The sequence below is a fragment of the Paenibacillus rhizosphaerae genome, from assembly GCF_014192015.1.
Taxonomy (GTDB): domain Bacteria; phylum Bacillota; class Bacilli; order Paenibacillales; family Paenibacillaceae; genus Paenibacillus_AQ; species Paenibacillus_AQ rhizosphaerae.
The window spans coordinates 57,672-173,014 of record NZ_JACHXJ010000002.1 but is presented as its reverse complement, the minus strand read 5'-3'; the positions used below and the strand labels follow the sequence as shown (position 1 = coordinate 173,014).

Sequence of the window (115,343 nt, the reverse complement as noted above, 5' to 3'; positions counted from 1 at the left end):
ATAACTGCTCCAGAGCCGGATGCCCCGGCTCGATGAAATAGCCCAGGATATGAACCCTCCTGCTTCTTTCCATGTCATAGGCCGATATTTCGATCCCCGGGATCATGTCAAGGCCAAGCTCTCTTCCCCGTTCCAACATGGCGACAAGGCCTTTCGTCGTATCGTGGTTCGTAACCGCCAGCACGCTTATGTTCTCTTTCAAGGCCGCTTCGGCTAATTGCTCAAATGAATACGAACCGTCCGAAATGGTCGTATGACAATGCAGTTCCGTCTTGATCGCTCAGCACCACCTTATCTTGGATAAGCAGACAACCGCTGCCACAACCGATGATTTACGCCCGCTGTATCGCTTCGGCTGTCTGTAGTGACAGTCTAACTTGGTGCCAAGTTACAAGGGTTAATGCACGGTAAAGCTTCTGTAAAAAAAACGCCGCAACCGTAAATTTTGCCGCACTTCTAGCTTTTTCGCACAAAAAAACCCACATTGTGGGGACAGTGCTGCAATATTAATTTTCAGGCATTTTGCGGTACATCGAATACAGCCATACGAAAAAAGCCTGCCTCTTGGCAGATCGGGTTCCGATCCATAAGAGACAGGCTTACAGACAGTACAATATGGTTATTGCGGGTTGGTCGTCCAGATGCCGGCCGATTTCACGAATACGCGCTGCGGCAGCTTCAGCGTGGCAAGCGCCAGCTCGGCTACGTCTTCCGGCTGCATCATGCGGTCCTCGTCGCCGATCTTCAGGTTGTTATCGCGGGCCAGCGCCGTATTGACGGTGCTTGGCGTCAGCGCAACGACGCGGATGTTGTTCTTGCGCACTTCCTGAAGCAGCGATTCCGTCAGCCCCATGACCGCGAATTTGGACGCGCAGTATGCGGAGCCCGTGGCAAAGCCCTTTTCCCCGGCCGTGGAGGAAATGTTGATGATACTGCCGCTGTTCTGCCCCACCATGTCCGGCAGGACAGCCCGGGACATGTAATATGTACCCATCAGGTTCACTTGGATGATTTGTTCCCACTGCGCCGGATCCATTTCGAGTACGGTCCCGAACGAAGCGATTCCCGCATTATTGATCAGCATATCGATCGTGCCGAGTTCCGCCTTAAGCGCACTCACCGCGCTTTCCGCTTCCTCCCGTTTCGATACGTCCGCCGCTGCGACGGCCACACGGATGCCGTGTTCGCCGGACAGCGAAGCCTTCAGCGACTCCAAATCGGAGGCGGTACGGGAGATGAGGCCAAGATTTACGCCTTCTTTGGCCAGCAGCTCAGCGATCGCCAGGCCGATTCCTTTGCCCGCACCGGTAATGACCGCCGTTTTTCCTTGCAGATCCATCAAACTCATCATGTTCTCTCCGTTTCTGTTTGAATTTTTTGGGGACGATGCCTCACTTGGGCATCTCCCTGTATAGAATTAGCCGCAAATAGCCCCGGAACCTTCGTTCCGAGGCAAAATCCCGCAAAGCGTGCTCTCCGAAGCACAACTTCATGCTTTACAGAATACGATGACCTTAACTATTTGACCGCAACGAAAAACAGCCGCTGCGCCTCGTCGTCCGCTTCCACCCACTCAAAGTCGGCATAGGTCTGCACGTCGCGGAATCCGGCCTTGAGCAGCTCGCTCTTCATCCATTTCGGATCATAGCCCCGCTGCACATGCACTTCTTCAAAGCGCCGGTACAAATCGCTGTCTTCTTCCTTCGCAAAGATGCTCAAATGATGCTCGATTTCGCACCGCGGCGCATCCAGATCGCAGGTCCAAATGTACGAAACCGACTTGTCGTCCCATACGAACGGCTGCTCCTCGTCATAGCGGATGATCGTATTCGGATGATGCACGTCAAACACGAAGATCCCTTTTTCCTTCAGCCCGTTATAGGTCTGTCTAAAGGTCGCGACGATATCAGCTTCTTCCAGCAGGTAGCTGATACAGTCACAAAATGAAATGACCGCATCGACAGGCTCGGGCAGCTCCCAGGCGCGCATATCCTGCTGCACCCAGCGGATGGAGCCTTCCCGGAAGAGGCGGCTGCCCTGCGGCGTCTTCTCCATTTTCCGTCTTGCTATGGACAGCATGTCCGCCGACAGGTCGATCCCTGTCACTTCGAACCCCGAGTTCACAAGTGGAATGGTGATGCTGCCCGTGCCGCAACCCAGTTCTACCACACTTTTCGGCATGCCGTATTTTTCCCAGGCCTGTCTTGCAAACCTGAGCCAATCGGGATACGGCATATCTTCCATCAGTTCATCGTAAACATATGCAAATTTTCTGTAAGAGGACATGATGACACCGCACTTTCTGTTAACGTTCCGAAAATCCTCCCAGCCCTATTAGGACGGATCGGCGTTCCCGCCCGTTTCCGGTTTGGAATCTTCCGGCTGAACCAGATAAGTCCAGTTCTCCTTCTGCGTGATAAGACCTTCCTTCATCAATTTGCCGAGTGCGCGCTTGAATGCCGACTTGCTGATGCCGAAGCGCTGCTTGATAATGTCCGGAGGCGTCGCATCCGAATACGGCATGCCTCCGTTCGGACGTTCCTTCAGGAACGTCAGCAGGCGGTCGGCATCCAGATCCCGGCCTACTTCCTTGCGCTGAGCCATGGACAGGTTGACGCGTCCATCCTCACGAATGTGGCTGACCCGCACCTGCAGCTCTTCGCCCAAACGCAGCATGCGGGTTCGCTCCGAGGAGTGGATCATGCCGATGGCGCCGAAGCCGAGCACTCCCCCGTCCACGATCACGAACGTTCCCATCTGCAGCGGGCGGTACACCGTCGCGGTGAACCACTGGTTTACCCAGGACTGCGGCGCGTGGAATGCATGCTGCGACAGCTCCTGTTCGCCGGCCAGCTTCGCGCGCAGCCGTCCCTGCTTGTCATGCTCCATGATAACGAACACCGAGTCTCCGACCCGTGGATGAAGCTCTCTCATTTCCGGGAGCTCGCGGATCGGCAGCAGCAGCTGCCGGCCAAGCCCCATTTCGAGAAAGCATCCCAGCCGAGGATGCACGTCCGCCACAACGAGTTTCGCCATCTCGCCCAGGGTCAAATACGGCTTTTTCATCGTTGCCGCCAGCCGGTCTTCCGTATCGTAAAAAATAAACACTTCCACGCGCTCGCCCGGCTCAATCTTCCGGGTCAGCTCCGTGTAATGGAGCAGGACATCCTGTCCGCCGGCATCGAGAAAATAGCCGTAAGGCGATACTTCGCGTATCACCTCATAAGTTTGAATCGTTCCTGCAATCGGACTCATACGGTTTCCACGACCTTGGCATCCGACCACAGGCGTTCGATGTTGTAATAATCCCGTTCATCCCGGTGGAAAATGTGCACGATCACGTCGCCCAGGTCCATCAGCACCCAGCGGGCGGAATCCAATCCTTCCACACCGCGGATATCGAGGCCCGCTTCATGCACGCGCTTGCGGATTTCGGTCGCGATCGACTGGACCTGGGTATCCGAGTTGCCGTGACAGATGACGAAATAATCGGATATGAGGGAAATTCCCCGCAGGTCGAGCGCCACGACGTTCATGGCTTTTTTATCTTCAGCGGCAGCCACGGCCAAGTTTAACAATTCTTCAGGTTTCAAGGTCATACATTCGCCTCCAACTGTTTAATAAGATCATTGCGGGCAAATACGGTCAGCGGGTAAATGATCTGACGGCGGGAGATAAGCAGGCTGATCGTGGAGTCCAGTCCGGCGATCAATCCCTCTTCAAGGCTATGGTTGGCCAGTTCCCGGATATTATTCACGCCCGGAAAATCCCTTCCCGGTTCGATGTAATCCGCCAGGCACACGACCTTGTCCAGCAGGGTCATGCCGATGCGGCCGGAAGTGTGATACCGGATCGCATCCAAAATTTCGGGATCGGTAATGCCGTAATCCCGTTCCGCTACAAAAGCACCCACTTCGGCATGCCAGAGCGGCTTATCGTAAAACAGCAGATCCTTGGACAAATCGTTTTCCTTAATGATCGCTTCCATTTGCTTCACCGGCCAGTACTTGGCCACGTCGTGCAGAATCGCCGCCGTTTCGGCCTTAACGGGGTCTGCCCCGTAACGCTCCGCGAGCATGACCGCAGATTGCATGACGCCCTCCGTATGCTGCCAGCGCATGGCAGGCATTTGTCCCGACACGGCTTTAATCAGTTCTTCGCGGCTGAATGCCATACATTCCCCTCCTTCTGATATAGTCGTAGACACTGTCTGTTACCATATAACGAATGGAGTGTCCGGTGGCCAGTCTTTCCCGGATTTCGGTCGACGAGATGTCCACCTGGGGCATGTCGGCCAGAAGGATTTTCCCCTTTAAATAAGCGGGGAGCGCGTCCAAGTTCAGCGTGGAGCCCGGACGCCCGACACCGATAAAGCTCATCAGCTCCACCAGTTCCTCGATGCCCTCCCACTTCGGCAAATAATTGACCATATCGGCACCGATAATGAAATGAAATTCGATGTTCTCAAACGAGCTGCGGATTTCCTTGACCGTGTCGATCGTATATGAAACGCCGCCTCTTCTGATTTCGATATCGAGGGTCCGGAAGCAGGGATGGTCCGCAATCGCTTCGGCGACCATGCCGAGACGCTGTTCGCCGGTAGCTCCCGCCTGTTCCTTATGGGGCGGAATATGACTGGGCATAAACCAAACCTCGTCCAGTCCGAACGTGTCCCGGGCCGCCTCGGCAGCGAGCAGATGTCCGATGTGGATCGGATCAAAGGTACCTCCCATGATACCTACCTTCATGCTGATCCCTCCCGGTTATGGCAATTCAATCTGCTTATGATCTTTGGATTCTTTATATAAAATAATCGTGCTGCCGATGACCTGCACCAGTTCGGAGCCCGATTTTTCGGCCAATTCCTCGGCAATCTCGTGCTTGTCTTCCAAGCAGTTATTGAGAACGCTGACCTTCATCAGCTCTCTCTTCTCGATCGCCTCGACGATATGACGGATTAACTGGTCATTGGTTCCGCCCTTGCCAACCTGAAAAATCGGGTCCAAATGATGCGCCTGGGACCGGAGATAGCGTTTTTGCTTACCTGTTAACATAAAATGTCAAAACTCCTTAATCTTCAATGTACAATTCGATAATCATGTTTCCTTCATGCTGGCCAGAACCGCGCTGCGCATCGCCTCTACCGGGGCGGGCAGGCCGGTCCAGTACTCCAGGGCAAATGCTCCCTGATTCACAAACATGCCGAGACCGCCATGAATGACGCAGCCTTTCTTCTCGCAGTCGGCTAGCAGCCGGGTCTTGAGCGGATTATAGATCAGGTCGCTGACCACGATTCCCGGAGGGATCCGATCGGGATCGAGCGGTGTTCCGTCCATATGCGGATGCATGCCGACCGATGTCGTATTAATGATCACGTCAACTTCACTGAGCATGCCGGGAACGCCGTCCATGGCCATCCCGCGAATGTCCGCCAGCTCTTTCCATTCGGCCGCCAGCGCCTGGGCTTTATCGGCCGTCCGGTTGGCGACGTAAATCCGGTCCGGATGCTCCAGCGTCAGAGCGTATACAATACCTCGGGAGGCTCCCCCGGCTCCAAGCACCAGAATGTTTTTGCCTTTCAGCTCGGCGATGGCCTCCTCCTTCAGGGAACGGACGTAACCTATACCGTCTGTATTATACCCCGTGAGGTGGCCTCCGTCATTCACGATCGTGTTGACGGCTCCGATCTTCAGGGCCGTTTCGTCCAGCTCGTTCAGGAACGGAATGACTTCCAGCTTGTGCGGAATCGTGACATTGATTCCCCGAAAGCCAAGCGCCTTGATTCCTTCCAAAGCCGTTCCTACCTGCTCCCGCGCTACCCGCATCGGGACATAGGCGCCCGGGATGCCGAGCGCGGCCAGCGCCGCCTTATGCATCACGGGCGATTTCGAATGGGCGATCGGATTCCCGATGACGCCCAGCAGCAGCTCCCCTGTATGTTTCAGTAACTCCGGTTTAGCCAAATTCATGGTTTCCCCTTTCCCTGCTCCCACCTGTCAGCTTGTTCAACGTTCTAAGGCAGCGTCAGATTAAAGAAGGCCTTGCCAGCACCTTGACTCCCCGCGGCGCATGAATAGCGCACAGGGCTCCCTGGTCGCTGTTCACTTTAACCCAGCCCAATCCGGAGACGAACAGATCCATGCGTGTTCCGCGCTTGATGCGGAATTCATGCCTCGTCCATTCCGGCAGCTTCCCGATGTTCTCCCGGTTCGGCGGAGACAGCAGCTCTCCGGCATGCTCCGCGTACAGCTCATCGGCACGCTCCAGCTTGGTGCGGTGTATGCCTACGCGGCTGCCGACAAAGCAGGTGAACGATTGGCGTTCACCCTGAATAAAGTCAAACCGCGCCATGGCTCCGAAAAACAGCGTCTGTCCTTCGTTCAGCTGGTAAACGGCCGGCTTCAACGGGTTGTCCGGCATGACGGCGCCCAGATCTTCCCGGGTGACGAGCTCGCTGTAACGCCAAGGGTATACGATCCCCGGCGTGTCGATCATAAAGCGGCCGTCGTCGAGCGGAATGTTGACCATATCCAGGGTCGTTCCCGGATAACGCGAAACGGTCAGCTCCTGCTCCAGATCGCTGTAGTCCCGAATCAGCCGGTTGATCAGCGTCGATTTGCCGACATTGGTTGCCCCCACCACATAGACGTCGCGGTCTCCGCGATAGGAGCCGACCGTATCCAGCAGCCGGTCGAAGCCCTGATTTTTCTTGGCGCTGCAAAGGACGATTTCTTCCGTCTTGAGGCCGTGCTCCTTGCATTGTTTCTGCACCCAATTGAGTACCTTGTTCCAGTTCGTCACTTTGGGCAGAAGGTCGATTTTGTTCACGGCAAGAATAACCGGATTGTTGCCGACAAACCGCTGCAGGCCTGAAATGAGGCTTCCTTCAAAATCGAACAGGTCTACAATATGAATAACGAGCGCGTTCTTCCCGCCGATTTGGCTTAGCAGACGCAGGAATTCATCCTGGTCGACGGCAACGGAAGAAGCCTCGTTGTAGTTTTTAATCCGGAAGCAGCGCTGGCAGATGACCGGATCCCGGTCCATCGCTTTCTCCGGGGTATACCCCGGAAGCTCAGGCTGCTCCGTTTGGATGGCAATACCGCAGCCGCTGCATTTTACGGCTTGACTGCCGTCTATCGGGTCTTTCATTGTTGGTGTTCCTCCTCCAGCCATAATCCCTTTTTCCGCAATCGTGCGAGCGCAATTTTCTCCAGACGCCGGTTCATGCGCGTACCCCAGCCTTCATCTTGAATGGAAATCGGGAGCACCAGCACGGTAAACAGGCCGAGCCGGTTGCCGCCGTACACGTCGGTCAGCATCTGGTCGCCGACCACGATCGTCTCCTCGCTCTTCAGGTCCATCATCTGCATGGCTTTCCGGAAAGGCGCGTTCGACGGCTTGCGGGCTTCATGGACAAACCGGATGTCCAGCGGGGTGGCAAAAGTCGATACTCTCGCCATTTGGTTATTGGATACGATGACAAGCTGGAATCCCGCCTTTTTCACCTTCTCGAACCAGGCGATCAGCTCGGGTGTGGCCAAGGGAGCCTTTGCACCCACCAGCGTATTGTCCAGATCCGTAATGATTCCACGGAATCCCTGCGAATACAGCCGCTCCAAATCCAGATCAAACACCGTTTTTACCTTCATTTTCGGGATAAGCATTTCAAACAAATTGATGTCACCTCAGTTTCATAGGACAAACTATACCATAATCTGCGTAGTTAGTAAAAAACTTATGTTCGCGCGAAACAAAAAAGAAAACGCCCGGAGGGCGCCTTCTATCAAGTCCGTTACGCTGCTTTCTTCGGTATCTTTTTCATCGCAGCTTTCAATTCCTTGGCATGGGCATGGACGCTTCTCCATTCCGATTCCGACACCGACGAAGGGCTGTAGCGCGCCTTCTCGAACAGCTGCAGCAGCGGCTCCAGGAAGGAACCGAGCGCCGGGGACCGTCCCTCCCAGCGGCTGACCGACTCCCGGAGCGTTTCGTCCGCGCCGCGTTTGAGCCCTCTTCGGCGCAGCTGCTTGATCCACCGTTCGGTCATGACGATCACCTTCTGGTCGGGAGACAGCTTCTGTCCCGTACGAAGGCGGAGCCATCCGAACCGGAGCTGGAGGCGATTCCGCCACAGCACATACACTGCAAAAGCTGCAAGGATGAGGAGGGAAGCGCCGTATACGATTTTGACCGCCGGTCCGCGATCCTCGCTTTGCGCTGCCGGTTGCGGCGACTGCTCAGGCTGGTCTTCCTCCACTTCAGGCTTTGCCTCCGGCTCGGCCTGATCTTGGGCTTGGGCGTCATGCGTGAGCAGCGGCATGCTGAAACCGGGGGTCGCTTCCACCGGAATCCAGCCGTACGGCCCGAAATAGACCTCGGCCCACGAGTGCGCGTCGGCATTGGTCACCGTATACACGCCGGAGTCCGAAGTGCCCTGCACGCCTTGGACCTGCACGTCGGCGCTGCTTCCCTGCACCTGGCCGGGAGCATACCCTTTGACCCACCGGGCCGGGATGCCGAGGGAACGGGCCATCATCACCATCGAAGTCGAGAAATAATCGCAGTATCCTTCCTTGATTTCAAACAGGAAGCTGTCGACGAAATCGCCGCTAACCTTTTTGGACAAGTCCGGTTCGTTCGTGTATGTGTAGTGCGTTGTTAAATAGTTTTGAAGCAGACCGATTTTTTCATACGGCGTTTCTCCGGAAGCCGTCACTTCTTCCGCGAGGTCGCGGGTCCGCTTCGGAAAATCGTTCGGCACCTGCAGATAGGCATCCTCGGTCCCTTGGGAGCCGTACAGGTCGGCGAACGACTTCAGGCGGATTTCATCCTCCGAAACGACCGGAACCTCGGACACCACCGTATAGGTTTCCGGATAACGGTCCCGCCTTGACTCAGCGGTCCAGCGCAGCTCCGATTGGGAGCTGTTCCAGCGGAGGCTGCCGGTATTCTTCCCGTCATCGATAAGCTCTACCTTGGACAGGTTATACGCACCGAACAAAACGGGATACTGATTGTCGCTCAGCATCGTAACCGTCTGTCTTACCGTCATCGAATCGCCGGCCGTCGGTTTCTCGCCGGAAAGCTCCGTATCCGCCTTCACCTCATCGGTCTCCCTGCCGGAATTGCGCTCGTCCCCCCAGCCATTGCCGGTATACAGCCGGCGGGTTTCCCCGCGCCAATAGCTTCGCTGGTCCGAGCTGATTTCCATCACCGGCGTATAGTCAAAATTGAACCCTCCGCCGAGCTTGGTATCGTTGCGGCTGTATCCCGAGGAAGTCCTCATTACCGATTCGCCCGGATCCCCGTCAACGCCAGCCGTGGCAGCCGTCTCGCCTTGGACGACCCAAGCCGTATAGGGATCAGTCAGGGATGGCGGCACTTCCGGCATGTTGACGCCGACCGCAAACACAAGCGAAAAAATGACCGCCACGTTCAGCAGCATTTTCAGCGGGTACTGCCGAAGATAACGCCAGCCATGCGGGTATTTCAGCTGGAAGCGGCGGAAGTGCTCGCTGACCAGCCAGCCGAGCGCCGCAAACACCGTCCACGCAACTTCCTTCCATAAATCGTACATGGTGAAGGAATCTAGGATGGAGAACGCCACGATCAGCATGCCAGCGAACACGAGGATTCTGCGCTGGTTGTTGACCAGCTTGGCGCTGAGCAGCAGCAGAATCCAAGCGCCTACGGCAAAGCCGAGGTACGGCAGCGCGGTGCCCGTAAACTGCTGGATCCGGTTCGGCAGGCTTCCTGCCGGAAAGTAAATCCAGTAAGCGATCAACTCCCGGTGAATGATGTATAGCACGGCGATGCCTTGCAGCACGTACCGGTAAATGCTTTTGATCGGCAGCACGATTTCGATCGCCGTGATGACCGTCACGCTAATCATGACAATGGCCGTCGTTTCGCTGTACCATATGTTGTTCATAAAGTAAATCCACTGCAGCGCCATAATCCACAACCACACCAGAGACAAGGTGCGGAAAAACGAGGTGCGCAGCGAATACAGCCAGTTGATCAAACCCTTCCACCCCCTAATGCAGCCGGCAGCTCACTCAGCGATTGAATGCTGCACGCAAAGGTTCCGCGGGATGCGAGCAACGCTCCCCATCCTTCCACGCCTTTGTCACGCCCGGAGCTGATCCGGATGTGCGAAGAGCTCATGCCCCGGGTCTCGGCCCAGCGCAGAATCTCCAGCACCTGCTGGCCACTGGCCGGCGAAATGAAAACGAGGAAGGCCCCTGCCGGGAGAAACCGTGCGTTCTGCTCCAGCTTCGGGAGCAGCTTGCCGTAACCGTCGGCGGACAGATCCACCAGATGATGCATCATCCGCTGGCGGTCTCCCTGCACGCTGCTTGGCGGAAACAATTTAAATGCGTCGCCGAGGGTAGCAAGGCCCATATTCATTCTGCCGCGCCCGCCATACTCGAGCAGTGATGCCGCCGTGGAAACGGCCAGCTCAAACTGCGCGTCGGAACCGTAATGAGCCTTCGTAGCGTCAAGCAGAAGCATCGTTTTCGGGACGGAATCGTACTCGAATTCCTTGGACTTCCACTGACCGGTCTTCGCGGTGGCGTTCCAGTGAATCCGTGAAATCCGGTCCCCGTACACATAATCGCGGACGCCGTTAATCTGAGTCGTTTCTTTGCGTGAAGCCGCCGAGGCGGTCTGCGGTCCCGCAAGCGGGGAATTCCGGTCGAACAGCTTCCAGGCGGGGATAAACACGGTTCGGGGCATCACGCGAAACTGGCCGGGCACATGAAAACGGCCTTTATGCTCGATAAAGCCGAAGATATCCTCACTGACGCATTCCGTCTCGGTAAAATAATATCTTCCCCGCTCCAGCGGCGGCGTCTGGAACATCAGCGTACCGCTGCCCCTGTAATTGGGAATGACGCTTTCCTCGAACGACCAGGAATCGCCATTATGCCGCTTCATGACTTCACGGATGATGATATAGGGCATCGGAAGAAATCCCGGAATCGAGAAATGGAGCCTGACCTTGATCTGCTCGCCGGCGTGAAGCACGGTGCCTTGTCCCCTTTCGGTGGACAGCTGGCGCGTTCCCCGGGTCAGCCGGACGCAGCTGATGCCAAGCACGATCAAATACAGCACGATGACGCTGATCATGACAAACAGCATCAGGGACGTCTTGCCCCCCTGAAACAGAACATAAAACAGGCTGGCGACCCATACGAGCAGCACGGCCCAATACCTAGGGGTTTTGAGTCCGGATCGGATACCGGTTAACAGCCTTGTCATCATTTATCGCTCCATCGCCACAGGCACATGCACCTGCTGAAGGATGTTTTTCAGAACGGATTCCGGACTGACGTTATCCAGCCGGGACTCCGGACGAAGGATGATACGGTGGGCGAGAACATAAGGAGCGAGCGTCTTGATATCGTCCGGAAGGACGTACTCCCGCTGCTGCAGGAAAGCGAATGCCTTAACCGCGTTCAGGAACGACAGGGAAGCGCGCGGGCTGGCTCCGAGCAGGACGGAGGCATGCTCCCGGGTGCGGCGGACGATGCTCAGCAGATAGTCCGTCACCGCCTCGTCGATATAAATGCTGCGGATTTCATGCTGCATCTCCGCGATCTGATCCATGTTGGTCACCGGCGTCAGCCGGTCGACCGGCTGGCCCTGCTTGTGCTGGTACAGCAGGCTTTTTTCCGTAGCCGCGTCGGGGTAGCCGAGGCTGATCTTCATCATAAAACGGTCAAGCTGCGCTTCGGGCAGCATGTAAGTGCCTTCAAAGTCGATCGGGTTCTGGGTAGCGCACAGCATGAACGGACGGGGAAGCTCATACGTTTCGCCGTCCACCGTCACGTTGCGCTCTTCCATGACCTCAAGCAGGGCCGACTGGGTCTTGGTCGTGGCACGGTTGATCTCGTCGGCCAGAAGAATGTTGGTCATCACCGGACCCGGACGGAAGTAGAACCGCTCCTCGCGGGGGTGAAACACCGAAACGCCGGTAATATCGCTCGGCAGAATGTCCGGGTTGCACTGGACACGCCGGTAATCGCCGCTCATGGACCGGGCGAGTGCCTTGATGAGCTGCGTCTTCCCCGTTCCGGGTACATCTTCGATCAGAACATGCCCTTCGGCAAGCAGAGTGGTTAGAAGGAGCTGTATTTCAAATGATTTTCCCAATATGCAAGATTCGAGATTGGATCTTACTGCTGCAATAATATGAAGAAATTCGCTGCGTACGGGCATATCAGTTCCTCCTAGAATTCGTAATCAATGAACATGCTCGCAGATGCGTTCACTGGTAAATCGATAACATCGTAAAATAGCTGAATACATTAGGTATAGATTGAACTAAAGTTTTGCATTTAACTTCCTGTTAGCACGGCCCAATAGTGGCCTATAACATTCATTTCTTTAGTTCATTCGATATAAGTATATATTTTACATTGTACATGAAGGAAGAACAGAAAGTATATTGGGCACATTTCCTAAAATCGTCGTATACCCCCACATACCCGCCGAAATGAACAGCAAAACACCCCGGAATACACAATTCCGGGGTGTTTATTCAGGCTTTCCATTTTAGTTTAAGCAAAGAAATGCAAACGGCGGATTTTTGGAGTTACCCGCGAGGACGGACGAACAGCGCGGCGATAAACGAAAAGATAATCGCCGCTGATATCCCCGCGCTGGTGACCTCGAAGATGCCTGTCACAACCCCGATCCAGCCGTCCCTCTGAAGCTCCGACAGCGCCCCGTGAACAAGCGAGCTGCCGAAGCTGGTAATGGGAACGGAAGCGCCGGCACCGGCAAATTTGACGAGGGGATCGTACCAGCCGAGACCGTCTGCCACCGCTCCCGCCACCACCAGCGTGCTCATCGTATGCGCCGGCGTCATCTTGAACAAATCCATCATGAGCTGGCCGATGACACAAATCAGACCGCCGATAATAAACGCCCATAAAAACTGCATTGGTTAATCCTCCATTTCCAGCGCCACGGCGTGGGCGATGCACGGGATGCTCTCTCCCTGCTGAACCGATAAAGGGGAGTGCAGCGAGCCGGTCGCCACGACCAGCACTTTATGTAATTCGTGTTGTAACATCCGTTTGACCAAATGGCCGTAGGTCACCGCCGCCGAGCAGCCGCAGCCGCTTCCGCCAGCCAGGACGGCCTTCTGCTTCTCACGGTTATAAATCATGAGCCCGCAATCTCCGAATTTCGTCTCGTCCATCCGGTAGCCTTGCTTCTCCAGCAGCTCCTTTGCAATCGGCAGACCGACGGAAGCCAGATCGCCGGTCACAACCAAGTCATAATAATCGGGAGACAGCCCCGTATCCCGGAAATGCGCGGCGATCGTATCGGCAGCGGCGGGCGCCATCGCGGCGCCCATATTGAACGGATCTTTGACCCCCAGGTCCATGATCCTGCCGATCGTCGCCCTGGCGATCCTCGGGCCGGCTTGGCCCTGCCCGCCTTTGGCGATGACGCCGCAGCCGGCCCCGGTAACTGTGTATTGGGCGGTCGGCGGCTTCTGCGAGCCGTATTCAGTCGGATACCGAAACTGCTTCTCGGCCGTGCAGTTATGGCTGCCGGTTCCGGCCATCACCCGTTCCGCGGCCCCCGTGTCGACCATCAGGGCTGAAATTGCCAGGCTTTCCATGGACGTCGAGCAAGCCCCGAATACACCCAGGTATGGCACGCCAAGCTTGCGGGCGGAGAACGTGCTGCTGATGATCTGATTCATTAGGTCCCCGCCTACGTAGAACTGGATCTGTTCCTTGTCCAGTCCCGACTTGATGACAGCCAGCTGGGCCGCCTGCTCCAGCAGCCTGCGCTCCGCCTTCTCCCATGTCTTCTCATTGATCTCGAGATTGTCGTACACATAATCGAAATCGGGAGACAGCGGGCCCTGTCCCTCATCGGGACCGACGACGGCGGCGCTTCCGATCAGAACGGGCCTGGTGTCAAACTCCCAGGTCTGGCCGGTCAGCTTCATGGCTGATGCACTCCCTCAATACCGAAGATAGCGTAGACGAGTCCCACGACGAAGGCGGCGACGGTTCCGAACACGATTACGGAGCCGGCGAGCTTGAACATGCTGGCTCCTACGCCAAGGACGTAGCCTTCCGCTTTATGCTCAAGCGCTGCGGAGCACATGGAGTTGGCGAAGCCTGTAACCGGTACCGCCGTACCCGCTCCGGCCCACTGGGCGATTTTGTCGTACACGCCAAAGCTTGTCAGGATGACCGATATGATAATGAGCACCGCAACGGTCGGATTGCCCGCTTCTTTGACCGTCATGTCGAACCAGCTCATGAACGCCCGCTGAATCGCTTGTCCGATCAGACAAATCAAACCTCCGACCACAAAAGCATTTACACAGTTTTTGAATGTGCTGCGCGAAGGAGAATGCTTTTTGCTGATGGATTTGTATTCCTCGGGTGTCAAGGAATCGATCTTGAATCCGGTTCCCCTGTTCTTCGTATTGGCAGGCATTACAGGCACCTCCTATTCATCATTCCTTTTCATTATTTGTCATTTGCAGGAGAGTTATGTATATGATGAGAAGGTGTGCAGCAAACAGCGCCAGGCAGCCGGGCGCTCATGTTTAAACCTGGCGGCTGTTTAATGAGGGTTATCCATGGCAGGCGGATTATAATAAGAAAAGAAGCACAATGACCAGCAAAATCAACAATACGAGGATCAGGATGTTTTCTTGGCGGCGATCCATGTATATCGGTTCCATAACCAGGCTCCTTCCGGCTGACTTCAGGGCATCCGTCCAGGATATCCTATTCAACAGGTTCGCCATTTGTGCTTCTGCCGCCGATCGTGGACAATCGGATCAAGTGGGTTCATACTAGAATTGAAGTCAACTACTATAGAATGAACTAAAGAAATGAACGTTATAGGCCTCTATGGGGCCGTTATAACAGGAAGTTCAATGCAGAACTTTAGTTCAATCTATATACATAACCACATACATGATAAAGGAGATAAGGTACGATGGATCAAAAAACGAAGGATATGTTCCGCAAGCTGACAGAATTCCCCGCGGCTTCCGGATTTGAAAAAGACCTGCGCGCATATTTCAAGGAGACGGTTACCCCTTTCACGAACGAGTTCGTACAGGATCGTCTCGGCAGTCTGTTCGGCGTCCTCCGTGGAGATGAGAACGGCCCGAAGGTCATGGTGGCCGGCCATTTTGACGAGGTCGGTTTTCTGGTCACTGGCATCACCGAAGCCGGAATGGTGCGCTTTCAGCCGCTCGGCGGCTGGTGGAGCCAAGCCGTGCTCTCCCAGCGGCTGCAGATCATAACGCCGACCGGTCCGGTATTCGGGGTCGTCGGATCGACGCCAACCCACCTGCTGGATGAATCGCAGCGCAGCAAACCGGTGGACATCAAAGCCATGTACATTGACATCGGCGCGGATAACCGTGAGGAAGCCGAATCCTTCGGCATCCGTCCAGGGCTTCAGGTGCTGCCGGTCTGCGAATTCACGCCGCTGGCCAATCCGAAAAAAATTATGGCCAAAGCCTGGGACAACCGTTACGGGGTCGGTCTTGCGATCGAACTGCTGGAGGCACTACACCAGGAGAAGCTGCCGAATACGCTGTACTGCGGCGCGACGGTCCAGGAAGAGCTGGGACTTCGCGGCGCGCGTACGTCGGCCAATCTTATCCAGCCGGATATTTTCTTCGCACTGGATGCGAGCGCAGCCAATGATATGACCGGCGACAAGAGCGCCTTCGGCCATATCGGACAGGGAGCGCTGCTCCGCATTTTCGACCCGACGATGATCACCCACCGCGGACTCGTGGAATACGTGCAGGATACGGCGGATACCCATAACATTAAGTATCAGTATTTCGTATCTCCTGGCGGCACGGACGCCGGGCAGGTGCATTTGAGCGGAATCGGCGTGCCGTCCACCGTCATCGGTATTTGCGCCCGCTACATCCATACGTCTTCGTCGATCATCCATACCGACGATTACGATGCAGCCAAGGAGCTGCTGACCAAGCTGGTCAAAGGCCTCGACCGCACGACGCTGAACACCATTATCGAAAATGCCTGAACCACAGCTGACCCTCCGGCGGCGTAAGCTCACTGCTTGCTAAAAAGCATGCTTCCCCGTCCATAAGGTCCGACCTGATAATACGAAAAGCCTGCGCGCTCCAAATTCCAGGATTTGGGGTGCCGCAGGCTTTTTTATAGAGAAATGTTGTTATCCTTATAACCTGAATCCGTCCAGGCCGTTTGCAGCTGCCTGCCGTACAGCTTCTTCCAGCTTCCCGAGCATACCCTTCAGCCGCTCGTTCAGCCCCTCGTCAACAATCTCTCCGGCCCGAAGCTTCTGATTGAGAAAAGGAACCGTGAACGATCCTCCTTCCACCAGCTCAGCCGTCATCATCCTAAGCGTCATCAGCAGAGACTGATGCGCCTTCTCTCCACCGGTTTCCATCGGCGATCCGCTGACGACAGCGACGGGCTTGTAGACGAATTCTCCGGACGATACCAGCCAGTCGAGCGCGTTCTTCAGCACGCCGGGGACGCCATGGGCATATTCGGGGGTGCTGATGATCACGCCGTCCGCCTGACGGATCGTGTCCCGAAGCCGTGCCACCGGATGGGCCGGGTCATCTCCGTCCACATCCGGGTTAAAATGGGGCAAGTCTCCGATGCCTTCAAATATCGAAATCTCCATCGTTTCCGGCGCCAGCGGAAAGAGGGCGTGGAGCAAGCTCGTATTGGACGATTGTCTCCGGAGGCTTCCGGAAATCGCCGTAATCTTCATAGGACTTGGATTCAAGGGCATTCGTCCTTTCTCGGTCTGACGTTGACAGGCGACCGCGCTTGCCGCAGCCGTCTATGACTATTGTGGGCGCAATGGAAAATTTGGTCAATATTTAGTCAATATGTTGAAGCGTTTTGTCCAAGTTCACAAAAAAAATCATAAAATTCACAAATTTGCTCTTATGCAGGACTAAAAAGTGTGATAGAATTGAAAGCGCTAACACTTTATCATCTTCTAAAAGGGGGCTTTGGTAAGATGACTTCATCCGACAAGGTGCTGCAGGAATATCATCAGTTTGATCCGGTGACGGACGCGTTTTTCTTTAAGGTCGGCGGTCAGGGACAGGTTATTTTCCACGGCAGAAACTATATTATCAAGAAACGGTTAACGAGCCAGGAAATCTCCGCTTTGATCTCCCAGCCTAATTTTGTCCGAGCCGCATCCAACATCTATGTCAACGTGAATAAAATTACTTCCTTTGAAGGCAACGTCCTTCACTTCCGCGATGATTTTGCTTACCCCCGCACCATTTCCGTTTCCAAGCGCATTTTGGAGCAGATCAAGAAACGGATGTCCAGCCCGCTGACGGATATGACGCTGAAGAAATAACACCAACCAAAACCAAGGGGTCATCACAGAAAAAAAGCAGCAGCTGGCCGGGCTTCCCGGACACTGCCGCTTTTTTTTGAGATCAGAATGTATCTCCGAGGCCAAACATCCTATCTCTCCAAAAAATCTTCCACTAAACGCGGTCTGGCTTCTTGGAATGTACGTCGAATTGCCTGAGGTGTTGACGGTATGAGTCTACCCGCGGCGGCTTCCGGCAAAAGTCCGGATCACCTGCTCGGCCGACATCTCCAGCAGCTCTCCGGCACGGGCCATCGCTTCCTCCAGCGCCATTGGTCCGTTCACGATGCTGTGCACGCTGACGATTCCCGCCTCATACAGCGGCTCGATCCCCAGCCCTACCGATCCGGCCAGGGCGATGACCGGAACCCCGTGCTGCCGCGCTTCCTGGGCGACGCCCATCGGCGTTTTGCCCGATGCGGTCTGCGCATCCATCCGGCCTTCGCCGGTGATGACGAGGTCCACGCCTTCCAGGTACGTCCTGAACCCTGAATGCTCGATCACGAGATCGATACCGCGCCTCATCCCTGCTTTGAAAAAAGCGAGCAGCGCCGCTCCTACGCCGCCGGCCGCGCCCGCCCCAGGCAGGTCATGTACCCGCAGGCCCGTGGTCTCCAGGATACACTCCGCCCAGACGCGCATCCCCTGCTCCAGCATCGCGACCATCTCCGGCGTCGCGCCCTTCTGCGGGCCATACACATGGGACGCGCCGCTCGGGCCGAGCAGCGGGTTCTGCACGTCGGAAGCGATTACGAAGGTCGATTCGGCAAGCCGTGCATCCATTCCGCCCATGTCGATCGCCGCTACGCGCTGCAGTTCCAGGCCCCCGCGTCCGACCGGCTGCCCGGCCTCGTCCAGCAGCCGCACGCCCAGCGCCTGCAGGATGCCGGCGCCTCCGTCGTTCGTGGCGCTGCCGCCGATCGCCATAATAAATTGGCGGCAGCCCGCATCGAGCGCGCGGCGAATCACCTCGCCGGTCCCGTACGTCGTCGTGCGCAGCGGGTCCCGCTCCTCAGCGGCGAGCAGCTCAAGCCCGGACGCGCTGGCCAGCTCCACCACGCAGGTGGACCCTCCATGAATGAGGCCGTACTCGGCGTCGACCGGCCTTCCCAGCGGATCGGACACCTGCACTTTGGCCTTGGTGCCGCCAAAGCGGGTCAAGCTGTCCAGCGTCCCTTCCCCGCCGTCCGCCATGGGGACAAGCACCGTTTCCGCGCTTGGCAGGGCGCGTTTAACGCCCCTGTCGATGGCGGCCGCCGCGTCGGCGGCACGGATGCTGCCTTTGAACGAATCCGGAGCGATCACGATTTTCATTCAGTCCAACCCCTCCCTTTGTAATCTCCCCTTGCACTATGTCTATGCCTCCCATGCACGGATTCAGCCCGTACAATCAAAAGAGCCTCCATGCCCCTAACGGCATGACTCCGTTCTCAGCGGGAGTGCGGCACAACCGTGTTCACCGGCCGGCCTTCCAGGAATGCGGCGACGTTGCCCGCAGCAATGCGCATCAGCCGCTCCCGCGCTTCCACCGCCGCCCAAGCCATATGGGGGGTGATGATGCAGCGCGGAGCATGCACAAGCGGATGGTCTGCCGCGGGAGGCTCCGCTCCGAGCACGTCGAGTGCCGCGCCGGCAAGCCGGCCTTCGTTCAGCGCATCGGCCACATCCTGCTCCTGCAGCAGCCCGCCGCGGGCGGTATTGATCAGGAAGGCCGAAGGCTTCATCAGCGCCAGGCGTTCGCGGTTGATGAGCCCTTCGGTTTCCGCCGTCAGCGGACAATGCAGGCTCACCACGTCCGACTCGGCCAGCAGCTGCTCGAGCGGGACACGCCGGTCGGCGCCGTCTTCGTTCCCGCCTGCCTTCCCCGGTCTGCCCGATACCAGCACGCGCATGCCGAAAGCCTCCGCCAGCCGAGCGACCTGACGGCCGATCCGGCCATAGCCGACGATCCCTATCGTCTTTCCCCAGAGCTCGATTTGCGGCGACAGCGTATAGGAGAAGTCCACCGCCTTCGTCCAATCTCCCGAGCGTACGCTTTCTCCATGCCGCCCGATCTGGTGGCACAGCTCAAGCAGCAGCGCGAACACAAACTGCGCCACGGACTCGGTCCCGTATGCCGGCACATTCGTCACGGTAATCCCCCGCGCTTCCGCCGCTTCAATGTCCACCACATTGTAGCCGGTCGCGAGCACGCCGACATAGCGGAGGTGTTCTGCCGCCTCCAGCACCTCCCGCGTCAGCGGAGTTTTATTCGTCAGCACGATTTCGGCGTTTCCGATCCGCTCCGGAATCAGCCCGGGGGGAGTTCGGTCGTAGACCGTCACGGAACCGAGCTTGCTCAGCTCGTCCCAACTTAAATCCCCAGGGTTCAGCGTATGTCCGTCCAGTACGACGATGTTCATCATGTCAGCTCCTGTTCTTAAAAGTGTAATGGATTCCCGCATCTACAGCTTGCTGCAGGATGGTTACATCTACTATACCATTCGAGCAGGACCCGGTGAACAAGTTAGTCTCAACAAACAGCTCCGCACGGGGAGCTATGGTTCAAGATCTGGCTGCAGATCGTTTGCCGGAACCGCGGACATGCAGACTTGAAAAAAGCAGCCCCCGCGAAAGGAGGCTGCTAATTAGGCTTGCAACGATTAAGTAGGAGCGTTATTCGTCCGCGCCGATATTGACGCCTCCTCCTTGAGCACGGGGCTGCCCGTCGATATCGAGCGAACCGATGTCCGAATCCGTCAAGCCCTTATCCATAGCGGGGGACCCTGTCTTCAGATGTAAATCGCCAGCAGCGGGGTTCACAAGGAGCGGATCGGCGAATACGGAGTGCGCGTCATTCCCCGTCCCTTTTTTATAAGCGGCATACCCGGTGTATTCTTTGTTTTTCCAAGTCCAGGTGGCATCCGAACTTCCGCCTGGGGCGAAGTACAGATTGTAATCCACGACGTTGCCGGAATTTTTCGTGTATTCATTATAAATGAGCACATCGGTAGAACTGGCCACGAAAATGTTGTTACGGATGACATTGTTCTGGGTATCGTATTGCACGTAGAGCTGACCGCTTCCGTCGCCAAGGGTATCATTTTTGTACAGCGTATTGTTGACGATGCGGCAGCCTACCGTAGAGCCGCGCAGCGTATCGTATCCGCCCATGGCGATCCCCGTCAAACGGTTGCCGTATATGAAGTTGCTGCGGACCGTAATGTTGCTGGTCGCCTTGCCGGCATGTTCCGAGGCGATTTCCACCCCGATATCGTTGTTATAGCTGTAATTTCGCTCGATGATGCTGTCCTTGCCTCCATCCACATAAATGCCGTCCGCCGCATTACTGTTGTTCGGAAGCTTTTTCCCATACGAAGGATTGTTGTTGGACGTGATATTGTACACCTTGTTGCCGCTGATGATTCCGTTTCGTGCCTGGTCGTACGCGGAGTTCGGCGATTTTCCTTCGAATCCGATCACGTCGATGCCAATATTGTCGTTGTCGTGAATGATATTGTTCGTCACGGCAAAGGTATCCACATTTCCGTTAAGAACGAGCGTCTCGCTGGAACCCAGCACCAGATTGTACAGCTCGTTGCCGTCGATCGTCACGTCGTGAATGGATTCCGGTGCCTTGGTTCCGTACACGGCGATGCCGTGTGCATCTCGGCCGAGCAGGTCGCTGCCGGCAGGAGCTGATGTGTTTTTAATATCATGGATTTTGTTTTTGGACAGCGTAATGTTGCCGCCTGCGCCGTGAACATAAATCCCGACAGGCATGACGTTGTTTGCCGTCGTCGTAAAATTGCGGATTTCGAATCCCTGAATGGTTACGTAATTGACGTTGGCAAGGTCAACGATGCCTTCCGTACCGCTTACGGATAGTCCTGTTCCGTCAATAACTGGCGTTTCGCCGCTGTAATTAGCAAAAGTGATCGGCCCTTGATCTGCGGAGCCCGACTTCGTGATCTTCAGCTTTTGGTTATATACCCCGCCCCGGACATAGACCGTGCTCCCCGGTCCGGCCGTGTCCGCCGCATGCTGCAGCGTTTTCCACGGCGCGGCGCTCGTTCCCGCATTCGCATCGTTTCCGTTAACGGCCACATAATATTCGGCGCCTGCAGCCTCTGCGGTCTGCGACGCCGCATACCCGATTCCAAGCCCCAATACAGCCAGACTGATTCCTGCAATCAGTGTTTTACCGAACTTCACGAAATATCAACTCCCATGATTAAAATTTGTATTGAATTGAAAATGATCCGATTTTGACCTGCTATGTAATGTGCCGATCATCCCCTTTGCCGACGGCTCCGGAGCGAGACCCCCACCGCCGGAGTACTTATTGGAGCGGCCGTCCTTGCAGGGCCGTTACCGCCGCTGCCGTCGGCAGATGGCCCGTTCCCCCCACGCCCAGTGTGGACAGCGCGCCGCAGGCATTCGCGTATTCGAGCAGCTCCCTGCCGGTCAAGCCTTGGAGATAACCGCGAATCATCCCGGCATTGAAGCAATCTCCCGCCCCTGTCGTGTCCACTGGAGTGACCGGATAAGGAGACGCGGACACGACCGAGCCGTCAGGAGACCGGAGTGATGCTCCCTCTGAGCCTTGTTTGATCGCAACCAGACCTGGAGCGGCAACCAGTTGACCGAATACTCCTTTCACGCTCTCCTGCTCAAAAATATGCAGCGCCTCCTCCTCGCTGGGGATAAACAAATCCGTAACATCCAGCAGTGCGCGGATCCCGGCAGCATCCCACCGGCCACGGACATCCCATCCGGTATCAAAGGATGTGCTGACCCCTAAGTCTTGCGCCTTCCCGAACAGTTCTTTCCAATGCGGCCTCATGCCGTCCTGCAAATAATAGGAGCCAAAATGCAAATGATCCGCCTCCTGAATCAAAGCGTCAGGAATATAGTCAGGCTTCAGCAGCGGAATGCTCCCGGGATACGTAATCAAACCGCGGTCGGAAGGCGTCGAAAACGATAGGGTAACCCCCGTTTTGACCTCGGGCAGCACCGCTACATGACCGGTGTTTACGCCCAGCCGCTGCAGCTCACCCAGGCAGAAGCGGCCGAAGTCATCCGCTCCCACCACGCTGACGAACCGCACGTCCAGGCCAAGACTGGCCAGCGCGCTTGCGGTAATCGCCGAGGAGGAGCCGAGTACAACGTCAAATCCGTCAACCATTTTCTCCCGGTTCCATTCCGGGATCACGTCCGTTCCCGAAATAATGATATCCACGTTCAGCTCGCCGGCCACAACGACAATCGGTTTTTCCTTGTCCGCTCTCATCATTTCAACACCGGTATGAAGTCGCGCTCCGCTTCATACAGCTCCTCGAACATGTCGCTGATCTCATCCAGCGAACAGACGGCGGCGGACAGCGGATCGACCATCAGCGCATGGCGGGCCATTTCTTTGTCGTTATTCAGCACCGCGCCGACGGCCAGGTCAAAGAACGCCATGTTGGACCGGCACAGCGCGGCGAGATGCTCCGGAAGGCTGCCGAAACGGCATGGATTTACGCCATTACGGTCGACCATGCAGGCCACTTCGACTACCCCGTCCCTGGGAAGATTATGAATGAGCCCTTCATTCGGTACGTTTCCGTAAATCACCTTCGGCTCATTTTTCAGCATCGCTTCAATAATGATGGCCGCGTATTCGTTGCTTGGCGCAAGCTCGATCGGGAGGGAGCCTTCCAGCTGCTTGACGATTTTTTCATCGTTTTCCCGGCGCCAGATCGGCCAGTTATCCGCATAGTAACCTGTCGCGCCATTATACCCGGTGCTGCAGTGCTTGTCGATTAAGGACTGCCGTTTGCGGTAGTACGGAATGTATTCCGAGAAATGCCCGCTGGACTCCGAGACGAAAGCGCCCAGGTACTTCATGGCGTCAAAGCGCACAGGATCCTTTTTCAGCAGGTCGGGATTCTGGATCTTCTCCCGGAGCACAGGATACAGATCTTTCCCCTCATGGGTCAGCTCCACAAACCAGGACATATGGTTGATTCCTCCGGCCCTCCACTGCATGTCGTCGTATGGAACGCCGGCATATTTGGCCAACTGCCGGGACGTATTCTGGATGGAATGGCACAGGCCGACGACCGGAATGGAGGTCACCCGCGACGTCAGCAGGGTCACCGCCGACATCGGATTCGTATAGTTCAGAATGGTCGAATCCGGGCACAAATCCTCCACATCGCGGATGATGTCCATCCAGCTCGGAAGCGTACGCAGCGTTTTAAACAGTCCACCTGGCCCCAGTGTATCGCCAATGCATTGATTGACTCCGTATTTCAGGGGAATCTCGTACTCATAGCGGACGGTTTGCAGCCCGCCCACTTCGATTTGGTTGATGACGAACTGCGAGCCTCCGATGACCTCCCTGCGGTCGGTCGAAGCGATGACGTTCCAGCGCTTGCCGGACAGCTCAATGATTTTCCCGACCAGCTTGCGGGCGATCTCCAGCCGCTCCGCGTCGATGTCCACCAAAGCGATCGTCCCGTCCTCAATGCCTTCGATCAGCAAAATGTCTGTGGCGATGTCCTGCGTAAAAGCGCTGCCTGCGCCGATAATCGATATTTTAGTCATGCCAGTTTCTCCTCCTCATTTGTTTTTCTCTTTTTATTTCATGCCTGTCATCGTAAGTCCTTTAATAAACTGCTTCTGGAAAATCAGGAACACCACAATGACCGGCAGGGTGATGAGCACCGCCGCCGACATAACGACGTTATAGTTGACCATATGGGTTCCGTTAAAATAAACAAGGGCGAGCGGCACGGTCATTTTGCTCTCGTCGTTCAAAATAATGAGCGGCCATAAATAGTTGTTCCAGGCATTCATGAACGTAAAAATGCCAAGCGCCGACAGCATCGGCAGAATGAGAGGCGCAATGATTCGGACCATCAGCCGCAGCTCGCCCGCCCCGTCGATCCTTGCGGCATCGAGCAGATCCTGGGGAATATCCTCAATGAACTGCTTCGCCAGAAACACCCCGTAAGAGCTGACCAGATTGGGCAGGATAATCGCCAGCAAATGATTGACCAGCCCCAGCTTGGCCGTGATCAGATAGGTCGGAATCATGACCACCTGAAACGGAATCATCATCGTTGCCAAGATAAGAATAAACAGCAGCTTCTGCCCCTTGAATTGATGCTTGGCGAAAATATAACCCGCCAGGGCGCTCGTAAATAACGTCGCGGCCGTAATGACGATCGACGTCATCGCGCTGTTCAAAAACCACCTTCCGAACGGAGCGTCCTCAAGCACGGTCCGGTACCCCTCCAGGCTGGGATGCTGCGGCAGAAGCGCATGCGAGCCGGACACGATTTCCATGTTGCTTTTGAAAGAAGACAAAACCATCCACAGATACGGCAGCAGCATCAGGCATCCGGCTGCGATCAGCACGAGCATGACGATGCCGTCGAACCATCTATTCCTACGGTGCATCGAAAGACCCCCTTGTCAGTACTCCCACTCGGTGCGCCCCCACTTCAACTGCAGCAGGGTCACCAGTAAAATGATGATCAGAAATACGGTGGCCATCGCGGACGCATATCCCATGTTGGAATTGGAGAAAGCCTGCTCGTATATATGGAGGGCCAGCACCCGGGTTTCGTTAAACGGCTCACCCTTGGTCATGGTCTGGAACTGGGCGAAAGCCTGAAAATAGGAGACGACCGTCGTCACCGATACAAACAGCATCGTGCGCCGGAGCAGCGGCAGCGTCACATGCCAGAACGAATGCCAGCGGCTCGCCCCGTCCAGAATGGCCGCTTCATAATACATGTCCGGAATGGAATCCAAACCCGCGATAAAGAGCACGATGTTATATCCGATATCGGCCCAAAGCGTCATCAGGATCACCGAATACAGCGCATAATGAGGATCGCTCAGCCACTGGACGGGAGCCATGTGGAACTGGGTCAGCACGATATTAAACAGCCCGTGATTGTAATTGAACATCGTGCTCCATACGATAGCCGTTCCCGCCAGCGGCGCGATCGTTGGCAGAAAAAAGACGGTGCGCATCAGGTTCCGCAGCCAGCCCGTACGGATTCGCTGGATCGCGACGGCGAACATCAAGGTGATGAGGATGTTGACCGCAACGGCAATGACCACGAATTTGAACGTGACCCACAGCGATTTGATAAAAATGGAATCGCCCAGCATGCGGATATAATTGTCCGCTCCGACGAACAGCGCGCTTGCGCTGAGCGGATTATATTTAAATACCGACAGTCCCAAACTCCATCCAATAGGAATGAAAGCGAATACACCAAATAGCAGCAGAATCGGCGCCAGCGATAAATAGATGAACCAACGGCCTCTTCCTTTCTCCCCTCTGCGGTTCGGGATACCGGGGACGATCCCTGGACTGCTGCTTGCTGCAGCATCATGCTTCATGGAAACATCACTCCGATCATTTATGTTGATCCTGACTGTCGTTGATGGTTTTTTCGATCTGCTGCAGACCGCTTTCCACCGATTCCTGGCCCGTCGCCATCAATTGGAAATGATCATTGATCGTTTTAAAGAAAAAGTCCCGGTCGGCAATGGGCCCGATCCACTGACCCAGCTCCAAAATATCCAGCGGTGTTTTCATGTAAGGATTTGCTTTGACGTAGTCCGGGTTTTGCGCCACCGCTTTTTTGGCCGGAACCGTGAACGTGCCTTGGTTCCACTCGAGCAGATTATCGTCGGATGACATGAATTTGATAAAATCGACGGCCGCTTCCTGATGCTTGCCCTTCTTGGACGCTACGAGCCCCCAGCCAGATTCGGCCGCATAAGAAGGCGGATTTGCCGTAAAGGAAGGAACGGGCACATACTCAAAGTCTTTCACCTTGTATGTATTCAGCCCTGCAGCAATCGTCCATGGACCCCGGTAGGTCATCGCCGAGCTGCCTTGAAAGAAGTAGTCTGAGGTGTCAAGTTCACCGCCAAACGTGGTGAGGTCCGCCACTTTATCGGTGGCGATCAAAGAGGTTAAGGCGGTCATCGCCTTTTGTGCTTCAGGGGTTTGAAAGTTCACATGGTCGTTATCGCCCCAATACTTGCCGTTTTGCTGCAGAATCAAGGAAAGGAACGTGAAGGTGATATTGTCGCTGGAGACGAAATCGAATCCCTTCACCTTAATGCCGTTCGCGTCCTGCACCGTCAGCTTCTTGGCGTCTTCGACCAGTTCGTCCCATGTGCTCGGGGGGCTAGCGATGCCCTGATCCTTCAGCATTTGCGGGTGGATCAGCATTCCGCCGTTCTCGATGTTAAATTCGAGCGGCAGTCCGTACAGCTTGCCGTTCAACGTGTATCCTCCGAGTGGAGCTTCATAATACTCCTGCCGCAGCTGCTCGCCTCCCGGTATCTCCACAAGCGCCCCGTTTTTCGAATATTCCGGTACCCAGGTACCGAACATTTCTGCGATATCGGGCGGGTTTTTGGCGGAGAAGGATGCCTTGAGCTTCTGATTGTACACGTCGTAAGGGAAAGTCTGATAGGCGATTTCAATGTCGGGATGCAAAGATTGATACTTGGCGATCAACGCTTTATAGGCGTTCATAATGGCATCTTCCTGATGACTCCAAAACACAAGTTTGGTTTTGCCTGCTGAACCGGCAGTGGTGGCCGAAGCATCAGAACCGTCATTCTTTGCGCAACCAAACAGCAAAAACACCATGCAAATTAGAGCAAAAACAGAGAAAATCTTGAAATATCGCAATGACATAACCCCTTTCCCTTTACTTTTTTGCTTATATCACCTCAATCTCATGAAAATCATACCTCTGATGAAAAAGTTAGTCAATCAGTTTTTGCAATTATTTTGCAATAATTTTATTATAATTTGCAAAATATTATCACTGCTTTTCAGTTGACCTGTGATTTTATTTTACTTAACATATAGAGTAAGCAATCCAAACGACAGGTTTTGCAGAATCCTCATCTGACATTAAAGGCAGGTCATGACATGCCCACATTAAAAGATATTGCCGAACGCGTCGGCGTCTCCATCTCGACCGTTTCCCGCGTACTGGCCGACGATTCGAACCGCTCCTCAAGCAGCGGGACCAAGAGGAAGATCTGGGACGCGGCGCAGGAGCTCGGATACATGGCAAAGATGCCGCCTCAGGACCAAGCCGCGGTCAAGAAAATCGGATGCGTCGTATCCACCATGCAGGGGCGGCGCTACCATCCCTATTTTTCGGTCATTTTTGAGGGAATTGAGAAGGAATTGGCCCGTCACGGATACCAGATCGCTTTTACCTACACGCAAGAAGATTTGCAAAAAAATGAAATCTTGCAGCAAATCTCCGGCAAAGATTCCATCGACGGTTTAATCGTTATCGAGGGCATTGAGCCCAAATTATACAGCTATCTTAAAAAACACGTTCCGCATGTCGTGGGAATCGACGTTTCCGATCCGAGTATCCCGACCATTTCGTATGACCGCGTTGAAGCGGCGTCAATCGCCGTCAGGCATTTGACCGGACAGGGCCACCGCGAGATTATGTTTATCGGAGGCACGGGCTTGTCCGGTCAATTCGACCGTGAGAAAAGGTACCGGGGGTACAAGCAGGCTCTGGAGCAGGCCGGCTTGTCGGTTCAGCCGGAGTATGTGCTGAATGCCGAATGGGAGCCCGACCGGGCCTACCGCCTCATGCTGACCTTTTTGGAGGAGCATCAGGGCAAGCTGCCGACAGCGGTCTTCGCGGCCAGTGACATCATGGCGATGGCCGCCATGCGGGCCATTTCCGAGAAAGGCTACCGCATGCCACAGGACTTCGCCGTCGTCGGCTTTGACGACAACGAACCGTCACGATATACCGTTCCTCCGCTCTCCACCATTCATATTCCGACGTTTGAAATCGGCGTTATGGCCGCGCGAACGATTCTGCAGATCACCGGAGATCCCTTCCCGCTCCCGGTCAAAATCGTGCTGCCGTTTGAACCGATCTTCCGCCAGTCCAGCATCTGGCAGGTGTAGCCGCAGCGCAAAAGGCCCCTCTTTCCGCTCTGAAGAATGAACTTCAGGCGGCAAGAGAGGCCTCTTTTATTTAATGGCTTGAGGAAAGATCGTATATCTTCATGAATTAATTTCTGGTCACTTCCTAATGTCATCAAATACTCAGAATTTTGTAGACACTCTATCATGTATATAACGTGCACTTTCTTTATACAAAGATTCGTCTAACTCTCCGTACAAGATCCTTATTGGTTGATTCATTCTATCTAACTCTTTCATGGTCTTGTCAATATCATCGTTACAGTAAAAAGTGAAGCATCGCTGTTTCCTGCGCCGCAGGCTATTGCTTGGATTTATAAAATTCATGGTACAGCTTCATCAGGGCGCGCTTCTCGATCCGGGACACGTAGGATCTGGAGATTCCCAGCTCCCTGGCGATTTCGCGCTGCGTCCGTTCTTCCCCGCCGTGCTCCAGGCCGAAGCGCCCTTTGATGACCTCCTGCTCGCGTTCGTCGAGAATGTCCAGGTTCCGGTAGATTTTGCTCTTTTCAATCTTGAGCTGGACCATATCGGCCACGTCGTCCGCCTCACTGCCCAAAATATCAATTAACGTGATTTCATTTCCCTCTTTGTCTGTTCCGATCGGATCGTGCAGGGAAACGTCCTTCCTCGTTTTCTTCAAGGAACGCAAATGCATCAGGATTTCATTTTCGATGCAGCGGGCCGCGAACGTGGCCAGCTTCGTGCCTTTATTCGCCTGAAAGCTCTCAATGGCTTTGATGAGCCCGATGGTACCGATCGAGATCAGATCCTCCAGATCTTCGCCGGTATTATCGAATTTTTTCACAATATGCGCGACCAGCCGCAGGTTATGCTCGATCAGCATATTGCGGGCGTGGGCGTCTCCTTCCGCCATCAATTGAAGGTACTTACTTTCCTCTTTCTCTGTCAGCGGCTGCGGAAAGGCGTTGTTTTTGACGTACGATACCAGCAGCGTTAATTCTTTGATGAAAAGGGCGATAAAGCTGAAAAGTCCGGGCAAAGATGACACCTCCTGCTGAATGACTGGGTCACCGCGAAAACCATGGCTGCTGCTTCCTGCTGTTGGGCTGCGGTCTGTTCATTCTATGTGGGCGGAGGCCCATCTGTGCCTGTACGTAGAAAAGAAAATCCAGCCGCGTTAGGCCTGCCTTGCTTCCGAGGATGCTTCCCCGGCGGCATCTTCGGCGGCTTCGCGCAGCTTATCGAAGGTGAACCGCTCTACAAAACGGCGGTAGGACTCTTTCCTTTTTCCATGCTCCTGAAACTGGGCAATGAGCCGAGTGACGGCCGGAATCAGCTGTTCCGCCTGAAGCCCCGTCAAGAGCTGCTTGGCCAGTCCGGCCTTGATCCCTTTCGGCTCACCTCCGACATAGAGATCATAGCTGTCTTTCATCTTGACAACGGCGATATCCTTCAGCAGCGGTTCGCTGGTTCCGAGTGCGCAGCCGGCGTATCCGATCCTCAGCGGACTCGGTACCGGTAAACCCGCGATCGCCACATCCAAAGCCCTCGCCACGTCCAAACCGGCATCTTCCGCTCCGCGGCAAAATTGGCAGGCGATCAGGCTCTTGGTCACAAAACCCGGGGGGTGAATTTGAAGCCCGGCGGCCTTGAGTTCCTCCTGAACCTCGTCCAGACGTTCTTCTTCTGCCGTCACGTACAGCTGCTTAAAGCCGGTCATTTCCACTTCGACGACTCTGTCGGCTATGCCGCCGATCGCTGCAAGCTGTTTCGGGGAGAACACGGTTCCCCCGACCCCGAAGCCGGGGGTGACCGCAAATTTACGCTGACCCAACTTTCCTCACTCCTTATCGCTTCGAAATATACCTGGTGACTGCCCTCTGCAGATTACGGCACGTTCACGACGAAGGGAACGGTAATGACGCGCCCGTCGCGCTGGAACTGTCCCCATACTTTATAAATGCCGGCGTGCGGAAAGGTCGTCATAAACTCGGCCTTTGGCCCGGAGCCTTTTTCATCCATCGGATGAACGTGCAGGTACTGCTCCGCATCCTCCGACAAAATGACCACGTGTCCGACCGCGCCCAGGTACGGCTGCAGGTCGGTAACCGGCATTCCGGTCTTGGCATCCTCGATCACGTACGTGAGCATCAGCTCCTGCCCTGCCGCAAGTCGGTCAAAAGCCAGGGTCACCTGCAGTCCGTCCACCGTCTTGGCCAACTCCCCGTCCGGCGTCACGGGAGTAGCCGGCAGCGGTGCGCCCTTAACCTGAAGCCACGCCGATTTATTCATCGCGCCTCCGCCTTCCGGAACAAAGTCGGCGATCAGCTTGTAATCTCCGCCTGCGGGGAAGCGGTTGTTAACTTCAAATACGCCGCCTCCCTGGTACTCCGGATGAATATGGTGAAAGTAAGACAGATCTTTGCTGACGATAATGAGATGCTCTTTTTGCTCATGCGTCGTTTCGAAGGATTCCATCGCCTTTCCGTCATGCATAAATGCCATCCGGATCTTCGTATCGGCGCCGGACTCCGGCGCTTGGCCATCTGCGTACGTCCAGCTTACGTTCACGTCCTTTTCCTGAAGTCCTCCGGTTTGGCCGCCGCCGTGCTCATGCGCGGTACCCTCTGTGCCGTTCGTCTTTGCCGGCCCATGGGCCGATTGATGATCATGCGACATGTTCATTTGTTCTCCATCTCCTTTTATGGCATTTGTTTCGGACTCGCAGGCTGTCAGCACCGCGAGTCCGAGCAGTGCGGCGAGTCCCAATGAACGTTTCATGCGGCCTGCTCTCCTTTCGGGTTCGTCTGCAGTTTCATCCGCTGCAGTCTGAGTGCGTTCAGGACGACCGAGACCGAGCTGAGCGCCATCGCGGCCCCGGCAATCCAAGGAGCGAGCAGCCCAAGGGCAGCGACCGGAATGCCCAGCGTGTTGTAGCCGAGCGCCCAGAACAGGTTTTGGCGGATATTGCGCATCGTTTTCCGACTCATTTCGATGGAATCGGCAATGCTGTTCAAATCGCCGCGCATCAGCGTCACGTCCGCCGCTTCCATGGCGACGTCCGTCCCCGTTCCGATGGCCATGCCGATGTCGGCTTGCGCCAAGGCCGGTGCATCGTTGATGCCGTCGCCGACCATCGCCACTTTTTTGCCAAGCGACTGCAGCTTTTTGACTTCGGCGGCTTTCCCTTCGGGCAGAACCTCCGCAAGCACCTCGTCAATGCCGGCCTGCCGGGCGATCGCTTGAGCCGTACGTTCATTGTCCCCGGTGATCATAACCACTTGAATGCCTAAGCCTTTTAACCGGCCGACCGCCGCCTTGGAGCTTTCCTTGATCGTATCCGCTACGGCGATCAGTCCCGCGTACCGTCCGTCTACTGCGACAAGCATCGCCGTTTTGCCCTCTTCCTCCAACTTCGTCATGCTGCTCTCCGCATTCCGGGCAAGGATGCCATGCTTCTCCATCAGCTTGCGGGTTCCGGCGAGCACCTCACGTCCGTCCACGACGGCCCGGATGCCGTAACCCGGGATGGCTTCAAACTCCCCGGCTTCGCTAAGGGCAAGGCCGCGGGCCTTGATCCCATCTACGATGGCCTCAGCGAGCGGATGTTCCGACGGCTTCTCCGCCGAACCGGCCAGACGCAGAAACTCGGGCTCATCCATCGATGCGGTCAGCACATCGGTCAGCTCCGGCTTCCCTTTCGTGACCGTGCCCGTTTTGTCCAGGATGACCGTGTTGATTCGATGCGTCGACTCCAGATACTCGCCGCCTTTGAACAGGACGCCCAGTTCGGCAGCGCGGCCTGAACCGGCCATGATCGACGTCGGTGTAGCGAGACCGAGGGCGCATGGGCAGGCGATGACCAGAACCGCGATCGCCTTCTCCAGTGCACTGGCAAAGTCGTACGGGGTCACCCAGAAGTACCAGACGACGAAAGTCAGGAGGGCAATGCCGACCACGATCGGGACGAAGATGCCGGAAATGACGTCGGCCACCCGCTGGATCGGCGCCTTCGAGCCCTGCGCTTCCTCAACTACTTTGATAATTTGCGCGAGGGCCGTTTCCCGGCCGACCTTCGTCGCTTGAATTTTCAGCCTTCCGTTTTTGTTGACGGTCGCGCCGAAAACGGAATCCCCGGCCTTTTTCTCAACCGGGATGCTCTCGCCGGTCAGCATCGATTCGTTAACGGCCGACGCCCCTTCGAGCACGAGTCCGTCCACCGGGATTTTTTCGCCCGGCTTCACGAGGACGATGTCCCCAGTCAGAACCTCTTCGACCGGAATGGTGAGCTCTTCACCGTTTCGGATGACGACGGCATTCTTCGCCTGCAGCCCCATCAGCGTTTTGATCGCTTCGGATGTCCGCCCTTTTGCGAGCAGCTCGAACAGCTTACCCATAATGACCAGCGTGATCAGCACGGCGCTTGTTTCATAATACATTTCCGGACCGTGATGAATGCTTCCGCCTCCGGCAGCCCACTCGATCGTTAAATAGAGGCTGTAAAAGTAGGCGGCCGATGTTCCCAAGCTGACCAGAACGTCCATATTGGCGCTTTTGTTGCGGAGGGCGTTGAACGCCCCCTTATAGAACTGCCTACCAATATAAAACTGTACCGGGGTGGCGAGCGCGAGCTGGAACCACGGGTTCATGAACAGCTCCGGCATCCAGATCCAGGACAGAAATGAGAAGTGGCTGACCATGGACCACAGCAGCGGCAGGGACAAGAGCGCGGAGATCAGCAGCTTGCGCTTCTGCTGCGTAATCACCCGGCTGCGCTGCTCCGTAGGATCGGCGGTCTGCTCCCGCTTGGGAGCCGCCTTGTATCCCAGCTTGTCGATCCGGTTCTCCATGTCGGCCGCGGTGACTTCCAGCGGGTTAAATTCCACTCTGGCCGTCTCCATCGCAAAATTGACATTGGCGCTCTTTACGCCAGGCATCTTGTTCAGCGTTTTTTCAATTTTGACCGCGCAGGCCGCGCAGTACATCCCGGTAATATCCAGATCGACCACTTCTTTGGCCGTATCGTACCCCAGCTTTTTGACGGCTTCCTCCATATGATCCGTGCTGGTCCGTTCCGGATCATAGGTAACCGTGGCGCGCTCCATCGCAAAGTTCACATTGGCCTCAGACACGCCATCCAGCTTTTTCAGCCCCTTCTCAATCCGGTTGGCACATGCGGCACAAGTCATGCCTGTGATCTGCAAAGACGCTTGTTCCTGCTGCCTCAGCTGCTCCTGCTCCCTAGTGTAAGTTTCCATTGCAACGACACCCCGTTTCCTTTATTCGTTAGGCGACCTCATAGCCTTGATCTTCAATTGCTTCCTTAATCGATTGAAGCGACAGCTTCACGCTGTCATACGCAACCGTGACTGTTCCATCTGCCAGGTTGACCTTGGCGTCTGCACCCAGCGCCTTCATCGCGCCTTCGATAGAATTGACGCAGTGCATGCAGGACATGCCGTTGACTTGTAATGTAACTTGGTTCATATATCATCTCTCCTCGGATCGTTATTGTTGGAAGATGGCATTTGGCATGAGACCGAATTATTGATCACCATCTCCTTGTCATGTAGTATACCCCCCTACCCTATATTAAGTCAACCATTATTTTACTATACCCCCCTAATCTATATTTCCGCCCATAAAAAAAACGTCTATCGACGTACCTTCAAAGATGACAGACCGCGTTTAAAGGTTACTTTTCTTGCAATATCAGGAAGCTATGGCTCTGGAGTTTATGCTTTCTGATATTATAAAAAAAAGGATTCTTCCGAATCCTTGGGTTCTGAGCCGTATTCGATTATTTCATTAATTTATGAATCGTTACGAGCAGTTCATCGATCACTTCATTCTCCCCGTCCTGAATGCGTTCGATCAGGCAGCTCTTCATATGATGCTCGAGCAGAAGCTTACTGACCCCGTTCAAGGCGGATTGGACCGAAGAAATCTGGTTCAGTACGTCGTCGCAGTACGTATCCTTTTCGATTAAGCCTTTAATGCCGCGGATCTGCCCCTCAATCCGGTTCAAGCGGCTGATCAGGTTGTTTTTCGTTTTGGGGGAATGGTGGCTCTTCCGTTCGCCTGTTCCGCAAGACTCGTGCTTGACGGATTCTTCCATGGTCTCTTCCACACGCATCCATCCTTTCTTACTGGCTATCTCTATTGTACCATCCGTTCCCCCGATTGATGAGTCCGGATCGTGCATCCGGTGTCCGGCTTCGCAAAAATCTTGAACAGCCGGGAATCGAAAGCCCGCCGGACTTTCAGGGGAATATGGATCTAGTAGCGGACAGCCCACACGCAGACCGGTTTGGACACCTCTACCGAATGGCCTGTATAGGTCAATTTGCCGGTATCCTGGTCTACGGTGAAGAGGGTCAGGTTATTGGTATCCCGGTTGGCCGCGATCACATGCTTACCGCCAGGAACGATGGAAAAATGGCGCGGGTGCTGGCCTTCTGTCGACACGTGCTGCACTGTGGTCAGCTTGCCGGATTCCGGATCGACCGCATAGACGACGATGCTGTCGTGACCGCGATTGGAGCCGTACAGGAACCGGCCGTCGGCAGAAATCGTAATTTCCGCGCAGCCGTTATCCCCCGTCCACTCCGCGGGCAGCGTCGGCACGGTCTCCAGCGTCTCGAGGGTTCCCTGCTCTGCGTTATATTGAAAGGCCGTAACCGTCGAATTCAATTCATTGATGACATACGCGAATTTTCCATTGGGATGGAAAGTCAGATGGCGCGGTCCGGCGCCTTTCTCCACCACCGCATCGCTCACCGGGACGAGCTTGCCTTCGGCTTCGTCGATCCGGTATGTACGGATGAGATCCAGACCAAGGTCGCACGCGAGCAAAAAGCGCTGATCCGGGCTGTAGAACGAGGAATGCAGATGCGGAGCGACTCCGCTGTAGTCGCCTTGTCCGACATGCTGCTGGATGTCCAGCACGCTTCCCACCTTGCCGCCGGCGTCCATTTTCACCAAGCTGATCGTGCCTTTATGATAACTGGTCAGCGTCAAATATTTGCTGTCTGCGCTGCGCTGGATGTGGCAGGCCGGACCGTTCAGCGCGTATGCCCGGCTGGATTCGGTCAGCTTGCCTGCTTGCGGATCAATCGTATAAGCTGCGGCGTCGCTCGTCTTCGATCCGTCTTCGGCCGCCGTTTCGCTGATTGCATACAGCAGGTTCCCCGCCTGATCCACGTTCAGGAACGTCGGATTTTTGTTGCCGTCCACCTTGTCGAGCAGCGTCAACTCGCCTTTCCCTTCATGCAATTCGTATACGTAGATTCCGTCGGATGCCGCTTCGGCATATGAACCGACGAACACCAGCATGCGATCGTTCGCTGTCATGATCACTTCGCCTCTCTCTTTGTGTTTGTATAAATGATTGTATCATTGTTAGTGGCATACGGCAAAAGGGGCTTCTCCCTCATTTTCTCCCCTCCATAAGGGAAACGGACGGATCATCGGGTCCATAGTGTAATTATCCTTCGGAAGGAACATAGTAATACGGTCGGTGTTATTGGCGGATGCTTACAAGGAGGTTCCATGTCTACAATGTCATCCAAGCGATTGCCGTATCACTGGCAGATCTGTTCAAACGTCATACGGTCATTATGGTACGAACGACATCATCCATAAACATAAGGAAATCAGATTTCCAGCCGGCCGTAAAATCATTTGCGCGCTTCGAATAGAACGATAGAACGCAAGCAAAACCCAGCATCAGGAGGCTGAACAAACTTATGAAATTAGCGGATCATACGATTCTCGTCAATGGAGGCGCCGCGGGCATCGGCAAGGGGGTCGTTATGGCTCTGGCCAAAGAGGGAGCCCGGGTCGCATTTTTCGACAGCAGCGAAGAAAAGGGGCGCATCGCGGAGAAGGAGATCAGCGAAAGAGCGGAATGCATGTTTGTTAAAGTCAATCTGCTCGATAAAGATGAGGTCGCTCAAGGCTTCAAGCAGGTTATCGGAAGGTTCAAAACACTCCACGGACTGGTGAACTGCGCGCAGGCTTCAAGGAACGTGCCCTTTCTGGATACGACTGAGGAAGAGCTCAGACTGGCGCTGCATACAGGCTTTCTGCCTGCTTTTCATCTGATGAAGTGGAGCTATCCATACTTAAAAGAAACGCAGGGCTCGATCGTGAACTTTGCTTCCGGAGCGGCGCTCGATGGCATGCCCACGCAAACCTCCTACGCAGCCGCCAAGGAAGCCATGCGCGGCATTTCCCGCGTGGCGGCCAAGGAATGGGGGCCGGATCAGATCAATGTCAACATCGTCTGCCCGATTGCAGCCTCCGAAGGGGTTCTGGAATGGAAAGAAAAGATGCCCGAGGCTTACGAGAAAATGGTCAACAACATCCCTTTGCGGCGGCTTGGCGACTGCGAGCACGACGTCGGGCGTGTCGTCTGCTTCCTGTTAAGCAGAGACGCCAAATTTATTACCGGGCAAACCATCATGGTTGATGGAGGCACCATGATGCTGCGGTAACATTCAAGCTTGAGTGATGCCGGTATCCCGCTGCGGCGGCATGGCGGCTGCGAGCATGACCTTTTAAGCAGGTCGACTGCTTGCCCGTTTGCCGTGACGCCTTCCATATCTTCAGATATACTTGGGAGCAAAGGAGTGAGATGATGAATTCACACATTCAGCTTGGACACGATGTCCCGGAAGCCGAGGAGTACAACAACCTGCGGTTAAAGGCCGGCCTCAGCCCCAAAGACCTCGACGCCTCCCGAAGGGGACTTCAGGGCTCCCTTTTCATCGTGACCCTCCGCCTGCAAGGGAAACTGATCGGCATGGGCCGAGTCATCGGGGACGGAGGCTGCATGTACCAGGTCGTTGACATCGCCGTTGATCCCGGTCATCAAGGCCAGGGCCTGGGCAAGCGGATCATGGCCGAAATCACAGGCTACCTGGACCGAAACGCTCCGTCCACCGCCTATGTCAGCCTGATCGCCGATGTGCCGGCCGACCGGCTGTACCGGCAGTTCGGCTTCGAGGAGACGGCGCCGGCATCGGTCGGCATGTACAGGCGGTTCTAGGGCGGAGCGGCCAAGGTGTTAGTCCACCTTGGCACCGTAGGCCCGGGCTACGCCGACCGCCTGCTCCAGGTCGATCCGCACCCCGGTGAGGTCGATCGACCGGAAGTCAAAGCGGTCCAGCTTTGCGCCCCGCAGATCGGCACCGCTCATCGCGGCCTTCGCCAGCCGGACGCCGCTCAAATCCGCCTCGCGAAGATCCGCTTTTTGCAGATTGCATTCGGACAAATCCGCCTCCACGAGGCGGATGCCCCGCAACTGCTGCTTGGCGAGATTGACGTGGCGCAGGTTCGTGTACGACCAGTCCCCGCCCTGGATCGTGATGCCGTCCAGCGATGCGCCGGAGAAGTCGCTGCCCGTCATTTTGCAATCCTCAAACTTGCTTACGAACAAATTGGCCCCCGCAAAACGGCAGTTCGTAAACGCTGACCGGACATGCAGCGAAGCGTTCAGTGTCGCTCCCCCAAAGTCGCATTCGATAAACCGGCAGCCGGTTGTCCAAACCTCATCCAGCGCCGCCCCGCGAAAGCTGCACTGATGAAAGGTGCACCCCTTCAATTCCCCTTCCTTCAGATCGGCTTGGGCAAAATCCACCTTTACGTATTCCTCATCTATGTACTGATACATCCGCTCATCCCCCGTTTCTTTTCTAACCCTTTGTTTCGTTTAGACAGCTTATTTCCTATCCTATCAAACATATGTTCCATTCTCAATCGCGTGAAACCTCCAGATTTTCCGCAAAATGCCCTGGTCTCTGCCGGACGTTTGCTGCTATGGAGCGATTTCAGCTCCGAAGCACTATACCCTGCCCGTCGGCATCGCGATGATGCAGGCCCAAATGCAGTACCGTACCGAATGGGGCCCCCTTTTCGCTGGTCTGCTCATCACTATCGTCCCGGTCCTGATCATGTACATGTTCTTCCAGCGGCAGATCGCCATTGGAATTACGGCCGGGGCCGTCAAGTGAGCCCGGGGTTGCCGGGTTACATCACTCATAGCCATACAGAAAAAAAGCCCGGGAATCCCGGGCTTTGCTTTGTCCTGCACGGCAGAAGCTATTCGGCTGTTTACACTGCTCGCCCTGTTACCGGATACCGGAACAACGACGAGCGCCAGTCGCTTCGTACTAGCACTCTTTCAGCGTCACTTCCGGCCCCAGCGTAATCTCAAACGCCCGCTCCCAAATGAATGCCGGATTTTCGTAGTCCAGAGACGCGCAGGCATACGTCGCATACGACCATCCGGACGGCTTAATCCGCCACACGTTCTGCGACACGCCGAGCTCGAATGCCTTTCTGGCAGCCAGCGCCTTCGTGTTCGCCTGCATGCGTTCGCGAAGCATCTCGACCAGAACCTCATCGTCTTCCGGCGAGTTAAACAGGCGAATGTTTTGGTCCGCATACGGTACGTTGGAGTATAGGGTGTGTGCCCGCGAGTACGTCCGGATTTCGGCAATCGTGATCTTCTTATAGTAGTAGTCCTTGAGGAATCGCTTGAACAGCAGTGATCCGTGTGCATTCACTGCCTCTTGCAGTGCCGGCGGCCGCTTCTCCGTGCCAAGGTATACGAATCGGGCCTGGGCCATGCCGAGGGCCATGCCAATTTTGTTGCCGGCCGTGTTCCAAGCGCTGTATCCCAGAAGCTGTCCGGTGGACACGCTGTCGAGCAGCGCTTCGGTCACGGTCGCATCGGCGGCGCCTCCTCCGACAAAATCAATCACAATCGTCGGAACCCGGCCGGCGCTGTTCGCTTCCATCCGGCTCACGGCGGCGCCGATCTCGCTGGCACTGGTAACCGCCACGATTTCGATATCATAGGCTGCCGTGTCAACGAACTCTCCGCCGACGATGTCCACATGATGCCGGATATTATCGTGCACGCTCATATACTCGTAAGGATTGACGATGGTCGATCCGTCCGGCCCAAAATATTTGACGCCGTATTTCGGGAGGGTGCTATAGCGGTGAAGCTCCTTCGCCATCCGGCCCAGCAGAGAGTATCCCAATGCGTCGGCATCGGGGAGAATGATCGCTTTGTCCGGATTTTGGCCGCCGGTGCCGCCCAAATGCTCATTCACAAAGGCTTCCAGGTAAGCAATTTCGTTGGCCTGTACCCCTTGGGTATAGGAGTCATCCACCCCCACTGCGAGAAAATCCACGTAACCCTCACGGACGAGCCGTTCAATGATATATCGGTTGGTCTTGAATTTATGCCTTCTGGCATTATAGTACTGCTCCTTGTCAAAAAGGGCAGGCTCTCCGAATGAAGTGCCGTCGGGCTTCGTATCGTAGCCTTCCAAAATGTCCTCGAATGTAGTTGCGACCGCCCGTGGCTGTTGGGCAAAAGCTCTCGCCTCGTCGTATGCAGCCTGGGTCAGCCCTTCCACAAACACGGTGGTCGCCAGTCGCATGATCGTATCCAGCACATAGACCGGCTTACTTGGGTAAGCCCGCTTGACTTCCCGAAAGACGTCCAGCAGTTTGGTGGTGTCGGGGTCATAATCAGGGTAGGCGCCACCAGCGCTTGAACGGAGCCGTCTGCTGCCGATTAACCCGCCGTAGGCCAGCATATCTGTCGAAATGATAAATCCGTCTGCCTGAGCGGCGTGTTCCCTGATAAAACGGCGGATATTCCGCGTCTTTCCGTACGTGGGCGATGAGGTGCTAACCAGTAGACCGCCTTCAGCCATGGCCTTGGAGTCGAGGCGATTTGTAATATCCTCCCGGTCGGGGACAATCAGCTGGATCCCGGCGGATCTCCCCTGTACGATCACATCATCCAAATTGGCAGGACGGTCGTCCAGCGGGACATAGAGCACTTTTTTCATAAAAACATCTCCTTTGCATGCTTGATTTGTCGTATTGCTCGGCTCTGCTGAATACGGTTAAACTCAAGATGGCTTATCATGCCGAAGGAAAGCTTACGCCATGGACAACCGTAACGGATGACCGGATATCCGGCGCTGCTTCGTCGTTATTTAAGGGGGCACCTTTCATCTTCGGATGATTCGGATCCGTGAACCTATAATATCATATACCGTTACGGTACGCAATATAATATTTTTTTTTATTTCCTCCCATCAATAAAAGAAGTTGCCCCTCGAAATTTGCGCGGGCAGGCGGACTTTTTTCCAAAATTTCTTGAATTCAATCTCATCTATAGGCCGCTTGGAAATTGCGTCTTAAAGCTAAGCTGATAGGATGCTTCCGGTCACTTACTATACTTTCAAGTTGACTATGTATGCCCTGTTCATCTACAATATATAAGGTAAATTTACAAGAACAGGTGAAGAAGCAATGACAACGAAGCAAGACTACCGTATTTTGTTATATTATAAATTTGTCAACATCCCTGATCCTGAGCAGTTCACTGCGGAGCATCTGCAGTATTGCAAAGATCTGGGCGTCAAAGGCCGCATTTTGATCGCTTCTGAAGGCATCAACGGCACGCTGTCCGGCACCGTGGAGCAAACCGAGAAGTATATGAACGACCTGAAAGCAAATCCGCTGTTCTCTGACATCGTCTTCAAGATCGATGAGTCGGAAGGCCATGCGTTCAAGAAAATTTTTGTCCGTCACAAGAAAGAGCTCGTCACTTTCCGTTACGAGGAGCCGCTTGATCCCAATGTCATCGGCGGGAAGCGTCTGACCCCGGAAGAGTTCCATGAGCTGCTTCAGCAGGATGACGTCATCGTCCTGGACGGCCGCAACAACTATGAATACGAAATCGGGCATTTCCGCGGCGCTATCCGTCCGGATGTCGAGTCGTTCCGCGAATTTCCGGAATGGATTCGCAACAATATGAGCGAGTTCAAGGACAAGAAAATTTTGACCTACTGCACTGGCGGCATCCGCTGCGAGAAGCTGACCGGCTTCATGATCAAAGAAGGCTTTCAGGATGTTGCCCAGCTTGAGGGCGGCATCGTAACATACGGCAAGGACCCTAAAGTCCAAGGACATCTGTGGGACGGCAAATGCTACGTCTTTGACGAGCGCATTGCGGTACCGATCAACCGTACAGATGAAGACGTCGTAATCGCCAAATGCATCCACTGCGGCAAAACGCATGACCGCTACATCAACTGCGCCAACCCGACCTGTAACAAACAGCATGTTTGCTGCGAAGAGTGCGAAGAGATCCATCAGTCCTTCTGCTCCGACGAATGCCGGGACGTCATCATGGCGGCCAAGACCAATTGATCGGATCCACCTATCATCATAAACGGCAGTTCCTCTCCCTGAGAGGAGCTTGCCGTTTTTTTGTTAATATGACGTGGTGGATGGAAAGCCGCCGCTTTCCCGCATACTCCAGACACGCAAGCAGCCCGTTCCTCGAATCCCAGGGAACGGGCTGCTTGCAGAGTTGCTGTAAGTATCCAATCGTTATCGTCATTCCTTGGGCGGGGCAATCGGACGTTTTCCTGTATGCTAGAACGCTCCGGTTCCCCCGCCTCCGCCTCCCCCCCCGCCGTCACTGAAGCTCGACGAGGAGCTGCTGCTGCCTCCAACACCCATCGGCTTCAGAAGCAGGTGATTTTGCGTATAATTCAAGGATTCCATAATCTCCACGCTGAATAATGCGGGCACGGCTGCGGCCAAGGCGGCGCCTGGCGTGCCGTTCTGCTTACGGTGTTTAATATACCGCGGAACGGTACCAAGCAGTGTGGCATACTCCGCAGCCTGCTCCGATTCCAGCGGTTCGCCAGCGTAGGACATCTCTCCTTTTCCAAGCGTATTCCGAAGTGCCTTGAGTGCAAAACGGTAGCGATGCGTCTCCCAGGACAGCACATGAACGGGAATGCTCCATACAAACAGAGCGGAACAAACCGTCAGGATTAGATAATAACCCGAAATATCATGCACGATTTGGGAGCCCATAATAAAGCAAGCGAGCAGATACAGAAAGATCCACAGCTTATTCCGAAAGCGGATGGACGCCCATACCCCTCCAGCACCAAGCAGCACGGCGGTTAGCACGATCATGAGCGTGGACGCCGCGTCGGTGTACAGCAGATACAAGAGAAGTCCGTAATTCACCGCAGCCGTCAGCGGAATGAACAGCTTGAGGAGCGGATTGGGCCGGACCTGCCCCGAATAAGGCTGGGTACGCGACAGCAGCCTGATCCACTTCCTCAGCCGGTCGGCATGCTTAACCGACTTTGCCCGGTACTGGCTGACGATCCTTGCGCTCTGCCGCTCCTTAAACGTTGGCCCTGCCAAGGAATCCAGCTTGAAGATCAGACTGCCGTTGATTTCTTCAAACAGCCAGCCGACAAGATGCTTCTCCGCCGGGTTGAGCTGGTCCATGCTGCCCTTAAAGGTGAACAGCAGCGTGAATTCGGGAGCCGTCGGCTCTTCCTGAAAACGTTTTGAAGCCGGGACCTGCTTCACGGTCACGTACCCCTTCTGGCGCAGCGATAACAATCCGGCCATGAAGTCTTCCCTTTTTAACCGGCCTTTGCGCAGCATATACATGAGAAGCAGCGGATCCGCTTCATCAATGTCCTGCCGGGTGACATCCCCGCGCCGCAGCCAGGCCGAAATTTTTCTCCACGACAAAGCGTACAGCAGCGCGCCTACAATGAAAACAGCCATGCCGACTTGAACAACCGGACGGATGGCGTCCATTCGATCGTCACGGGCGGCAAGCCGGTCCTGGTATTTCTGCTCGGCGGACAGCTGCTTTTGCAAAGACACCTGTTCCTCGGAAGCCGTCATTTGGGATAGCTGATCCGGTGGAAAATAGACCACCATATGCGCCGTCCCGTCACTCGTCAAATCATCGTTTTCATAGTGGACCGCTGGCGGCCCTTCGCTTGTAATCTTTCCGCCCGAACGGTCATGCAAAAAGGCATGAACGTCTCCGTTCTTATAATCGCCGGGCATAAACAAGTCGACGGACACGTGGTGAAGATCCTCTTGGTTATTTTTGAAGAAGCTCCATTCCATTTTGCCCGTTTCGCCGTACCTTACCGCCGCATGGTCAATCCGATAGCGGTAATAGACCTGCTTCGTTTCGTTCTGCGCGGCATCGTATATGTAATACGTATCATTGTCGTCGTCCCATTGGACATCCAGCCGCTGCAAGTTTTCGTAGGAGAAACTGCCTAGCTTCGGATGTTCCGGGGGTACGTAGGCTTCAAAAAATTCAACCCCCTTCTGATCCGCCCGATCAATCGCACGCGTCATTCCGTTAAAGCTGCCCTTAAAGGTATACGTAAACAGTTCTTCGACATACAAGTCTCCATCCGGCCCGAGGTAAGCCCTGGATTCCACGCGGTCCATCGAGTAGCTCTTCTTGTCTCCACAGCCGGTTATCCCAAGGACCAGGACAAGGCTTCCCAGCAGTAGCCACCATCTCCTCATGCGCTCACTCCCATCTCCATACTTCTTGCTCTCTCTACTGGCTATGCACAGATCTAAATGCCGCTTCCCTGTCATTCAAAGAGCTGTATACTTCGGGTTACAGCGGCTGCCATAGACGTTTTCTATTATATTAACAAATGCCCCCTAGTGGAAAACAAGTGTATATGGTACCAAAATATGAGTTTTTTCGCCATTTATTGTTGGAAAATACGCCTTCCGTCGCATACTTGCAGCGTCTTTCGGTATGTATTCATTGGAGGACAGACCGCTTCATTTTATGGGTTATCGCCTAAAAAAAAGACGACCTCCGGACCAACCGACACAAAAGGTCGGTCACCCAAAGGCAGCCTTCAGCATGAACATGCCGATTACAGAAGGTCGTCAACCGGTTCAAAACCGGTACCGGGATCGTACACCATCCGGTGGGGACAATGCATCAGCGCTTCCAGGCAGCGTTCACGACCTGCATGATAGCCGGCAAAAAACTTTCGGTCGATGCGGATCGACAACACCGTAATGTACTCCTCCTGCCCGGTCTTTTCGTTCATTTTGGTGTCCCTCGCCTGCACGACGACCGTGTCCAATGGGAGCAGGGCAAACAATTCTCCGGCAATCCGGAGAACGGAGCCGCAGATGTATTTCAGCTCCAGATCATTGCGTTCGCGGACGGACAGCTCAGGCGAAGCCACTCCTGCTTCGGTGCGGACTTTCGCCTCACGCGGGATCACCTGCTGGGAATTAACATCCAGTTCCACTTCCACCTCGGAGCTGCTCCGGACGCTGAACTCGAGGCCGCTCCCCAGCAGGGTCAATTCCTGCAGCGGAGCCATCTCTTCTAGAACCCGCAAATAGGCAGTGCGGTTGCCGTCCAGGATGTCGTGGGCAAAATCGTTGGCTGCTTTCCATGCCAGATAGTCTTTACGATCCTCTTCCCGGGCCAGCTGTACCTGCCTCTCCAGCTCTTCCCGGATCATGGCGTCCTGCTTCAGGAGCTTCTGGATGCGGGTCGGCTGGAACGCCGCCCAATTCCGCTCCGCCAGCTTCTCTTTCGGTCCCTGTTCCCCTCTCGGGAACGGAGGGGCCATGGCGGCAAGAACATCCCAGAACACCGGCTCCCCGTATGTTTGATCGATCGTCGCGATCCACTCCAGCTGATTGTCGTACCAGTCGGCCTCAAACGATAATTTCTCCGCCTCGTTCCATGCGGTCTGCCCCTGCTGCTGATGCTGCCGGTTTATAAGTTCATGGCGCTTAAGATAAGCGCTGCTATAGGTCGGTGTGGTCGAAAAAAGTGAGGCTGCCGCTGCCGCTGACGCAGCCACACTTTCGTCACGAGGCATATATCCGCTGACAGGTGGCGAATCTGCGCCCTGTTCGCGGCTTCCTCCTGTATCCATGCTGTACAGATGAGGCCCTGAATTGGTTAGGATACCGTGATTGTATCGATTTCGCATACATTCTTCTCCTCATTCCCAAGTCCGTGAATGGATCACAAGTAATAGGTCATTTATACTATAAGCATAGAGGTAAATTTCGCCATTCCCGTTCACATTCCTGCATCTTCTCCATGAAAATTTATCGGGATCAAATGGAACTCCGCCGGTTCTCGCAGCTGAACAAGAAAAAAAGCGGCCCCTTCCAGGTCCGGCTCATGGTGCTCCCATGAAATAAAATGGCTCTCTATAAGGCAAGCAGCTCGCGGATTTCCTGCTCAGTCAAGGTCGTGACCGCGTCATCCGCCGACTCCATCACTTCGCGGATCAAATCCTTCTTCCGCTGCTGCAGCTCCAACATCTTCTCCTCCACTGTGCCCTTCGTCACCAGGCGAATGACCTGGACTACGTTTTTCTGCCCCATCCGGTGGGCTCGTCCCGCGGCCTGCTCTTCCACCGCCGGATTCCACCACAGATCGTACAGGATGACCGTGTCCGCTCCGGTCAAATTCAGGCCTGTCCCCCCCGCTTTGAGCGAGATCAGGAACACGTCGTTCTCTCCCTGGTTAAACCGCGAACAGGTCTCCACCCGCTCCTTGGCCGGAGTCTGCCCATCCAGATAAAAGACTGGAATCCCCCGCTGGCCCAGCTCGCTTCGGATGATCCGGAGCATGCTCGTAAACTGAGAAAAGATCAGGATCCGCCGCCCGCTGCCAAGGCATTCGTCGACCACGTCCAGCAGCTGGGAGAGCTTGCCGGCCGGGCCTTCGTACCCGTCCACAAACAGCGAGGGATGGCAGCACAGCTGACGGAGCCTCGTGATGCCGGCCAATATTTTCATCCGGCTCTTCTGGAACCCGTCCATCTCCAGGTCACGGATCGTCTCTTCCTTGAATTCCTCCAGGTAAGCGGCGTACAGCTTCTTCTGCTCAAGGCTCAGCTCCGAGCGCTGAACCGTCTCGATCCGTTCCGGCAGCTCGTCCAGCACATCGGCCCTTAACCGGCGCAAAATGAACGGCTGCACAATCCGGGAAATCTGGCCGCGGGTCAGACCACGGAAAGCCTTCTGACCTGTAAAAAGGCCAGGGAATACCGCCTCGAAAATCGACCACAGCTCATCCACCGCATTTTCGATCGGCGTGCCCGTGAGCGCAAACCGCCGCTCCGCATGGATTTCCCGAACCGCTTGAGCGGTCTGCGTCGCGTAATTTTTGATCATCTGGGCTTCGTCAAGAAACAGGGTGCTGAAGCCCATCTCCCGGTACAGCCGGATATCCTTGCGAAGGGACGGATACGAAGTGATAATGACGTCCGCTTGCTGCGCAGCAAAGCCGCTTGGGGATTCGGGTTCTGCGCCCGCAGCCGCCATGCGAAGCAGGGAATCGCTGCGCTCTTTCCGCGCGCCCAGGGCCACGTGAACCTGAACGGACGGAGCGAATTTCTGAAACTCGCTCTCCCAGTTATAGACGAGCGATGCGGGGGATACGATCAGGACCGGCAGATGCCCGCTGTCTCCCTCCTTCTTTCTGCGCTCCGACACAATGTAGGCAATGCTTTGCAGCGTTTTGCCAAGCCCCATGTCGTCGGCCAGAATCCCGCCGAACCGGTAATGGCCGAGCGTTTTCAGCCACTGGAAGCCGTCCCGCTGGTAATCCCGGAGCACGGCGGCCAGCTCTTCCGGCACGATGAAGTCCATCTGCTCGGGATGCGTCATATGGTCAATCAGCTGCCGCAGCGTTTTCCCCATCTGGACCCCGTAAGCCCGGCCTTCCTTGTCACGGAGCTGCAGACCCTTGACCAGTGGAAGATGAATGCGGCTGCCGGTAATATCCCCTTTCTTCATCCCGAGCTCGTCATACAGCTCGCCGAAGGTTTGGAAGGCTTCCTTTTCCAGGGACACATACGCACCGCCGGGAAGACGGTAATACTTCCGCTTCTCGATCACGCTTAGCAACAGCTTGCGGATTTCTTTGTCACTTACATGGTCCAGCTCAAAATTGATCTCAAGCCAGTTGGTCGTATGGTCTGTGTCCGCCTTGATTTTCGGAGGCTTGTTCGGATTGTGCATCAGCTGCTTGACGGCGGGAGTGGCGTAAACTTGGACCCATTTCTCGAGCTTGGGCAGCAAATGAAACAGGATGTCGTATACGCTGTCTTCTTCCGACAGGTCCAGCACCATTTCGCGTCCGTTCTGCACAAACTCCGTCCCCTTCAAGGCCTCGATCAATCGCCGCTCCTTGTCGGTATCCCGGACCAAAATAAAGTCGCCGTCTTTCCGGGCATCCGTATCGGCAAAAGCGTCGATCACAATTCCGTCGTACACGAATTCCAGCCTCGCGGACAGCTCGGTTTCGTCCCGGTCCAAATACAGCTTGGCCACCAGATCCGGCTGTACCAGCTGATCCCGGACGCTGGCGTCCATGCCAACCTTCCCGATACGCCGCAGGCCGGGAACCACCTTCTCCATCAGGGCGTCCATCTGGTGTGGTGATATGTTAATCCGCTTATGGTCATAGCGGTATATCAAGGTTTTCATCTCTGACAAAAGGAGCAGGTCGCGCACCGGCAGCCGGTATATTGTTCCGTCAACAGCTGCGCAGCCGTACGCAGTCATCACGACGACCCGCTTGAGCCCGTTGATTTCCAGGTGATAAGCCTCGCCGCTATCGATGCTGCCTACATGAAACGACAGCGGCATCTGGCCTTCACCCAGCTGAATCGGCTGAGGCGAAGCATACTCTCGCTCCATCGCGGCCCCAGCCTTGACCAGCAAAGGCAGCAGCTCGTTCCAGCCCAGCGGCGGGATCGTCAGCATCCGTTGGCCGCCCGAGGCTGCGAAGCCAGGAATGGATCGGCCTGCTTCATCATACGCGAACTCGCTGCCGCAAATCCGGATGAGCATGTCGATGACGGCCCAGTCCTCGGGCCGGAACGTGTGCTGCTTCGGGCTGTATGTGAACAGCTTGGTAAAAGGCAGGCTTCTCCCTTCCTCGATATGAAGCAGAAACTGCCTGATATTTTGCACGACGTACAGCCGGTTCGGTCCAATCTTCATCTCGATCCGGAATTTCGGTTCCGGCTGATACTCGTCCGTCACTTTGCAGATCCATTCCACAGCCAGCGTTTCCTTAAGCACGCTCGCCGCTTTTTGGCCGGTCTTCAGCCGTTCGCTGTCGGCTATCTGCTCAAACAGCTCGATCAGTCCGCTGGTGAGGCGCACGTCCCTGGAGGAAACCGCGGGCGTCGGAATCGGGACAACCTCCCCCCGAGGCTGAAGCCGGTCCGTCCCCCCCTTTTCTTCTTCCAGCAGATAGATCAATACGCCGGCGATATGCTTGCAGTAAGGATAATATCCGCCGAAGCCCGCACAGTGGCAGGTTGCGCTGAAATCCGCACCGTCGATATCGACCTCCACCCGGTACATATCCTCGTCCTGCACCACCGCCTCGATGTAACGGTTGTCCTCATCGCGTTCCACGATCATGACCTGACCGTAGGCGCAGTATTCCTCACCCCGTTTAAAGGCGGATGCGCCGCATAATGATCTGATTCTTTGCGAAGTAAACGCCAGCATGTCTTCCGTCCTTTCCGGTCTCCAGTCCTAAACTCTCGTGTAATCAATATACCATAGTTCGGCTCAGGAAAGCGAAAAATTAGGAACTCCTGTTCTCTATCCGTTAGGTGAGATAGTGTTCTTTTTCCTTGGTGCAAGCGATCATTAATGGCGCTTTGCGGTTTCTTTGATCAGCTTGAATACTTCCGCAAGCGCGTCCGTCTTTTGGCTGCTTGCCATGGCCGATACGTAGGCATCCCGATGGGCATGCAATGCCCGAACCCGCTCGAGCAGCTTTTGCGGAGACAGATCTTCCTCTTCCAGCACTTCCGCATACCCTGCTTTTTCGAACGAGCGCGCGTTAAGGATTTGATCGCCCCGGCTTTGCTGCCGGGTCAGTGGGATGAGGAGCATCGGCTTGCGCAAGGAAAGAAACTCAAAGATCGAATTGGAGCCGGCCCGGGTAATCACCAAGTCCGACATGGCCAGCACATCGGGCAGTTCATCGCGAATGTATTCGAATTGACAATAGCCGGGAACCTCCAGCGCCGGATCGAGCTGCCCTTTCCCGCATAAATGCACGACTTGAAAAGCTTTCGTCAGCTCAGGCAGCGCCTGGCGCACCGTCTTGTTAATGCTCTGTGCGCCAAGACTGCCGCCCATAACCAGCAGAACGGGCTTCCCCGGAGTGAACCTGCACAGCTTCCGTCCGGCGGCAGCGCTGCCCCGTTTCAGTTCATCCCGGATCACAGCGCCGACATGGCGGCCCTTGCCCTTGCCGATATGGGCTGCCGCTTCCGGGAACGTTGTGCACACCGCTTCGGCCATCGGGATGGCAATCCGGTTGGCCAGCCCCGGCGTAATATCCGACTCATGAATGACGACCGGTACCCGGTTCAGCCAGGCACCGATGACGACAGGCACCGATACGAACCCGCCTTTGGAGAACACAATATCCGGTTTCCGTCGGCGGATCAGACGGCACGCCTGATAGACGCCCTTGGCGATCCGGAACGGATCTTTGGCGTTTTGCCGGTCCAAATATCTGCGCAGCTTTCCTGTCGCTATCGGAAAATATGCCACGTCCGGAAGCGGCGACACCAGCTCCCGCTCGATCCCATTGACCGAGCCTATGTATTCCACCGCCCAGCCTTCCTGCCGAAACAGCGGGATCAGCGCCAGGTTAACGGTGACATGTCCGGCGGATCCCCCGCCAGTAAACATTATTTTTTTCTTCATGGGGCCCTCCACTCGTTTCAACAACTGCATCTTATTGTATTATAATGCCGGTCTGGAGATAAATGCCCGTCCCGCTTTAACAAACCGGCCCGTCCACACTGGCACCCGTATCGACGGTTCGAAACCCCAATGGGATCACAACTCCAAAAACTGCTGGGAGGTCTGTTCAGGGTCAAACGTCCATTTTTTATAAAATGTTCTCGTTCATTGCTTGCTTTTAATGCTCGTTGTGGATACAATAAAGCTAACTTTTTTTAACAGGGAGGTGAGGTAGAAGTGGTACGCAATTTGGGAAACGACCGGATTAAACAACTGCCGATGATTTTGTCCGGCATTTTTTACAGAGTTTCCGCTAACGGGATCCGTCTGTCCATTTTTAACAATCCGGTTGTTTTACAAAATTGCGAAATGCCGCTCCTACCTTAACTTCAACGGATAAGCGTTGAACGTTCAAGCCGCAGGGACATTTCCCTGCGGTTTTTTTCTGTAGATGCGGCATCTATGGAGGAAAAAACGATGATGATTCAATGCAAAAACATACAAAAATACCACGGAGCTCAGCTCGTTCTGTCCGATGTATCCTTTGAAATCCGCGAAGGGGAAAAAGCGGCGCTGATCGGTCGCAACGGCTGCGGGAAAACGACGATGCTCCACTTACTGAACGGCGGAGATAAGCCGGACCGAGGCGAAATCTCCATTTCACGGGGCGCTAAGCTTGGCTTTCTCGCCCAAATTCCCCATGCCGGAAACGGCGAAACGGTGTATGACTTCCTGCTGCGCGCCTTTGCGACGCCGCTTGAATGGCAGCGGCGGATGCGCGAGCTGGAGGCGCTGATGTCCGGCTCCGCCGCTTCCGGCGGCAAAGAGCCGGAGAAGTGGCTCGCCGAATACGGCAGGCTGCAGGAACGGTTCGAAGCGGCGGGCGGTTATGAAATGGAAGCGACGATTGACCGCATCGCCGGCGGCCTTGGCATTCCCGCGAGCCAGTACAGCCGTCCCTTCGCCTCCCTCTCCGGCGGAGAGAAGACCAAAATCGGGCTTGCCTCCCTGCTGCTTGAGCAGCCTGATGTGCTGCTGCTGGATGAACCGACCAACCACTTGGATATGGCGGCGATTGAATGGCTGGAACAGTTCCTGAAGGAATACCGCGGCACCGTGCTTACGATATCGCATGACCGTTACTTTCTCGACAAGCTCGTGACCAAGGTGGTCGAGATTGAAGACGGGGAAGCTTTTACCTACCATACCGACTACAGCGGTTATCAGCAGGAAAAGGAAGCGCGGCTCCTGCAGCAGTTTGCCGATTACCAGGAGCAGCAGAAAAAAATCAAAAAGATGCAGGAAAGCATCAAGCAGCTGATCGAGTGGGGCAACCGGTCCAACCCGCCTAACGCCGGGTTCCACCGCCGAGCCGCCTCCATGCAGAAGGCGCTCGACCGTATGGTGAAGCTGAAGCGGCCAGTGCTGGAGCGTAAGACGATGGATTTGTCGCTGCAGCAGGAAGACCGGTCCGGCAAGCAGGTGCTCGTGTTCGAGGAGCTGGGCAAATCGTATGGCGCACACACCTTGTTCACAGGCGTAAACGAAACGCTCCGGTACGGGGAAACCGTGATGCTGCTCGGCGGCAACGGAAGCGGCAAGAGCACGCTGATCAAGCTAGCCCTTGGCCAGCTCGAGCCGGCGGAAGGCAGCGTGGCCGTCGGTTCGCGCGTCAGCATCGGTTACCTCGCGCAGGAGGAAACGCCGGAGTCCGTCAAGCAGAACGTGCTTCAGTACTACCGGGAGCAGGCCGGTATCGAGGAAGGTGAAGCCCGCGGGCGGCTGGCGCGATTCCTGTTTTACGGCGCCGATGTATTTAAAGACATCCGCAGCCTCTCCGGCGGGGAGTGGACGCGGCTGCGCTTCGCCATCCTGATGGAGCAGAAGCCGAATCTGCTGATTCTGGACGAACCGACCAACCATCTGGACATTGACGCCAGGGAAGCGCTGGAAGAAGCGCTCGAGGAGTTCCCCGGCACCATCTTCGGCGTATCCCACGACCGGTATTTTATCAACAGGCTGGCGGGCCGAATTTGGAGCCTGGATCACGGGCGGGTCCGCTCCTTCATCGGTAACTTCGAGGATTACAAGCAGGAAATCCGCAAGCGGATCGAAGCCGAAACGGCGGCGCAGGAGTGGAATTCAGAGGCCCGCAGTTCAAGGGCTGCGGCAGCCGGCAGCCACGGCAATGGGCCGGTATCCAAGCCGGCTGATCCGCGCGCCGATGCCGGCGAGCGGTGTTCCCGGAAAAGCGGCGCCACCGCTTCCGCGCCACTCGAGCAGTCGATCAAGGAGCTCGAGGCCCGGCTCGGGCAGATCGACACCGACATGCTGGAGAAAGGCGCCGCCTCAGACCTGGCACGCCTGCAGCAGCTTCATGCGGAGCGGGAGCAGCTCCAGGTACAGCTGGAAGCGGCGTATGAGCAGTGGCTGGAGCTGCAGGATGCGTAAGCCAATGTGAAGCGTGCACTGGCACGCCCCCCACTGGTCGCATACAGCTGCGCGTCTGGCATTTTACGTTCTAGACAGTGCAGCTCACAACGCCACATGTTACTAAAAACGCTAAAAACCCCTGGTCGTAAACGACCAGGGGTTTTCTGTACATACATGTATATGATATGCCGTTTTATTCGTTGTTGTCTTCTGCAGCGGTTTCCGCCGCTTCTTCTCCCTCCGCTGCCTCGGATTCGTCCGCAGCCTTGGCCTCCGTTGCCATGCGGGATGCCGTTACCGAAGCAACCAGCTCTTCAGGTGAAGCTACGAGCGTTACGCCGGATGGCAGCTGGATATCTCCGGCCACCAGCTTGTCGCCGATTTCCATATGCGATATGTCCACCGCAATCGAGGATGGCAGGTTTGCAGGAAGCGCCTCGACTTCAAGCGCGGTCTCCTGATGCTGAAGCACGCCGCCCACCTTGGTGCCGGCAGCCATACCTTGGAAGTCGATCGGAACGCGAACCTTGATCGGCTTGTTGGCGGAGATGTGCATGAAATCCACATGCGTCCACTCGCCGGCTTTGCGCTGGTAATCCTTGATGATCACGTCCAGATCCGACGAGCCTTCCACCTTCAGCTTGAACACTTCGGACCGGCCTGTTCTGGCGACTTTGGCCAGCTCCTTTACATCGACGCTGATCGGCATGCTCTCGGTCTGCGTCCCGTAGACCACCGCCGGAATGCGTCCGCTTTGTCTCAAGCTGCGCAGGCTCGAATGCTTCGTGTCGGTTCTTCGTTCTGCTGTAAGAGAATGAGATGTCATCTTTTACAACCTCCTCTGATATTTAATCTGTCTGCTACAGAGCACAGGCATATCTATGTATTACCCATTTTTGGCGAAATCAAAACCCTGCAGCAGGAAAACAGCCCATTTCATCTGAAGCAAAACGGGGTACACCGCCTGGCCGGATGATACCGAAGACAGGAGCATTAGATCTAGACAAAACGCCTAGCAGCGTACCTTCAAGGAAGCTTAGCCGCTTTTAGTTGTAGTTTCTCTTGCGATATGAGAACCGGATCCCGAAGCTTATCCTTTCCAATATCATAAAAAATCCCGCAGCGGTCATCGCAACCGTGCGGGATTGGGGCACACCAGGCGAAGCGGAACGCGTGCCGCTGCCGAGGTTTTATTTTCCGGATATCATCGTAAAATCGTCAAAATGAAAGCCGGGGGAAACGACACAGGAAACGAATACCGGCTCATCGCCGAGCGGTTTGGCCGCCTGCCAGACATTGGCCGGAACAAGCGCCTGCGGCACCTGGCCCTTCTCGGCGTCCATCCCCAAAATGATTTTTGTCTCCCGGCCAGGCTGTTCTCCATCGCCTGCGAGCAGCAGCTCGAGCGGACTGCCGGAATGCCACAGCCACAATTCATCGGAATAAACGCGGTGCCACGCGGAGGATTCCTCCGGATGAAGCAGGAAATAAATCGAAGTCGCCGAAGGGCGCGAACCCGAATACTTGGGATCCAGCACGTCTTTCGGGATTTCAAAGGACGCCTTCCATAACTCCTTGTACCACCCGCCCTCGGGATGGGGCAGCATGTCAAAGGTTCTCACCAGAGGCGACAGCAGTTTCTCGGTCATCGTAAGCCTTCTTTCTCTGTTATATATCACCCTATCCAAGGGAATCTCACTTTACTTTATAGGAATCACCCGTTTTTGTAAAATGCATGCATCCCTATCCCCGGTTACAGAAAAGAAGGCCACATATTTCCGTCGTGCCGCCGCCCAAGCCTCTAATCTTCTCAGCTTACCAGCTTCTCAAGCGGACAAACTTTCCAACCTGTGAAGCCGCCCAGCTCCAAGGTTGCCATACGCTCAACCAGCCACCTTACACGGCCACACTCCTCCCGGCCCTCGGGCGTCAGCTGATCTTCTTCCAGTCGTCCGATCCGCTCCGGACAAGCACCTTCTGCTTGCTGTGATGCCATCCAAGCTTGATAAACCGATCCTGGTCGCAGTCCTTCGCCTCCCAGTCGTTCAGCCGCACGATATATCCGATTTCCTGCACGTTCAGCGGGACATATATAGTCGCCACCGCGCGTCCGTCCTCCATCCGGTCAAAATCGACCCGTCGTTCCCGCATGCCGCTGCCCCATACCCATAAGTTCCAGCCGTCATATTTGCGGTCCTGGCGCTCATAATGCAGCTCCACCGTCTTGAGCGGGCGCGGACGGCCGCCTTCTTCCTCATACAGAACCATGACCGACAGGCCGGGGACGTTCACCGTCTCGTCGACGATCATCTCCAGCGCCCCGTTCCGTGCCTGAAGATTGTTGACGGCCACCTTCCAGCCGGTAATGGAAAACGGAATGTCGACCTGCGCCTCCCGAACGTTTGCATTGTAGATGACAATGATATTTTTCCACGTATCGCCGTTGGCATGATCCTTCAGCCGGTAAGCGACGACATTGCCGTCGCAGCGCATGACCTCCATGCTCCGTTTGATCTGCTCCTTGTCCGTCATACGGAACGCCCGGTGGGCGCGGCGCAGCGCGATTAGACCTTGGTAATACTCGAATACCGGCAGGAACCGGGACTTGTTGCTCCAGCGGATGGCGTTGATCGCATCCCCGCTCCGGTAGCTGTTGTGATCGCCGAATTTGCTGCGAAGCATCTCGTCACCCGCATGAATGAGCGGAATACCCTGAGAAGTCAGCACGATGCCGTTGGCCAGCAGCGCTCTCCGGACGCTTTCGTTCTCCAGCAGACGGTCCCGGTCGATGCTCCGGTAAGGATCGGCGGCTGCGACCGCTTCCTCAAGGCTTCCCCCTCCGGCCAGTCGGCCGTTATCGATGCCGCGGATCAGGTCACCTCCCAATCCCTGCGTAATCAGTACTTTATCCCACAGGTTAAGGTTGTCGTGGACCGTCACATAGTTGATCGTCTCTATGGGTGAACCGGTGAAATCGTCGATCGCCCCCTGAACGCCGGCCAATACCGCCGCTTCCTTGCCGGGCTGCCCTGTGGCGAAGCCCTTTCCCGCACCGTCGCTGTCTCCCTTGATCGCCCCCCGGAAGTTGTCGTTGAAGACGGCAAAACCTTTGCCTCTTTGGGATCCCTTCAGAGTTTGCTGCTTCAGCGGCGTTTCACCGCCTGTCCAAGGCTCCCCGTAAATCAGCAGTCCCGGGTGCTCGCGGTGGAGCTCCTCGGTAATCTGCGCGATCGTGTCCGTGTCGATCAGACCCATCAGGTCAAAACGGAATCCGTCGATATGGTATTCTTCCGCCCAATAGCGCAGGGAATCCTTGATGTATTTGCGGACCATCGGGCGCTCGGTTGCCAGCTCGTTACCGACGCCGGAGCCGTTGCTGAACCGCCCTGACGCATCGGTCCGGTAAAAATAACCCGGCACAAGCTTTTCAAACGGGCTGTCCCCCGAGGAGTAGGTATGATTGTACACCACATCCATCACGACCCGGATTCCTTTGCGGTGCAGCGCCATGATCATCTCCTTGCACTCCCGGATCCGGACGTCGGGGCTTAACGGGTCGGTCGCGTAGGAGCCTTCCGGCACGTTGTAATGCTGGGGATCATAACCCCAGTTGAATTTCGGTTCCGCCGAGTCCGGATCATCGACCGTCAGCTCGTTCACCGTCGCATAATCAAAAATCGGCAGCAGATGGACATGCGTCACGCCGAGTTCGGCCAAATGATCAATGCCTAGCCGGCTGCCGGACGCGTCCCGCACACCCGTCTCCGTAAACGCCTTGAACTTGCCTTTATACTGGAGCCCGGAATCCGCGCTGATCGAAAAATCCCTGACATGCAGCTCATAGAGTACCGAGTCTTCCACCCCCAGAAGACCGGGGCTTTCATCCTCCTCCCAGCCCTCCGGGCTCGCGGCCTTCACATCGACGATCGCCGTCCGCTGCCCGTTGACGCTGACCGCCCGGGCGTACGGATCGGCCGTATAAACTTCCCGCCCGTCCGGATGCTCCACCTTGTACATATAATATTTTCCGGCCAAATCGCCTCTGAAATGAAGAGACCATACCCCGCCTTCCCCGCGTCTCATGCCTATTTCGAACCCGCCGGCGTGGTCAGTAAGCGCTCCGCCGTCATAAGTTCCGGCATCATCGTACAAGGCGAGGGTAACCTTCGCCGCCGTCGGCGCCCAAACTCTGAATATACTTTCAAGATGCGTATAATGACATCCCAGGTCGCCGCCTTCATATATTTCCACGTTATTCATCATGATTCATCTCACCACCATGGTTTACCTGAATATATGCTACAAAAAATCGCTTTCACTACATCCTATGTTACTTTCTTGCCATTTGTAAGGGGTTCTATAAGCTTTTCCCTGCCCAAATTTACGGGACAGCTGTGACTGCACTGTGAAATCATTATATGCTTGTACGCTAGCATTTACCCCATAGTTGCACGGTTCTTCCAAATCATAGAATCATAGATGCGGGGCAGTCTTACGAAAAACGTCGATCGACGTACCTTCAAAGAAGACAGACCGCGTCTAGCTCCGCTGAATATTTATAAATTTTATCATCATAAGAATAAGGCGGCTTGAGGGAATGGTATAAAAATAACCCGCGCTGCAGGTGCAATAAGCAGTAAAGGCGTAACGGGCCGTCGTATCAAGTCGGTCGTATAAAATCAAAGGGGCTGCGGCACAATGTGCCACAGCCCCTGTCTTGATGTCGTTATTATTCGTTCAAAAATTGCTCATACTGCTCTGCCGTCAGCAGCGATTGCAGCTGCTCGTCCAAGTCTCCTTCAACCTCTACCTCGATCATCCAGCCTCCGTCGTACGGCTCGCTGTTGACGAGTTCCGGCTCTCCTTCCAGCGCATCGTTGATTTGGGTCACTTTGCCGCTTACCGGACTGAACAGATCCGACACGGTTTTGACCGACTCGATCGTTCCGATGCTCTCTTCGGCCGCCACGTCGGCGCCGGCTTCCGGCAGCTCCACAAACACGATGTCCCCCAGCTGATGCTGGGCGAAGTCGCTGATCCCGATGCGGACCACAGATCCGCCTGCCTTTTCCACCCATTCATGATCCTTGCTGTACCAACGGTTCTCCTTCACATTGCTCATCGATTTCGCGTCTCCTTTGATTTCAATTTTGGGGCTGCCGTTCATGTTCTAATCTTCCTTGGCAGCCGTCTTAGCTTCTTTGGCCTTTCTGCGGCGCTGTTCCACCAATTCCTTGGTCAGCTTGCGGCCTGTCGGCGTCTGAGCGAGTCCGCCCTTCCCGGTCTCGCGGTGCTTGGCCGGCATGGCGCTTCCGACCTCCAGCATGACGCCGATCACTTCATCGGCCGGGATGACGCTGCCCACGCCGGCAAGCGCCATGTCCGAAGCCGCCAGGGCGGTGACGGCCCCCAGCCCGTTCCGGACGATGCATGGAATTTCCACCAGCCCGGCGACCGGATCGCAGATCAGGCCGAGGCAGTTCTTCAGCGCCAGGCCCACGGCATGAACGGCCTGCTGGGCCGTACCGCCGCGCAGCTCGACCATCGCGCCCGCGGCCATGCCGATCGCCGAACCGACTTCCGCCTGGCAGCCGCCTTCCGCCCCCGAGATCGAGGCGTTATTGGCTATAACATAACCTATGGCACCGGCACAGAACAAGCCCTTGACCAAATGTTCGTCCTCCCAGCCGAAACGTTCCTGAGCACTGACGAATACCCCGGGGATGATTCCGCACGAGCCCGCCGTCGGTGTCGCGATAATCCGTCCCATCGAGGCGTTCACCTCCGATACCGCCAGCGCGTAAGCCATCGCCTCGGCCGCAGGGCCGCCAAGCGATGTTTCCCCCTGCTGCATGTAATCGGACACCTTTTTGGCATCGCCGCCGGTGAGCCCGCTCCGCGACTTGGTGTTACCGGTGAGCCCCTGGCGCACCGCTTCCTTCATCACACCGTAGTATTCGGCCATTTGCCTGAACACTTCCTCGCGGGAGACGCCCGTTTCCCGCGCCTGATCCTCAAGCATAACCTCGGCAATCGTCTTGTTTTCCTGGCGGCAAATGTCCGCCAGCTGTTCGAGGGTCTCGAATCTCATATGACGTTTAGCTCCTTTTGGTCAAATCGATCATCGTTACTTCCTTGATGTGGGGGAGCTTGCAGATGTCCTGAATGGTGCTCTCCCCTGGAGCGGAATCCAGTTCGAACACCGTCATCGCATCCCCGCTGCGGCCCTTGCGGTCCACATCCATATACCCGATATTATATCCATCCCGGCTCAGCAGCGCGGTCATGTTGGCCAGAACTCCCTGACTGTCGGAATGCTTCGCCGCCAGGGTCGGGTATTCGCCCGTGATCTGCACGTCAAAACCGTTCACCGAATACACCGCGATCGTCCCGCCGCCAATCGAGGCCGCTACGATTTCAGCTGTCCGTCCGCCCCCGGTCAGCTGGATTTTGACCGAGTTCGGATGGGGTCCATTGCCCCGGCCCTGAACCCACTCCAGGGTCATGCCGGCTTCTTCGGCCAGCACGTCAGCCTGCGGAATCCGCTGATCATCCGTTTCATAATCCATCAGCCCGGCAGTCAGCGCCAAATCGGTTCCATGCCCCCAATACGTCTCAGCAAAAGAACCGAACAGCGTCATCTTGGCCGTCTCCGGCTGGCAGCCCAGCAGCTGCCGTGCCACTCTGCCGATGCGTACCGCTCCCGCGGTGTGCGAGCTGGATGGCCCTACCATGGAGGGACCGATGATGGAAAACACATTTTTAAATCTCACTTGGTTCTACGCTCCCCGTTAGCTATTTTCGACGCGCTTTGCGATGGGCTGGACAAAAAAAAGGACAGCAAAAAAGGCGTCAGCACCTTTTCTCTGTCCCTTGTACCTGAGAGTTTGTGCGGCATGGTGCGCCGCGTTCCCCTTGGGTGGCCGTATAGCTCTCTCCAGAGCCGCGTCCCGCGGCGGTTCCTTGTACCTGAGAGATTAGCTGCCTGCATGTGCCTACCTGCAGCTTGCTCCTTCGGTGCCGCCCTTATACGATGGGCGGTCTCTCCCGCGCGCGTTCATCCGCTGAATATTCAATTACTTTCCAAGCGTCCGCTCTACTTTTCCAAACTCTGAACTAAGAATAAAGCAGAGCGAATACGGGTGTCAATATAACATATGCGGCCTCGTCTAAAACTCCATTCCCGTGCGCAAAAATTGCATCGCTCCGAGCGCCACGATCCGTTTGACGTCTTTCGGAGATGCAAAGGAGCACGCTTTGAACATGTCCGGCAGCGTATGCTTCTCGGCCGTCCGCAATGCGCTGTCCATATATCCCGGGTACGTGGATGTGCTGCCGCCGATCACCAGAACGTCCGGGTTAAACAGATGCAGCACGTTGGTGATCGCCAGCCCGCAGTAAAAGCCGGCACGTTCAAGCAAAGCCAACGAATCGCCGTCCCCATCCCGGATCTTGGCAAGGAAGGCGTCGATATCGCAGCCTGCCGCAGTGAGAATGCCGATGCCGCCCGCCAATTCGTCCACCTTGCGCGGCCCGGCTTCAGTCGCAATGACGGTGTAGCCCAGCTCTCCCGCAAACCCGCCAGCGCCGGTATACATCCGCTGTTTGGAATAGACCCCGAGCGCCAGCCCCGAGCCGGCCATGATCACCGCGACCGTATCCTTTTCCGGATAATTGGCCGCTTCAGCAACCGTCGCCGCTTTCACGTCATTGATCAGCCGGCAGGGAAAACGGCCTTTGGCAAAATCGTCTGACGTCACCCCGCACAGCGCGCGGATATCGGAAAACTGCAGACGGCGGTCTCCCTCAACGAGTCCCGGAAGCGCGATGCCGAGCCCCTCCGGCTCATACGGAAGCCCTGAAATAAAACGGTCAATCTCACCCGCCAGATATTCCAGAGAACAATCCAGCCCGGTGGGGACCTTGTGCTCGACAAGCTGTCCATCCGCCTCGGCAACCATCAGCATTTTCGTACATCCCATATCGACGCCTACAATGTTCTTCATCATCACAGCTCCTCCTCATACATCCTGATTTGCTTCACTCCCGGCAGGCAGCTCAGGGACGAAAAATCCCCCTGGAGGTTCCACCTAGATCAAAACACCTAAAATCGAACATTATAAACATAAACTCATTGTAATATTCGTAAATAGGCATTATGATAATGTTGTTGACACGAGTTTGTACTTTGAGTATTAATAATATATAGAACGAACTCGAACATTTGATTCGAGCTTTATGATGTCGTGAACAAACAATCGTATAGCGGATGATGGTAATGGGAGAGATTACTGCCGAGCAGTAACGCCGAAGGAGTAAGCCCGGACCCGGGTGAATCTCTCAGGCAAAAGGACGATTACCGGACGCATCTCTGGAGAGAATTCTGAACGTAAGAATCACCCAAGGGGAAACTTGCTTGTTGCCCGGGGTTGATGTGGGGCCCGAATTTCGCCTGTGAAGTCCCGGGCCGCTCCATTCACCGGCATCCGTAGTAAGGTAACTCTCAGGTACCAAGGACAGAGCTTGAAAGAAAGTGTGCGTAGGGCGCATGCTTATTCTTTCGCCCTGTCCTTTTTGCGCTGCATGAAAGAACTTTTTGTGATGAAAAGCCTAAACAATCCGTGGTAACACGTGAAAACCGAGGTGACTCATGTCCGAATTAAAAAGAACACCGCTTTTTCCTCTCTATGCGCAGGTTCCCGGCGTCCGCTGCATCGATTTTGGCGGATGGGAGCTTCCCGTCCAATTCAGCGGCATCCACAAAGAGCATGAGGCTGTCCGCGAGGCTGCCGGGCTCTTCGACGTTTCCCACATGGGCGAATTCAAGGTGGACGGCCCGGGATCGGAGGACATTCTCCAGCTCGTGACCGTCAATGACGTATCGGTTCTCGAGCCGGGGCAGGCGCAGTACAGCGCCTTGTGCTATCCGGACGGGGGCGTTGTCGACGACCTGCTGGTCTATAAGCTCGGCGAGGAGTCCTACATGCTGGTCGTGAACGCCTCCAACATCGACAAGGATTGGGCCTGGCTTCAGGAGCACCGGCCGGCCGGCGTGAACATGGTGAACGAGTCGGACGGCACCGCGCTGCTGGCTCTTCAGGGGCCAAAGGCTGAAACGGTGCTGCAGCCGCTCGTCGATGCCGATCTGGGGCAGCTCGCCCCGTTTCATTTTATCCAAAATGTGAAGCTGTTCGGCGCAAGCACGTTGATATCCCGCACCGGTTACACCGGGGAAGACGGCTTTGAGATCTACCTGGCCGCACAGGATGCTCCTGCGGTCTGGAGCGGATTGCTTCAGCAGGGCGAGAGCGCGGGCCTGATTCCGGCGGGGCTCGGCGCCCGCGACACGCTTCGCTTCGAAGCGAAGCTGCCGCTGTACGGACAGGAGCTGTCCAAGGACATCTCCCCGCTCGAAGGCGGCATCGGCTTCTTCGTCAAGCTGGGCAAAGCGGCCGATTTTATCGGCAAGGCGGCCCTGCAGCAGCAGAAGGAGTCGGGCGTGCCGCGCAAACTGGTCGGCATCGAAATGATCGACCGGGGCATCCCACGTTCCCATTATCCCGTATATGCGGGAGATGAGCAGATCGGCGAAGTGACTACGGGAACCCAGTCCCCGACGCTGAAGCGCAATCTCGGTCTCGCGCTCGTGCAAAACGGCTATTCCGCCCTTGGAACCGAAGTGGAAGTTGATGTCCGGGGCAAGCGGCTCAAAGCCAAGGTCGTGAGCACCCCTTTCTACAAACGCGAGCGAAAATAAATCGCTGGGCCAACGCAGCACAGTACGATTTTCAACCTAACCTAAAGGAGCTGACTCCACTTGAAACACCGTTATCTGCCCATGACCGAACAGGACCAGCAGGAAATGCTGAAGACGATCGGCGTCTCCTCCCTCGAAGACCTGTTCAAGGACATTCCTGAGGAAATCCGATTCAAAGGCGAACTGCCCGTTTCTTCCGGACTGAATGAATATGCGCTGACGACACACCTGTCGGAGCTTGCCGCTAAAAATGCCAACACCGACCAGTATGCCAGCTTTCTGGGTGCGGGAATTTACGACCATCACATTCCTTCGGTCATCAATCATGTCGTGTCCCGCTCCGAATTTTACACGGCCTATACACCATATCAGCCCGAAATCAGTCAGGGCGAGCTGCAGGCGATCTTCGAGTTTCAGTCCTACATTTGCGAGCTGACCGGCATGGCCGTCGCAAATGCCAGTATGTATGACGGGGCCACCGCCCTCGCCGAAGCCGGCTCCCTGGCCAGCGCCGCCACAAAGCGCAAGCAGCTGCTCGTGTCCAGCACGGTGCATCCGGAAGCCCGTCAAGTTGTCCGCACGTATGCCAAAGGGCTCGGACTCGACGTCGTGGAGGTCTCTTCCGCAAACGGCGTCACCAACCTGGCTGAGCTGGCCGAAGCCGTATCAGACCAGACGGCCGCCGTGCTCGTGCAGAGCCCGAATTTCTTCGGAGCGATCGAGGATTTGCCCTCCATCAGCGACCTCATCCATGCCAGCAAAGGGCTGATGGTCGTCAGCACCAACCCGATCTCCCTCGGCATTCTCGAAGCGCCGGGGAAGCTTGGGGCCGATATCGTCGTCGGCGACGCGCAGCCGCTTGGCATCTCTTCTTCCCTGGGCGGGCCAACCTGCGGATTCTTTGCTGTGTCGCAGGACCATATGCGCCGCATGCCCGGACGGATCGTGGGCCAGACGGTCGACCGGAACGGCAAGCGCGGCTTCGTTCTGACGCTGCAGGCCCGCGAGCAGCATATCCGTCGCGAGAAAGCGACGTCCAACATCTGCTCCAACCAGGCGCTGCTCGCCCTCTGCGCGTCCGTGTACCTGTCGGTCATGGGCAAGCAGGGCATGATCGAGATCGGACAGCTGAATCTCCAGAAGAGCCATTACGCCGCACGCCGGCTGGGCAGCATTTCAGGGGTAAGCGTGCCGTTCACGTCCCCGTACTTTAACGAATTTGTCATTAAGCTGCCGGAAGGAACCAGCGTGGCCGGAGTCAATTCGAAGCTGCTGCAGAAAGGCATCCTCGGCGGCTATGACCTCGGCAGAGCTTATTCCGAACTGGAAGGACATATGCTGATTGCCGTCACGGAACGACGCACCAAAGAACAGATTGACCAATTCGCTCTAGCGCTGGAGGGCTGCATATGATTCAGGAAAAAGCGTTGATTTTCGAGTTGAGCCATCCTGGACGGATTGCCTACTCTTTACCCGACTTTGACGTCCCTGTAGTGGAAACGGAAGAGCTAATCCCAAGCTCGATGCTGCGGTCGGAGCCGGCCGCGCTGCCGGAAGTGTATGAAGTGGACGTCATCCGCCACTACACCGAGCTGTCCCGCCGCAATTTCGGGGTGGACAACGGCTTCTATCCGCTCGGTTCCTGCACGATGAAATATAATCCGAAAGTGAACGAAGATGTCGCCCGCTACCCGGGCTTTGCCAAAATCCATCCGTACCAGCCGGAGGACAGCATTCAGGGCGCGCTTGAGCTGCTCTACCGTCTGCAGGACGATTTGGCCGGACTGACCGGCATGGACGCCGTGACTCTGCAGCCCGCTGCCGGCGCGCACGGAGAATGGACCGGACTCATGATGATCCGCGCCTACCATGAAAGCCGCGGCGAGCAGCGCGACAAGGTCATCGTGCCGGATTCCTCGCACGGCACCAATCCGGCCAGCGCCACCGTCGCAGGTCTGAAGACGATCACGATCCCGTCGACCGACAAAGGACTCGTCGACCTCGACGCCCTGCGTTCCGCTGTCGGCAGCGACACCGCGGCGCTGATGCTCACCAATCCGAACACGCTCGGCCTGTTCGAAGAGCAAATCCAGGAAATTGCCGCCATCGTCCATGAAGCCGGAGGCCTGTTGTACTACGACGGAGCCAACTCCAACGCGATCATGGGCATCACCCGCCCGGGAGACATGGGCTTTGACGTCGTGCACCTGAATTTGCACAAAACGATGAGCACGCCGCACGGCGGCGGCGGTCCGGGAGCCGGTCCGGTCGGCGTGAAGAGCCGCCTGGTTCCGTTCCTGCCTCGTCCGCTCGTATCGAAAACGGCTGCAGGCAAATATACGCTCGAAGGCGGCAGCGACCAGTCCATCGGGCGGGTCAAAGCGTACTACGGCAACTTCGGCATTCTCGTCCGCGCTTATACCTACATCCGCAGCTACGGCCCGGAAGGTCTGCGCCGCGTATCGGAGTGCGCCGTGCTGAATGCCAACTATATGATGAGCCGGCTCGCTCCTTACTTTGACGTTCCGTATCCGGGCGTCTGCAAGCATGAATTCGTCATGTCGGGCTCGCCCCTCAAGCAGTACGGCATCCGTACGCTGGACGTGGCGAAGCGCCTGCTCGATTTCGGCTATCACCCGCCGACCATTTACTTCCCGCTTAACGTGGAAGAGTGCATCATGATCGAGCCAACGGAAACGGAGAGCAAAGACACGCTCGACGCCTTTATCGACACGATGATCCGCATCGCAAAAGAAGCGGAGGAGCAGCCCGAGCTGCTGCTGAACGCGCCGTACGACACGCCGGTGACACGGCTGGACGAAACGACCGCGGCACGCAAGCCGGTGCTGAACTGCGCCTGCAGCTGATTTTCAGATTTCGGATTTGGATTTGGATTTAATTCGAATTCAGATCGTGGAGAGAATACCCAAGAACACCCTTTTGAGGGTGTTCTTTTTTATATACTTCTGTAATGCGGAGATATACCCACATGAAAAAAAGCCAGCATTCCGAAGAATACCGGCCAAACTTGGATAAAGATATGCGTTATGCGTGCAAAACATAACGAAGCTGAGGTTGGTAAAAAAGGATGGTAGTCAATCGTGAGAGCTTTCTAAAGCCCCTCCGGCCACATGCGGAACCATCCACTACTGAACGCTCTGCACCAGCTGCGTCACTTCCTCCGCCGTGCTGAGCTGAAGCGCCTGTTCGGCGAGACGCTCCATGTCCGCCCGGGACAGCTTGGAGATCTGGCTTCGTGCCGGAAGAATGGACGAGGCGCTCATGCTGAACTCGTCAAGTCCGAGGCCGAGCAGAATCGGGATCGCTACGGCGTCTCCGGCCATTTCGCCGCACATGCCGACCCATTTGCCCTCGCGGTGCGCGGCGTCGATGACCATTTTGACCAGGCGAAGAATCGCCGGATTATAGGGCTGATACAGGTACGATACCTGTTCGTTCATCCGGTCGGCGGCCATCGTGTACTGGATTAGGTCATTGGTGCCGATGCTGAAGAAATCCACTTCCTTGGCGAATACGTCCGCCAGAACGGCCGTCGACGGAATTTCGACCATGATCCCGATCTGGATGTCGTCCGCGACAGCGATGCCTTCCGCCGCCAGCTTGTCCTTCTCTTCCAGAAGTACGGCCTTGGCTGCCCGGAACTCGGCAAGCGTGGCGATCATCGGGAACATGATGCGGAGGTTGCCGTGCACGCTGGCCCGCAGCAGTGCCCGCAGCTGAATCCGGAAGATGTCCTGCCGGTCCAGGCAGAGGCGAATCGCGCGGAATCCGAGAAACGGATTCATCTCCTTCGGCAGATCCATATACGGCAGCTCCTTGTCACCGCCGATATCCAGCGTGCGCACGACCACCGGCTTGCCTTCCATCTGCTCCAATACGGTCTTGTAGGCGTTGTACTGCACGTTCTCCGACGGCAGCTTGTCGCGGCCCATGTAGAGAAACTCGGTCCGGTACAATCCAACTGCTTCGCCGCCGTTGCCAAGGACGCCCGCCACGTCGTTCGGCGTACCAATGTTGGCCGCCAGCTCCACGTGGACCCCGTCCTTCGAGACGGTCGGTTCCGTACGGAGCTGCTTCCACTCCTCCATCTGCTTGGCGTATGCCTGCTGCTTCGACGTGTATTCGGCGATAACCTCATCAGTCGGGCCGATGATGACATTTCCTTCGATCCCGTCCACGATCACCAGCTCGCCGTTTTGCACAGAGTCCAGAACGCTCTTCGTGCCGACCACCGCCGGGATTTCGAGCGAACGTGCCATGATGGCCGAGTGCGACGTTCGACCGCCGATATTCGTCGTAAAGCCTTTCACGAACTTGCGGTTTAAGCCGGCCGTGTCCGATGGGGTCAGGTCCTCGGCGATCACAATCACTTCCTCGTCGATTTCCGACGGGCTAACGTATTGAAGGCCGAGCAGATGCTTCAGAATACGCTTGGTCACGTCCCGCATATCCGCGGCGCGTTCCTGAAGATAAGCGCTTTTCATATTTTCAAACATCCGGATGAACTGCGCTGCCGTCTCATCCAGGGCATATTCCGCGCTGACTGCTTCGCTCCGGATTTTGTCCTTCACCGGGTCGATGAGCTCCGGGTCGCTTAATATAAGCAGATGCGACTCGAAAATTTCGGCCTTTTTCTCGCCCAATTCCGCCAGCGTCCGCTCCTTGATGGCCTCAAGCTCCGCCCGGGACTTGGCCAGCGCATCATCCAGCTTGGCCAGCTCAGCCAGAACGTCATCCGCCTGCTTGCGGGTTACCGCATAATCTGGATCCTCCAAGATGAATGCGCGGGCGATCGCAATTCCCGATGACGCCGCGATTCCCTTGATATTATTCATGAACCTCGCCCAGCCCCTCGCCTACCATGACCTGCTCAAGCGATTCCAGCGCCGCGCGTTCATCGCCGCCTTCCGCGATCAGCGAAATGATGTCGCCCTGCTCCAGGTCCAGGGACAGAACGCCCAAGATCGATTTTAAAGTGACCTTTTTCCCGCCGGATTCGGCAAAGCACTCCGTATCCTTGAATTTGGTAGCTGTATTGACAAGCGCCGTCGCCGGACGCGCATGAATTCCGTCTTCATCGATAATTTTAAACGTTTGCTGCATGATGATCATCCTGCTTTCTGCTGAAATTTTGTAAATACCAAAAAGGCATGAGTATCCGCTCGGGATCCTGGTTTCTACCGCTAAGCGATAGATTGCCCCAGTAATGGGCAAAACAACCAAGATCTACAGGTTTACTCATGCCTGATCGTATCAGTAACACGTATGCATGTTCAATTGGGTTCATTACAGTCAGTATTGTAGCACCCATCCCGCCAAGTTGCAAGCGCTTGATATTCGAAAAAGGCGCCTGCGCTCCTTTAAAAGTGAAAGCGGCGGGACCATACGCCATCAAAGGCGCTGCACGCCGCACGCGATCAATCCACGCGCCCCTGCTTTTTGTGAACCAGACGCTGGAGATGGATCGTCAGATATCCCACTTCCGCTGGATATACGGGCCGGCCGAGGCGCTCCTCCATCACTTTGGTCAGCTCTTGGGCAAGCCGGTACGTATCCGGGTATTCCCGCTGCATCAAGGCGTCGAGCGTGTCCGTTTCCTCCACGGCCTCGCCTCTGCGGATTCGCTCCAAAGCAAAGCGAAGGTGCGTAATCAGGCGGGAGTAGTCGAGCGAATCCCGCGGGACCCGGAAGTCCATCTCCGTCTCCACGATGTGGACCAGATCGCTGATCAGCTCGGAATGCTTGCGCACTTCGGAAATATGCTGGTTGGTCAGCGCGCCGTGGATATGCAAGGCGATGAATCCGGCTTCCTCTTCACCCAGGTCCACGCCGAGCTTCTGATGAATCAGCCGGACGGCGAATTCCGCCATCCGAAACTCCTCGGGATACATTTCTTTCGTCTCGTACAAAAAGGGATTATGGATATAAATGCCCTGCTGCATGCGCTTGATCGCAAATGCGATGTGATCCGTCAGTGCGATATGGACATGCTCGTTCAAGGCCCCTGAGCTTGTCTGGTCGGCATGCAGCAATATTTCGTTGACCGCTTCAATCAGTTTCTCGTCGACCTGGGGCAGCAGCTGCTTGTACTGCTCCTGCTCCTCCGGCTTGGTCAAAATAAACATCTTCTCTACCTCAGCCAGCGGAATGGCCTGCCCGGTCTTCCGATTAAAGCCGATCCCTTTGCCGATGACCACCACCTCACCGTGCTGGGGATGCTCGGCAATGATGACATTGTTATTTAACACCTTGCTCACTTGCAGACTACTCACACTATGCACCTCGTTTGCTGACGCCTGATAAGTTTATCATCTCTGACAGACAGAAAAAATATCAGAAATCAGCCGATTCGTCAAACCGGGCGGACATGGAACCGTGCATTCCCTGTTTTAACCGCCCCGACCCATATCTTGTGGATGCGATGCAGCCAGCCTGGCGAAATAGTTCACGGCAAAATCGCGAAATGACGCAGCCGTTTGCGTCAAATACCGTTCCTGCGGCCAGGACAAGGCAATCGAGCGTTTGCACCAGCTTTCTTCGAGCCGCAGCAGAACGACGTCCGGCCCAGTTGAACCCCCCCAAGTAATAGCCGGCAAAAAAGCAACGCCTTGACCGACCCGGATCAAACCGCGAACCATGGCCGGGTCGTCGCTCTCAAACCGGACACGTGGAGTGAAGCCGGCGAGGCGGCAAAAGGCATCCGTCGTTTCGCGCAGCGATTTGCCCGGGGGCAGCGTGATGAAGCTCTCTTCCCTCAGCTCCTTCAAGCCGACTTGCGTACGGCCAGCGAGCGGATGGTCCGCGGGAACCGCGACGAAAATTTCTTCTTCCAGCAAAGAAAGCGACGTTGTTCCTGGCGGCAGTTCGGCTCCGTCGGAAAGGCAAAGGTCGAAGCCCGCCGCCCCTTCGAACGTGGAATGCTGCAGCAAATGGAACTCGGCGGCCGGGCATTCTTTGCGGAAATCGGCCAATAGGTCCGGCAGTAAATGCGAGGAAACGCGGACGTCGAGTGTAACGGCCGGAGAAGCGGAACCGCCGAGGTCTTGCAGCTGCAGCCTGCCGTCTTCAAGGGCCTGCAGGGCAATATCCACCTGACGCAAAAATAACTTGCCGCGCTCGTTCAGCCGTATGCTTTTAGGCTCCCGCTCAAACAGCTTCGTTCCCAGCTCGACTTCCAGCGAGGCAATCATTTTGCTGAGCGCTGGCTGCGAAATATGCAGGCTGCGGGCTGCCTGGGTCATATGCTGCATCCGGGCGGCAACCTGAAAGTATTTTAACTGCAGCAGCTCCAATCCAGATCCCTCTTTCCTTTTTAACATAACCTATAAGTTATGATAAATATAATTCAATATATATTATAGTTCATGGGATAAACAAGTTATAATAGTTCACAAATCAATAGGAAGAGGAGACGAGCACCTTGATCGTACAAACCGCATCAGGCAAAGTTTCAGGAGTACCTTTACAAGGAGCCTATGTATTTCGGGGCATTCCCTATGCAGCACCGCCGACGGGCAAACGTAGATTTCAGCCTCCGGCGCCTGCGCAATCATGGCCGGGCGTGAAGAAATGCGATCAATTCGGCCCTCTCGCCCCCCAGCAGACCGATCCGTCAGGAGGGACTACACGTATACGGTCTGAAGATTGCTTGTATTTGAACGTGTGGACCCGGGGATGTGAAAAAGAACCGATGCCCGTACTGGTGTATATTCATGGCGGCGGATTCGTATCGGGCAGCGGCGCCGACTGCGACGGTTTGCGGCATGCGGCGGAGGATGGCATCGTCTATGTATCGGTCAATTACCGCCTTGGCGCATTAGGCTTCCTCCACTTGGGTGAGGTGCTGGGGGAGGAATATGCAGCCTCGGGAAACAACGGTCTGCTCGATATTGCGGCCGCGCTGCAGTGGGTCCAGCGTAACATTTCCGCCTTTGGAGGCGATCCGGCCCGCGTGACCGTTATCGGGAATTCCGCCGGTGCCAAGTGCACCGCTTCGCTCTATGCCATGGAAGCGGCACGAGGGTTATTCCACCGGGCAGTGGCACAGAGCGGGGCCACCCAAGCGATCCGGGATCGGCACACCGCCAACGTCACCACCCTCCGGATCCTCGAAGAGCTGGGCTTGTCCGGTTCAGATCCAAGCCCGCTGCTGGAGCTTCCGTTCGAGCAGCTCATCGAAGCGCAGTCCGCCGTCGGATCGGACACGTCGCGCGGCCTGCACATGTTCGGCCCGGTGGCGGACGGTCAGGTTATTCCCTTGGATCCATTGGCAGGCATTGCGGCGAGCGCCGGTCTGCCGCCGCTGCTGATCGGCACGAACGAAAATGAAGCATCGATATTCATCCGGGACGATTCCACACTCCAGTCCCCAGGCATGGAACCGCTTGACCGATTTTTTGGACGCCATGCTCCCGCCGTATGGGATGCCTATCAGCGTTATGCCGGGGCGATGTCCCCAGCCGCTGCGTGGTGTACGACGTTAACCGAGCATCTGTACACGATTGGGGCTTTGCAGTTTGCACAGGCCCTCGCTTCCTCGGAAACCCCGGTATGGATGTACCGGCTTCACGCCGGCAGTGTACTCGGAGCGACGCACGGCTATGAGGGCAGCCTTATTCATTGGGATCCGGAAGCGCAGCCCCCGGCTGCCCTTGCAGCCGGCGATCCGTACGCAGTACCCGCCGAGCAATACCCACTTACAAGAAGTATGCGGAAAGCCTGGGTCGCGTTCGTACGAAGCGGGAATCCCAATACCGACGCGCTGCCTGCATGGCCGGTCTATGGGACGAGACCGGCCATCATGGTGCTGGACACGGCCAGCCGCGTTGATGATGACCTGCCGGAACCGGCTGGGATCGGCATTCCCCATCAGGTGTGGAGGATGGACTGATGAAGCTGATCGATATTTCTGCCGTAATGATTTTGCTCGGTCTGCTCCTTGGCTTCGTGGGCGCGGGCGGCTCCGGTTTTATCATCTCGATCTTGACCGTTGTGTTTGGATATCCGATTCATATCGCGCTGGGAACCGCCCTCGCGGCGATGTTCTTCTCATCCCTTTCCGGTTCCGTCAGCCACTACCGTGAAGGAAATATGCTGCTGAAGTCGGGCGCGGTCGTCGGTTTGGCCGGAGCGGCGGGGGCGTGGGTCAGCTCCAGCTGGTCAACGCTTATTCCGGAGGATAAACTGGGCTGGATGACTTCCGGCATGCTGTTCGCTTCGGGGCTCGCGTTATGGCTGCGGATGGCGGTCGTCTCGCGTCGGCCGGATGCGTCCGGGAACCAGGCTCCGCCTGCCGCCAAGGGACTGCGGTATTGGGCGTGCGCGCTGCTGATCGGCGTTGTTACCGGCATGCTGTCCGGCCTGTTCGGCATCGGTTCCACGCCGTTCATCCAGTTGGGGCTCATGCTGCTGCTCGGCATGCCGATGCGCTATGCGGCAGGAACGACGATGATGGTCATCATTCCGATTGCGCTGGCGGGCGGAGCAGGCTACTTTACGATCGGATACCTGGATTTCCGGCTGCTCATCGCGGTGGTGTGCGGCACGATGGTCGGCTCTTACATTGGAGCGAAGTTCACGAAGCTCGTTCCCGCCCGTTGGCTGAAAACATGCATGGTCATCACCCCGATGATGGGTGCGGCGATACTGCTGCTGTAATGTCATCCATGAACATGGGAACTGATGGCCCTAAAAGCCGGTCCGCAGCAGGAGACCGGCTTCTTTTCTATTTTGCTTTTTCATTCCGCTTTCATTCCGCTTTCCATTTCGCTTCTTCATATCGCTTTTCCAATTCGCGTTAAAAGATCTTTCGATATCCCGTGTGGCCGTTACACGCATGCTATTGACAAAACCCCAAACTAAATCGGCGGCTCGCTTTGGAAAAATACCCCAAGCGAGCCGCCGTTTAAACGATCTTTCCTTTACGGTCTAATCGAGGGCGGGGATACCCGCGTCTTTGCATGCCGTCAATTCGGCAGCTCATCGCCGGTTAGCCCGCATAAAGTTCCTTCATTCCTTCGTTGCTCCTGCTTCGAGGGTAACCAAATCCTGCTGCGCGGCCGCAGGCGCCGCGGATGCAGCCGGAGGCGTTTTCCGCCCGGTCAAGCCTTGAATGAGGCTCTCCACATCGATGCCGGACACGTTCTTGAGCATTTCCGGAGCCGTCGACATCAGCTCTGTGACGTAATTGCTCACGCGTGCCGCGCCTTCTCCCTTGCCGGTATCCACCACCGTCAGCTTGTCGATGGAAGCGATCGGCTCGGCAATTTTGCCCGCCAGGTCCGGCAGCATTTTCACGATAATATCGAGGATGGCCGCTTCGCCGAACTTCTGGAAGGCTTCAGCCAGTTTCTCTTTCGCATCGGCTTCCGCAAGACCCCGCAGGCGGATGACTTCCGCCTCGGCGGTACCTTTGGCCCGTTCTGCGTCGGCAATGGCCTGACCGTCCAGCCGCTTTTGCTCGGCCGATGCCTTGGCCTGGGTTTCGATGGAGTACTGCAGCGCCTCAGCCTCCAGCATTTTTCTCGCCTTGTCGGCTTCGGCCGCCACTTCAACCGCATACCGGTCGGCGTCCGCTTTCTTCTTCACTTCGGCATCGTACTGCTTCTGCCGCACCTGAATTTCCTTCTCCTGCAGGTCGATCTCCCGCTCCTTGCGAACGAGCTCTACCTTCATCTGCTCTTCCACCATTGTCTGCTTGGCGCGGGCTTCCTGAATGTGGTACGCCTGGTCGGCTTCCGCCTTGGCAGTGTCCTGTTCCTTCTTAAAGGATGCTACCTTCAATTCCTTCTCCTTCGACGCTTCGGCGATGTTCGTATCGCGCAGCAGCTCGGCCTTCTGCCCCTGCTCCTCGGCGTTCGCCTTCTGAATCCGCGCGTCGCGCATCGCTTCCGCTTCGGCGATTTCCGCATCCCGTTTCACCGCAGCAATCCGCGGTTTACCGAGCGCGTCGAGATACCCCTGCTTGTCGCGCACGTCCTTAATCGTAAAGGAGACGATCTGCAGGCCCATTTTCTTCAAGTCCCTGGCCGCTACACCTTGAACCTCCTGGGCAAACTTGTCACGGTTCCGGTACACCTCTTCCACCGTCATCGAACCGAGAATAGCCCGCAGATGCCCTTCCAGCACTTCCTGCGCCTCGCCCTTCAGGGCTTCGATCGGCTTGCCGATGAACTGCTCCGCCGCGGTCGCGACGTCCTCAATCGAGCCGCCTACTTTGATAATGGCCACGCCGTCGGCGATGACGGGCACGCCCTGTTCCGTGTACACCTCCGGCGTTGACACATCCAGCTTGTGGGAGAGCAGTGATATGAATTCCGACTGCTGGAAGACGGGCAGGATAAAAGCCCCTCCGCCCCGAACGATTTTGATTTTCCGTCCGGATTCGTCCTCCGATATGTTTTTGTTTCCCAGAAACGATCCCGTCACGATCATGGCTTCATCCGGTCCCACCGTTTTGTATCGGGCCCAGAAAGCCAAGCCAAGCACGACGATTACCCCTATAACGATCAGCGGTATTACCAGGTATTCAGGCACTGTCATCAAACCACATCTCCTTTTCTCTCTTCCAGTCTGGTCACGCGCAGGACGCCGTCCAGCACATCCACGACGACGACACGGGTTCCGGCGGGCAGCGGAAGGCGCTCCAGACTGGAGGCGATATGCAGCGTATTGCCTGCTCCCAGCCTCACCATCACCTCGCCGTACCCTTCCGGCGGAATAGGAATCGTAACTTCACCGATGCGGCCTTCGAGCTCGCGGATGGAATATCCCGTGGAATTCTCGCTGTTCTCCATCGGCCTGACATACACCGTATAGACGACACCCGCCACACCAATGGCGCCGATTCCGGCAATAAGTGCGCTTAAGCCCTGATGCAAACCGGTGTAACGCAGCAGCAGAATACCTGCGCCTCCGAATACGGTCACCGCCGTCGCAATTACCATCGGCTTCAGCACGTCAACCGACAGAAAATCGAGAAGTCCATCCAGCGCATGGCTCAAAATATCACCGAGCACCACGCTGACCACCGCAAAAATAATTCCGCCTGCCAGGCAGCTCCAATAAAGCGTTTCCATCCTCCGTTCCCCCCTGTGCGTATTCCTGACTGTCTATATAAGGGTATACGTTAGAAGTGCCTAATTTGTTTCAAAATTTTCCTTTTTCGTTAGAATTCCGGGGATTTTCCGCCAAAATCCTCCTTTTCCCTCCGCCTGGCTCAGGGTTATAAATTCAGAAAGCCGAATCGTTTCGGCTGGCCGGCCAAACCGCACTCCGCTTCAGGGGCTGTTCCTATCATCTGCGAATCAATGAAATCCAGGATCTGCTGAAGAGAGTCCATCTGTTCCCTGATTTTCGCCCGATGCTCCACAATCAAATCGTGCAGCTCCGGATGCTCGCTGATGTCATCGCCGACGGACAGTTTCAAAAACGGCTTCATCTCCTCCAGCGGCATGCCCGTCTTCTTCAGACAAGTGACCAGCCTCATCGTCTCCAAGTCCTTTGGCCGGTACACCCGGTGACGGTTTTGTTTGCGCTCTGCGCGCGGCAGAAGCCCGATCCGTTCGTAATAGCGAATCGTTTCTTCGGGGATGCCGGTATGCTCCGCGGCTTCTTTGATCGTATATGCATCAGTCATGGCATTCTTCCCTTTCGTTTCTGATGTTCATACCATCATACAACTTGGAGCTGACTCCAGGTCAAGTCTGATAAATTGTTCGAAAATGGGGATTGACTTGTAGCCGACTACAAGTTGTAGAGTGGCTTTACCGCAAATCCAAAATCTAATCATCTCCAAGGAGGCACATATGAAAACAAACTCAATCGCACTGATTACCGGGGCAAACAACGGCATCGGCCTGGATCTGACCCGCAGACTGCTGGGTGAAGGGTGGACCGTCCTTGCCTTGGTCCGTTCCGCTTTCCCCGGCGACGACGCCTTGATCCAGAAAGCTCTCGCAAGCCGGCAGCTTCGTCCATATAATGCCGATCTCGCCGATTTCTCCGCCTTAAAGCGGGCGCTGAACGAGGTCAAGAGCATGGAAGACAAGATCGATATGCTGTTTAACAATGCCGGGGGCAGCTTCCCTGAGCTGGTGTATTCCAAGCAGGGACGGGAGATGCATTTCGAACTGCAAACCGTAGTTCCCTATATCATCTTCATGGAGCTGAAAGATTTGATGAAGCAAGGTTCCTTCAAAACGATCATCAACACGTCGTCCTCGGCGATGAAAATGGTCCGCCGCTTTCAGCCGGCAGAGCTGGCCTCTCCGCGCACATTCAAGAAGCTGTTCGGTCCCTACGCTGCTTCCAAGCTGGCGTTGTCGCTGTGGACCCGCGAAGCCGCCCCCTTGGCAGCCGTCGAAGGCTTGACGATCCGCAGCGCCGACCCCGGGGGCAACAATACGATCCGGAAAGGAAAAAATGCCGGGCTGCCTTGGTATATAAAAATAGCCATGAAGCTGGTCATGAGTCCTCCCTCCAAGGGCGCTTCGCTCCTGTATGAAGCGGCTTTCGGCAAGCACAAGAACCTGAACGGCGTATTTCTGTTGAAAAACGAGCCCACAGAGTTGAAGTATGCCGAAGCCGGCAAACCGGTGCTGGAACTTGTGCAGGGCATATATGAAAACGAGTATGCCGGACGGACACCATGATCATAGGACGGGAATATACTTGTACGGAGAAGCTGAATTATGATTTGTAACCATCCATCCCTACGGCAATATGCTCATCAACAAAAAATGGGTGTGGTTGACAGTCCGGGAAACGGTATGTTTTAATGTGAATGAATTTAAAAATATTCATTCTAAAGGTTGAGGGCTCATGGATATCAAATCGGACATTTTTATACACGGAAAGGCTTTGTTCAGCACGAAGGGATTCAAACAAACGAATATTAAAGAAATCGCCCAATCCGCCGGCATCGCCGTTGGAACGTTCTATAACTACTATCCGTCTAAAGAGCAGCTGTTCCTGGAAATCTACATCCAGGAAAATGAGAGCCTCAAGAAACAGCTTATGGAATCGATCGATGTGGATCAGGAGCCGCTGAACGTCATTAATCAACTGATCATGCGCAATATTGAGGCTGTTCATACCAACCCCATTTTGCAGGAATGGTACAGCAAGGACTTTTATAAAGGACTTGAAAAATACTATAGAGCTGAAGGCAGTAAAAATATCGATTCCTTCCGTGCTTTTTACATGGAATTATTTAAAACCTGGAAGGCCCAGGGTAAGATCAGGGAAGATATCGAGGAAGAGCTTTTGCCCGGTTTCCTGGATTCGCTGGTCTACCTCGATATGCACAAAGAAGAAATCGGAATTCAATATTTCCCGAAAATCACACTGTATTTAGCGGAATTCATTATGCAGGGACTAACAAGAGATCACCAATGATTGATGTTGGTCTTTTTTTTCGCTTGGGATGAATGAACTTAAAAATATTCATTCATAAGAACATGTTGAAAAGAGGATGGGATAAGATGAAAATGAGGTTGAAAATGAGATTGGCAGCCATAATGTTATGTGGTCTGTCCATTTTCCCCCTGTTGGCATCAGCGCGTGATGGGGAAAGCACGAAAGTAGAGCGACCAGGAAACGTTGTCTTTTCCGAAGTGGATGCGTACATTGCCCGTGAAATGAATCGGCAGCGTCTTCCGGGGCTGGCTCTCGGGATTGTACAGGGGGATCGGATTCTTTACGTCAAAGGATATGGTCAAGCCGATTCATCCGGCCGTCCTGTAACTCCTGAAACGCCTTTCGGAATCGGCTCCATCGGCAAATCGATGACGGCAATGGCCGTTCTGCAGCTTGCCGAATCCGGTAAAATCGACCTGGATGCGCCTATACAGCGCTATATCCCTACCAAGTATAACGGTGCAGACTTCATTACAGTACGTCAGCTGCTTAACCAAACAAGCGGCTTCTCCCAAATCTCCACTTTTAGCAACACGCTGTCTAGCATTAACGACTCCAATCAAGACGCTCTGGAGAAAAACGCCATGTCTTATGCGAAAAAGTTTTTGAAGGAGGCCAAGCCAACCGAACATCCCTACAGGTATTCGAACGCAAATTACGTATTGCTCGGCTATATTGTGCAGCAGGTGTCCGGCCAGTCGTATGGCGACTACGTAAAGGAACATATTTTCAGCCCGCTGTCGATGGATCACAGCTACGCTACACTCGATGAAGCAGCTGAGCACGGATTGGCTACGCCCTACCGGCGGATATTCGGATACAACGCTGCCTACGATGGCCCTTATGTTTATATTCCAGGGGATGCGCCCGCCGGCTACCTCTATGCAAGTGCGGAGGACATGAGCCATTATTTGATAGCCCAAATCAACGGCGGCCGTTTTGAAAATAAGTCCGCGCTCTCTCCGGAGGGAATTCGGCTAATGCAGACCGAGCCTGCTCCAGGAACGTACGCCATGGGTTGGATGACGGCACGTATTAACGGTTTGCCGGTGATCGGTCAGCCGGGCGGCTCGATCGGCTTCCAAGCCCAGGCTTATATTGTGCCGGAACAACAATTGGGAGTGATCGTGTTCGCTAACGTGCTTGACGCGATCGATTCCACATTATTCAAATCGCACATCATCACGACGACCCACATTGCAACCGGGGTCATCAGCATCTTGAATGAGCAGCCGACAGGCGGACCTTTTCTAAGCATTTCGCAGAAATACCTGCTTGCTAACGGAATCATGATCGTACTCAGTGCATGGTTATTATACACGGTTGCTCGAACGGCCAGACGCTGCCTTGGACCATGGAGAACTGCCCCTTCCGGCTTGTCCGCAATGTCTTTCAGATTATTGATAGCCAACATGGTTCTTGAATTCGCAGGTTTGTTTATTGTGCTCATATTGAGCATGACTCAGGTCGTGCCGGTATGGCATATTGCGGAAATTTATCAGCCGGACGTCATCCTTTGGCTGAAGATAGTCACCATCCTTCTGGCACTGAAGGGAATGATGAAGACGATTTGGTTGGTCCGGTATGGGATGCGGCGAAACCTTCCCATGAACCAAGACCGGGAGATTCAAACCGGCTCAGGAGGTACAAAGTAAGCGGTCTATTCAGCAATCAAGGGTGCGGTCATCAACCTGTACCCTCTACGCCGGATAAGCGGCGGAACGGCAAAAGGGGCTTTCCCGGTCGGATCGACCTTTGGGAAAGCCCCTTGGCTATTACGCCTTACAGCGACATTTTGTAAATTTCGATGACATCTTCCTTGTTCAGCTTGCGGAAGTTGCCGAACGGACCGAAGCGGACCGATTTCTCGGCCATCACTTCAATCTGGCTGTCGTCGATGTCGTAATCGGCCAGGCGGGCCGGCGCTCCGATAGAGCTCCAGAAATCGCGCAGCGCCTGAATGCCCTCTTCCCCAACCTGTTCGTCGCTCTTACCGGCCGGATCCACGTTAAACACGTTGACGGCAAGGCGCTTGAAGCGGCCCGGATCCACGCTTAAGTTATATTTCATCCAGTTCGGGAACAGGATGGCCAAACCGCCGCCATGCGGAATGTCATACACGGCCGATACGGCGTGTTCAATATTGTGGGTCGCCCAGTCGCCGGACATGCCCATGTTCAGCACCCCGTTCAGCGCCATTGTGCCGCAGTACATGATCGTAGAACGGTACTCGTAGTTTTCCAGATCGTTAATCAGCTTCGGCGCCGTTTCGATGACGGTTCGAAGCACCGTTTCGCAGAAGCCGTCCTGAACCGGCGTGTTGGTCTCCTGGTGGAAGTAATGCTCCAGCACGTGGGACATCATGTCTACCATGCCGTAAACGGTTTGGTCCTTCGGCAGGGAATACGTGTTCACCGGATCCAGGATGGAAAATGCCGGGAAGGCAAGCGGGCTGCCCCAGCCCATCTTTTCTTTCGTCTGCTCGTTCGTAATGACCGAGCCTCCGTTCATTTCCGAGCCCGTCGCCGCCATCGTCAGCACCGTGCCGAGCGGAAGGGCCGCCTGCGGAGCGGCTTTGCGTTCTACAAAGTCCCACATATCACCGTCGTATTTGGCGCCGACCGCAATCGCCTTGGAGCAGTCCAGGACGCTGCCGCCGCCAACCGCAAGGATCAGCTCAATGTCATTCGTCCGGCACAGGTCCACCCCTTTATGTACCGTTGATAAGCGCGGATTCGGCTCTACGCCTGCCAGCTCGGTTACCTCGGCGCCGATTTCCTTGAGCAGCGCAAGCACGTTGTCGTACAGGCCGGAGCGCTTGATGCTTCCGCCACCGTATACCAGCAGCACTTTTTTCCCGTATTTCGGAACTTCGGTTTTTAATTTATCCAGCTGACCCTGGCCGAAAATCAGCTTGGTCGGGTTATGAAATTCAAATGCCTTCATTGTCGGATTCGCCTCCATGATGTAATAAGTTGCCCTAAATATTATAACCCTCCGGCCGCAGAAGAAACAAACCGCCCTTCCCGTGCAGGGAATAAGCGGTTTGTATAGAGGGACGCATCCCCCGAATATAAGAAATTACGCCTTGGTATAGCCCATCGAAGCAAGGAAGCGGCGGAACGCCTGCTGCCCGGCCTCCGTCCGTTTGTAGACGCCGGCGTGGCCCAAAATTTCCACGAAAATGCGTCCTACCTCCTCGCGGACCCACTCCGCGGCGGCAGCTTTGTCCCGCTCCATGCCCTGTTCTTCCACCAGGCGGGTGATCCATGGTTTGTGAACCTGAAGCGAATGGTTGTCGTCCTGAAGAAGCGCTTCATACAGCCCGCGGTTTCCGGATAGAATATCCGCGACCTGATCCAGCTCTTCCTTCAGCCGTCCCGGCAGAATCGCCAGGCCCATCACCTCGATGAGGCCGATGTTCTCCTTCTTGATATGGTGCATTTCGGCATGCGGATGGAAAATGCCCGCCGGATGCTCCTCGCTGGTCCGGTTGTTGCGCAGCACCAAGTCCATTTCGTATCCGCCGTCCGGCGTCCGATGGACGATCGGGGTCACCGTGTTATGCGGCACCCGCTCTCCGCCCTCTTCCGTAAAAGCATAAATCTCGGCTTCCGGATCGCTGTACTGCTTCCAGGCCTCGTAAATGGAATCGGCGCATTCCAGCAGGACGGTATTGTCCGCCGAAGTAAGCCGCAATACAGACATCGGCCATTTGACGATGCTGACCATCACGTCCGGAAAGTGCGGGTGGGTGAAGGATGCTTCCTTCGGCGCGTTCTGAATCGGGAACGTATGGCGCCCTCCCTGGAAATGGTCATGGGTCAAAATGGACCCACCCACGATCGGCAGATCGGCATTGGAGCCGATAAAATAATGCGGGAAGACGTCTACAAAAGCGAGCAGGCGCCGCAGGCTGTCCTTCGTCAGCTTCATCGGCACGTGATCATGGTGGAACACGATGCAGTGCTCGTTGTAATACACATACGGCGAATACTGGAAGAACCAGTTTTCGTTGTTCATCTCAAGCGGAATAACCCGCAGGTTTTGGCGCGCGGGATGGTTCACCCGGCCGGCATAGCCCACGTTCTCGCGGCACAGCTGGCATTTGGGATAGACCGGCGGCGGCAGCAGCTTGGCCATGGCGATTTCCTTCGGACTTTTCTCCGGCTTGGACAGGTTTATGGTCATTTCGATGTCGCCGTATTCCGACGGATACGTCCAGTACACATTTTTGCTGACCCGATCCATCCGGATATAGTTCGAGTCGATCGACAGCCGATAAAACCGGTCGGTGGCCGCTTCGATTCCCTGCTCCCGTGCCGTGCGCTCGAAATCGGCGATTACTTCCGAAGGCCGCGCCATGAGCAGGCCCATAATTTTGGCGTCGAGCAGGTCGCGGTAGGTGTCGGTATTCTCCGGCATCAGTCCGATCTCAAACGCGTAATCCAGCAGCGTATCGATCATCCGCTGCGGACTGTCCGCGGCCTCCGGCTCAGTCTCGCTCAGCGAAGGCTCGCTTGCGCCGAACATATCCAGCAGCAGGTTGCGGCTGTAATCGGTGTCTTCAGCCTGAATGAGCCGGTGTTCCAACGCGAAACGAACGAGGCGGTCGATCGCCTGCAAGGCTTGTTCTTTTAAGGGATTCGTGTTGTCAGTCTGTGGATTCAATGCGCTTCCCCCTTATTCTTTGCCGTATCCGTCAGGATGGCTTTGATGCCAGCTCCAGGCGCTCTCGATAATGTCCTCCAGCTTGGTACGCGAAGGGTTCCATCCAAGCACATTGCGGGCTTTTTCAGAAGATGCAACGAGCACAGCGGGATCTCCGGCACGGCGGGCTTGCACGACGACGGGAATGTCCAGGCCGGTGACCTTTTTCGCCGTCTCGATGACTTCCTTGACGGAGAAGCCTTCCCCGATCCCCAGGTTAAACACGTTGCTGGCCTCGCCCTTGCGCAAATAATCAACCGCCCGCAAGTGCGCATCCGCCAGATCGCTTACGTGGATGTAGTCCCGGACGCAGGATCCGTCTGCGGTCGGATAGTCTTCGCCGAAGACGGCGATGCTCTCGCGCTGCTTCAGCGCGGTTTGCAGCACGAGCGGAATGAGATGGCTTTCGGGACGATGGTCCTCGCCGATTTTGCCGCCGTCATGCGCCCCGGCTGCATTGAAATAGCGCAGGGCCACGTACTTGATGCCGAGCACCTGGTCGAACCAGGACATCATGCGCTCCATCATCAATTTGGTCTCCCCGTACACGTTCGTCGGCTGCGTGCGGTCGCTCTCGACGATCGGCACGCGTTCAGGTTCGCCGTAGGTCGCCGCCGTGGAGGAAAAGACGATCCGGCGCACGTTCGCCGCGTCCATCGCTTCCAGCAGGCAGAGCGTGCCGTAGACGTTGTTGTCATAGTACTTCACCGGCTTCTGCATGCTTTCGCCCACGAGGGAATTCGCTGCGAAATGGATCACCGCGTCGATCTCGTTCTCGGCGAACAGCTGCGCCAGCAGTGCCTTGTCCCGCAGATCCCCTTCGTACAGCTTGCCGCCGAGCAGCGCGCCGCGGTGCCCCGTCTGCAAATTGTCGAGCACGACAACCTCCTCGCCGCGCTCCAGAAGAGCCGCTACCGTATGCGACCCGATATATCCTGCTCCACCCGTTACGAGAATAGCCATGTTAGTGATCCCCCTTCAGTTCCTTGACTCCGTCTCCAGCGCTGCACACATAGAAATCCGCTTTGAGCCCCGTTCTCGCCTGATACGCTTCGCCGACCTGCTGAATGAACCGTTCCACCGCCTCTTCATGCACGAGCGACACGGTGCAGCCGCCAAAGCCGGCTCCCGTCATCCGCGAGCCCAGCGTGCCTTCGATCCGCTGCGCTTCTTCGACCATGACATCCAGCTCTTCGCAGCTGACTTCATACAGGTCGCGCAGCGAGGCGTGCGAAGCGTTCATCAGCTGGCCGAATGCCTGCAGATCGCCCTCTTTCAGTGCTTCCACGGAGTCCAGCACCCGCTTGTTCTCTTCGACCACGTGCCGGGCGCGTCTCACAACCGTCCCATCGGCGATGGCATCCTTCAGCGATTCGAACTGATCCGGCGTCAGACCGGCCAAATACTGAAGCGATGGCATCTTCGTCTGCAGCTGGGCCAAGGCGGTTTCGCACTGCGAGCGGCGTTCGTTGTAGGCCGAATCCACAAGGCCTCTGCGCTTGTTCGTATTGCTGATAACCAGCTTGTAGGTTCCGGTGCGGAACGGAACATGCTTGTATTCCAGCGTGTCGCACATAAGCAGGATCGCATGGTCCTTCTTGCCGTTCGCGACCGCAAACTGGTCCATGATGCCGCAGTTAACGCCGACGTACTGGTTCTCAGCCTTTTGCGACAGAAGCGCGATCTGTACGGTGTCCGTACTGTAGCCTTCCATCTTCTGCAGCGCATACGAAGTGACCACTTCGATCGAGGCTGAGGAAGACAATCCGGCGCCGTTTGGAATATCGCCGTGATAGAGGATGTCATAGCCTTTCGTGACCGGACAGCCGATATTGGCGTTCTCGACCATGACGCCGACGGCATAGTCCACCCACTCGCCCGTTTTGTGGCTGCCGATTTCCTTGACGGTTAGTTTGTATTCATAAGGCAAATTCGTAGAGGCCAGCTGAATCACATCGTCTTCGCGCTTCCGAATGAGCAGCGTTGTGCCGAACTCCAGCGCCGCGGGAAGGACATAACCTCCGTTATAATCGATATGCTCCCCGATCAGGTTAACCCGGCCCGGAGCATGAAACACACGTACTTCCTCGTTGTTCTCACCGTATTTCGTCTTGAATTGCTGCAATAAAGTATCCGATGTCATAGGGATATGCACCCATCCTTTCCTTATGGTTCTGCTCTTTCATTATAAAAGGAGTTCCTGTCCGCGTTAATGCAATTATGTTGACTCGATATGGATTTATGTGACCTCAAAGCTTATAATGGTGTAAGTATGACTGCATTTATTTTGATGTCTGTGAAAGGATCGATGAATCGATGATTCCGCAGGAGACCTACTCCGTTGCTTCAAACCCCGTATATCATGTCGACGGCCCGCTGCACGTGCTGTTCGCGGGAGAGAGCCAGACCAAGCCGGTGCATGCCGTCGGGCCAAAAATTTATGACTACTATCTGCTTCATTATGTAGAAAAAGGAAAAGGGACGTTTCGAACCGAGCAGCGCACCTATGAGCTTGGACAAGGAAGCTGCTTCCTCATTCATCCCGGCCAGCTGGTCAGTTACGCCTCCGACGCCAGCGAGCCTTGGCGCTACCGCTGGACCGCCTTCTCCGGCAGGGAGGCGCAGGGGCTCCTCGCGAATGCCGGCTTCGATCCGCTGCATCCGGTGCTCTTTACCGACGGGGATACGATGATCCCCGGCTCCATCGAACGGATGCAGGAGACGTTCTATACGAAGCAGGAAAGCGCCGATCTGGCGTCGCTCGGCTATCTGTATCTGATCTTCTCCGAAGCGCAGAATATCCTGTCCAGCCATTCCCGGCTGACGGGAACAGAATCGCAGGTACAGCGGACTGTCAAGCAGATGATCCACTATATGTCGGCACAGTATGCCCATCCAGTCTCCATTGAGCAAATGTGCGACAGCCTCGGTTATAACCGGGCCTATCTGTCGCGGATTTTCAAGAAGGAAACCGGCTGTTCGCCGGTGACCTATTTGCTTAAGCTCCGCATCGATAAGTCTCGCCAGCTGCTGCGCGAACGGCCGGAGCTGTCGATCGAGCAGGTGGCCGCCTCCGTCGGGCTGACGGACGCCCTGTATTTCTCCCGCCAATTCAAGCGGCTGTGCGGGCAGTCCCCGACGGCGTACCGCGCCGTCGTAACGGCTCCGGACCTTGTAACGTCCGCACGGCCGGACTCCCAGCGCGGATCCTAAGCGCCAGGGCACACAATAACCCGCATGCCCTGCCCTCCGGCAGACAAGCGGGTTATTGTGAGTTAGGCCCGATACAAGCGGGTTATTCTGTCTGATGGGACAAGGCAAGCAAGCTAATGCGTTTAAAATGAATGCAAACCAGTCATGTGCATGTAAGGTCGACTGCAATCGGGTGATTGGAATTATCCGGGTTATGCTTGCAAAGTAACGAATATGGACTTAAGTTTCCGTCACCGGAACCTGCCTCTTATTTATCCGCAGGATATACGCAGAATCAGGATTCGCTTTCCGTTTTCAAAATCGCTTCGATCCGGTCCAGTTCCTCTTTGCTGAATTCCTGGTTCTTCAGTGCAGCCACGTTGTCTTCGATCTGGCTGACACGGCTGGCTCCGATCAGGGCAGAAGTGACGCGCCCTCCTCGCAGCACCCAGGCCAGCGCCAGCTGGGCCAGGCTTTGGCCGCGGGCGGCGGCAAGCTGGTTCAGCGCCCGAATCTTGCGAAGCACGTCCGGCGTAATGTTGCTCTCGTTCAGGAAGACCGACGGGCTCGCGGCACGCGAATCTTCCGGAATGCCGTTCAGGTATTTGTTCGTCAGCAGCCCTTGAGCCAGCGGGGTAAAGGCAATCGTGCCGATCCCCTGCTCGTCCAGCACGTCCTGCAGGCCGTTCTCAATCCAGCGGTTCAGCATGGAATAGCTCGGCTGGTGGATCAGGAGCGGCGTACCCAGCTGCTTCAGGATCGCGGCGGCTTCCGCCGTCTGCTCCGCCGAATAATTCGAAATGCCGACGTACAGTGCTTTGCCGGAGCGTACAATATGGTCAAGCGCCATCATCGTTTCTTCCAGTGGAGTATCCGGGTCAAAGCGGTGCGAATAAAAAATATCGACGTAATCGAGACCCATTCGCTTTAGGCTCTGATCCAGGCTGGAGACGAGATACTTGCGTGATCCCCACTCCCCGTAAGGTCCGGGCCACATGTAATACCCGGCTTTGGACGAGATAATCAATTCATCCCGGTGGCTCTTCAGGTCCTGGGCCAGAATCCGGCCAAACGTTTCTTCCGCCGAGCCTGGAGGAGGACCATAGTTGTTCGCCAGATCAAAGTGGGTAATTCCTAAATCAAACGAGCGGGTGATCATGTTCCGCGCATTTTCATACGTATTGATTCCGCCAAAATTATGCCAGAGTCCCAGCGATATGGCCGGGAGCTTCAGTCCCGAACGGCCACAGCGGTTATAAGTCATCTCTTCATAACGTGATTCGCTTGGTGTATATGCCATTGATATCCGCCCTTCTCTCTCACGGTTAATAGACTTCTAGAACCATCATAAATCCTTGGCAAGGCATTTACAAGAAACCGATTACACGGGCTGTAGGTCCAGGGTTGGACTAAGCTGTTACCACGCTTGCTGCGCTGTATCACAACTGCCACTAACTAAATACCCAGTTTCCGCTCCACCTGCTCCATCACTTCGCCGATTTTTTCCGTGATCAGCAGATCCGCTTTGCGGTCATATGGAGTGGGATCCATATTCAGGAGAACGGTGCGGCTTCCCTGAAAATAGGACACCAGGTCCGCCGCCGGCTGAACCGTCAGGGAGGTGCCGCCGATGATGAGCAGATCCGCCTCGGAGATCGCCTCCACCGCACCGAAAAGCACCTGCTGGTCCAGGGGCTCCTCGTACAGGACGACGTCGGGCTTGATGATCCCGCTGCAGCTCGGGCAGCGCGGAACGAGCTTGTTCGTCGCCATGATATGTTCCAGGTCGTAAAACGCCCCGCAGCCCATGCAGTAATTGCGGTGAACCGAGCCGTGCAGCTCCAGCACCTCTTTGCTTCCCGCCTTCTGATGCAGTCCGTCGATATTCTGGGTCACGATCGCCTTCAGCTTGCCGGCTTGCTCCAGCTTGGCCAGCACCCGGTGGCATCCGTTCGGGGCCGCATCGGGGTGGAGCATTTTGCTGCGGTAAAAATCAAAGAACACCTCGGGAAGCTTCATAAAAAAGGACCGGCTCAGCATTTGCTCCGGCGGGTAAGGCAGATGCTGCTCGGTCTGATACAGCCCGGCGGCGGAACGGAAGTCGGGAATGCCGCTTTCCGTCGACGTTCCCGCTCCACCGAAAAAAACGATATTGCCGCTTTGTTCAATCCAAGAGGCAAGCGTATCTATGTTCTGCACGATATGGTGCACCTCCACAAGTGTTGGTCCTTTTGATCCGATCCGCGGCTTCTCGCTTCATATGGAATAAGGGACCAAGCCCGCCTCCACATTCGGGACGGCAGGCTGTATGGTGTAGTACCCGTTACGATCGGGTTTGATTCAAAACGCTTGGGTTTTACTTGATCATCATTCCGTTCAAAATATTCCGGCCGTTTACAGCTCTGACTTCGCCTTGCGGTAAGCCTCCATGTACTGCTCCGCTTTGCTGCGGACATGGCTTAAATCCCCAGTCTTTACAGCCTCGTTCGTCAGGTCCGAGCCAATACCGACGGCCACCGCTCCGCCTTTGATCCAGTCGCCGAGATTGGACAACGATACCCCGCCCGTCGGCATAAAGTCTGCTTGAGGCAGAGGCCCCTTCATCGTCTTGATGATGGACGGATCGTACAGGCTGCCAGGGAACAGCTTCACGATGTCGACCCCGAGCTCGAGTGCCTGCTGCACTTCGGCGATCGTCATGACGCCCGGCAGAATCGGCACGCGGTACAAATTGCACAGCTTAACCGTTTCGGGATTAAGCGAAGGACCGACGACAAACTGGGCTCCCGCCATAATGGAAGCACGCGCCGTCTGAGGCTCCAGCACCGTTCCCGCGCCGATGATGGCGAATTTGTCCGGGTCGCTCGTCTCCCAGCTGTACATCCTGCTGAGCTTCTCGATCGCATGCAGCGCTCCCGGCACGGTCAGCGTAACTTCGATGACCTTGATGCCGCCAGCGATCGCCGCCTCCGCCATGTCAAACACCTGATCGGCCGAATCTCCGCGCAGAACGGCAACGACGCCGTTATCGATAATTTTTTGCAAAAGCTGGATTTTTTTCACAATGACCGCTCCTTTGTGTTCATTATATGGAAAAGCCTGAAAGATGTCTATTTCCAGGGTGCTCCTAAAAACTTACCCCTTACCTCTCGATATGCGCCTTGTTGCCGAGCTTCGCCTCGACCTGCTCCCAAGTGGGAAGCGCTTCCCAATCGCCCACGGCCTGAATAACCATGGATCCGGTTAGATTCCCCAGACGGGTCGCTTCAACCGCGCTGCTGCCCTTCAATAGCCCGGCGATAAAGCCGGCACAAAAACCGTCCCCTGCCCCGACAGTATCCAGTACATTATCGGCTTTGAAGTACGGAACCTCCGTTACGTTCCCCTGTTCCAGCACATAAGTCAGATCAGGACCGCCTTTGACGATCGAAACGGCTTTCAGTTTGGAAAGGCTTGCAAAAATCGCCGAGTCATCATCCGTATCGTACAGCAGCTTCAGCTCGTCGAGCCCCGGTAAAAAGTAATCCGCCTTTTCGGCTAAACGCAGCAGCACGCCCCGCGCCTCTTCCAGACTCCACAGCTTCAGGCGGAGATTGGGGTCAAAGCTGATTTTGACGCCGGCTGCCGCGGCGATGTCTATAGCCGCTTCGACGCAGGCAAGCCCGGTCGGGCTGATCGCCGCCGTGATGCCGGTCACGTGCAAAATTTTGGCTCCGGCAATATAAGAAGCATTCAGCTGATCCGGCTGCATCCGGCTTGCCGCCGAGCCTTTCCGGTAATAGTACACCGACGTGCGGCCCGCCGTATTTTCCCGGATCATCATGCCTGTCGGCGCGTCGACGCCGCGCACCGTCTGCGACACGTCGACGCCTTCACCGCGGATCGACTTGTAAATCATGTCCCCGAGAGGATCCTTTCCCAGCGCCCCGAACCAGCCAGAGGTGCGACCCAGACGGGCGACACCGATGGCCACGTTGCTCTCCGCTCCGCCAAAGGATTTATGTAAGGTGGAAGCATACTCCAGGCCGCGGGAATCCTGCGCCGTGAACAGCCCCATGCTTTCTCCGAACGTAACAAGCTCGGGTGATCCAGGTAGGTTACTTTCCTGCATGTTTTCTTCCCCTTTCCGTTACTTGGTCTGTCCCTATTGTCAGCGGAGGAAGAAGGGTTGTCAATATGTAACAATTGAAGCAAGTTATTTACCAATGATTGCATAATTTAATTGTTTCACACCAAGAAAGCCGTGGTAAGTAAAGGATGCGCGCAACTAAATATAGAGTGAACTAAGGCTAACGTCATCCGCGCTTTCTTCGAGAGGCGGGTACGGACTTCGGGTCCGGAGGTACACTTTAGTTCAATCTATATCAATCAAAAAAACTACTTTCCAAGGAGTGATTTGAAATGGCACGCAACAACGATAATAACGGTAAAATGAGCAGAGAAGAAGCAGGTCGTATGGGCGGGGAAGCAACGGCCAAAAATCATGACAAGGAATTTTATCAGGAAATCGGCCGTAAAGGCGGCGAAGCCACTTCCAAAAACCATGACCGTGAATTCTATCAGGAGATCGGTCAAAAAGGCGGCGAGGCCACTTCCGAGTCTCACGACAAGGAATTCTACAAAGAAATCGGCCGCAAGGGCGGCAAAAACTAATCCCTGCCTGACGATCAGACAACAACGAGTGATTTATTGACATAAGCCAAAAAGGCACCTTCATTCCCAGCGAATGGAAGGTGTCTTTTCCTGTTTGCCCGCCTAGGCCTATCGTTCCCCGAATCTTTCGAACCATTGCTAGAAAAAGCTTTCATTTTGTGATAGACTCATTTAAAACCGTTTCGTTTTATACGGGCACTTTCATAGTTAACCGCGCTAAAGCGCGATACTTACAGTTAGGGGGAAAAAGACATCATGGCAGCTAATAAAATGCGCTCTGACATGATCAAGAAAGGCTTTGACCGCGCGCCTCACCGCAGCTTGCTCCGCGCGGCGGGCGTGAAAGAGGAGGATTTCGGCAAACCGTTTATCGCCGTGTGCAACTCATACATCGATATCGTTCCCGGCCACGTCCACCTTCAGGAATTCGGCAAATTGGTCAAGGAGGCCATCCGCGAAGCCGGCGGCGTTCCGTTTGAATTCAACACGATCGGCGTCGATGACGGCATCGCCATGGGGCACATCGGCATGCGTTACTCCCTGCCGAGCCGCGAAATCATCGCCGACTCACTCGAAACCGTTGTCTCCGCCCACTGGTTTGACGGCATGGTCTGCATTCCGAACTGTGACAAAATTACGCCGGGCATGCTGATGGGCGCGCTGCGCGTCAACATCCCTACGATCTTCGTCAGCGGCGGTCCGATGAAGGCCGGCGTCGACAGCAAAGGACGCCGCCTGTCCCTGACATCCGTATTTGAAGGCGTCGGCGCTCACCAGGTCGGCAAAATCAGCGACGACGATCTGCTGGAACTCGAACAATACGGCTGTCCTACATGCGGATCCTGTTCGGGCATGTTCACCGCGAACTCCATGAACTGTCTGGCGGAAGCCCTCGGACTGGCTATGCCGGGCAACGGAACAATTTTGGCTGTCGCCGAAGAACGCAGAGAATTCGTCAAGCAATCCGCACGCCAGCTGATGGAACTTGTGAAGATGGATCTGAAGCCGCGTGACATCGTGACCAAGGAATCCATCGACAACGCCTTTGCGCTCGACATGGCCATGGGCGGCTCCACCAATACCGTGCTTCACACCCTGGCCCTCGCCCAGGAAGCAGGCATCGACTATCCGCTGGAGCGGATCAATGAAGTCGCCAACCGCGTGCCGCATATCTCCAAGCTCGCACCGGCTTCGGATTACTTCATCGAAGACGTTCATACCGCAGGCGGCGTAAGTGCCGTGCTGAACGAGCTGCTCAAGAAGCCGGACGCATTGTACGGCGACTGCATGACCGTTACCGGCAAGACGCTGGCCGAGAACGTGGCCGGCTGCGAAATCCAGGATAAGAACGTTATCCATCCGATCGACCAGCCATACTCCGAGCGTGGAGGTCTGGCGGTGCTGTACGGTAACCTGGCTCCGGAAGGATCCATCATCAAAGTCGGCGCCGTGGATCCATCCGTCGGTGGTTATCATAAAGGTCCTGCCATTTGCTTTGACTCCCAGGAAGAAGCGCTGGAAGGCATCGCGAACGGCAAGGTTAAAGAAGGTCACGTCGTCGTTATTCGTTACGAAGGACCTAAAGGCGGCCCGGGCATGCCGGAAATGCTGGCGCCTACGTCCCAAATCGTCGGCATGGGCCTTGGAGCCAAAGTCGGCCTGATCACGGACGGACGCTTCTCCGGCGCTTCCCGCGGAATCAGTATCGGCCACATTTCTCCGGAAGCGGCTGAAGGCGGTCCGATCGCTTTCGTCGAAGACGGAGACATCATTGAGCTCGACCTGAACAACCGCAAAATCGAGCTTCTTGTCAGTGACGAAGTGCTGGCCGAGCGCCGCACCCATTGGAAAGGCTTCGAGCCGAAGGTCAAAACAGGCTATCTCGCCCGTTACTCCAAGCTCGTCACCAACGCCAGCCAAGGCGGCGTCATGAAAATCTAATCCACTCTGTATCGAAGAAAGATGCACCCGAGGTGCTTCATAAGTCGCTCCGACTTGTGAAGCACCTTTTTTATATGAAGAAGCAAGGAGCTATAACCGTTAAGGCTGCTTTATTCAGATCGCGGTTCAAAATCAAAAAGGGCTGTCCCCGGCTGCGGTTATTAGCCACAGCCGGGGACAGCCCCAATCATTATTAATTCGTATAATTGCTGTTTGATTTACATAGCAGGCGGCGTGCTGCCGATGCCCTGCGACGAAGCAACCAGATTCAGGTCAAGCAGCTCGCCCTTCTTCTCCTCTTGCGGATCGGACGGCTCCTTCACTTGCTGCCGGCGGTGAGATCCGCTCTCGGAAAACCGCTCGACCAGCTGAGCGACGGGCATGACCAGCAGTTTCGGAACCATCTGTTCGGAATGGTCCTTCAGCCGTTCCTGTCCGGACGGATTAATGATCCGCAGCAGGAATCTCAGGTACAGCTTCGTCGACTTGGCGAACAGCCCGTCTTTTAAGTCGACGATTTTGAAGCCGAAGTTCTTTGGCCCCCGGTTAATCATCGTGATTCCGTATATGGCCTTCGCCTGCTGCAGTTCAGGGTCGCTCAGGATGATCCGGGCCAGTTCCGGGAACTGATCTTCGGTGCCACGAATCATCTGGATGGCCAGGTGCACCATCGATCTGGACCGGACACCGAGCCGGAACAGCTTCTCGTTATCGAAGTGCAGCTCGATCACTTTATCTCCCTTGGACAGCGTTGCGCCGTCATTCATCTCCACCGTTTGTCCCTTATAGGTTCGCAGCCGGTAATGGATGAACGGATCATAAGGACGGATTGATTTCAACCGGTACATCGCGTGAAACAGCGTCTCCCACAGCAGCCATACTTTGACCGAAGCCCGTTTCAGCCGCGGCAGCTTTCGCTCGGGTGCTTTCTCCTTCGCTTCGATCATCTCGTCGATCCGGATGGCTTTCATTCCTCGGCGCTCCGCTTCTTCCAGCACCCGCTCCAAGGCGATCAGCATCTGCTGCGGCGCGTCCGGGTTAGCCCCGGCCGTCAGGCCGCAATCATGCAGCAGCATCACTTCTCCCGGCTGTAACTTGTTCATCATCCGTTCGGTCAGCCGGTCCGCGCCGATCCGTTCACGCCAGTCGCCGAACATAGACGACCACAGGACGATCTTGAACTGGCTCCGCTTGGCAAAATCGAACAGATTCACGATTCCCCACGGCGGACGGTAATAAGAACTGCGCTCACCGGTAATCGTATGAATAACCTTGTCGGTCTTCATAATCTGTTTCTTGACCGTTCCGGGCCGCATCAGCCAGTTCGATTTATGGACGTAATTATGAATGCCGATCAGATGGCCTTCGTCATAGATCCGCTTGACGATTTCGGGATGTTTCTCCGCATGCGAGCCGACGACGAAGAAGGTGGCCTTGGCGTTGTATCTTTTCAGAAGGTCCAGCAATTTCGGGGTATAGACCGAATCGGGACCGTCATCGAAGGTCAGCGCGTATTCATGCTCCGTAATCCCTCTGCGGAATACGCGGAAACCGAATATCCGGGTAATCAAGCCGGGAATAAATGCGTAAAACGATGAGATGTAAAATAACCAAAGCAGCAAAGTCTGCATGTCATATCCCCACTTTTCTCTGTATTGACTTTGACTTGCCGAAAGGCATGTGTAATTTGATGGCTTTGATTTTTATAGACACTCTATAAAAATCGCTACCTCTTATTTTATCACAGTGACTCAAGAAATAGGCGTTTTTTTATAAATCGTGTACAATGAAAAATAATCTGTTGTGAAAAGGAGAGATCCGCCCGCGATGCTTCCATTGTACAAAAAATACTGGCGAACCTTTGTGGATATCGGGTTCATCGTACTTACCGTTTTCCTCGTCATGTACATATTCAGCAAGCTGTACCAAATCGCCGCGCCCGTATTTTTATCCTTCGTCGTCTTCTTTATGATCGAACCGCTGGCCAAATTTTTACACAAGAGGGGCATGCCTAAACCGTTCGCTTCCGCCATTTCCGTACTGGTGTTCATTCTGGTGATTCTGGGGATCCTGTTTGGGGTCGGCTTGATCGTCGTTTCCCAATTCGCCCAGGTCCAAGATAATTTGCCCAAATACACGCATATGATTCAGACGGAATTTACCAAGCTGACGCAATTTCTTCAGGAGAAAATCGCAGCCCTACCGCCGAACGTCACCGCAAAAATGAACGAGTATTTTACGACGCTAACGGATTATGCCAGCGGCTGGGCCACCGCTTTCTTTAAATATATGGTCGGACTGTTCAGTTCGTTCTCGTCCTTTATGGGCAACTTCGGCATCGCCATCATCCTCGCGTTCTTTCTCAGCACCGAAATCGGCAGCTGGAGAAGAGTGATGCGGGACAAGTCGCCGAAGACGCTGAAGAACGCCTACACGTTCCTGAAGACGTATGTTCTGAAAGCCATCGGTTCCTACATCAAAGCCCAGCTGATCATGGTGCTCATCACCCTCGTCCTCGTGTATGTCGGGCTGCTGATTCTGCGCACAGGCAACGAGCTCGCACTGGCCTTAGTTTGCGCCGTATTTGATATTCTGCCGCTCGTCGGGGTTCCGGTCATCCTGATCCCCTGGATCATCTACCTGTTCATTGTCGGCAATATCAGTCTCGCGATCGGACTTTCGGTTCTGCTCGTCGTGGTGCTTCTCACCCGGCAGCTGCTCGAACCGCGAATCACGGGCAATTCGATCGGCGTATCGTCGGCCTTCCTGATGCTCTCGTTCATGATCATCTCGCTGTCGATCTTTGGCATCGCCGGACTGATCCTCTCTCCCGTGCTGCTGATCCTGATCAAAGAACTGCTTCAGCAAGGATATTTGCAGAGCTGGATCCGCCTTCCGAAGGAAGAGTTCGACGTCTCGCCGTTTGATATGACTACCCGCACGCCGGACACTACGCCGGATGAGCCGCAAGCAGGTTCATAATACGTCCGAACAGCACCGTCGCCTGGTTCCGGGAGGACGGCGACATATTTTGATACAGTACTGCAGCCGCGTATTTCGGTTGGTTCACGGGTCCGTACCCGATGAACCACTGATGATTACGCGGCTGCCCGTTTATGGTCACCTGGGCCGTTCCCGATTTGCCGGCTAGCGGCCATGCCGTGCCGCGGATCGACTGACCCGTTCCTTTGGTGACCACCTTTTCCATCCAGCCAGTGATCAAATTAGCGGTGGCAGGCTGGACGGCTCCAAAAGACGACGGAGCCAAATGGGGCTTAAGCTCCTTCATCAGCTGGCCGTTCGCATACGAAACGCTCTCCAGAATTCGTGGCGCATGGACTTGTCCCTGCTGAAGAAGCGTCACGATCATGTTGGCGGCCTGCAGCGGGGTCACCTGAACGTCACGCTGACCGATGCCGGTCTGTGCCCGGATCCCCCCGTCCCGGTTCGCCTGATCTGGATCGGCAAAGATCTTTCCGCTGTCCTCGTGATCGAACGGGCGCAAAAGAGGCATGCCGAGAATGTCCTTTTCTTCCCAGCCCACCGTTCTGCCCAGGCCCAGCTTATGGGCGGCCGCTTCGATTTCGCCTGCGGACAGCCGCTCCGCCAGTTCGGCAAACACGGCGTTGCACGATTCGGCATAAGCTTCCGCCAGTGTAATCACGCCATGCTCTTTGGGGCAGGAGAGTCCATATTTACCGTATGCGCCGGTGCACGCAAAGGTTTCATCCGGAGAGGTGACGCCCGCCTCCAGAGCCGCTGCGGCAATGACCGTTTTGAATATGGAGCCGGGCACGGCCGCTTGCAAAGCGCGGTTGTTCCAGGCCCTTTGCTCCGGATGAACGTCCAAGGGATTGTAGAACGGCAGCGACACCATGGCCACCACATCGGCTGTTTGAGCATCAAGGAGGACAACGGCGCCCTCCTTCATCCCCGACTCCTTGGCCAGCTGCCCGATCTGCCGCTGCAGCGCCAGGTCCACCGTGGTGCGAAATTTGAGCGGATAATAGGCGTTACCCGGTCCTTTAATCCGGATTCCGGTTCCCGGAATCGGCTGATCGCTACCATCGACGGTATAATAGGCGGTCGTCGGACCCATCCCGCGCAGGAGCGGCTCCAGCGTCTTTTCGAGCCCGGCCGCCCCTTCCTGGAAGGCATACCCCGTATGAATCAGATGCTTCTGCCCGGGCTGCTCCGTCAAATAGCCGAGCCACTGCATTCCGCTGGCAGCATCCTCATACCGCTTGGTATACGGCAGCACTTCGATGCCGCTGATTCCGGCCTTCGTTACCCTCTTCGCCTCGCTGTCCTTTAACGCCAGCGGATCGCTCTTGCGGGAATCCGGCCACACGAGAGGGACGCTCAAGTGGTCCCACACCTTCAGGAAGGCGGCCTGATCCGTCTTCAGGACCCGGGTGACCGCATGCAGCTTGTCCTTCGCCTCTTGGCGGATGGAACCGGAAACCGGGAACAGCACGGCGGCGGAGACGGTCTTTCCTGTTAAGGGCTCTCCGTTTCTGTCGTAAAACTTGCCCCGTCCGGAGTCCAAAACCACGCCGCGTTCCCGCTGCAGCACCGACATTTCCTGCATCGTGAACCGGCTTCCGGGCAGCTCCGACACTCTCATGACGAGCTGGATGTAGGCTAACCTTAATATGAGTACCGTCATCATAAACGAAAGGATGACCAGCACATAGAAAATGCGCTGCTTATGTTTTACGCTCAAGAAGAACCCCTCTTTATGCCTTTTCCACTCAGTATATCCTTCAGCAGGCATGTCCAACCCGGCCATCTTAGGCATCGCAGTTCCCGGAGAATCAGAAAGCCAACGCATCCCCGGGCGGGGACGCGTTGGCTTACCGTAAAGTCTGTTTATTCGGTTGGAGAAACGTTGCCATCGTTGTTATATGCGAAAAAAGTCAAGCTTTGAACGTGCTTCCTTTAGTTCAGCGTAAACCGGGACAGTGATTCCTTCAGCTGAATCGACACGTTTTCCAGTTTGGCGGAAAGCTCAACCAGATGATCGCCCACGCTTTGCTGCTCATTGCTGAGCGAGGCAACTTCCTCGGAGGTCGCCGAGGATTCCTCTGCAACCGCGCTGACGTTGCTCATACCTTCCGAAAGGACGCTGTGCGAATCATGCAGCGCTGATATCGATTCGGTTACGGATTGGAGCCGCTGCGTAAAATCCCCCATCTGCTCCTGAACCGAAACGAAAATTTCGTTCGTTTCCTTCACCGCATTCATTTGGTGCTGGAACAGCGGATAAGCGTCCGATAACGCTTCGACCGTTTCATTCATCTCGGACATGATTTGACCGGTGATCTGCCCAACCATGTCAATCGATTGTCTGGATTGGTCCGCAAGCTGGCGGATTTCGTCCGCCACGACCATGAAGCCCCGTCCGGCCGCTCCGGCCCGCGCCGCTTCAATCGTAGCATTCAGAGACAAAATATTTGTCTGCTTCGTAATGTTTTGCAGCACGACCAGCACTTTGTTTACAGAGCTTGCGGTCTGCTTCAGGGCGTCCACCTTGTGCATCAGCTCACGCGTCATTTCTTCCGTTTGATGCGTTTTGTCCAGCAGTTCGTTCAGCTGTTTGGTTCCGTACTGGCTGGATTGTTCAACATGACGCGCGGCGCTGCCCATTTCCTCATTGGCCGTGATCACAAGTCCCATCTGTTTGGCCATATGCTCGGTCATCTCGTTTCCGCGTTCCGCCTCGGTAGCCAGGCTGCTCGCCCCGTTGGCGATTTCCTCGGTCGCGATCGCAATTTCTTTGGCCGAGATCGCCGTCTTCTTGGAAGCATCGGTCAGCTCGCCCGCTGTTTCAAGCACGAGCTGCGCCGTCGTATTCGTCTGCTGAACGAGCTTCGTAATTTGGTCCACCATCAGATTGAATGCCTGTCCCAGCTGACCGATTTCATCCTTGGACTTATGCTGCGTCCGCACGTTCAGGTTGCCCTTAGCCCCCTCCAGCATCAGATCCTTCAGCTTGCTGAGCGGACTGGCGATCATGCGGGCCATCCAGAAACCGATCAGGGTGGCGACGACGATCGATCCCACAGCCAGCCCCATGGTCAAGATGAGAATCCCCTTGGCATCCTTGACCAGCATTTCGACCGGAACGGTTCCGACCAGCTTCCAGCCCGTCGTCTCGAGGGTGTTGTATACGGCAAGGATTTCATTCCCTTCGCTATCCTGCGTTTCCAGCGTTTTCGCTGGTTCCGTCTGGCCCTGCATGAACGAAAACGTGGACTTGGTTCCTGCTTCACTGCTCACTGTAGAGGCAACAACTTGTCCGTTTGCGTCGCCAACCTGCAGCTTGCTGCCGTCACCTAGGCTGATTCCGTTCAGCTGGTTTTCGATGAGGTCTGTCTTAAGCTCCACGATAATGACATAGGCTCCGCCGCGTGACAAGCTTTGCAGCGAGCGAACCAGTTCAAAGGAAACGCTTCCATCCTTCCCCTTTGAAGAAGGAACCCATGATGTCTGATTTGTTTTCTTCGCATTTTTAAGCCACTCCGCTTCGCGGATCGTATTGATGTCCAGACCGCCTGAACCGGAAGAAATGATCCGCTGCGACTCTTCGGGCGGAACCAGATAAATCGCTTTGATTGAAGAGTTGCTGTTCAGCTGATTGGACATTTTTTTGTTGATCTGATCCGTAAGCACGAAGTTCTGGTATTCATCCTGCCGGTTCCGTGCCAGCTCGTCGATTACGCTCTGCATTTCCGGATCAAAAAACATCTGCATCGCCATATCTTCATACTGCTTCAGAATGATATCCAGCTTCTCCTGTGTTTGCTGGATCGTCTGGCTGTTGGCCAGCGCCGTATTGTTCTTGATGGTGCTTTTGGCTTTGCTATAGGATGTTAGACCCAGGGTCAGAACGATCGCCGCTATCGCCACAAAGAAGATCAGGAACAGCTTCACGCCCACCGACTTGAACGGGTTTAAATTTTGCAGCTGTGCCCCGCTGATGCCCTGCAGGCCGGCGAACCTGGACGGCTTCTTCGGTTCCCCCGGCCCTCCTGATGCGGCTGGAGCCGTCCGCTTGCTGCCGCTTTGCTCCTTTGAGCTAGTGCTATTCTGTTTCTGTTTCTCTTCCCCCATATCTTTCTTTCGAATCCATCCCACTCTCACTCACCGCCGTTTCAATTTCTTGCATTACGTCGTATGTAAGTTTAAAAAACGAATGCCTACTTTATTCTTCGACATTTTCCATCTCGAACCTTTGCTTTTTTGGCAATTTTTTTATAACTTTTTTCCTAAATCTCATAATTCTATTGAACTATGCATTGAAATGCCCATTAAAGATGATGAAGCAGAGGCTGCCAGAGGCGGAAGACCTGATTATTCGACGAAAATAGCCAAGCTTAGGATTTGTCCCAGGCGGTTCATCTCATCACCAGCTACCTTGAAATGGAGGCAATCTGGGACTCGCCATCCATCGAACCGCTCACTCCGGTTCACCTGAATGTGCAGGCATAGAACTGGCGGCATCCTGATGCAGCATAACTTGAACTAACAGCTGGTTGGAATCCCCCATCAAAAAAGGCCGCAGCCCTTCTGTCCGCCTTCGGACAGGAGTCTGCAGCCTTTTTTTCAACCATGAAGCCTTCCCATTCCTGCTAAGAAACACATTCTACAGCGCCTTCATCCCGCCTCCGTCTAGCATGCCATCCTTACGACTCCGAAGGCTGCTCATGTACATCCGCATCCGGCTGGGTCGTCGCCCATCGGATAAAAGCCACTTTGAGCCCCGCACTCGTCGGCGCGCACAAATACGGTCCCGCCTGCCATTCATCCGGAGAAAGCCGGCATACGCGGACGGTTCTCCAGGCTTCTCCTTCCGTCCGGGCTCTGATGATAACTGCATCCTTCAGACGGGACGCCCGGATCGTCACGATCTTCTCCATCCATTCCGGGACGGGTGCAAGCGACCAGTCCGAACAGCCGTGGGTCACGACCGCTCCGAGATGAGGGACGCCGTCATTCATCTCGATTCCGGCTTTGATCCACTGCCGCCCATGGCTCCACAGCATCAGGCCCGCCTGATCATACAGATGATCGAAGGTGGTCAAACGAAAGGCTACCTCCACAGCCTTTTCCCCATCCCATGGAAGCAGAAGCGAATGGCCGTTGTCCCGTTCAAAACCGTACATGGTCGTTTGCCAATAATCACTGCCCTCACACGCTTCAACGACCAGTTCCCCTTCCTTTTCTCCCCAAGAAGCCGGTTCCGTCGACCAGCGGCCGCTTGTCCACGGTATCACTTGTTTAGTCATATCGATGCCTCCCTCTCCCAAAACGAATTTCAACTTTTCAACCGTTCCCGCTCGACCCCACAGTACTTAAAAAAGCACCCCGGACCCGGCGGAAGCTTATGTCTCCGGCTGAGTCTGGGGTGCTTTAGTGCTTGCAGCGGCACAAGGACTCTAGGCGACACTTGCCCCGCAGCTACTGCTTCGCATTGCTGTTGCTTTTCTTGATGTTGTTCAAATGCTCCTGGTACGTCTTCGCAAATAAATGCTCATGCGAGCCGTCCTTCTTGGTCACGTAATACAAATAGTCGGATGCTTCCGGCGATAACGCAGCTTCGATCGAAGCGATGCTCGGACTGCAGATCGGTCCTGGCGGCAGCCCCGGATGCAAATACGTGTTATAAGGGCTGTCCACCTTCAAATCCTTATACAGCAGCCGTTCCTTCGGCTCCTTCAAAGCGTATTGCACCGTTGCGTCGATTTCCAGCTTCATCTCCTTGTGCAGGCGGTTGTAGATGACACCCGCCACAAGCGGACGCTCCTTGTCGACGACAACCTCCCGTTCGACAAGCGAAGCCACCGTAAGCATCTCATGTAAAGTAAGGCCATGAGCCTTCAGCTTCTGCTCCAGATCAGGGATCTGATCCAGCTTGCTCTGCATTTGCTCCAGCATGCGGGTCAGGATCTCTTCTTGCCCGGTCCCTTTTTTAAATTCGTACGTGTCCGGGAACAGGTACCCCTCCGCCTTGTGCTTTAACGAAGTATTCGCGGGGATCTCCTTAAAGGCCGGTACGTCCGTCCGGGCACCGGTATCCGCCAGCTTTACGAACGCGGCCGGATCACTCTGGATTGCTTCTCCCACCGTCTTCGCAATCTGCTCCAGCGTATAGCCTTCCGGAATCGTAATGCGGATCATTTCCGCCCTCACCACTTCGCCGCTGTTCAGCTTGGCAATCAGCTGGTCGTAGGTTACCCCCGGCTTCGCCTCATAGGTTCCCGCCTGAAAACGGGAGCCTTGGTTTTTCCATTTCAAGTAGATTTTAAAGAACATATCGTTTTTAATGAGTCCACTTTGTTTAAGAACCCCAGCAATTTGCGAGGTCCCCATTCCCTGCTCAATGGTAAACTTGACGGCATTCTGTGAAGCCTTCACCGGCTGCATGCCGTTCCAGACGTAATAGGCCCCGCCGGCAATGATCACCAAGACGATCACCAGCACCATCAGAGCCTTTTTGGCAGCTTTCAAACCGATCCAACCCTTCATAACCAAAAAAATCCCCACAAAGCAGCGCAATGCTCCGTTTCACGCATTCCGCTGTCTTTGCGGGGACTCCGGAGTTATCAATTTTGGTACTTGATCAAACCTTGCGCCCGATTAATCTTCGCTGTCCTCAGGAAAGGTCATTTCGTCGTACAGCTCGCTGATATTTTCCCATTCATCGTCATCATCTATGGTGACAAGCCCAAGAGTTCCTTCAGGCGAGGAGACCACTTTCAGGATATCGAATTCTCCGCTTTGATCCCCTGGTTTTTGAAGCACAGCATAGCTCTGACCGTTGATTTCAAACTCAGCTGTAAGATCGTAGACGGAAGTAGCTCCGTTCTCATCTTCCAGTTCCACAGTTGGACCAAAGGCTTCCTTCAGCTTGGAAGTCCATACGGCCTGATCTGCAGAGAAATCATTCATGTTCATTCCCTCCATCAAGTTCGGCAACCAGCGTATTGAACGTTTCCTCGACGATTTCCCACTCTTCATCGTCCTCGATCATATACAGCTTCAGATCGTCTCCGTCCTCCTCATAGCGGAAGGCATAGACCTCGTCGGAGTCATCATCCTCGGAGTCAAGCGGAACGACCATCATATACTTGGAGTCCGAGCCATCAACCTCGAATTTCATGATGACTTCAAACTCCTCTTCATTGCCTTCGTCATCGGGAATATAAATAATTTCCGGTTCTTCTTCTTCCATACGATTACGGTCATTAGCCATTTGTATCACCCTCACCTTTTACTCTTAGAGTCCAAATAGTTTTGCAAAATCAAGCTGGCAGCCATTTTATCCACGACCTGCCTGCGTTTCTTCCGGCTGACATCCGCTTCAAGCAGCGTCCTTTCGGCGGATACCGTCGTCAACCGCTCATCCCACAGATGAACCGGCAAGTTCAGCATGTCTCGCAGCTGATCTGCGAACTCAATGCAGATTTCGCCGCGCGGACCAATGCTGCCGTTCATGTTCTTCGGGAGGCCAACCACGATTTCTTCCACTTCCTGCTCGCGGACCAGATCCGCAATTCGCTGCATTTCCGCCCCGTCGCGGCGGCGTTCGACCACTTCAAGCCCCTGGGCGGTCCAGCCGAACATATCGCTCACGGCTACCCCGATTTTGCGGTCCCCGTAATCGAGTCCCATAATTCTCATAAAGCTCTCCTATCGGTGATTGGCTAGATAGAACCGGACCAGCTCTTCAATCAACTCATCACGCTCTTTTTTTCGAACCAGGCTTCTCGCGTTGTTCTGGCGCGGTATATAAGCGGGGTCTCCGGATATCAGGTAGCCGACGATCTGGTTGATCGGGTTGTAATCCTTCTCCACCAGCGCGTCGTATACCGTCAGAAGGATATCCTTTGCGGAGGCCTCCTTCTCATCACCCTTCACGTTAAACTTGACTGTCTTATCCATGGAATCCATTTGTGACACCTCGCTTCTTCAAAAACATGTCCATGCATGTTTTGACGAATTGAATCTTTAAGGTTTCCTACTTTTTCTATCATACCATACCGGGCCGCACCGAAGGAAACTCCACGGAAATAAAAAACAAAAATTTTACAAAGTCCCGGGCAGCCCCCGGAGTCTTTACAATGTATTGGATGCAGAAGGCAATGATGATATGCCTAAACTCCAGATCCAACCAACTGCTCGGCCAGCTTCAAAGCCTCTTCCAGCTTGCTGGCGTCCTTACCGCCGGCCTGGGCCATATCGGGACGTCCGCCGCCTCCGCCGCCGCAGACTGCCGCGATCTCTTTCACCAGCTTGCCTGCATGAAGCCCCGACTTCACGAGCTCCTGCGGAACGGAAACGACGAAGTTCACCTTCTCGTCCATGGCTGCGCCGAGAACCAGCACGGCGTTCGGGAGCTTGCCCTTCAGTTCATCGGCAATCGAGCGCAGGCCGTCCATACTTCCCGCATTGACGCGGACAGCGAGCAGTTCTCTTCCGTTCACCTGCTTCACCTGCTCGGTGAGCTGGCCGGCTTCGATCGTGCTCAGCTTGCTCTGAAGCGACTCGTTCTCGCGTGCCAGCTCTTTCAGCTGGCCGTGCAGCGCTTCGATCCGTCTCGGCACGTCGTGCAGATTCGATTTCAGAAGCTCTGCGGACTGCTTCAGCAGCGACAGCTGGCCTTCCAGGAATTCGTATGCCATGCGGCCGGTTACCGCCTCGATCCGGCGTACCCCCGAGCCGATGCCGCTCTCGCTGACCAGCTTGAAGATTCCGATTTCGGACGTATTGTTCACGTGGCATCCGCCGCACAGCTCCAAGCTGTAATCGCCGACCTGTACGACGCGGACAATGTTGCCGTACTTCTCGCCGAACAGCGCCATGGCGCCCATCGCTTTGGCTTCGTCGAGCGATTTATATTCAATTGTTACATTCGTGCCCTTCCAAATTTGTTCATTCACGCGGTGTTCGATATCCGCCAGCTCTTCCGGTGTAATGCTGCCGAAATGCGAAAAGTCGAAGCGCAGGCGCTGCGGCTCAACGAGCGATCCGGCCTGATTGACATGGGTGCCAAGTACTTCCTTCAGCGCTTTGTGAAGAAGGTGGGTCGCCGTATGGTTCTTTTCGATGTCTCTGCGTTTGTCATGATCGACCTCCGCCTTGACCGTCTCGCCGACCTTGAGCTCACCGGCTTCCACCGTCACCTGGTGCACATGCTGTCCGTGCGGCGCCTTGAAGAGCCCCTCCACTTTGGCCGTCACCGATCCGCCGCGCAGCAGCCCCTGGTCGCTGACCTGGCCGCCGCTCTCAGCGTAGAACGGAGTGACGTCAAGCACCACCTGGGCGCTCTGTCCTTCCCCGGCGATGTCCACCATGGCGTCATCGACAATGATCGCCACAATCTTCGACTCGGTTACCGTGTCATTATATCCAACAAATTCACTTTTAACCGTATAGTCGGACAGGACGCCGCCCTGAACCTTCATGCCGCCGCTCTCCTGACGGGCTGCACGCGCGCGGTCGCGCTGTTCCTGCATCGCTGCGTCAAAGCCTTCGCGGTCAACGGTCAGTCCATGCTCAGCTGCATAGTCTTCCGTCAGGTCGAACGGGAAACCGTACGTATCGTACAGCTTGAACGCGTCGCTGCCGCTGATTTGCTTCGTGCCCTGCTCCAGCGCCTGCTTGCTGATTTCCTCGAGGATCGCCAGGCCATCGGACAGCGTCTCATGGAAACGTTCCTCCTCCGTGGAGATCACCTTTTCGATGAATTCGCGTTTCTCCACCACGTTCGGGTAGTACACGCCCATAATGTCGCCGACGGTTTCCACCAGGCTGTACAGGAACGGACGGTCAAGACCCAGCACTTTGCCGTAGCGTACGGCGCGGCGCAGCAGGCGGCGGATGATGTAGCCGCGGCCTTCATTCGACGGAAGCACGCCGTCGGCTACTGCGAACGTAACGGTACGCACATGGTCGGCGATAACCTTCAGCGCGATGTCACCCTCTACGCTGGCATTGTATTTAACACCGGCCAGCTCGGCCGTTTTTTGAATGATCGGCTGGAACAGGTCAGTGTCGAAGTTGGAATCGACATTCTGCAAAATGGATGCAAAGCGTTCCAGGCCCGCTCCGGTATCGATGTTCTTGTTCGGAAGCGGCGTGTAGGAACCGTCCTTGTTGTGGTTGAACTGCGAGAACACGAGGTTCCACACTTCCAGGAAGCGTTCGTTCTCTCCGCCCGGGTACATTTCCGGATCGGACAGGTCGCCGTAGGCTTCGCCGCGGTCATAGAAAATTTCCGTACACGGACCGCAAGGGCCTTCGCCGATGTCCCAGAAGTTATCCTCCAGCTTCACGATCCGCTCGGCCGGCAGGCCGATCTTTTCATTCCAGAGCTTAAAGGCTTCTTCGTCCTCAGGATATACCGTGACGGACAGGCGCTCCGGATCGAATCCGATCCATTCCTTGCTGGTCAGAAATTCCCATGCCCATGTAATGGCCTCTTCCTTGAAGTAGTCGCCGATGGAGAAGTTGCCGAGCATTTCAAAGAACGTGTGGTGCCGACGGGTCTTGCCTACATTTTCGATATCGTTGGTGCGGATACATTTCTGCGAATTCGTGAGCCGGGGATTTTCGGGACTGATGCGTCCGTCAAAATACGGCTTCAGCGGGGCCATACCCGCGTTGATCCACAGCAGGGAAGGATCGTTATGCGGCACGAGCGAAGCGCTCGGCTCGATCTGGTGTCCCTTGCTTGCGAAAAATTCAAGCCATTTGGAACGAATTTCACTTGCTTTCATATTCAACAGCCTCCAGCTCTCTCGTAAATTGCATGCAAATGGACGGTTAAACGTAAAAAACGCCCCTGATCAGATCAGGGACGAATGAATTCGCGGTACCACCCTGGTTACCGCCTGAACGACTGCCGGGCGCCATACGCCGGCTGCCAGCTTGAATGATCAGGCGATCGCCTTGTTAAGGCCGATAACGGGGCCAGCCGGTGAATTTGTCACACTCCGAAATCAGCTTTCCGGACAGTATCGCTTGGGGGCTCTTGCAGCCGTCACGCTTACCGTGAAGGAGCCCTTCTCTGAACAAGGAGGAACTGCCGTACTTCATTTCATCGCCGTTTTGTCCATTTTTGCATAGTATTGTCTGAATTATATCCGATATCGCGGACGCTTGTCAAACCGCTCTACGTCGTCTTCCGCTTGACGTAATAGGCAAAGAAATGCTGAACGATGACCTTGAGCACAGCAAATAAAGGCACCGCCAGAATCAGTCCTACGACCCCTGCGATCTCTCCGCCGACCAAAAGGGCAAAAATAATCAGCATCGGATGCAGATGCAGCTTCTTCCCCACAACCTGAGGCGATACGATATTGCTCTCCAGGAGCTGGCATAACCAGTTCACGATGATGACCATCAGCACCATTTTCCAGGATATCGTCGAAGCCATGACCACCGCAGGCGCCGCCCCCAGGAACGGGCCGAGGTAAGGCACGATGTTGAATACCGCGACGATGCTCGCCATCAAGAGGGCATACGGCATGCCGATGATCATATATCCGATATAAGCCAGAATGCCGACGATGAGACATACCAGAAACTGCCCGCGGACGTAATTGCCGAGCGCCTCATCGATCTCCTTCAGCAATCTGACGGAAGCCTTGCGCCGGGTCCGCGGCAGCAGCGATACGACCGCCCGCTCAAAAACGTCGAAGTCCTTTAATATGTAGAAAATCAAAAACGGGATGATGAAAATGTTCAGCACGATGTTAATGGTACTGCCGATATGGTCCATGAAATTGGAGATGCCTTTGGCCAGGCGGTCCTCCCACTGCAGCAGCCACTGATCTACGCCCTCCTTGATCCCCACCGGAAATCCCCGATTATCCAGGTTGTTCATGATGTTCTGGGCATGCATCGTCATCTCCGGCAGATGCTCGTTCAGTTCTTCCATCTGCTCGATCAGCATCGGGATCAGATTGATCAGGATCACCGCAAGGCATGTCAGAAAGACGGCGTATATGAGCAGTACGGCGATTCCCCTCGGCATTTTCCGCGCGGCCAGCATGCAAACGACCGGATTGAGCACATAAGAAATGATCATCGCCACGACAAAGGGCGCCAGGATCGCTTTCAGAAATTGATAGATATTCATGAACATCGGCCGCAGCAGCCAAACGAAATATAGAATAATCAGCCCGAGCAGGACCCAGATCATCCCCCGGAACCATTTATTGGCCGTCAGTTTTTCCACCCTTGTCTCCTCCTTCCGGACGTGCTGTCAAGTTAGTATATGTCCCGAAATTCGAATTTAACCTATTGGCGGGCCATAGGAGGAGATATATAGGCAAACGCAAAGAAACCCGGATACCGGCGTCCGCCATGCAGGCAAAAACGGGTATGGGTTTCCAAGATGACGGCAATTAGACCGTGTATCGTTCTTCCGCTATAGATGCTATGTAACCAATAAAAGGAATGAAGCTGCCTGGGTGAATTCCCCTTGCGGGCCGTGGCAAAGTGAAGACAAACCACAATTAGCGGAAGGGACGGCTCCATTACGCAGCATAAATCAGAAAAATACTCGTTAGAACCCGAGGGTTCGCGGAAATGTTCTGACCGGTACATGCATATTGTTTAAGAGGAAGCGTGCAGATGCGGGAAATCCTGAGGGATCTCCTCAAAGAACAAATCGTCCAGCGAGCTGAGCGTACCGTCCTCTTCTACCTGGTATACGGACATTTTCTCCCCGTTGACCGTCAGTTCGATAAAGCAGCCCCAGCAGTAAAATTGGTGGGAACCGATCTTTCCTATATCTTTGGAATTGCAGTTAGGACATCTCATATTCATTGATCACCTATCCGTTAACAGAATTAATGGCTTTTTCCAAACGCTGTTCGCTCATAGGCGGAACCATGACCGCATTCTCCCCTATGGACATTTCCGTGGTGCAAGGCAGCCATTTCCGCCCTTCAATCAAATCCGAAACAAATCCGTCGCTTATTTCGAGACCTAATATTGTATTTCCCATTTCCTGGTCAAAATAAACGTCCGTCACTTTACCGAGCATCGTCCCGTCCTCAGTAAGCACGTCCAGATCCTTTAATTTATTTTTACCCAAAAGATAGGTGTATTGTATGTCGTCGGCATCCGTCTTGCGAACAGCCTGTTTATTACGAATCATCACAGCATCTTCGCCGTAAGCAACGACGTCCTCCCAGGACACCGTCTTCGCCGTGCTGGAGAACAATCCTTTGCCTTCCAGCTCTAGACCTTGAATTTTCCAATCTTCGGTGATGATAATATCGTATATTTTGCCGATCTCCTTGCCTTCTTCCACGTCAAATACGGCAAGTCCGATCATCTCTTGGAATTTCATGGCCAGGATCCCACCTTACCCTCTTCTAAATTGAAACAAACCCCCTCGCGTTACCAATGCCAGCCAATCCAATGCGGTACCGCGGGTCGATTTGTCTCGCGAACGGTATGGAGCACTCATCCCTCCCTCTCCATCCATGGAGAAATCCCTACCTTTCTTACGTAAGACGACGCAGAATGGTTCCAATTTTTTGGGCGGTGTACTCCATATCTTCAGTAGTATTACCCAAACCAAAGCTGAATCGAATCGCCGAGCGCAAAACATTTTGAGGCAGCTGCATGGCCTCCAGCACATGGGACAGCTCCAGCGAGCCTGATGTGCACGCCGAACCGCTGGCCGCAGCGATGCCCTCCATGTCCAGATTCATCAGCAGCGTCTCCGTGTCCGTCTGCGGGAAGCTGATGTTCACGATGTGGGGGAGACATTCCTCTTGGTGACCATTAATGACAAAAGCGTCACGGCCGATCTCCTGCTCCAGCGCGCTGATCAAGGCCTGGCGCAAACGCAGATCATGCTCTCTACGCTGCTCCATCTGCCCGGAAGCAATCTCCACGGCTTTGCCGAAGCCGGCGATTCCGGCCATATTTTCCGTTCCTGCGCGCCGCTTCTTCTCTTGGAGTCCGCCGTGCAGACGCGGTGCGATGACCAGTCCTTTACGGACGTACAGCGCCCCTACGCCTTGAGGGCCGTTGATTTTATGCGCGGAAAAGCTCATCATGTCGACAGGAAGCTCATGGCAATTGATAGGCAGCGCTCCGAGAGCCTGAACGGCGTCCACATGAAAAAGAATGTCCCTGCTTCGGGCGATCCTTCCAATTTCCTCAATCGGCTGAATCGTTCCCACTTCGTTGTTCGCATACATGATGCTGATCAGAATCGTATCCTCCGTTAATGCCGCCTCCAGGTCCCCGGCCTGAACCCGTCCGGTGTGGTCTACCGGCAAGTAAGTGACGCGGAATCCTTGCTTCTCCAGCTCTTCGCAGGTGTGGAGCACGGCATGATGCTCAATGGATGACGTAATGATGTGATTGCCCTTGGACCTGCGCATGGAAGCTGCGCCGAACAAAGCGAGGTTGTCGCTTTCCGTCCCCCCCGCGGTAAAGACGATTTCATCAGGCAGGCAGCCGAGAAACTTGGCGATCCGGTCCCTTGCCCCGTTGACGGTGCGCTTGGCCTCACGGCCAAATGCGTGAACGCTGGATGCGTTGCCGTATTGCCCGGTCATGACGCGCATCATTTCTTCCGCGACTTCCGGATGGACCGGAGTGGAGGCCGCATGGTCCAAATAGATTGATTTCATGATTACACCACCTTGGTCTTGTGTAGTCTTACGCTTATGATGTCCGTGAAATTTTTGTACTCAGATCAGGAATTTGGAGCCTGTTCATGCAAGGTTTGGCTCGGATAGATTGGTTTCCTGGCAGTCATAATATGTCGGTAATCCAATACCAATATGGAGGTAATGAAATGAACCCGTATTCCCAATCCCAGCAAATCAACCAACTCATCCACCAGCTGACGCAGCAAACCCAGCAGGCCTCGATGACATACCAGCAAATGCTGAAGCAGGAGCAGCAAAATGCGATGCAGCTGGAGCAGCTCGCTCAGCGTGAGCAGCAAACGTCGCAGATGATTCAATCCGCCCTTCAAGGCCACCAGCGCGCCATTCAACAGCTGCAGCAAATCTCCAGCTTGGCCCAGCAAATGGTGAGCTCCGTATCCCAGCCGGTATCGGGTTATATGGAAACGCAGCAGCCGCAAGGCTTCCAAACCGGGTTCAACAACCAGTTCCGTCAACAGTAACAGCCGGAAACAGACTCGCCAAGGCGAGTCTGTTTTTTTATCTGGAAAACATTTACTTACATAACTTTGGAAGTTCATGTTTCTTACAAAGGGTACGGCGTCAGCAAAGCCGAACGCCACTCGCAAGGGGCGAGTGGCTGCAGCTTGTAGTCTAGATGTAGAACATGTAGTTCTCGGACTTTTCTTTCTCCTGGTAGGAAATCAGGTCGGCAAGCGTCGTCGAATCCAGCACGTTGGCGATTCCGTCACGGATCCGCAGCCAAAGATTACGTTTGGCCGGATCATCCTCTTCCGTAAAATCGACCGGCGAAATCGGCCCCTCGAGCACGCGAATGACGTCTCCGGCCGTAATCTCGGAAGCTTCACGCGATAAGATGTAACCGCCGTAAGCTCCGCGGATGCTCTTGACGAGTCCGGCGTTCCGGAGCGGAGCGATCAGCTGCTCCAGGTAGTGTTCAGAAAGTTGGTTTTTCTCGGCAATGCTCTTCAGGGATGTCGGCCCTTCGCCGTATTTGGCGGCAAGCTCCATCATGATTGTCAAGCCGTAACGGCCTTTTGTCGATATTTTCAAAGGTGGCACCTCTCTCAAGTGAAATTCATGGTATCTATATAGAATGAACTCAAAAACCTCATGTTGAAGGGCTTGGATAAGCCTATTACAACAGGGGTTTCAATTCGATTGGGTTCAATCCATTTAGCTCTTACTCATGTATCGTTATCAATGGCTTGGGTTCAGCATGTCGGTGGTTAATCCAAAAGAAAACAGCTTATGTAAGCTTTTCCATATCTGCGTATTCCGATCATTTCCCTAGCCTATGTTAACATATCCAGCTCCGTTTTGGTTTAAAAAACAATGACAAAACAAAGAAATGTTCGCGACCGGTGGACAACCTATGTGGTGTGATCTGTGGACAAATGTGTTAAAATAAGGCTATGGGCACAATCTCATATGAAAATGGTGATGACTTTTGTCTACAGATAATCAAAATACACGTGTCGTCGTCGGAATGTCCGGCGGTGTCGACTCATCCGTCACCGCGCTGCTTCTGAAGCAGCAGGGATACGACGTCATCGGCATTTTTATGAAAAACTGGGATGACACAGATGAATTCGGCAACTGCACCGCGGAAGACGACGCCGAAGACGTCCGCCGCGTCTGCGAGCAGATCGGTATCCCTTATTACACGGTGAACTTCGAAAAGGAATATTACGATAAAGTATTTTCCTATTTTCTCGATGAATATAAGTCGGGCCGCACACCAAATCCCGATGTCATGTGCAACCGGGAGATTAAATTCGGCGAATTCCTGACGAAAGCGCTGAATCTGGGCGCCCAATATGTAGCCACCGGCCATTATGCCCGCGTCGTCGAGCAGGACGGCGTCTATACGCTGCTGCGCGGTGTGGACAGCAACAAGGATCAGACCTACTTCCTGAACGCGCTCAATCAGCAGCAGCTGTCGAAGGCGATGTTCCCAATCGGACATCTGCCTAAGCCGGAGGTCCGCCGGATTGCGGAAGAAGCCGGGCTTTACACCGCCAAGAAAAAGGACAGCACCGGGGTATGCTTTATCGGAGAACGCAATTTCAAAGAGTTCTTGAGCCAATACCTGCCTGCCCAATCCGGCCAAATGGTCGATATTGCAACCGGCGAGGTCAAAGGCCGCCACGACGGCCTCATGTACTACACGCTCGGACAGCGCCAAGGCCTTGGCATCGGCGGTTCCGGCTCGGGCGAACCATGGTTCGTCGCCGACAAGGATCTTGAGAAGAATATTCTGTACGTCGTGCAGGGGGATCAGCATCCCAGCCTGTACTCCACCGGACTCATCGCTTCAGGCGTGAACTGGATCGCGGGACAAGGGGCCGTGCCCAAAGAGCCCTTCCAATGCACCGCCAAGTTCCGCTACCGTCAGCCCGACCAGAAGGTTACGCTGGAATGGCTGCCGGACGGCAACGTTCACGTTACGTTTGCCGAGAAGCAAAAGGCCATTACACCCGGCCAAGCCGTCGTGTTCTACCAGGACGATGTGTGCCTGGGCGGCGGAACGATCGACAAGGTGGAGAAAGTTCAATACGAAGCTGCCATCTAAGCGCAAAGCATATGTACAAACCGCCGGCTCTTTCGAGGGCCGGCGGTTTTTGCATGCCGTCCTTAAAGATTCTCCCTGCCGCTATTATTATCCTGCTGTCAACGTAAAACTAATCCCCTATCAAGTATGCTCTGTGTGCTCCCGGGCACCGGCGGTTTATGACTGATCCTTCCGGAGCTGCTGATTGTGCCGGATCTTCGCTTCATTGCCCTGCTCCGACGCTTCATAGAATACCCGGCCGGCGATTTCCTTCGGCAGGTAGTCCTGCTTTACATAATGGCCGGGATAATTATGCGGGTACTTATACCCTTCATGGCCCAGCTTGACGGCGCCCTTATAGTGCGTATCCCGCAAGTGAAGCGGCACCTCCGCGGATTTGATCTCGTCCATAGCGGACATCGCATTCGAAATCGCCGTATAAACCCTGTTGGATTTCGGGCTCTCCACCGCAAACAGGATCGCCTGCGCGATATTCAGCTTCGCCTCCGGCCAGCCGTTGTTCCGGTAAGCGTCCAGTGCGCTGACGGCCTGAACCATCGCCTGCGGGTTCGCCAGCCCGATATCCTCGCTGCTGGCGGCAATCAGCCGGCGGATGAACACCATCGGGTCCATGCCCAGCTTCTCCACTGCGTAGAGGAACCAGAACAGCGCGGCATCACTCGAACCGCGGATGCTCTTATGAAACGCCGAAAGCACGTCATACTGGGTCGACTCGTCCGCACGCACGATCGGCCGGCGGATCGACTCCTCCGCCACTTCGAGCGTGATAAGGACGGTTCCGTCCGCCTCGGGAGGCGTCGTCAATGCGGCCAATTCCAGCGCATTCAGCGCGCGCCGGATATCCCCATTCGCCATCGTCGCAATATGATCGAGAGCTTCCTCGTCGACCTTCAGGTTCATGAAGCCAAGCCCCTTGTCCGGATCCTGCAGCGCCCGCTTCATGGCCAGCATGGAATGCTCCTTCGTAAGCGGATGAAGCTGGAACAGTGTCGAGCGGCTCATCAAGGCGCCGTTCACATAATGGAACGGGTTCTCCGTCGTCGCTCCGATAAAAATGATCGTCCCCTTCTCCACCGCCGGCAGGAGTGCGTCCTGGCGCGAGCTGTTAAAACGGTGCACCTCGTCCAGAAAGAGGATCGTTTTCGTTCCGTACATCGATTTATTGGTCTGGGCCTGGTCGATCACCTCGCGGACATCCTTGACGGAAGCGTCAACCGCATTTAGCCGGACGAAGTCCGCCTGCGTATGCTGCGAAATGATATGGGCGAGCGTCGTCTTGCCGCATCCGGGAGGCCCGTACAGAAGGATGGAGGATACCTGGTCGGCTTCGATCGCCCGGCGGAGCAGCTTGCCTGGACCGACGATATGCTCCTGTCCGATATATTCATCCAGCGTGGTCGGCCGCATCCGGTCGGCCAAGAGCCGTGCACCCGGATTCGCGTCCTGCTGGAAAGAGAATAAGTCCATTCGATTCACGTCCTTGAAAGTCTAAAATGCTTGTCCCTGCGGACCAAAGCTGTTCTTCTATCATACCATACCCGGCCAGAAGAGTTCATTCCCTTCTGTTTCCGGGCGAACAGGCGGTGAGCTCATGACTTGCCCGGTCGGCGGTAGGCCTTTTCGTGAAAGCGCAGGATCGACTGAAACAGCTCCTCGCCGCCGTCATGCGATTCGACGGGATGAGCGGGATCCAGGCTGAGGTACATCGCCCGGTACGTTTCAGGTACCCAAATATACGAATGCACGTACGCCGTCGGCGTAAAACCGGCCTTTTTCCAAAAGGCGATTCTGCCGGCGTTTTCTTCCGACGGATCGGCTTCCGCTTCGATCACGATGCCTCTGCAGCCCCTGCTGCGGGCCCATTCACGCAAATCATGGAGACAAGCAAGTCCGGCGCCTTGTCCCCTAAAACTTCCCCGTACCGCAATATAATCGATGACCAGCAGGTTTTCCTTGGCATCCATCCCTGTCAGCGCCATGGCCGCTGCGGTTTGGCCGTCGCTCCAGACATGCAGCGCACATAATCCCCTTTCAAACATGCGCATGATGATCGCTTTTGTTTTCCGTCCATGCTCCGGAAAAGCCTCCTCATAAACCGGCTCCGCCTGCTGCCACATCGCTTCATCCCATTGTTCCGTCACCTGATGCTGCATCGTTCGTGTTCTCCTTCATATAAGAAAATGGATGGTCATGCCTTTATTATAATGGCCTACATGACGAAAAACACCGCAGAGCCGGTCTGCCGGACTGCGGTGTAAATTAAACAATCACTTTTCTTCGCTGCGCCGAGTTACTAAGCCTCGGGCTTTCCCCCAAGCGTCGCCTTGACCAGCACGGCGATTCCCCGGTCCAACGCGACGGCAAAGCCTTCAGGGTCCGTCATCGCCACCGGCCGGGTTTCGCGGACAGCAGCCATGGCTTGCTCCACCGTCTCGTCCCGGATTCCGGCGGCTTGCAGCAGCTCCAGGCCCTTCTCCAGCGTATCCGCCAGCCGCATCGGGCCGTAGGACTGGGGCTCGCGGTAGAGGGCACGGGCGCTGGTCAGCACATAGGCCGCAAAATCCAGCAGCCGCTCCCGCATGTCCCCGGCCCCCAGATTAGTTTCCATAGCGTTCAAACGAAATCATCTCCTTCGGCGGCTTCGACGTTTTCGAACGCGGCGGCTTGTCGGCGTAGCCGAGGCTGATCAGCAACTCGGGCTTCACTTCCACCGGCAAACCGAGGATTGAGGCAATGGACGGCGCGTGGAACGAGCGGACCGGACAGCTTGACGCACCGAGCGATTGGGCGGTGAGCATCATCGCGGAAGCGGCAACGCCCAAATTAATAAAACGCAGCGTGTCTGCACTGTCTGCTCCGCCCCGCGCCAGCGCCTCCTGATGATTGCTGCAGAGAACGACCACGGCCGCCGGCTGCCCCGACAGCCCCTGCGCAAACCGCTTGATATGCCGGATCCGTACTTCGTCCTGAACGATGACAAAATGCGATTCCTGCGCATTGCTTGCCGACGGGCTGTGAAGAATGGCTTCCTCGATCGCCTCCACAATATGCGGCTCAAGCCGCTTGTCAGCAAAAGAACGCGCACTGCGCCTTGTTTTGATGGTTTCCAGTACATTCATGATGTTGTCCCCCTCTCGCCTAACGCAAGGAAAATCCTCTCCGCATCAAAACTTCCCGGCAATAGGCATTCCGCTCAAAAGCATTGCAGGGTTCAGCCGTTCAGCTCCCCATCCTTCATGATTTGACGACCGTCCAGATATACATCCGGCTTGCCGACGACGCAATCGATATGCACGCCTGCGGCAACGACGCCGCCGAACGTGTTGTTGCTGCCGAAAGCCACGTGAATGGTGCCGTAGACCTTCTCGTCTTCCAGCACGACACCGGTGATGCGGGCTTTCTCGTTTGTGCCGATGCCGAACTCGCCGAGCAGTCGGCCGTCCCCGTCGCCGAGCATCTGCAGCAGCTTCGCTCCCTCCGGTCCGCCTTCGGCCGCGGTCAGGCGGCCCTTTTCCACGGTCAGCACGATCGGGCCCGACAGCTTGCCAATGCCGGCGATGGAGCCGTCAACGACGATTTGACCTTCGGCTGTTCCTTCGACAGGAGCGATATAGGCTTCACCCGAAGGCAGGTTTCCGGATTGTCCCGGCTCCAGGTACATGCCGGTGCTGGGCACCCCGTCCCGCCCCTGGATGGAAAACTCCAGCGAGCGGCCGTCCTTTTCGATGCGCACCGTTTGAGCGCCTGTCAGCATGTCCGTCACTTTCTCGGTCAGTGCTTTGACCTGCGTATAATCGGCGGCAATCGCGCCTTCCAGGAACATGTCCTCGGTGATGCCCGGCATGGTGGCCAGACGCGCTCCGGCGGCTGCCGCCTGCTTGCGGGCCTGCGTATGCGTCAGCGAGTGCTTCGTAATGC

102 protein-coding genes, 2 pseudogenes and 2 riboswitches (2 of these 106 cut by a window edge) are annotated in these 115,343 nt (G+C 55.4%); of the genes and pseudogenes, 23 read left to right on the top strand and 81 right to left on the bottom strand.

All coding sequences use genetic code 11. The annotated features are described in order from the left end of the window. The 17 genes from FHS19_RS09250 to spoVAC form a co-directional block, all read right to left on the bottom strand. On the bottom strand, nt 1–277 hold the start of the coding sequence (locus FHS19_RS09250) for a PHP domain-containing protein (protein ID WP_183582864.1). Its footprint begins 572 nt before the window's first position; only the first 277 of its 849 coding nucleotides appear in the window; it begins with the start codon at nt 275–277; its stop codon lies beyond the left edge, outside the window. 342 nt (nt 278–619) lie between these two features. Beyond that, on the bottom strand, nt 620–1,339 hold the full coding sequence (locus tag FHS19_RS09245; protein ID WP_183582863.1) for a 3-ketoacyl-ACP reductase: 720 nt from the start codon (nt 1,337–1,339) through the stop codon (nt 620–622). A gap of 179 nt (nt 1,340–1,518) precedes the next feature. Continuing rightward, nucleotides 1,519–2,286 (bottom strand): class I SAM-dependent DNA methyltransferase, encoded by a 768-nt coding sequence (locus tag FHS19_RS09240; protein ID WP_183581632.1) that lies wholly within the window; start codon nt 2,284–2,286, stop codon nt 1,519–1,521. A gap of 48 nt (nt 2,287–2,334) precedes the next feature. Then, nucleotides 2,335–3,255, bottom strand: a complete 921-nt coding sequence (locus FHS19_RS09235; protein ID WP_183581631.1) for a CvfB family protein — start codon at nt 3,253–3,255, stop codon at nt 2,335–2,337. Continuing rightward, nucleotides 3,252–3,599, bottom strand: coding sequence for a ribosome silencing factor (gene rsfS, locus FHS19_RS09230; protein WP_183581630.1), 348 nt, complete (start codon nt 3,597–3,599; stop codon nt 3,252–3,254). Before rsfS ends, FHS19_RS09235 begins: the two co-directional genes overlap by 4 nt. After that, the gene (yqeK, locus tag FHS19_RS09225) at nt 3,596–4,174 is read right to left on the bottom strand and encodes a bis(5'-nucleosyl)-tetraphosphatase (symmetrical) YqeK (protein WP_183581629.1); all 579 of its coding nucleotides are present in this window, start codon (nt 4,172–4,174) and stop codon (nt 3,596–3,598) included. Before yqeK ends, rsfS begins: the two co-directional genes overlap by 4 nt. Further along, a complete protein-coding gene (nadD, locus tag FHS19_RS09220; RefSeq protein ID WP_116231571.1) occupies nt 4,146–4,748 on the bottom strand; it encodes a nicotinate-nucleotide adenylyltransferase in 603 nt (200 codons plus the stop codon). Before nadD ends, yqeK begins: the two co-directional genes overlap by 29 nt. Nucleotides 4,749–4,763: 15 nt before the next feature. Further along, entirely contained in the window at nt 4,764–5,054 is a 291-nt protein-coding gene (yhbY, locus tag FHS19_RS09215) for a ribosome assembly RNA-binding protein YhbY (protein ID WP_094598663.1), read from the bottom strand. Between the two features lie 42 nt (nt 5,055–5,096). Continuing rightward, entirely contained in the window at nt 5,097–5,969 is an 873-nt protein-coding gene (locus FHS19_RS09210) for a shikimate dehydrogenase (RefSeq protein WP_183581628.1), read from the bottom strand. A gap of 55 nt (nt 5,970–6,024) precedes the next feature. Further along, nucleotides 6,025–7,152: a ribosome biogenesis GTPase YqeH gene (gene yqeH, locus FHS19_RS09205; protein WP_183581627.1), complete on the bottom strand. Its 1,128-nt coding sequence runs from the start codon at nt 7,150–7,152 to the stop codon at nt 6,025–6,027. Next, nucleotides 7,149–7,676 (bottom strand): YqeG family HAD IIIA-type phosphatase, encoded by a 528-nt coding sequence (locus FHS19_RS09200; protein ID WP_183581626.1) that lies wholly within the window; start codon nt 7,674–7,676, stop codon nt 7,149–7,151. Before FHS19_RS09200 ends, yqeH begins: the two co-directional genes overlap by 4 nt. A gap of 119 nt (nt 7,677–7,795) precedes the next feature. Next, nucleotides 7,796–10,027, bottom strand: a complete 2,232-nt coding sequence (locus FHS19_RS09195; protein WP_246426532.1) for a transglutaminase TgpA family protein — start codon at nt 10,025–10,027, stop codon at nt 7,796–7,798. Further along, nucleotides 10,024–11,268 carry a DUF58 domain-containing protein gene (locus FHS19_RS09190; protein ID WP_183582861.1) on the bottom strand — a complete coding sequence of 415 codons (1,245 nt, stop codon included), beginning with the start codon at nt 11,266–11,268 and terminating at the stop codon, nt 10,024–10,026. Before FHS19_RS09190 ends, FHS19_RS09195 begins: the two co-directional genes overlap by 4 nt. 3 nt (nt 11,269–11,271) lie before the next feature. Continuing rightward, complete coding sequence (locus FHS19_RS09185; RefSeq protein WP_183581625.1) at nt 11,272–12,228, bottom strand: AAA family ATPase; 957 nt, start codon at nt 12,226–12,228, stop codon at nt 11,272–11,274. A 376-nt stretch (nt 12,229–12,604) separates the two neighbouring features. Beyond that, entirely contained in the window at nt 12,605–12,955 is a 351-nt protein-coding gene (spoVAE, locus tag FHS19_RS09180) for a stage V sporulation protein AE (protein WP_076169729.1), read from the bottom strand. A gap of 3 nt (nt 12,956–12,958) precedes the next feature. Next, nucleotides 12,959–13,981: a stage V sporulation protein AD gene (spoVAD, locus tag FHS19_RS09175; protein ID WP_183581624.1), complete on the bottom strand. Its 1,023-nt coding sequence runs from the start codon at nt 13,979–13,981 to the stop codon at nt 12,959–12,961. Further along, a complete protein-coding gene (gene spoVAC, locus FHS19_RS09170) occupies nt 13,978–14,481 on the bottom strand; it encodes a stage V sporulation protein AC (RefSeq protein WP_183581623.1) in 504 nt (167 codons plus the stop codon). Before spoVAC ends, spoVAD begins: the two co-directional genes overlap by 4 nt. A gap of 510 nt (nt 14,482–14,991) precedes the next feature. Between spoVAC and FHS19_RS09165 the strand changes: the two genes are divergently transcribed. Continuing rightward, nucleotides 14,992–16,065 carry a M42 family metallopeptidase gene (locus tag FHS19_RS09165; protein WP_183581622.1) on the top strand — a complete coding sequence of 358 codons (1,074 nt, stop codon included), beginning with the start codon at nt 14,992–14,994 and terminating at the stop codon, nt 16,063–16,065. 156 nt (nt 16,066–16,221) lie between these two features. On the opposite strand, the gene FHS19_RS09160 is transcribed toward FHS19_RS09165, so the two are convergent. Then, nucleotides 16,222–16,806: an NADPH-dependent FMN reductase gene (locus FHS19_RS09160; RefSeq protein ID WP_204797520.1), complete on the bottom strand. Its 585-nt coding sequence runs from the start codon at nt 16,804–16,806 to the stop codon at nt 16,222–16,224. Between the two features lie 234 nt (nt 16,807–17,040). Between FHS19_RS09160 and FHS19_RS09155 the strand changes: the two genes are divergently transcribed. After that, on the top strand, nt 17,041–17,394 hold the full coding sequence (locus FHS19_RS09155; protein ID WP_183581621.1) for a LytTR family transcriptional regulator DNA-binding domain-containing protein: 354 nt from the start codon (nt 17,041–17,043) through the stop codon (nt 17,392–17,394). Nucleotides 17,395–17,589: 195 nt separating this feature from the next. On the opposite strand, the gene FHS19_RS09150 is transcribed toward FHS19_RS09155, so the two are convergent. The 8 genes from FHS19_RS09150 to FHS19_RS09115 form a co-directional block, all read right to left on the bottom strand. Next, nucleotides 17,590–18,726, bottom strand: a complete 1,137-nt coding sequence (locus tag FHS19_RS09150) for a glycerate kinase (RefSeq protein WP_183581620.1) — start codon at nt 18,724–18,726, stop codon at nt 17,590–17,592. Nucleotides 18,727–18,842: 116 nt separating this feature from the next. Further along, complete coding sequence (locus FHS19_RS09145; protein ID WP_183582859.1) at nt 18,843–19,814, bottom strand: D-2-hydroxyacid dehydrogenase; 972 nt, start codon at nt 19,812–19,814, stop codon at nt 18,843–18,845. Nucleotides 19,815–20,067: 253 nt separating this feature from the next. Then, on the bottom strand, nt 20,068–21,606 hold the full coding sequence (locus tag FHS19_RS09140) for a right-handed parallel beta-helix repeat-containing protein (RefSeq protein ID WP_183581619.1): 1,539 nt from the start codon (nt 21,604–21,606) through the stop codon (nt 20,068–20,070). Nucleotides 21,607–21,733: 127 nt separating this feature from the next. Continuing rightward, nucleotides 21,734–22,687: a carbohydrate kinase family protein gene (locus FHS19_RS09135; RefSeq protein ID WP_183581618.1), complete on the bottom strand. Its 954-nt coding sequence runs from the start codon at nt 22,685–22,687 to the stop codon at nt 21,734–21,736. Then, a complete protein-coding gene (melA, locus tag FHS19_RS09130; RefSeq protein ID WP_183581617.1) occupies nt 22,684–23,985 on the bottom strand; it encodes an alpha-galactosidase in 1,302 nt (433 codons plus the stop codon). The genes FHS19_RS09135 and melA overlap by 4 nt, the downstream gene beginning before the upstream one ends. A 33-nt stretch (nt 23,986–24,018) precedes the next feature. Then, nucleotides 24,019–24,843 carry a carbohydrate ABC transporter permease gene (locus FHS19_RS09125; protein ID WP_183581616.1) on the bottom strand — a complete coding sequence of 275 codons (825 nt, stop codon included), beginning with the start codon at nt 24,841–24,843 and terminating at the stop codon, nt 24,019–24,021. 15 nt (nt 24,844–24,858) lie between these two features. Further along, nucleotides 24,859–25,800, bottom strand: a complete 942-nt coding sequence (locus tag FHS19_RS09120; protein ID WP_183581615.1) for a carbohydrate ABC transporter permease — start codon at nt 25,798–25,800, stop codon at nt 24,859–24,861. A 16-nt stretch (nt 25,801–25,816) separates the two neighbouring features. After that, the gene (locus FHS19_RS09115) at nt 25,817–26,953 is read right to left on the bottom strand and encodes an ABC transporter substrate-binding protein (RefSeq protein WP_183581614.1); all 1,137 of its coding nucleotides are present in this window, start codon (nt 26,951–26,953) and stop codon (nt 25,817–25,819) included. 405 nt (nt 26,954–27,358) lie between these two features. Between FHS19_RS09115 and FHS19_RS09110 the strand changes: the two genes are divergently transcribed. Further along, a complete protein-coding gene (locus tag FHS19_RS09110) occupies nt 27,359–28,375 on the top strand; it encodes a LacI family DNA-binding transcriptional regulator (RefSeq protein WP_183581613.1) in 1,017 nt (338 codons plus the stop codon). A gap of 319 nt (nt 28,376–28,694) precedes the next feature. Here the strand turns inward: FHS19_RS09110 and sigK are convergent, their stop codons facing one another. The 7 genes from sigK to FHS19_RS09075 form a co-directional block, all read right to left on the bottom strand. Further along, a complete protein-coding gene (gene sigK, locus FHS19_RS09105; protein ID WP_076169711.1) occupies nt 28,695–29,396 on the bottom strand; it encodes an RNA polymerase sporulation sigma factor SigK in 702 nt (233 codons plus the stop codon). Nucleotides 29,397–29,534: 138 nt separating this feature from the next. Next, entirely contained in the window at nt 29,535–30,191 is a 657-nt protein-coding gene (locus FHS19_RS09100) for an NAD(P)/FAD-dependent oxidoreductase (protein ID WP_183581612.1), read from the bottom strand. A 53-nt stretch (nt 30,192–30,244) separates the two neighbouring features. Beyond that, nucleotides 30,245–31,138 (bottom strand): DUF8832 domain-containing protein, encoded by an 894-nt coding sequence (locus FHS19_RS09095; RefSeq protein ID WP_183581611.1) that lies wholly within the window; start codon nt 31,136–31,138, stop codon nt 30,245–30,247. Next, a complete protein-coding gene (locus tag FHS19_RS09090) occupies nt 31,135–33,615 on the bottom strand; it encodes a heavy metal translocating P-type ATPase (RefSeq protein WP_183581610.1) in 2,481 nt (826 codons plus the stop codon). The genes FHS19_RS09095 and FHS19_RS09090 overlap by 4 nt, the downstream gene beginning before the upstream one ends. 28 nt (nt 33,616–33,643) lie before the next feature. Next, complete coding sequence (locus FHS19_RS09085) at nt 33,644–33,844, bottom strand: cation transporter (RefSeq protein WP_183581609.1); 201 nt, start codon at nt 33,842–33,844, stop codon at nt 33,644–33,646. Nucleotides 33,845–34,157: 313 nt separating this feature from the next. Further along, nucleotides 34,158–34,475: a metal-sensitive transcriptional regulator gene (locus FHS19_RS09080; protein WP_376771893.1), complete on the bottom strand. Its 318-nt coding sequence runs from the start codon at nt 34,473–34,475 to the stop codon at nt 34,158–34,160. Nucleotides 34,476–34,636: 161 nt separating this feature from the next. Further along, nucleotides 34,637–35,710: a lactonase family protein gene (locus tag FHS19_RS09075; RefSeq protein WP_183581607.1), complete on the bottom strand. Its 1,074-nt coding sequence runs from the start codon at nt 35,708–35,710 to the stop codon at nt 34,637–34,639. A gap of 395 nt (nt 35,711–36,105) precedes the next feature. Between FHS19_RS09075 and FHS19_RS09070 the strand changes: the two genes are divergently transcribed. Beyond that, entirely contained in the window at nt 36,106–36,855 is a 750-nt protein-coding gene (locus FHS19_RS09070) for an SDR family NAD(P)-dependent oxidoreductase (protein ID WP_183581606.1), read from the top strand. Between the two features lie 140 nt (nt 36,856–36,995). Beyond that, nucleotides 36,996–37,409: a GNAT family N-acetyltransferase gene (locus tag FHS19_RS09065; RefSeq protein WP_183581605.1), complete on the top strand. Its 414-nt coding sequence runs from the start codon at nt 36,996–36,998 to the stop codon at nt 37,407–37,409. Between the two features lie 18 nt (nt 37,410–37,427). Here FHS19_RS09065 and FHS19_RS09060 read toward each other — a convergent pair whose 3' ends face one another. Next, entirely contained in the window at nt 37,428–38,033 is a 606-nt protein-coding gene (locus tag FHS19_RS09060; protein WP_183581604.1) for a pentapeptide repeat-containing protein, read from the bottom strand. Between the two features lie 163 nt (nt 38,034–38,196). Here FHS19_RS09060 and FHS19_RS09055 point away from each other — a divergent pair. After that, nucleotides 38,197–38,373, top strand: a pseudogene (locus FHS19_RS09055) (carbohydrate ABC transporter permease); the annotation flags it as partial. 159 nt (nt 38,374–38,532) lie between these two features. Here the strand turns inward: FHS19_RS09055 and FHS19_RS09050 are convergent. Next, the gene (locus FHS19_RS09050; protein WP_183581603.1) at nt 38,533–40,233 is read right to left on the bottom strand and encodes a DUF4127 family protein; all 1,701 of its coding nucleotides are present in this window, start codon (nt 40,231–40,233) and stop codon (nt 38,533–38,535) included. Between the two features lie 469 nt (nt 40,234–40,702). Here FHS19_RS09050 and trhO point away from each other — a divergent pair, with 469 nt between their 5' ends. Next, nucleotides 40,703–41,605, top strand: coding sequence for an oxygen-dependent tRNA uridine(34) hydroxylase TrhO (gene trhO / locus FHS19_RS09045; protein ID WP_183581602.1), 903 nt, complete (start codon nt 40,703–40,705; stop codon nt 41,603–41,605). 228 nt (nt 41,606–41,833) lie between these two features. Here the strand turns inward: trhO and FHS19_RS09040 are convergent, their stop codons facing one another. The 4 genes from FHS19_RS09040 to murG form a co-directional block, all read right to left on the bottom strand. Then, nucleotides 41,834–43,771 carry a DUF2207 domain-containing protein gene (locus FHS19_RS09040; RefSeq protein ID WP_183581601.1) on the bottom strand — a complete coding sequence of 646 codons (1,938 nt, stop codon included), beginning with the start codon at nt 43,769–43,771 and terminating at the stop codon, nt 41,834–41,836. 368 nt (nt 43,772–44,139) lie between these two features. Then, nucleotides 44,140–45,225 carry a hypothetical protein gene (locus tag FHS19_RS09035; RefSeq protein WP_183581600.1) on the bottom strand — a complete coding sequence of 362 codons (1,086 nt, stop codon included), beginning with the start codon at nt 45,223–45,225 and terminating at the stop codon, nt 44,140–44,142. A 226-nt stretch (nt 45,226–45,451) separates the two neighbouring features. After that, nucleotides 45,452–48,778 (bottom strand): DEAD/DEAH box helicase, encoded by a 3,327-nt coding sequence (locus FHS19_RS09030; protein WP_183581599.1) that lies wholly within the window; start codon nt 48,776–48,778, stop codon nt 45,452–45,454. Between the two features lie 144 nt (nt 48,779–48,922). Continuing rightward, entirely contained in the window at nt 48,923–49,996 is a 1,074-nt protein-coding gene (gene murG / locus FHS19_RS09025) for an undecaprenyldiphospho-muramoylpentapeptide beta-N-acetylglucosaminyltransferase (protein WP_183581598.1), read from the bottom strand. A 276-nt stretch (nt 49,997–50,272) separates the two neighbouring features. Between murG and FHS19_RS35625 the strand changes: the two genes are divergently transcribed. Together FHS19_RS35625 and abc-f are read left to right on the top strand one after the other, a co-directional pair. Next, nucleotides 50,273–50,422 carry an RAxF-45 family protein gene (locus tag FHS19_RS35625; protein WP_376771842.1) on the top strand — a complete coding sequence of 50 codons (150 nt, stop codon included), beginning with the start codon at nt 50,273–50,275 and terminating at the stop codon, nt 50,420–50,422. A gap of 90 nt (nt 50,423–50,512) precedes the next feature. Further along, nucleotides 50,513–52,486 carry a ribosomal protection-like ABC-F family protein gene (gene abc-f, locus FHS19_RS09020; protein ID WP_183581597.1) on the top strand — a complete coding sequence of 658 codons (1,974 nt, stop codon included), beginning with the start codon at nt 50,513–50,515 and terminating at the stop codon, nt 52,484–52,486. A 175-nt stretch (nt 52,487–52,661) separates the two neighbouring features. Here the strand turns inward: abc-f and FHS19_RS09015 are convergent, their stop codons facing one another. From FHS19_RS09015 to FHS19_RS08985, 7 genes are all read right to left on the bottom strand, one after another. Beyond that, nucleotides 52,662–53,294 carry a 50S ribosomal protein L25 gene (locus FHS19_RS09015; protein WP_183581596.1) on the bottom strand — a complete coding sequence of 211 codons (633 nt, stop codon included), beginning with the start codon at nt 53,292–53,294 and terminating at the stop codon, nt 52,662–52,664. Between the two features lie 364 nt (nt 53,295–53,658). Continuing rightward, the gene (locus tag FHS19_RS09010) at nt 53,659–54,117 is read right to left on the bottom strand and encodes a cupin domain-containing protein (protein WP_183581595.1); all 459 of its coding nucleotides are present in this window, start codon (nt 54,115–54,117) and stop codon (nt 53,659–53,661) included. Nucleotides 54,118–54,397: 280 nt separating this feature from the next. Continuing rightward, on the bottom strand, nt 54,398–56,728 hold the full coding sequence (pulA, locus tag FHS19_RS09005; protein ID WP_246426606.1) for a type I pullulanase: 2,331 nt from the start codon (nt 56,726–56,728) through the stop codon (nt 54,398–54,400). 469 nt (nt 56,729–57,197) lie between these two features. Continuing rightward, nucleotides 57,198–57,590, bottom strand: coding sequence for a glycine cleavage system protein GcvH (gene gcvH, locus FHS19_RS09000; protein ID WP_183582858.1), 393 nt, complete (start codon nt 57,588–57,590; stop codon nt 57,198–57,200). A gap of 48 nt (nt 57,591–57,638) precedes the next feature. Continuing rightward, on the bottom strand, nt 57,639–58,559 hold the full coding sequence (sdaAA, locus tag FHS19_RS08995) for an L-serine ammonia-lyase, iron-sulfur-dependent, subunit alpha (RefSeq protein WP_183581593.1): 921 nt from the start codon (nt 58,557–58,559) through the stop codon (nt 57,639–57,641). A 7-nt stretch (nt 58,560–58,566) separates the two neighbouring features. Beyond that, nucleotides 58,567–59,241: an L-serine ammonia-lyase, iron-sulfur-dependent subunit beta gene (gene sdaAB / locus FHS19_RS08990; RefSeq protein ID WP_183581592.1), complete on the bottom strand. Its 675-nt coding sequence runs from the start codon at nt 59,239–59,241 to the stop codon at nt 58,567–58,569. 173 nt (nt 59,242–59,414) lie between these two features. Then, nucleotides 59,415–59,527: riboswitch (glycine riboswitch) on the bottom strand. 110 nt (nt 59,528–59,637) lie between these two features. Continuing rightward, nucleotides 59,638–60,477 (bottom strand): ROK family protein, encoded by an 840-nt coding sequence (locus FHS19_RS08985; protein ID WP_183581591.1) that lies wholly within the window; start codon nt 60,475–60,477, stop codon nt 59,638–59,640. A gap of 260 nt (nt 60,478–60,737) precedes the next feature. Continuing rightward, nucleotides 60,738–60,834, top strand: a riboswitch (glycine riboswitch). Between the two features lie 284 nt (nt 60,835–61,118). On the opposite strand from FHS19_RS08985, the gene gcvT reads away from it, so the two are divergent. Genes gcvT through gcvPB form a run of 3 tightly spaced genes read left to right on the top strand, consistent with a single transcriptional unit; the run spans nt 61,119 to nt 65,092 of the window. After that, nucleotides 61,119–62,225, top strand: coding sequence for a glycine cleavage system aminomethyltransferase GcvT (gcvT, locus tag FHS19_RS08980; RefSeq protein ID WP_183581590.1), 1,107 nt, complete (start codon nt 61,119–61,121; stop codon nt 62,223–62,225). Nucleotides 62,226–62,285: 60 nt separating this feature from the next. Then, nucleotides 62,286–63,638, top strand: a complete 1,353-nt coding sequence (gcvPA, locus tag FHS19_RS08975; RefSeq protein WP_183581589.1) for an aminomethyl-transferring glycine dehydrogenase subunit GcvPA — start codon at nt 62,286–62,288, stop codon at nt 63,636–63,638. Then, entirely contained in the window at nt 63,635–65,092 is a 1,458-nt protein-coding gene (gene gcvPB / locus FHS19_RS08970) for an aminomethyl-transferring glycine dehydrogenase subunit GcvPB (protein ID WP_183581588.1), read from the top strand. Before gcvPA ends, gcvPB begins: the two co-directional genes overlap by 4 nt. Nucleotides 65,093–65,371: 279 nt before the next feature. On the opposite strand, the gene ptsP is transcribed toward gcvPB, so the two are convergent. The 4 genes from ptsP to FHS19_RS08950 all read right to left on the bottom strand — a co-directional run bounded on the left by ptsP (nt 65,372) and on the right by FHS19_RS08950 (nt 69,538). Next, entirely contained in the window at nt 65,372–67,081 is a 1,710-nt protein-coding gene (gene ptsP / locus FHS19_RS08965; RefSeq protein WP_183581587.1) for a phosphoenolpyruvate--protein phosphotransferase, read from the bottom strand. After that, complete coding sequence (locus FHS19_RS08960) at nt 67,074–67,349, bottom strand: HPr family phosphocarrier protein (protein WP_183581586.1); 276 nt, start codon at nt 67,347–67,349, stop codon at nt 67,074–67,076. Before FHS19_RS08960 ends, ptsP begins: the two co-directional genes overlap by 8 nt. 314 nt (nt 67,350–67,663) lie before the next feature. Further along, nucleotides 67,664–68,518, bottom strand: a complete 855-nt coding sequence (glcT, locus tag FHS19_RS08955) for a glucose PTS transporter transcription antiterminator GlcT (protein ID WP_183581585.1) — start codon at nt 68,516–68,518, stop codon at nt 67,664–67,666. Between the two features lie 117 nt (nt 68,519–68,635). Beyond that, entirely contained in the window at nt 68,636–69,538 is a 903-nt protein-coding gene (locus tag FHS19_RS08950; RefSeq protein WP_183581584.1) for a LysR family transcriptional regulator, read from the bottom strand. A gap of 128 nt (nt 69,539–69,666) precedes the next feature. Between FHS19_RS08950 and FHS19_RS08945 the strand changes: the two genes are divergently transcribed. Together FHS19_RS08945 and FHS19_RS08940 are read left to right on the top strand one after the other, a co-directional pair. Continuing rightward, complete coding sequence (locus FHS19_RS08945; protein ID WP_183581583.1) at nt 69,667–71,136, top strand: carboxylesterase/lipase family protein; 1,470 nt, start codon at nt 69,667–69,669, stop codon at nt 71,134–71,136. Further along, nucleotides 71,136–71,903 carry a sulfite exporter TauE/SafE family protein gene (locus FHS19_RS08940; protein WP_183581582.1) on the top strand — a complete coding sequence of 256 codons (768 nt, stop codon included), beginning with the start codon at nt 71,136–71,138 and terminating at the stop codon, nt 71,901–71,903. The genes FHS19_RS08945 and FHS19_RS08940 overlap by 1 nt, the downstream gene beginning before the upstream one ends. Nucleotides 71,904–72,254: 351 nt before the next feature. On the opposite strand, the gene floT is transcribed toward FHS19_RS08940, so the two are convergent. The 3 genes from floT to FHS19_RS08925 form a co-directional block, all read right to left on the bottom strand. Continuing rightward, complete coding sequence (gene floT, locus FHS19_RS08935; protein ID WP_183581581.1) at nt 72,255–73,787, bottom strand: flotillin lipid rafts scaffold protein FloT; 1,533 nt, start codon at nt 73,785–73,787, stop codon at nt 72,255–72,257. Then, nucleotides 73,787–74,323, bottom strand: coding sequence for an NfeD family membrane protein (locus FHS19_RS08930; RefSeq protein ID WP_183581580.1), 537 nt, complete (start codon nt 74,321–74,323; stop codon nt 73,787–73,789). The genes floT and FHS19_RS08930 overlap by 1 nt, the downstream gene beginning before the upstream one ends. Before the next feature lie 146 nt (nt 74,324–74,469). Further along, complete coding sequence (locus FHS19_RS08925) at nt 74,470–74,883, bottom strand: MerR family transcriptional regulator (RefSeq protein WP_183581579.1); 414 nt, start codon at nt 74,881–74,883, stop codon at nt 74,470–74,472. A 169-nt stretch (nt 74,884–75,052) separates the two neighbouring features. On the opposite strand from FHS19_RS08925, the gene FHS19_RS08920 reads away from it, so the two are divergent. The 3 genes from FHS19_RS08920 to FHS19_RS08910 all read left to right on the top strand — a co-directional run bounded on the left by FHS19_RS08920 (nt 75,053) and on the right by FHS19_RS08910 (nt 78,319). Continuing rightward, nucleotides 75,053–75,898: an SDR family NAD(P)-dependent oxidoreductase gene (locus tag FHS19_RS08920; RefSeq protein ID WP_183581578.1), complete on the top strand. Its 846-nt coding sequence runs from the start codon at nt 75,053–75,055 to the stop codon at nt 75,896–75,898. Between the two features lie 169 nt (nt 75,899–76,067). Continuing rightward, nucleotides 76,068–76,643, top strand: coding sequence for a TetR/AcrR family transcriptional regulator (locus tag FHS19_RS08915; RefSeq protein WP_183581577.1), 576 nt, complete (start codon nt 76,068–76,070; stop codon nt 76,641–76,643). Between the two features lie 86 nt (nt 76,644–76,729). Then, nucleotides 76,730–78,319: a serine hydrolase domain-containing protein gene (locus FHS19_RS08910; protein WP_183581576.1), complete on the top strand. Its 1,590-nt coding sequence runs from the start codon at nt 76,730–76,732 to the stop codon at nt 78,317–78,319. Nucleotides 78,320–78,446: 127 nt separating this feature from the next. Here the strand turns inward: FHS19_RS08910 and FHS19_RS08905 are convergent, their stop codons facing one another. The 4 genes from FHS19_RS08905 to FHS19_RS08890 all read right to left on the bottom strand — a co-directional run bounded on the left by FHS19_RS08905 (nt 78,447) and on the right by FHS19_RS08890 (nt 83,517). Next, nucleotides 78,447–79,610, bottom strand: coding sequence for an iron-containing alcohol dehydrogenase (locus FHS19_RS08905; protein ID WP_183581575.1), 1,164 nt, complete (start codon nt 79,608–79,610; stop codon nt 78,447–78,449). A 135-nt stretch (nt 79,611–79,745) separates the two neighbouring features. Continuing rightward, complete coding sequence (locus tag FHS19_RS08900) at nt 79,746–81,335, bottom strand: UDP-glucose--hexose-1-phosphate uridylyltransferase (protein ID WP_183581574.1); 1,590 nt, start codon at nt 81,333–81,335, stop codon at nt 79,746–79,748. A 12-nt stretch (nt 81,336–81,347) separates the two neighbouring features. Further along, the gene (gene galE, locus FHS19_RS08895; RefSeq protein WP_183581573.1) at nt 81,348–82,337 is read right to left on the bottom strand and encodes a UDP-glucose 4-epimerase GalE; all 990 of its coding nucleotides are present in this window, start codon (nt 82,335–82,337) and stop codon (nt 81,348–81,350) included. Nucleotide 82,338: 1 nt separating this feature from the next. Beyond that, nucleotides 82,339–83,517, bottom strand: coding sequence for a galactokinase (locus FHS19_RS08890; protein WP_183581572.1), 1,179 nt, complete (start codon nt 83,515–83,517; stop codon nt 82,339–82,341). Nucleotides 83,518–83,690: 173 nt separating this feature from the next. Here FHS19_RS08890 and FHS19_RS08885 point away from each other — a divergent pair, with 173 nt between their 5' ends. Next, nucleotides 83,691–84,587, top strand: coding sequence for an AraC family transcriptional regulator (locus FHS19_RS08885; protein WP_183581571.1), 897 nt, complete (start codon nt 83,691–83,693; stop codon nt 84,585–84,587). A 274-nt stretch (nt 84,588–84,861) separates the two neighbouring features. On the opposite strand, the gene mgrA is transcribed toward FHS19_RS08885, so the two are convergent. The 4 genes from mgrA to FHS19_RS08865 form a co-directional block, all read right to left on the bottom strand. Further along, complete coding sequence (gene mgrA / locus FHS19_RS08880) at nt 84,862–85,866, bottom strand: L-glyceraldehyde 3-phosphate reductase (protein WP_116229396.1); 1,005 nt, start codon at nt 85,864–85,866, stop codon at nt 84,862–84,864. 155 nt (nt 85,867–86,021) lie between these two features. Then, nucleotides 86,022–86,765 (bottom strand): NAD-dependent protein deacylase, encoded by a 744-nt coding sequence (locus tag FHS19_RS08875; protein WP_183581570.1) that lies wholly within the window; start codon nt 86,763–86,765, stop codon nt 86,022–86,024. A 195-nt stretch (nt 86,766–86,960) separates the two neighbouring features. Then, nucleotides 86,961–87,629, bottom strand: a complete 669-nt coding sequence (locus tag FHS19_RS08870; protein WP_183581569.1) for a bifunctional 2-keto-4-hydroxyglutarate aldolase/2-keto-3-deoxy-6-phosphogluconate aldolase — start codon at nt 87,627–87,629, stop codon at nt 86,961–86,963. Between the two features lie 79 nt (nt 87,630–87,708). Then, nucleotides 87,709–88,677 (bottom strand): sugar kinase, encoded by a 969-nt coding sequence (locus FHS19_RS08865; RefSeq protein WP_183581568.1) that lies wholly within the window; start codon nt 88,675–88,677, stop codon nt 87,709–87,711. Nucleotides 88,678–88,967: 290 nt separating this feature from the next. Here FHS19_RS08865 and FHS19_RS08860 point away from each other — a divergent pair. Together FHS19_RS08860 and ilvD are read left to right on the top strand one after the other, a co-directional pair. Beyond that, nucleotides 88,968–89,213: pseudogene (locus FHS19_RS08860) on the top strand (KGG domain-containing protein); the annotation flags it as partial. Between the two features lie 261 nt (nt 89,214–89,474). Beyond that, nucleotides 89,475–91,160 (top strand): dihydroxy-acid dehydratase, encoded by a 1,686-nt coding sequence (gene ilvD, locus FHS19_RS08855; protein ID WP_183581567.1) that lies wholly within the window; start codon nt 89,475–89,477, stop codon nt 91,158–91,160. Between the two features lie 218 nt (nt 91,161–91,378). Here the strand turns inward: ilvD and FHS19_RS08850 are convergent, their stop codons facing one another. After that, complete coding sequence (locus FHS19_RS08850; protein ID WP_183581566.1) at nt 91,379–92,791, bottom strand: polysaccharide deacetylase family protein; 1,413 nt, start codon at nt 92,789–92,791, stop codon at nt 91,379–91,381. Between the two features lie 196 nt (nt 92,792–92,987). Between FHS19_RS08850 and FHS19_RS08845 the strand changes: the two genes are divergently transcribed. Further along, entirely contained in the window at nt 92,988–94,142 is a 1,155-nt protein-coding gene (locus FHS19_RS08845) for an AI-2E family transporter (RefSeq protein ID WP_183581565.1), read from the top strand. Here FHS19_RS08845 and FHS19_RS08840 read toward each other — a convergent pair. From FHS19_RS08840 to FHS19_RS08780, 13 genes are all read right to left on the bottom strand, one after another. Beyond that, nucleotides 94,111–95,886: a peptidoglycan D,D-transpeptidase FtsI family protein gene (locus FHS19_RS08840; RefSeq protein ID WP_312887176.1), complete on the bottom strand. Its 1,776-nt coding sequence runs from the start codon at nt 95,884–95,886 to the stop codon at nt 94,111–94,113. The genes FHS19_RS08845 and FHS19_RS08840 overlap by 32 nt on opposite strands. Nucleotides 95,887–96,101: 215 nt before the next feature. Further along, nucleotides 96,102–98,276 carry a methyl-accepting chemotaxis protein gene (locus FHS19_RS08835; RefSeq protein WP_246426604.1) on the bottom strand — a complete coding sequence of 725 codons (2,175 nt, stop codon included), beginning with the start codon at nt 98,274–98,276 and terminating at the stop codon, nt 96,102–96,104. 572 nt (nt 98,277–98,848) lie between these two features. After that, a complete protein-coding gene (locus FHS19_RS08830) occupies nt 98,849–99,451 on the bottom strand; it encodes a DUF1349 domain-containing protein (RefSeq protein ID WP_183581562.1) in 603 nt (200 codons plus the stop codon). A 172-nt stretch (nt 99,452–99,623) separates the two neighbouring features. After that, nucleotides 99,624–100,691: an endolytic transglycosylase MltG gene (gene mltG, locus FHS19_RS08825; protein WP_183581561.1), complete on the bottom strand. Its 1,068-nt coding sequence runs from the start codon at nt 100,689–100,691 to the stop codon at nt 99,624–99,626. A 111-nt stretch (nt 100,692–100,802) separates the two neighbouring features. Further along, on the bottom strand, nt 100,803–101,120 hold the full coding sequence (locus tag FHS19_RS08820) for a DUF1292 domain-containing protein (RefSeq protein WP_306434083.1): 318 nt from the start codon (nt 101,118–101,120) through the stop codon (nt 100,803–100,805). After that, nucleotides 101,107–101,418, bottom strand: a complete 312-nt coding sequence (locus FHS19_RS08815) for a DUF1292 domain-containing protein (RefSeq protein WP_076169646.1) — start codon at nt 101,416–101,418, stop codon at nt 101,107–101,109. Before FHS19_RS08815 ends, FHS19_RS08820 begins: the two co-directional genes overlap by 14 nt. A gap of 11 nt (nt 101,419–101,429) precedes the next feature. Then, nucleotides 101,430–101,846: a Holliday junction resolvase RuvX gene (ruvX, locus tag FHS19_RS08810; protein WP_183581560.1), complete on the bottom strand. Its 417-nt coding sequence runs from the start codon at nt 101,844–101,846 to the stop codon at nt 101,430–101,432. A 9-nt stretch (nt 101,847–101,855) separates the two neighbouring features. After that, the gene (locus FHS19_RS08805; RefSeq protein ID WP_076169644.1) at nt 101,856–102,116 is read right to left on the bottom strand and encodes an IreB family regulatory phosphoprotein; all 261 of its coding nucleotides are present in this window, start codon (nt 102,114–102,116) and stop codon (nt 101,856–101,858) included. A gap of 203 nt (nt 102,117–102,319) precedes the next feature. Continuing rightward, nucleotides 102,320–104,944 (bottom strand): alanine--tRNA ligase, encoded by a 2,625-nt coding sequence (gene alaS, locus FHS19_RS08800; protein WP_183581559.1) that lies wholly within the window; start codon nt 104,942–104,944, stop codon nt 102,320–102,322. 395 nt (nt 104,945–105,339) lie between these two features. Then, nucleotides 105,340–106,407, bottom strand: coding sequence for an AI-2E family transporter (locus FHS19_RS08795; protein WP_183581558.1), 1,068 nt, complete (start codon nt 106,405–106,407; stop codon nt 105,340–105,342). A gap of 380 nt (nt 106,408–106,787) precedes the next feature. Continuing rightward, nucleotides 106,788–106,994, bottom strand: coding sequence for a YrzR-like zinc ribbon domain (locus tag FHS19_RS08790; RefSeq protein WP_076169641.1), 207 nt, complete (start codon nt 106,992–106,994; stop codon nt 106,788–106,790). A 13-nt stretch (nt 106,995–107,007) separates the two neighbouring features. Continuing rightward, nucleotides 107,008–107,529, bottom strand: coding sequence for a PRC-barrel domain-containing protein (locus FHS19_RS08785; protein ID WP_183581557.1), 522 nt, complete (start codon nt 107,527–107,529; stop codon nt 107,008–107,010). 157 nt (nt 107,530–107,686) lie between these two features. Continuing rightward, nucleotides 107,687–108,829: a cysteine desulfurase family protein gene (locus tag FHS19_RS08780; RefSeq protein ID WP_183581556.1), complete on the bottom strand. Its 1,143-nt coding sequence runs from the start codon at nt 108,827–108,829 to the stop codon at nt 107,687–107,689. A gap of 167 nt (nt 108,830–108,996) precedes the next feature. Between FHS19_RS08780 and FHS19_RS08775 the strand changes: the two genes are divergently transcribed. Continuing rightward, a complete protein-coding gene (locus FHS19_RS08775) occupies nt 108,997–109,332 on the top strand; it encodes an AMP-dependent synthetase and ligase (RefSeq protein ID WP_183581555.1) in 336 nt (111 codons plus the stop codon). A gap of 151 nt (nt 109,333–109,483) precedes the next feature. Here FHS19_RS08775 and cymR read toward each other — a convergent pair whose 3' ends face one another. Continuing rightward, the gene (gene cymR, locus FHS19_RS08770) at nt 109,484–109,903 is read right to left on the bottom strand and encodes a cysteine metabolism transcriptional regulator CymR (protein ID WP_183581554.1); all 420 of its coding nucleotides are present in this window, start codon (nt 109,901–109,903) and stop codon (nt 109,484–109,486) included. A 397-nt stretch (nt 109,904–110,300) separates the two neighbouring features. On the opposite strand from cymR, the gene mnmA reads away from it, so the two are divergent. Beyond that, nucleotides 110,301–111,425 (top strand): tRNA 2-thiouridine(34) synthase MnmA, encoded by a 1,125-nt coding sequence (gene mnmA, locus FHS19_RS08765; protein ID WP_183581553.1) that lies wholly within the window; start codon nt 110,301–110,303, stop codon nt 111,423–111,425. 156 nt (nt 111,426–111,581) lie between these two features. Here the strand turns inward: mnmA and FHS19_RS08760 are convergent, their stop codons facing one another. The 5 genes from FHS19_RS08760 to FHS19_RS08740 form a co-directional block, all read right to left on the bottom strand. Further along, entirely contained in the window at nt 111,582–112,892 is a 1,311-nt protein-coding gene (locus FHS19_RS08760) for a replication-associated recombination protein A (RefSeq protein WP_183581552.1), read from the bottom strand. 122 nt (nt 112,893–113,014) lie between these two features. Beyond that, a complete protein-coding gene (locus FHS19_RS08755) occupies nt 113,015–113,578 on the bottom strand; it encodes a GNAT family N-acetyltransferase (RefSeq protein ID WP_183581551.1) in 564 nt (187 codons plus the stop codon). 140 nt (nt 113,579–113,718) lie between these two features. Next, entirely contained in the window at nt 113,719–114,033 is a 315-nt protein-coding gene (locus FHS19_RS08750; RefSeq protein ID WP_183582857.1) for a DUF6092 family protein, read from the bottom strand. Beyond that, nucleotides 114,023–114,544 (bottom strand): nitroreductase family protein, encoded by a 522-nt coding sequence (locus FHS19_RS08745; RefSeq protein ID WP_183581550.1) that lies wholly within the window; start codon nt 114,542–114,544, stop codon nt 114,023–114,025. Before FHS19_RS08745 ends, FHS19_RS08750 begins: the two co-directional genes overlap by 11 nt. Nucleotides 114,545–114,636: 92 nt before the next feature. Beyond that, nucleotides 114,637–115,343: the 3' portion of an aminopeptidase gene (locus tag FHS19_RS08740; protein ID WP_183581549.1), read on the bottom strand. 244 nt of this gene lie beyond the right edge of the window; 707 of the gene's 951 nt are visible here — the last part of the coding sequence; its start codon lies off the right edge, out of view — the gene reads right to left on this strand; it ends in the stop codon at nt 114,637–114,639.

What these genes read in the sequence shown, in the direction of transcription:
- FHS19_RS09245 (WP_183582863.1), bottom strand. Translation starts at nt 1,339, where the DNA reads ATGGATCTGCAAGGAAAAACGGCGGTCATTACCGGTGCGGGCAAAGGA.
- FHS19_RS09240 (WP_183581632.1), bottom strand. Translation starts at nt 2,286, where the DNA reads ATGTCCTCTTACAGAAAATTTGCATATGTTTACGATGAACTGATGGAA.
- FHS19_RS09235 (WP_183581631.1), bottom strand. Translation starts at nt 3,255, where the DNA reads ATGAGTCCGATTGCAGGAACGATTCAAACTTATGAGGTGATACGCGAA.
- rsfS (WP_183581630.1), bottom strand. Translation starts at nt 3,599, where the DNA reads ATGACCTTGAAACCTGAAGAATTGTTAAACTTGGCCGTGGCTGCCGCT.
- yqeK (WP_183581629.1), bottom strand. Translation starts at nt 4,174, where the DNA reads ATGGCATTCAGCCGCGAAGAACTGATTAAAGCCGTGTCGGGACAAATG.
- nadD (WP_116231571.1), bottom strand. Translation starts at nt 4,748, where the DNA reads ATGAAGGTAGGTATCATGGGAGGTACCTTTGATCCGATCCACATCGGA.
- yhbY (WP_094598663.1), bottom strand. Translation starts at nt 5,054, where the DNA reads ATGTTAACAGGTAAGCAAAAACGCTATCTCCGGTCCCAGGCGCATCAT.
- FHS19_RS09210 (WP_183581628.1), bottom strand. Translation starts at nt 5,969, where the DNA reads ATGAATTTGGCTAAACCGGAGTTACTGAAACATACAGGGGAGCTGCTG.
- yqeH (WP_183581627.1), bottom strand. Translation starts at nt 7,152, where the DNA reads ATGAAAGACCCGATAGACGGCAGTCAAGCCGTAAAATGCAGCGGCTGC.
- FHS19_RS09190 (WP_183582861.1), bottom strand. Translation starts at nt 11,268, where the DNA reads ATGACAAGGCTGTTAACCGGTATCCGATCCGGACTCAAAACCCCTAGG.
- FHS19_RS09185 (WP_183581625.1), bottom strand. Translation starts at nt 12,228, where the DNA reads ATGCCCGTACGCAGCGAATTTCTTCATATTATTGCAGCAGTAAGATCC.
- spoVAE (WP_076169729.1), bottom strand. Translation starts at nt 12,955, where the DNA reads ATGCAGTTTTTATGGGCGTTTATTATCGGCGGTCTGATTTGTGTCATC.
- spoVAD (WP_183581624.1), bottom strand. Translation starts at nt 13,981, where the DNA reads ATGAAGCTGACCGGCCAGACCTGGGAGTTTGACACCAGGCCCGTTCTG.
- spoVAC (WP_183581623.1), bottom strand. Translation starts at nt 14,481, where the DNA reads ATGCCTGCCAATACGAAGAACAGGGGAACCGGATTCAAGATCGATTCC.
- FHS19_RS09165 (WP_183581622.1), top strand. Translation starts at nt 14,992, where the DNA reads ATGGATCAAAAAACGAAGGATATGTTCCGCAAGCTGACAGAATTCCCC.
- FHS19_RS09160 (WP_204797520.1), bottom strand. Translation starts at nt 16,806, where the DNA reads ATGCCCTTGAATCCAAGTCCTATGAAGATTACGGCGATTTCCGGAAGC.
- FHS19_RS09155 (WP_183581621.1), top strand. Translation starts at nt 17,041, where the DNA reads ATGACTTCATCCGACAAGGTGCTGCAGGAATATCATCAGTTTGATCCG.
- FHS19_RS09150 (WP_183581620.1), bottom strand. Translation starts at nt 18,726, where the DNA reads ATGAAAATCGTGATCGCTCCGGATTCGTTCAAAGGCAGCATCCGTGCC.
- FHS19_RS09145 (WP_183582859.1), bottom strand. Translation starts at nt 19,814, where the DNA reads ATGAACATCGTCGTACTGGACGGACATACGCTGAACCCTGGGGATTTA.
- FHS19_RS09135 (WP_183581618.1), bottom strand. Translation starts at nt 22,687, where the DNA reads ATGATGAGAGCGGACAAGGAAAAACCGATTGTCGTTGTGGCCGGCGAG.
- melA (WP_183581617.1), bottom strand. Translation starts at nt 23,985, where the DNA reads ATGACTAAAATATCGATTATCGGCGCAGGCAGCGCTTTTACGCAGGAC.
- FHS19_RS09125 (WP_183581616.1), bottom strand. Translation starts at nt 24,843, where the DNA reads ATGCACCGTAGGAATAGATGGTTCGACGGCATCGTCATGCTCGTGCTG.
- FHS19_RS09120 (WP_183581615.1), bottom strand. Translation starts at nt 25,800, where the DNA reads ATGAAGCATGATGCTGCAGCAAGCAGCAGTCCAGGGATCGTCCCCGGT.
- FHS19_RS09115 (WP_183581614.1), bottom strand. Translation starts at nt 26,953, where the DNA reads ATGAACGCCTATAAAGCGTTGATCGCCAAGTATCAATCTTTGCATCCC.
- FHS19_RS09110 (WP_183581613.1), top strand. Translation starts at nt 27,359, where the DNA reads ATGCCCACATTAAAAGATATTGCCGAACGCGTCGGCGTCTCCATCTCG.
- FHS19_RS09095 (WP_183581611.1), bottom strand. Translation starts at nt 31,138, where the DNA reads ATGAAACGTTCATTGGGACTCGCCGCACTGCTCGGACTCGCGGTGCTG.
- FHS19_RS09090 (WP_183581610.1), bottom strand. Translation starts at nt 33,615, where the DNA reads ATGGAAACTTACACTAGGGAGCAGGAGCAGCTGAGGCAGCAGGAACAA.
- FHS19_RS09085 (WP_183581609.1), bottom strand. Translation starts at nt 33,844, where the DNA reads ATGAACCAAGTTACATTACAAGTCAACGGCATGTCCTGCATGCACTGC.
- FHS19_RS09080 (WP_376771893.1), bottom strand. Translation starts at nt 34,475, where the DNA reads ATGGAAGAATCCGTCAAGCACGAGTCTTGCGGAACAGGCGAACGGAAG.
- FHS19_RS09075 (WP_183581607.1), bottom strand. Translation starts at nt 35,710, where the DNA reads ATGACAGCGAACGATCGCATGCTGGTGTTCGTCGGTTCATATGCCGAA.
- FHS19_RS09070 (WP_183581606.1), top strand. Translation starts at nt 36,106, where the DNA reads ATGAAATTAGCGGATCATACGATTCTCGTCAATGGAGGCGCCGCGGGC.
- FHS19_RS09065 (WP_183581605.1), top strand. Translation starts at nt 36,996, where the DNA reads ATGATGAATTCACACATTCAGCTTGGACACGATGTCCCGGAAGCCGAG.
- FHS19_RS09060 (WP_183581604.1), bottom strand. Translation starts at nt 38,033, where the DNA reads ATGTATCAGTACATAGATGAGGAATACGTAAAGGTGGATTTTGCCCAA.
- FHS19_RS09050 (WP_183581603.1), bottom strand. Translation starts at nt 40,233, where the DNA reads ATGAAAAAAGTGCTCTATGTCCCGCTGGACGACCGTCCTGCCAATTTG.
- trhO (WP_183581602.1), top strand. Translation starts at nt 40,703, where the DNA reads ATGACAACGAAGCAAGACTACCGTATTTTGTTATATTATAAATTTGTC.
- FHS19_RS09040 (WP_183581601.1), bottom strand. Translation starts at nt 43,771, where the DNA reads ATGAGGAGATGGTGGCTACTGCTGGGAAGCCTTGTCCTGGTCCTTGGG.
- FHS19_RS09035 (WP_183581600.1), bottom strand. Translation starts at nt 45,225, where the DNA reads ATGCGAAATCGATACAATCACGGTATCCTAACCAATTCAGGGCCTCAT.
- FHS19_RS09030 (WP_183581599.1), bottom strand. Translation starts at nt 48,778, where the DNA reads ATGCTGGCGTTTACTTCGCAAAGAATCAGATCATTATGCGGCGCATCC.
- murG (WP_183581598.1), bottom strand. Translation starts at nt 49,996, where the DNA reads ATGAAGAAAAAAATAATGTTTACTGGCGGGGGATCCGCCGGACATGTC.
- abc-f (WP_183581597.1), top strand. Translation starts at nt 50,513, where the DNA reads ATGATGATTCAATGCAAAAACATACAAAAATACCACGGAGCTCAGCTC.
- FHS19_RS09015 (WP_183581596.1), bottom strand. Translation starts at nt 53,294, where the DNA reads ATGACATCTCATTCTCTTACAGCAGAACGAAGAACCGACACGAAGCAT.
- FHS19_RS09010 (WP_183581595.1), bottom strand. Translation starts at nt 54,117, where the DNA reads ATGACCGAGAAACTGCTGTCGCCTCTGGTGAGAACCTTTGACATGCTG.
- pulA (WP_246426606.1), bottom strand. Translation starts at nt 56,728, where the DNA reads ATGAATAACGTGGAAATATATGAAGGCGGCGACCTGGGATGTCATTAT.
- gcvH (WP_183582858.1), bottom strand. Translation starts at nt 57,590, where the DNA reads ATGAGCAATGTGAAGGAGAACCGTTGGTACAGCAAGGATCATGAATGG.
- sdaAA (WP_183581593.1), bottom strand. Translation starts at nt 58,559, where the DNA reads ATGAGATTCGAGACCCTCGAACAGCTGGCGGACATTTGCCGCCAGGAA.
- FHS19_RS08985 (WP_183581591.1), bottom strand. Translation starts at nt 60,477, where the DNA reads ATGATGAAGAACATTGTAGGCGTCGATATGGGATGTACGAAAATGCTG.
- gcvT (WP_183581590.1), top strand. Translation starts at nt 61,119, where the DNA reads ATGTCCGAATTAAAAAGAACACCGCTTTTTCCTCTCTATGCGCAGGTT.
- gcvPB (WP_183581588.1), top strand. Translation starts at nt 63,635, where the DNA reads ATGATTCAGGAAAAAGCGTTGATTTTCGAGTTGAGCCATCCTGGACGG.
- ptsP (WP_183581587.1), bottom strand. Translation starts at nt 67,081, where the DNA reads ATGAATAATATCAAGGGAATCGCGGCGTCATCGGGAATTGCGATCGCC.
- FHS19_RS08960 (WP_183581586.1), bottom strand. Translation starts at nt 67,349, where the DNA reads ATGCAGCAAACGTTTAAAATTATCGATGAAGACGGAATTCATGCGCGT.
- FHS19_RS08940 (WP_183581582.1), top strand. Translation starts at nt 71,136, where the DNA reads ATGAAGCTGATCGATATTTCTGCCGTAATGATTTTGCTCGGTCTGCTC.
- floT (WP_183581581.1), bottom strand. Translation starts at nt 73,787, where the DNA reads ATGACAGTGCCTGAATACCTGGTAATACCGCTGATCGTTATAGGGGTA.
- FHS19_RS08930 (WP_183581580.1), bottom strand. Translation starts at nt 74,323, where the DNA reads ATGGAAACGCTTTATTGGAGCTGCCTGGCAGGCGGAATTATTTTTGCG.
- FHS19_RS08925 (WP_183581579.1), bottom strand. Translation starts at nt 74,883, where the DNA reads ATGACTGATGCATATACGATCAAAGAAGCCGCGGAGCATACCGGCATC.
- FHS19_RS08920 (WP_183581578.1), top strand. Translation starts at nt 75,053, where the DNA reads ATGAAAACAAACTCAATCGCACTGATTACCGGGGCAAACAACGGCATC.
- FHS19_RS08915 (WP_183581577.1), top strand. Translation starts at nt 76,068, where the DNA reads ATGGATATCAAATCGGACATTTTTATACACGGAAAGGCTTTGTTCAGC.
- FHS19_RS08910 (WP_183581576.1), top strand. Translation starts at nt 76,730, where the DNA reads ATGAAAATGAGGTTGAAAATGAGATTGGCAGCCATAATGTTATGTGGT.
- FHS19_RS08905 (WP_183581575.1), bottom strand. Translation starts at nt 79,610, where the DNA reads ATGAAGGCATTTGAATTTCATAACCCGACCAAGCTGATTTTCGGCCAG.
- galE (WP_183581573.1), bottom strand. Translation starts at nt 82,337, where the DNA reads ATGGCTATTCTCGTAACGGGTGGAGCAGGATATATCGGGTCGCATACG.
- FHS19_RS08890 (WP_183581572.1), bottom strand. Translation starts at nt 83,517, where the DNA reads ATGACATCGGATACTTTATTGCAGCAATTCAAGACGAAATACGGTGAG.
- FHS19_RS08885 (WP_183581571.1), top strand. Translation starts at nt 83,691, where the DNA reads ATGATTCCGCAGGAGACCTACTCCGTTGCTTCAAACCCCGTATATCAT.
- mgrA (WP_116229396.1), bottom strand. Translation starts at nt 85,866, where the DNA reads ATGGCATATACACCAAGCGAATCACGTTATGAAGAGATGACTTATAAC.
- FHS19_RS08865 (WP_183581568.1), bottom strand. Translation starts at nt 88,677, where the DNA reads ATGCAGGAAAGTAACCTACCTGGATCACCCGAGCTTGTTACGTTCGGA.
- ilvD (WP_183581567.1), top strand. Translation starts at nt 89,475, where the DNA reads ATGGCAGCTAATAAAATGCGCTCTGACATGATCAAGAAAGGCTTTGAC.
- FHS19_RS08850 (WP_183581566.1), bottom strand. Translation starts at nt 92,791, where the DNA reads ATGCAGACTTTGCTGCTTTGGTTATTTTACATCTCATCGTTTTACGCA.
- FHS19_RS08845 (WP_183581565.1), top strand. Translation starts at nt 92,988, where the DNA reads ATGCTTCCATTGTACAAAAAATACTGGCGAACCTTTGTGGATATCGGG.
- FHS19_RS08835 (WP_246426604.1), bottom strand. Translation starts at nt 98,276, where the DNA reads ATGGGGGAAGAGAAACAGAAACAGAATAGCACTAGCTCAAAGGAGCAA.
- FHS19_RS08830 (WP_183581562.1), bottom strand. Translation starts at nt 99,451, where the DNA reads ATGACTAAACAAGTGATACCGTGGACAAGCGGCCGCTGGTCGACGGAA.
- mltG (WP_183581561.1), bottom strand. Translation starts at nt 100,691, where the DNA reads ATGAAGGGTTGGATCGGTTTGAAAGCTGCCAAAAAGGCTCTGATGGTG.
- FHS19_RS08820 (WP_306434083.1), bottom strand. Translation starts at nt 101,120, where the DNA reads ATGAACATGAATGATTTCTCTGCAGATCAGGCCGTATGGACTTCCAAG.
- FHS19_RS08815 (WP_076169646.1), bottom strand. Translation starts at nt 101,418, where the DNA reads ATGGCTAATGACCGTAATCGTATGGAAGAAGAAGAACCGGAAATTATT.
- ruvX (WP_183581560.1), bottom strand. Translation starts at nt 101,846, where the DNA reads ATGAGAATTATGGGACTCGATTACGGGGACCGCAAAATCGGGGTAGCC.
- FHS19_RS08805 (WP_076169644.1), bottom strand. Translation starts at nt 102,116, where the DNA reads ATGGATTCCATGGATAAGACAGTCAAGTTTAACGTGAAGGGTGATGAG.
- alaS (WP_183581559.1), bottom strand. Translation starts at nt 104,944, where the DNA reads ATGAAAGCAAGTGAAATTCGTTCCAAATGGCTTGAATTTTTCGCAAGC.
- FHS19_RS08790 (WP_076169641.1), bottom strand. Translation starts at nt 106,994, where the DNA reads ATGAGATGTCCTAACTGCAATTCCAAAGATATAGGAAAGATCGGTTCC.
- FHS19_RS08785 (WP_183581557.1), bottom strand. Translation starts at nt 107,529, where the DNA reads ATGAAATTCCAAGAGATGATCGGACTTGCCGTATTTGACGTGGAAGAA.
- FHS19_RS08780 (WP_183581556.1), bottom strand. Translation starts at nt 108,829, where the DNA reads ATGAAATCAATCTATTTGGACCATGCGGCCTCCACTCCGGTCCATCCG.
- FHS19_RS08775 (WP_183581555.1), top strand. Translation starts at nt 108,997, where the DNA reads ATGAACCCGTATTCCCAATCCCAGCAAATCAACCAACTCATCCACCAG.
- FHS19_RS08760 (WP_183581552.1), bottom strand. Translation starts at nt 112,892, where the DNA reads ATGGACTTATTCTCTTTCCAGCAGGACGCGAATCCGGGTGCACGGCTC.
- FHS19_RS08755 (WP_183581551.1), bottom strand. Translation starts at nt 113,578, where the DNA reads ATGCAGCATCAGGTGACGGAACAATGGGATGAAGCGATGTGGCAGCAG.
- FHS19_RS08750 (WP_183582857.1), bottom strand. Translation starts at nt 114,033, where the DNA reads ATGGAAACTAATCTGGGGGCCGGGGACATGCGGGAGCGGCTGCTGGAT.
- FHS19_RS08745 (WP_183581550.1), bottom strand. Translation starts at nt 114,544, where the DNA reads ATGAATGTACTGGAAACCATCAAAACAAGGCGCAGTGCGCGTTCTTTT.